Origin of the sequence: Sphingomonas pollutisoli (assembly GCF_029167165.1) — a bacterium.
GTDB classification, from domain to species: Bacteria; Pseudomonadota; Alphaproteobacteria; order Sphingomonadales; family Sphingomonadaceae; genus Sphingomonas; species Sphingomonas pollutisoli.
The window spans coordinates 1-112,585 of sequence record NZ_JARFNJ010000012.1; the positions used below are offsets into that span (position 1 = coordinate 1).

96 protein-coding genes and 2 tRNA genes are annotated in these 112,585 nt (G+C 67.8%); 51 read left to right on the forward strand and 47 right to left on the reverse strand.

The genetic code is table 11. The features are described 5' to 3' along the window. Positions 1–171 precede the first annotated feature (171 nt). The gene (locus tag PX554_RS21005) at positions 172–600 is read right to left on the reverse strand and encodes a CBS domain-containing protein (RefSeq protein WP_093226303.1); all 429 of its coding nucleotides are present in this window, start codon (positions 598–600) and stop codon (positions 172–174) included. Between the two features lie 78 nt (positions 601–678). Here PX554_RS21005 and PX554_RS21010 point away from each other — a divergent pair, with 78 nt between their 5' ends. Continuing rightward, positions 679–960, forward strand: a complete 282-nt coding sequence (locus tag PX554_RS21010) for a hypothetical protein (protein ID WP_093226301.1) — start codon at positions 679–681, stop codon at positions 958–960. A gap of 3 nt (positions 961–963) precedes the next feature. Here PX554_RS21010 and PX554_RS21015 read toward each other — a convergent pair whose 3' ends face one another. From PX554_RS21015 to hisS, 6 genes are all read right to left on the reverse strand, one after another. Next, positions 964–2,475, reverse strand: a complete 1,512-nt coding sequence (locus PX554_RS21015; protein WP_275504442.1) for a DUF4139 domain-containing protein — start codon at positions 2,473–2,475, stop codon at positions 964–966. Further along, the gene (locus tag PX554_RS21020; RefSeq protein WP_275504443.1) at positions 2,475–3,902 is read right to left on the reverse strand and encodes a DUF4139 domain-containing protein; all 1,428 of its coding nucleotides are present in this window, start codon (positions 3,900–3,902) and stop codon (positions 2,475–2,477) included. Before PX554_RS21020 ends, PX554_RS21015 begins: the two co-directional genes overlap by 1 nt. A gap of 193 nt (positions 3,903–4,095) precedes the next feature. After that, a complete protein-coding gene (locus tag PX554_RS21025) occupies positions 4,096–5,049 on the reverse strand; it encodes a DUF4167 domain-containing protein (protein ID WP_275504444.1) in 954 nt (317 codons plus the stop codon). Positions 5,050–5,312: 263 nt separating this feature from the next. Continuing rightward, on the reverse strand, positions 5,313–6,137 hold the full coding sequence (gene prmC, locus PX554_RS21030; protein WP_275504445.1) for a peptide chain release factor N(5)-glutamine methyltransferase: 825 nt from the start codon (positions 6,135–6,137) through the stop codon (positions 5,313–5,315). A gap of 90 nt (positions 6,138–6,227) precedes the next feature. Continuing rightward, the gene (prfA, locus tag PX554_RS21035) at positions 6,228–7,301 is read right to left on the reverse strand and encodes a peptide chain release factor 1 (RefSeq protein WP_275504446.1); all 1,074 of its coding nucleotides are present in this window, start codon (positions 7,299–7,301) and stop codon (positions 6,228–6,230) included. A 219-nt stretch (positions 7,302–7,520) separates the two neighbouring features. Continuing rightward, positions 7,521–8,750, reverse strand: coding sequence for a histidine--tRNA ligase (hisS, locus tag PX554_RS21040; RefSeq protein ID WP_275504447.1), 1,230 nt, complete (start codon positions 8,748–8,750; stop codon positions 7,521–7,523). Between the two features lie 71 nt (positions 8,751–8,821). Here hisS and PX554_RS21045 point away from each other — a divergent pair, with 71 nt between their 5' ends. The 3 genes from PX554_RS21045 (at position 8,822) to ppa (ending at position 12,024) form a co-directional block, all read left to right on the forward strand. Next, on the forward strand, positions 8,822–9,463 hold the full coding sequence (locus tag PX554_RS21045) for a DUF1345 domain-containing protein (protein ID WP_275504448.1): 642 nt from the start codon (positions 8,822–8,824) through the stop codon (positions 9,461–9,463). A gap of 62 nt (positions 9,464–9,525) precedes the next feature. Next, positions 9,526–11,433, forward strand: coding sequence for a M61 family metallopeptidase (locus tag PX554_RS21050; RefSeq protein ID WP_275504449.1), 1,908 nt, complete (start codon positions 9,526–9,528; stop codon positions 11,431–11,433). A 36-nt stretch (positions 11,434–11,469) separates the two neighbouring features. After that, positions 11,470–12,024, forward strand: coding sequence for an inorganic diphosphatase (gene ppa, locus PX554_RS21055; RefSeq protein ID WP_093226291.1), 555 nt, complete (start codon positions 11,470–11,472; stop codon positions 12,022–12,024). Positions 12,025–12,122: 98 nt separating this feature from the next. On the opposite strand, the gene PX554_RS21060 is transcribed toward ppa, so the two are convergent. From PX554_RS21060 to PX554_RS21080, 5 genes are all read right to left on the reverse strand, one after another. Continuing rightward, entirely contained in the window at positions 12,123–12,473 is a 351-nt protein-coding gene (locus tag PX554_RS21060) for a TfoX/Sxy family protein (RefSeq protein WP_275504450.1), read from the reverse strand. Beyond that, the gene (locus PX554_RS21065) at positions 12,473–12,952 is read right to left on the reverse strand and encodes a GNAT family N-acetyltransferase (RefSeq protein ID WP_275504451.1); all 480 of its coding nucleotides are present in this window, start codon (positions 12,950–12,952) and stop codon (positions 12,473–12,475) included. The genes PX554_RS21060 and PX554_RS21065 overlap by 1 nt, the downstream gene beginning before the upstream one ends. Continuing rightward, positions 12,949–13,836 (reverse strand): DMT family transporter, encoded by an 888-nt coding sequence (locus PX554_RS21070; protein WP_093226286.1) that lies wholly within the window; start codon positions 13,834–13,836, stop codon positions 12,949–12,951. The genes PX554_RS21065 and PX554_RS21070 overlap by 4 nt, the downstream gene beginning before the upstream one ends. A 202-nt stretch (positions 13,837–14,038) precedes the next feature. Beyond that, entirely contained in the window at positions 14,039–15,163 is a 1,125-nt protein-coding gene (ispG, locus tag PX554_RS21075; protein ID WP_093226285.1) for a flavodoxin-dependent (E)-4-hydroxy-3-methylbut-2-enyl-diphosphate synthase, read from the reverse strand. A 205-nt stretch (positions 15,164–15,368) separates the two neighbouring features. Further along, positions 15,369–16,547, reverse strand: a complete 1,179-nt coding sequence (locus tag PX554_RS21080) for a DUF3089 domain-containing protein (protein WP_176787266.1) — start codon at positions 16,545–16,547, stop codon at positions 15,369–15,371. 206 nt (positions 16,548–16,753) lie between these two features. Here PX554_RS21080 and PX554_RS21085 point away from each other — a divergent pair, with 206 nt between their 5' ends. From PX554_RS21085 to PX554_RS21095, 3 genes are all read left to right on the forward strand, one after another. Then, positions 16,754–17,902, forward strand: a complete 1,149-nt coding sequence (locus PX554_RS21085) for an acyltransferase family protein (RefSeq protein ID WP_093226282.1) — start codon at positions 16,754–16,756, stop codon at positions 17,900–17,902. After that, positions 17,899–18,807 carry an isoaspartyl peptidase/L-asparaginase family protein gene (locus PX554_RS21090; protein WP_275504452.1) on the forward strand — a complete coding sequence of 303 codons (909 nt, stop codon included), beginning with the start codon at positions 17,899–17,901 and terminating at the stop codon, positions 18,805–18,807. The genes PX554_RS21085 and PX554_RS21090 overlap by 4 nt, the downstream gene beginning before the upstream one ends. Before the next feature lie 284 nt (positions 18,808–19,091). Further along, complete coding sequence (locus PX554_RS21095) at positions 19,092–19,952, forward strand: S1/P1 nuclease (RefSeq protein WP_275504453.1); 861 nt, start codon at positions 19,092–19,094, stop codon at positions 19,950–19,952. Positions 19,953–19,974: 22 nt separating this feature from the next. Here PX554_RS21095 and PX554_RS21100 read toward each other — a convergent pair whose 3' ends face one another. Genes PX554_RS21100 through PX554_RS21110 form a run of 3 tightly spaced genes read right to left on the reverse strand, consistent with a single transcriptional unit; the run spans position 19,975 to position 24,170 of the window. After that, entirely contained in the window at positions 19,975–21,183 is a 1,209-nt protein-coding gene (locus PX554_RS21100; RefSeq protein WP_275504454.1) for a tetratricopeptide repeat protein, read from the reverse strand. Between the two features lie 8 nt (positions 21,184–21,191). Then, positions 21,192–23,420 (reverse strand): GumC family protein, encoded by a 2,229-nt coding sequence (locus PX554_RS21105; protein ID WP_093226275.1) that lies wholly within the window; start codon positions 23,418–23,420, stop codon positions 21,192–21,194. A gap of 45 nt (positions 23,421–23,465) precedes the next feature. Beyond that, positions 23,466–24,170, reverse strand: coding sequence for a polysaccharide biosynthesis/export family protein (locus PX554_RS21110; protein ID WP_275504455.1), 705 nt, complete (start codon positions 24,168–24,170; stop codon positions 23,466–23,468). 275 nt (positions 24,171–24,445) lie between these two features. Here PX554_RS21110 and PX554_RS21115 point away from each other — a divergent pair, with 275 nt between their 5' ends. Beyond that, positions 24,446–25,618: an acylneuraminate cytidylyltransferase gene (locus PX554_RS21115; protein WP_275504456.1), complete on the forward strand. Its 1,173-nt coding sequence runs from the start codon at positions 24,446–24,448 to the stop codon at positions 25,616–25,618. After that, on the forward strand, positions 25,611–26,582 hold the full coding sequence (locus tag PX554_RS21120) for a hypothetical protein (protein WP_275504457.1): 972 nt from the start codon (positions 25,611–25,613) through the stop codon (positions 26,580–26,582). The genes PX554_RS21115 and PX554_RS21120 overlap by 8 nt, the downstream gene beginning before the upstream one ends. On the opposite strand, the gene PX554_RS21125 is transcribed toward PX554_RS21120, so the two are convergent. Beyond that, positions 26,579–27,817 carry a hypothetical protein gene (locus PX554_RS21125; protein WP_275504458.1) on the reverse strand — a complete coding sequence of 413 codons (1,239 nt, stop codon included), beginning with the start codon at positions 27,815–27,817 and terminating at the stop codon, positions 26,579–26,581. The genes PX554_RS21120 and PX554_RS21125 overlap by 4 nt on opposite strands. Positions 27,818–27,984: 167 nt before the next feature. Here PX554_RS21125 and PX554_RS21130 point away from each other — a divergent pair, with 167 nt between their 5' ends. The 6 genes from PX554_RS21130 (at position 27,985) to PX554_RS21155 (ending at position 35,829) form a co-directional block, all read left to right on the forward strand. Further along, a complete protein-coding gene (locus tag PX554_RS21130) occupies positions 27,985–29,415 on the forward strand; it encodes an O-antigen ligase family protein (RefSeq protein ID WP_275504459.1) in 1,431 nt (476 codons plus the stop codon). 151 nt (positions 29,416–29,566) lie between these two features. Beyond that, positions 29,567–30,451 carry an N-acetylneuraminate synthase family protein gene (locus tag PX554_RS21135; protein WP_275504460.1) on the forward strand — a complete coding sequence of 295 codons (885 nt, stop codon included), beginning with the start codon at positions 29,567–29,569 and terminating at the stop codon, positions 30,449–30,451. A 44-nt stretch (positions 30,452–30,495) separates the two neighbouring features. Continuing rightward, positions 30,496–31,785: a polysaccharide pyruvyl transferase family protein gene (locus tag PX554_RS21140; RefSeq protein WP_275504461.1), complete on the forward strand. Its 1,290-nt coding sequence runs from the start codon at positions 30,496–30,498 to the stop codon at positions 31,783–31,785. Continuing rightward, the gene (locus tag PX554_RS21145) at positions 31,782–33,752 is read left to right on the forward strand and encodes an acyltransferase family protein (RefSeq protein ID WP_275504462.1); all 1,971 of its coding nucleotides are present in this window, start codon (positions 31,782–31,784) and stop codon (positions 33,750–33,752) included. The genes PX554_RS21140 and PX554_RS21145 overlap by 4 nt, the downstream gene beginning before the upstream one ends. Before the next feature lie 13 nt (positions 33,753–33,765). After that, complete coding sequence (locus PX554_RS21150) at positions 33,766–34,671, forward strand: glucosamine inositolphosphorylceramide transferase family protein (RefSeq protein ID WP_275504463.1); 906 nt, start codon at positions 33,766–33,768, stop codon at positions 34,669–34,671. An 81-nt stretch (positions 34,672–34,752) separates the two neighbouring features. Next, the gene (locus PX554_RS21155; protein WP_275504464.1) at positions 34,753–35,829 is read left to right on the forward strand and encodes a glycosyltransferase family 4 protein; all 1,077 of its coding nucleotides are present in this window, start codon (positions 34,753–34,755) and stop codon (positions 35,827–35,829) included. Here PX554_RS21155 and PX554_RS21160 read toward each other — a convergent pair. The 6 genes from PX554_RS21160 to PX554_RS21185 all read right to left on the reverse strand — a co-directional run bounded on the left by PX554_RS21160 (position 35,804) and on the right by PX554_RS21185 (position 43,401). Beyond that, the gene (locus tag PX554_RS21160) at positions 35,804–36,799 is read right to left on the reverse strand and encodes a glycosyltransferase family 2 protein (RefSeq protein ID WP_275504465.1); all 996 of its coding nucleotides are present in this window, start codon (positions 36,797–36,799) and stop codon (positions 35,804–35,806) included. The two genes, PX554_RS21155 and PX554_RS21160, sit on opposite strands and share 26 nt — an antisense overlap. After that, complete coding sequence (locus PX554_RS21165) at positions 36,796–38,082, reverse strand: polysaccharide biosynthesis protein (protein WP_275504466.1); 1,287 nt, start codon at positions 38,080–38,082, stop codon at positions 36,796–36,798. Before PX554_RS21165 ends, PX554_RS21160 begins: the two co-directional genes overlap by 4 nt. 39 nt (positions 38,083–38,121) lie before the next feature. Further along, positions 38,122–40,254, reverse strand: coding sequence for a GumC family protein (locus tag PX554_RS21170; protein WP_275504467.1), 2,133 nt, complete (start codon positions 40,252–40,254; stop codon positions 38,122–38,124). A 45-nt stretch (positions 40,255–40,299) separates the two neighbouring features. Further along, positions 40,300–41,625 (reverse strand): outer membrane beta-barrel protein, encoded by a 1,326-nt coding sequence (locus PX554_RS21175; protein WP_275504468.1) that lies wholly within the window; start codon positions 41,623–41,625, stop codon positions 40,300–40,302. Positions 41,626–41,803: 178 nt separating this feature from the next. Then, positions 41,804–42,379: a polysaccharide biosynthesis/export family protein gene (locus tag PX554_RS21180; protein WP_143023411.1), complete on the reverse strand. Its 576-nt coding sequence runs from the start codon at positions 42,377–42,379 to the stop codon at positions 41,804–41,806. Positions 42,380–42,630: 251 nt separating this feature from the next. After that, positions 42,631–43,401 carry a TylF/MycF/NovP-related O-methyltransferase gene (locus PX554_RS21185; RefSeq protein ID WP_275504469.1) on the reverse strand — a complete coding sequence of 257 codons (771 nt, stop codon included), beginning with the start codon at positions 43,399–43,401 and terminating at the stop codon, positions 42,631–42,633. A 324-nt stretch (positions 43,402–43,725) separates the two neighbouring features. Between PX554_RS21185 and PX554_RS21190 the strand changes: the two genes are divergently transcribed. After that, positions 43,726–45,018, forward strand: a complete 1,293-nt coding sequence (locus tag PX554_RS21190) for a DUF1972 domain-containing protein (RefSeq protein ID WP_275504470.1) — start codon at positions 43,726–43,728, stop codon at positions 45,016–45,018. On the opposite strand, the gene PX554_RS21195 is transcribed toward PX554_RS21190, so the two are convergent. From PX554_RS21195 to PX554_RS21210, 4 genes are read right to left on the reverse strand one after another with little or no spacing between them, the layout of a single operon-like run. Continuing rightward, positions 44,941–46,146, reverse strand: coding sequence for a glycosyltransferase (locus PX554_RS21195; protein ID WP_275504471.1), 1,206 nt, complete (start codon positions 46,144–46,146; stop codon positions 44,941–44,943). The two genes, PX554_RS21190 and PX554_RS21195, sit on opposite strands and share 78 nt — an antisense overlap. Then, a complete protein-coding gene (locus PX554_RS21200) occupies positions 46,143–47,204 on the reverse strand; it encodes a glycosyltransferase family 4 protein (RefSeq protein ID WP_275504472.1) in 1,062 nt (353 codons plus the stop codon). Before PX554_RS21200 ends, PX554_RS21195 begins: the two co-directional genes overlap by 4 nt. Further along, positions 47,201–48,088, reverse strand: a complete 888-nt coding sequence (locus tag PX554_RS21205) for a DUF6492 family protein (RefSeq protein WP_275504473.1) — start codon at positions 48,086–48,088, stop codon at positions 47,201–47,203. The genes PX554_RS21200 and PX554_RS21205 overlap by 4 nt, the downstream gene beginning before the upstream one ends. Next, the gene (locus PX554_RS21210; protein WP_275504474.1) at positions 48,085–50,115 is read right to left on the reverse strand and encodes an acyltransferase family protein; all 2,031 of its coding nucleotides are present in this window, start codon (positions 50,113–50,115) and stop codon (positions 48,085–48,087) included. The genes PX554_RS21205 and PX554_RS21210 overlap by 4 nt, the downstream gene beginning before the upstream one ends. A gap of 338 nt (positions 50,116–50,453) precedes the next feature. Here PX554_RS21210 and PX554_RS21215 point away from each other — a divergent pair, with 338 nt between their 5' ends. The 8 genes from PX554_RS21215 (at position 50,454) to PX554_RS21255 (ending at position 61,091) form a co-directional block, all read left to right on the forward strand. Next, entirely contained in the window at positions 50,454–51,128 is a 675-nt protein-coding gene (locus PX554_RS21215) for a response regulator transcription factor (RefSeq protein WP_275504475.1), read from the forward strand. Further along, on the forward strand, positions 51,118–52,485 hold the full coding sequence (locus PX554_RS21220) for a sensor histidine kinase (protein WP_275504476.1): 1,368 nt from the start codon (positions 51,118–51,120) through the stop codon (positions 52,483–52,485). The genes PX554_RS21215 and PX554_RS21220 overlap by 11 nt, the downstream gene beginning before the upstream one ends. Before the next feature lie 108 nt (positions 52,486–52,593). Continuing rightward, on the forward strand, positions 52,594–55,812 hold the full coding sequence (locus PX554_RS21225; RefSeq protein ID WP_275504477.1) for an efflux RND transporter permease subunit: 3,219 nt from the start codon (positions 52,594–52,596) through the stop codon (positions 55,810–55,812). After that, positions 55,802–56,959, forward strand: a complete 1,158-nt coding sequence (locus PX554_RS21230; RefSeq protein ID WP_275504478.1) for an efflux RND transporter periplasmic adaptor subunit — start codon at positions 55,802–55,804, stop codon at positions 56,957–56,959. Before PX554_RS21225 ends, PX554_RS21230 begins: the two co-directional genes overlap by 11 nt. Further along, positions 56,952–58,385 carry an efflux transporter outer membrane subunit gene (locus tag PX554_RS21235; RefSeq protein ID WP_275504479.1) on the forward strand — a complete coding sequence of 478 codons (1,434 nt, stop codon included), beginning with the start codon at positions 56,952–56,954 and terminating at the stop codon, positions 58,383–58,385. The genes PX554_RS21230 and PX554_RS21235 overlap by 8 nt, the downstream gene beginning before the upstream one ends. 336 nt (positions 58,386–58,721) lie before the next feature. Next, positions 58,722–59,477 carry a prolipoprotein diacylglyceryl transferase family protein gene (locus tag PX554_RS21245; protein WP_093226236.1) on the forward strand — a complete coding sequence of 252 codons (756 nt, stop codon included), beginning with the start codon at positions 58,722–58,724 and terminating at the stop codon, positions 59,475–59,477. Between the two features lie 34 nt (positions 59,478–59,511). Continuing rightward, positions 59,512–60,864 (forward strand): radical SAM protein, encoded by a 1,353-nt coding sequence (locus PX554_RS21250; protein WP_275504480.1) that lies wholly within the window; start codon positions 59,512–59,514, stop codon positions 60,862–60,864. After that, the gene (locus PX554_RS21255; protein WP_275504481.1) at positions 60,861–61,091 is read left to right on the forward strand and encodes a hypothetical protein; all 231 of its coding nucleotides are present in this window, start codon (positions 60,861–60,863) and stop codon (positions 61,089–61,091) included. Before PX554_RS21250 ends, PX554_RS21255 begins: the two co-directional genes overlap by 4 nt. Before the next feature lie 319 nt (positions 61,092–61,410). On the opposite strand, the gene PX554_RS21260 is transcribed toward PX554_RS21255, so the two are convergent. Continuing rightward, the gene (locus PX554_RS21260) at positions 61,411–62,916 is read right to left on the reverse strand and encodes a carbohydrate porin (RefSeq protein WP_420833479.1); all 1,506 of its coding nucleotides are present in this window, start codon (positions 62,914–62,916) and stop codon (positions 61,411–61,413) included. Positions 62,917–63,098: 182 nt separating this feature from the next. On the opposite strand from PX554_RS21260, the gene uvrA reads away from it, so the two are divergent. The 6 genes from uvrA (at position 63,099) to hslU (ending at position 70,669) form a co-directional block, all read left to right on the forward strand. Then, the gene (gene uvrA / locus PX554_RS21265) at positions 63,099–66,089 is read left to right on the forward strand and encodes an excinuclease ABC subunit UvrA (protein ID WP_275504483.1); all 2,991 of its coding nucleotides are present in this window, start codon (positions 63,099–63,101) and stop codon (positions 66,087–66,089) included. 81 nt (positions 66,090–66,170) lie between these two features. Next, the gene (locus PX554_RS21270; protein ID WP_275504484.1) at positions 66,171–67,016 is read left to right on the forward strand and encodes a hypothetical protein; all 846 of its coding nucleotides are present in this window, start codon (positions 66,171–66,173) and stop codon (positions 67,014–67,016) included. Beyond that, the gene (locus tag PX554_RS21275) at positions 67,003–67,536 is read left to right on the forward strand and encodes a hypothetical protein (protein WP_275504485.1); all 534 of its coding nucleotides are present in this window, start codon (positions 67,003–67,005) and stop codon (positions 67,534–67,536) included. The genes PX554_RS21270 and PX554_RS21275 overlap by 14 nt, the downstream gene beginning before the upstream one ends. Positions 67,537–68,234: 698 nt before the next feature. Next, positions 68,235–68,603: a hypothetical protein gene (locus PX554_RS21280; RefSeq protein WP_275504486.1), complete on the forward strand. Its 369-nt coding sequence runs from the start codon at positions 68,235–68,237 to the stop codon at positions 68,601–68,603. Between the two features lie 61 nt (positions 68,604–68,664). Then, the gene (gene hslV / locus PX554_RS21285; protein WP_275504487.1) at positions 68,665–69,231 is read left to right on the forward strand and encodes an ATP-dependent protease subunit HslV; all 567 of its coding nucleotides are present in this window, start codon (positions 68,665–68,667) and stop codon (positions 69,229–69,231) included. 142 nt (positions 69,232–69,373) lie between these two features. Beyond that, positions 69,374–70,669, forward strand: a complete 1,296-nt coding sequence (hslU, locus tag PX554_RS21290) for an ATP-dependent protease ATPase subunit HslU (RefSeq protein WP_275504488.1) — start codon at positions 69,374–69,376, stop codon at positions 70,667–70,669. Between the two features lie 26 nt (positions 70,670–70,695). Here hslU and PX554_RS21295 read toward each other — a convergent pair whose 3' ends face one another. From PX554_RS21295 to PX554_RS21330, 8 genes are read right to left on the reverse strand one after another with little or no spacing between them, the layout of a single operon-like run. Further along, entirely contained in the window at positions 70,696–71,103 is a 408-nt protein-coding gene (locus tag PX554_RS21295) for a hypothetical protein (protein ID WP_093226222.1), read from the reverse strand. Between the two features lie 39 nt (positions 71,104–71,142). Then, complete coding sequence (gene gloB / locus PX554_RS21300; RefSeq protein ID WP_275504489.1) at positions 71,143–71,877, reverse strand: hydroxyacylglutathione hydrolase; 735 nt, start codon at positions 71,875–71,877, stop codon at positions 71,143–71,145. Further along, complete coding sequence (locus PX554_RS21305; RefSeq protein ID WP_275504490.1) at positions 71,874–72,929, reverse strand: NAD(P)H-dependent flavin oxidoreductase; 1,056 nt, start codon at positions 72,927–72,929, stop codon at positions 71,874–71,876. Before PX554_RS21305 ends, gloB begins: the two co-directional genes overlap by 4 nt. A gap of 1 nt (position 72,930) precedes the next feature. Further along, on the reverse strand, positions 72,931–73,347 hold the full coding sequence (locus PX554_RS21310) for a VOC family protein (protein ID WP_275504491.1): 417 nt from the start codon (positions 73,345–73,347) through the stop codon (positions 72,931–72,933). Between the two features lie 58 nt (positions 73,348–73,405). Further along, positions 73,406–74,158 carry a tetratricopeptide repeat protein gene (locus PX554_RS21315; RefSeq protein WP_093226216.1) on the reverse strand — a complete coding sequence of 251 codons (753 nt, stop codon included), beginning with the start codon at positions 74,156–74,158 and terminating at the stop codon, positions 73,406–73,408. Then, the gene (locus PX554_RS21320; protein WP_275504492.1) at positions 74,155–74,874 is read right to left on the reverse strand and encodes an alpha/beta fold hydrolase; all 720 of its coding nucleotides are present in this window, start codon (positions 74,872–74,874) and stop codon (positions 74,155–74,157) included. The genes PX554_RS21315 and PX554_RS21320 overlap by 4 nt, the downstream gene beginning before the upstream one ends. Positions 74,875–74,912: 38 nt before the next feature. Beyond that, positions 74,913–75,971 carry a M48 family metallopeptidase gene (locus PX554_RS21325; protein WP_275504493.1) on the reverse strand — a complete coding sequence of 353 codons (1,059 nt, stop codon included), beginning with the start codon at positions 75,969–75,971 and terminating at the stop codon, positions 74,913–74,915. Next, entirely contained in the window at positions 75,971–77,068 is a 1,098-nt protein-coding gene (locus PX554_RS21330) for a YjgN family protein (RefSeq protein ID WP_275504494.1), read from the reverse strand. Before PX554_RS21330 ends, PX554_RS21325 begins: the two co-directional genes overlap by 1 nt. Before the next feature lie 103 nt (positions 77,069–77,171). On the opposite strand from PX554_RS21330, the gene PX554_RS21335 reads away from it, so the two are divergent. From PX554_RS21335 to PX554_RS21365, 7 genes are all read left to right on the forward strand, one after another. Beyond that, on the forward strand, positions 77,172–77,687 hold the full coding sequence (locus PX554_RS21335; RefSeq protein ID WP_275504495.1) for a hypothetical protein: 516 nt from the start codon (positions 77,172–77,174) through the stop codon (positions 77,685–77,687). Beyond that, positions 77,684–78,475, forward strand: coding sequence for a DUF1828 domain-containing protein (locus tag PX554_RS21340; RefSeq protein ID WP_275504496.1), 792 nt, complete (start codon positions 77,684–77,686; stop codon positions 78,473–78,475). The genes PX554_RS21335 and PX554_RS21340 overlap by 4 nt, the downstream gene beginning before the upstream one ends. An 82-nt stretch (positions 78,476–78,557) precedes the next feature. Then, positions 78,558–79,229, forward strand: coding sequence for a DUF4145 domain-containing protein (locus PX554_RS21345; RefSeq protein ID WP_275504497.1), 672 nt, complete (start codon positions 78,558–78,560; stop codon positions 79,227–79,229). A gap of 88 nt (positions 79,230–79,317) precedes the next feature. Beyond that, positions 79,318–80,613 (forward strand): chymotrypsin family serine protease, encoded by a 1,296-nt coding sequence (locus PX554_RS21350; protein ID WP_275504498.1) that lies wholly within the window; start codon positions 79,318–79,320, stop codon positions 80,611–80,613. Between the two features lie 650 nt (positions 80,614–81,263). Continuing rightward, positions 81,264–81,803, forward strand: coding sequence for a hypothetical protein (locus PX554_RS21355; RefSeq protein WP_275504499.1), 540 nt, complete (start codon positions 81,264–81,266; stop codon positions 81,801–81,803). Then, on the forward strand, positions 81,800–83,512 hold the full coding sequence (locus PX554_RS21360) for a hypothetical protein (protein ID WP_275504500.1): 1,713 nt from the start codon (positions 81,800–81,802) through the stop codon (positions 83,510–83,512). Before PX554_RS21355 ends, PX554_RS21360 begins: the two co-directional genes overlap by 4 nt. A gap of 16 nt (positions 83,513–83,528) precedes the next feature. Continuing rightward, positions 83,529–83,729, forward strand: coding sequence for a hypothetical protein (locus PX554_RS21365; protein ID WP_275504501.1), 201 nt, complete (start codon positions 83,529–83,531; stop codon positions 83,727–83,729). Between the two features lie 355 nt (positions 83,730–84,084). On the opposite strand, the gene PX554_RS21370 is transcribed toward PX554_RS21365, so the two are convergent. Genes PX554_RS21370 through PX554_RS21385 form a run of 4 tightly spaced genes read right to left on the reverse strand, consistent with a single transcriptional unit; the run spans position 84,085 to position 88,803 of the window. Beyond that, positions 84,085–85,632, reverse strand: a complete 1,548-nt coding sequence (locus PX554_RS21370; protein WP_275504502.1) for a DHA2 family efflux MFS transporter permease subunit — start codon at positions 85,630–85,632, stop codon at positions 84,085–84,087. Then, a complete protein-coding gene (locus PX554_RS21375; protein WP_420833478.1) occupies positions 85,629–86,879 on the reverse strand; it encodes an HlyD family secretion protein in 1,251 nt (416 codons plus the stop codon). The genes PX554_RS21370 and PX554_RS21375 overlap by 4 nt, the downstream gene beginning before the upstream one ends. Further along, positions 86,876–88,303 carry an efflux transporter outer membrane subunit gene (locus tag PX554_RS21380; protein WP_275504503.1) on the reverse strand — a complete coding sequence of 476 codons (1,428 nt, stop codon included), beginning with the start codon at positions 88,301–88,303 and terminating at the stop codon, positions 86,876–86,878. Before PX554_RS21380 ends, PX554_RS21375 begins: the two co-directional genes overlap by 4 nt. Positions 88,304–88,311: 8 nt before the next feature. Next, on the reverse strand, positions 88,312–88,803 hold the full coding sequence (locus tag PX554_RS21385) for a MarR family winged helix-turn-helix transcriptional regulator (protein ID WP_275504504.1): 492 nt from the start codon (positions 88,801–88,803) through the stop codon (positions 88,312–88,314). Positions 88,804–88,964: 161 nt separating this feature from the next. Here PX554_RS21385 and PX554_RS21390 point away from each other — a divergent pair. Beyond that, positions 88,965–89,040: transfer RNA gene (locus tag PX554_RS21390), tRNA-Val, on the forward strand. A gap of 135 nt (positions 89,041–89,175) precedes the next feature. On the opposite strand, the gene PX554_RS21395 is transcribed toward PX554_RS21390, so the two are convergent. Beyond that, positions 89,176–89,475: an addiction module antidote protein gene (locus PX554_RS21395; protein WP_275504505.1), complete on the reverse strand. Its 300-nt coding sequence runs from the start codon at positions 89,473–89,475 to the stop codon at positions 89,176–89,178. 51 nt (positions 89,476–89,526) lie between these two features. Continuing rightward, complete coding sequence (locus PX554_RS21400; RefSeq protein WP_275504506.1) at positions 89,527–89,823, reverse strand: type II toxin-antitoxin system RelE/ParE family toxin; 297 nt, start codon at positions 89,821–89,823, stop codon at positions 89,527–89,529. A gap of 221 nt (positions 89,824–90,044) precedes the next feature. Here PX554_RS21400 and PX554_RS21405 point away from each other — a divergent pair, with 221 nt between their 5' ends. Beyond that, a complete protein-coding gene (locus tag PX554_RS21405; RefSeq protein WP_275504507.1) occupies positions 90,045–90,422 on the forward strand; it encodes a hypothetical protein in 378 nt (125 codons plus the stop codon). Positions 90,423–90,428: 6 nt separating this feature from the next. On the opposite strand, the gene PX554_RS21410 is transcribed toward PX554_RS21405, so the two are convergent. Then, positions 90,429–90,505: transfer RNA gene (locus PX554_RS21410), tRNA-Pro, on the reverse strand. A 191-nt stretch (positions 90,506–90,696) separates the two neighbouring features. Between PX554_RS21410 and yajC the strand changes: the two genes are divergently transcribed. The 4 genes from yajC (at position 90,697) to PX554_RS21430 (ending at position 94,114) form a co-directional block, all read left to right on the forward strand. Further along, complete coding sequence (yajC, locus tag PX554_RS21415) at positions 90,697–91,044, forward strand: preprotein translocase subunit YajC (RefSeq protein WP_093226167.1); 348 nt, start codon at positions 90,697–90,699, stop codon at positions 91,042–91,044. Between the two features lie 4 nt (positions 91,045–91,048). Further along, positions 91,049–92,647 carry a protein translocase subunit SecD gene (secD, locus tag PX554_RS21420; protein ID WP_275504508.1) on the forward strand — a complete coding sequence of 533 codons (1,599 nt, stop codon included), beginning with the start codon at positions 91,049–91,051 and terminating at the stop codon, positions 92,645–92,647. A 114-nt stretch (positions 92,648–92,761) separates the two neighbouring features. Continuing rightward, the gene (gene secF / locus PX554_RS21425) at positions 92,762–93,733 is read left to right on the forward strand and encodes a protein translocase subunit SecF (RefSeq protein WP_275504509.1); all 972 of its coding nucleotides are present in this window, start codon (positions 92,762–92,764) and stop codon (positions 93,731–93,733) included. Positions 93,734–93,739: 6 nt separating this feature from the next. After that, entirely contained in the window at positions 93,740–94,114 is a 375-nt protein-coding gene (locus PX554_RS21430; protein ID WP_275504510.1) for an Mth938-like domain-containing protein, read from the forward strand. A gap of 95 nt (positions 94,115–94,209) precedes the next feature. Here the strand turns inward: PX554_RS21430 and PX554_RS21435 are convergent, their stop codons facing one another. Both PX554_RS21435 and PX554_RS21440 read right to left on the reverse strand, forming a co-directional pair. Then, positions 94,210–95,376 carry a glycosyltransferase gene (locus PX554_RS21435; RefSeq protein ID WP_275504511.1) on the reverse strand — a complete coding sequence of 389 codons (1,167 nt, stop codon included), beginning with the start codon at positions 95,374–95,376 and terminating at the stop codon, positions 94,210–94,212. 448 nt (positions 95,377–95,824) lie between these two features. Next, positions 95,825–96,649 carry a class I mannose-6-phosphate isomerase gene (locus PX554_RS21440; RefSeq protein WP_275504512.1) on the reverse strand — a complete coding sequence of 275 codons (825 nt, stop codon included), beginning with the start codon at positions 96,647–96,649 and terminating at the stop codon, positions 95,825–95,827. 163 nt (positions 96,650–96,812) lie between these two features. On the opposite strand from PX554_RS21440, the gene PX554_RS21445 reads away from it, so the two are divergent. The 7 genes from PX554_RS21445 to typA all read left to right on the forward strand — a co-directional run bounded on the left by PX554_RS21445 (position 96,813) and on the right by typA (position 108,110). Then, positions 96,813–97,616 carry an outer membrane protein assembly factor BamD gene (locus tag PX554_RS21445; RefSeq protein WP_093226195.1) on the forward strand — a complete coding sequence of 268 codons (804 nt, stop codon included), beginning with the start codon at positions 96,813–96,815 and terminating at the stop codon, positions 97,614–97,616. A gap of 31 nt (positions 97,617–97,647) precedes the next feature. Further along, entirely contained in the window at positions 97,648–99,312 is a 1,665-nt protein-coding gene (gene recN / locus PX554_RS21450; protein ID WP_275504513.1) for a DNA repair protein RecN, read from the forward strand. Between the two features lie 616 nt (positions 99,313–99,928). After that, complete coding sequence (locus PX554_RS21455; protein WP_275504514.1) at positions 99,929–100,135, forward strand: cold-shock protein; 207 nt, start codon at positions 99,929–99,931, stop codon at positions 100,133–100,135. A 67-nt stretch (positions 100,136–100,202) separates the two neighbouring features. After that, positions 100,203–100,406 (forward strand): hypothetical protein, encoded by a 204-nt coding sequence (locus tag PX554_RS21460; protein ID WP_093226155.1) that lies wholly within the window; start codon positions 100,203–100,205, stop codon positions 100,404–100,406. Between the two features lie 119 nt (positions 100,407–100,525). Further along, positions 100,526–102,661, forward strand: coding sequence for an NAD-dependent DNA ligase LigA (gene ligA, locus PX554_RS21465; protein WP_275504515.1), 2,136 nt, complete (start codon positions 100,526–100,528; stop codon positions 102,659–102,661). A gap of 185 nt (positions 102,662–102,846) precedes the next feature. Then, on the forward strand, positions 102,847–106,128 hold the full coding sequence (locus PX554_RS21470; protein WP_275504516.1) for a TonB-dependent receptor: 3,282 nt from the start codon (positions 102,847–102,849) through the stop codon (positions 106,126–106,128). 146 nt (positions 106,129–106,274) lie between these two features. Continuing rightward, complete coding sequence (gene typA, locus PX554_RS21475; RefSeq protein ID WP_275504517.1) at positions 106,275–108,110, forward strand: translational GTPase TypA; 1,836 nt, start codon at positions 106,275–106,277, stop codon at positions 108,108–108,110. A gap of 169 nt (positions 108,111–108,279) precedes the next feature. Here the strand turns inward: typA and PX554_RS21480 are convergent, their stop codons facing one another. From PX554_RS21480 to PX554_RS21490, 3 genes are all read right to left on the reverse strand, one after another. Beyond that, positions 108,280–109,239, reverse strand: coding sequence for an RES family NAD+ phosphorylase (locus PX554_RS21480; RefSeq protein ID WP_275504518.1), 960 nt, complete (start codon positions 109,237–109,239; stop codon positions 108,280–108,282). 189 nt (positions 109,240–109,428) lie between these two features. After that, positions 109,429–110,364, reverse strand: a complete 936-nt coding sequence (locus PX554_RS21485) for a sce7725 family protein (RefSeq protein WP_275504519.1) — start codon at positions 110,362–110,364, stop codon at positions 109,429–109,431. 6 nt (positions 110,365–110,370) lie between these two features. Further along, positions 110,371–111,246, reverse strand: coding sequence for a sce7726 family protein (locus PX554_RS21490; protein ID WP_275504520.1), 876 nt, complete (start codon positions 111,244–111,246; stop codon positions 110,371–110,373). Between the two features lie 255 nt (positions 111,247–111,501). Here PX554_RS21490 and PX554_RS21495 point away from each other — a divergent pair. After that, a partial coding sequence (locus PX554_RS21495) for a hypothetical protein (protein ID WP_275504521.1) occupies positions 111,502–112,585 on the forward strand: 1,084 nt, incomplete at its 3' end.

Sequence of the window (112,585 nt, forward strand, 5' to 3'; positions counted from 1 at the left end):
GTCGGCCACCGCTGCGGTGACACCCCTCTAGGACCACACCCCAATACCGTCAAACACTTTTTGCAGTTTTTTGACGATACGCCCCAAAACACACGGATTTCCGCCATTTTCAACGTGACACTACCGAGTCATGGTAGCCCGAATCGGGTCATGCGGCGATTCGGACGCCCTTCAGGCCGACTGGATGTAGCTGCGCATCGCTTCCGCATCGGCTTCGATCCGATCGATGCGATATTTGACGAGATCGCCGATCGAGATGAAGCCGATCATCCGTCCGCCCTCGACCACCGGCAGATGCCGGATGCGCCGGCGCGTCATCAGCGAGAGCGCGCCGAGCACCGCCTCGTCGCGTGACACGGTGATCGCCGGCGCGGTCATCACATCGCCGACCGGGTTATCGAGCGCCGCCGCACCCTGCGCGGCGAGCGCGTGGATCACATCGCGTTCCGAGAAGATCCCCGCCACGGCATCGCCGTCGAGCACGGGCACCGCGCCGATACGCTTTTCGGCGAGCAGCCGCGCCGCCTCGGCGACGGTGGTGGTTCGCGGAACCGCGGTGACGTCGGCGCTCTTGGTTTGCAGAATCGCTTCGATGGTCATGGCATCTCTCCTCGGCATACGCGCTTTGCGGGTTTGGCCGTGCTTGAGAAATCCTCCTTTCGGGCGCAAAGCGCAAGCATGGACGAGCACCCGCATGGCCTCGACGATCCGGCGGCGGCCGCCTTCGCCTGGGCGCGCTTCCGACGCATCCTGCTGTGGATGGGCGTGGTCGCAGTCGTGTTCATCGCGGCGGCGGTCTGGGCGCTACAGGCGACCTACGGCCCGCTGTCGTTCATCGCCATCCTCGCGGTGGTCGGCGGCGCGGGCGGATCGATCATGCTGGCGGCGGCGCTGATGGGGCTGGTGTTCCTCAGCTCGGGTACCGGCCATGACGAATCGGTCGATCGCCGCGAGACGTGAGGCTCACGCTTCGTCGATCTGCCGGTAGCGCAGGGTGACGCTCCCGTTCGCGGGTACGGTGACGGGCATGCGCAGCGTGCCGTCGCGGCGGAGCAAAGGCACCGAGGGTTTGCGGATCCGCGCGGGCACCGCATCGATCTCGGCCTCGAAGCGGATCGGTCGCGGCGTGGCATTGCGCACGACCAGCCCGTAATCCTCCCAATGCTTGCCCGTGGCGAGGTGCGTCGACTCGACGCGCACCTCGGTCGCGGTGGCGAAATCGATCTCGACATCCTCGCCGATCGCCTTGTCGGTGACCGCCCCCTCGCCGATCAGCAGCCGCGTACGCCCGTGCGGCGCGAACACCGCGACCGGGCCGGCGGGAAGCGGCACGCCGAGCCCACGGTCCGCGCGGTTGGTCGCGCGCAGCACCATCCGCACCGCGCCGGGATCACCGTCGCTCAGCCGGACGCGGTAGAGCAGATCGACCGGCACACCGCCGCGATCGAGCAACGCGACCTGCTTCTGCGCCATCGCCGCGACATTGGTGCGATCCGGCACGCGGTACAGCTTGAGGTCGCCGAGATCCTGCTGCTTCACCATGCGCTTGGCGCCGGTCACAACGATGTCCATGGCACGCTCCATAGCCATCGGCGCGGGCGGTGGAGGCGGGGGTGGTGGTGGTGGGACACTCTGCTCTACCGGCTCTTCCGGTTCGGACAGGCATTGCAGTACGAGCGATGGCACACCAAGCCCGCCCGGATACGGCGCGCTGTCCTCGCGCTTGACCTTCCCCGCCACCACCATCGTCTCGGCATCGGGGAAGCTCGTCACGTCGCCGCTCGCCAGCGTCACCCACGCCAGCAGATCGGCGCTCGCGCCATCGGGCCGCAGCGTCGCGACGTAATTGGCCTGCCAGTCGAACCCCCAGGCGAGATAGGACAGCGTCAGCGTCACCGTGCGCGCGGCAGGCGAATCGACCTGAACCGACAGCGTCGGCGTGTCGGGCAGCGCCGGCGGCACGCCGTGGTAGCCGATCGCATCCGCGCCGCCGTGGCAATCGACCGCCTCGAACCCCGCCGCCGTCTGGACGATCGCGGCGCCATCGGGGCCGGAGCGGAGGATGCCCGCCTCCTCGACCAGGCGCTTGCCGGTGCGGCGGCGGATCGTCACCGGGCGGCCGAAGCTCGCGCCATACAAGGTGCGCGGCGACAGCAGGTCGGCATCGAGGTTCTTCTCGCGTACCCCTTCCGGCAAGCCGCTGACGATCGCGCTTTCCGGGAGGATGCCCGCCGCCACGCCCTTGAAGCGGATCACCGCGCGCCCGGCCGGCACGGTCACCGTGCGCTGTTCGGTGATGAGCGCATAGCCGCGCAACCACCCGCGATCGATCGCGGTGTCCGGGGCACGCTCGGGCGCGCGGTAGATCGTCACCGCGAGCTTCTGCGGCGCGGCCGAATCGATCGCGGGCGCGTCCTGCGCCGCCGATGGCGTGGCGAACGCAACCAGCACCGCCGCCAGCGCGCACGCGCGCATCAGTAGCGCGTGTCGAAGGTCGCGGTCAGGCTCGCCGATCCGTTGGCGGGCACGGCGACATGCCAAACCGCCTCGTCGGCATCGGCGCGCTCGCTCTTCTGGCTTTCGTCCACGATCCGCGTGTCATGCCACCAACTGTCGAGCCCGGCCTGCGCCAGCTCCACCGTCACACCCTCGGCGCGCGCGTTGGTGACCGTGTAGCGCATCGTCGTGCGCCAGCGCGTGTCGCCGACCTTCTCGCGCTTCTCGACGACGGGCAGGATCTTGACGTCGAACGCCTCGCCTGTCTTGAGCGCGAGCGCGGAGCCCATCGGCGTGTGCGGGATCGCGCTTTCGCCGATGAACTGCGGGCTGCCGCGCACGTCGCGCATATAGACGCGCACCGTGCCGGCGGGCAGCGCATCGCCGAGCCCGCCGTTCTTCGACGACGAGAATTTCAGCACGGTATCGACGCTCGCCGCCTCGTCACGCTTGCCGAGCCAGGGGTTGCGGTAGAAATAGACCTTGGCGGCGGGCACGCCGGCGGCGTTGAGGAAGCTCACCTGCTTGGTCTGCGCGCTGGCGATCGTCGTGCGTCCGCTGAGCGGATAGACGTAGAAATCGCCGAGTTGCTCGCGTCCGCTCGTCTCGGTGCCGGGCTGGCTGCCGCGCGGGGGCCGAGGCACGCCGAAGCGGTTGGGGCGATAGCCGTCATCCTGGCCGTCACCGACCGTCCCGGCGACCAGCAGCGTGCGCGCGTTGGTGAAGGTGGTGCCGCTGGTGTTCGACAGCGTCACCCAGCCCTGCACGTCGAGCTTGCCGGCGCGCTCATCGAACAGCGCGACGTAATCCGCCTTCCAGCCGAGCCCGCGCGACAGATAGCTGAGCGTCACCGGTCGCGCGCCCGCCGCCTCGGCATCGAGCGTGATCGACAGCGTCGGCCGCGCGCGCAGCCCCGCCGGCAGCGACGGGAACACGACATGCGCATTCTCGCCCAGCACCTCGATACGGTTGCCGATCTGGACGATCGTGCCGCCATTGTTGGCGAGCACGCGCGCGCTCTCGCGGGTTTCGGCGCCGGTGGCGGGGTTGGTGCGCACCACCGTCACGGTTTGGCCGACCGCTTTGTCCATCAGCTTGCCGGGCGAGAGCAGGTCGTAATCGAAATTCTGCTCGACGATCGCCGCGCCGGGCGCGGCAAGCGTCACCGTCTCGGGGCGGATTCGCGCCGAGACGTCGGGGAACTCCTGCCGGCTCGTCCCGCGCGGCAGCGTGATCCGCCGCGTGTCCTGCACGAGCGCGAGATCGTTGGCGTAGATCGTGACCGAAACGTCGCCCTGCGCGCTGGGGCTGGAAGCGGCGGCGGGGCCGGGCGCGTCCGGGGCGGTCTGCGCGATCGCGGGTGCGGCGACCAGTGCCAGCACCGCCGTCGAAACTCCAAGCCGCATCGCTTTCTCCCCCGTTCGCGCCGCCAGCGCTACGCTAGGGCCGCGACCGGACGATGACAATGCGCGCCAAACGGCCCGAAGCGCCCCCATGACGCCGTTCGCACCGAGCGCAGTCGAAGTGCGTGCCCCAGCCGCACCGACCCGCCCCCACGCCGATATGCTCAGCATCAAGGCGCGACGGGCGGGTTCGTCGTTATGCCTGGACCGGCTCGGTCGCGGGCGGACGGCCGCGGCGGCGGCGCGGCTTCTCGGCCGGCTCGGCGTCGGCATCCGCGACCGGCGCGGCGTCCTGAACCGGCGCCGCCTCCGCCGGAGCGGCGCTGGCGGTGAGCGAGGGCGGCAGCAACCCGGCGTCGAAGATCGGCGCGGGCTCCGCCTCGACCGGGGCCGTGCGGCGCGGGCGCCCGCGACGGCGCGGCTCGGCGGCGGGCGCCTCGGCGGCCGGGGTCTCGGGCGCGGGCGTCACCGCCGCGACCACGACCTCGGGCTGATCGGCGGAAGCGTGTTCTGCGGCCTGCTCGACCAGATCAGGTTGCTGCCCGGCGCGCGGCGCGTCCTCGCGCGCGTCCCGGCGGCCGTCCTGGCGCCCATCTTGACGGTTGCCATCGCGCTGCGGGCGGCGATCGTCGGCGAAGCGTTCCTGGCGCGGCTGGCGCTCGGGGCGGTCGTCGTCGGACTGGCCGTTGCCGTTCCGCTGGCCGCCGTTCGATCCGTTCTGGGCGTGGCCGTTGCCATTCTGGTTGCCGTTGGGCTGCTGACGCGGCGGCTGCGATTGCTCGCCGCGGATCGGCTCGCCCTCGTCCTCGTAATCCTGCTCGTCCTCATCGAACGTGTTGGCACCGCCCAGGCGGCGCCCCTGTCCCTGCGACGACGGGTTGGTCTCCTCGAAACGCGCGCGCGTCTCGGCGAGTACGCGGAAATAATGGTCCGCGAACTGGAGATAATATTCGGTGTTGACGCGGTCGCCCTGCATCTGCGCGTCGCGCGCGAGCGCCTTGTATTTCTCAAGGAGCTGCGCCGCGTTGCCGCGCGCCCGATTGTCGATACGGTTGCCATTGTCCTGGCCGCGGCCCGGATTGCCACCCTGCGAGCGCTGCTGCTGCCCGCCACGACCGCGACGACGGCCGGCTTGACGATTGTTAATCAACTGCTTTTTGTCCTGTCCTTCGAAACCAAACCGGCGTGTGCTCCACGAGTATGTGAATGCATGCCCCTGGCCATTCCGACACAGACCAAGTCTGGCGGAGAGAGCCTGCCACGATCGCCGGACCACAGCGATTTCATGACGAAGGAGGCGGGCAACATCCCGATATCGACCCGACTACGGCGAAATCGTATGCCCCAATAGCCGTGCAATAGCGGCTGACGCACGATAATCCAAGCGGAATATTGTTTCCGTTCGGAGACGTTTCAAGACGCGATCAGCGCGCGCGCGTGCCCGGCGAGGTCGCGCCGCAGCGCCACCGCGAACCCGGCGGCGACGAGCAGTTCGGAAACGGCGTCGGCCTGCGTCGCGCCGATTTCGAGGATCGCCGCCCCGCCGGGCGCGAGCAACGGCGCGAGCTGCGGAACGATCACGCGATAGTCGTCGAGGCCATCCTCGCCCGCGAACAACGCCGCGCCGGGTTCATGATCGCGCACCTCGCGCGGCAGCGGTTCGTGCGTGCCGATATAGGGCGGATTGGCGAGGATCAGGTCGAATGTGCCGTCGACCCCCGCCGCCCAGTCGCCAAGCCGGAAATCGACGCGATCGGCCATGCCGAGACCCAGCGCATTGCGCCGCGCATAGTCCAGCGCCTGCGCGGAGGCATCGACCCCCAGCCCGCGCGCCCGAGGCCAGTGATCGAGCGCGGCGAGCAGCAACGTCCCCGGCCCGGTGCCGAGATCGAGGATACGCGCCGGCGCGCGACCACCGAAATGGTCGATCGCCGCCTCGATCAGCGTCTCGCTGTCGGCACGCGGCACCAGCACGCCGGGGCCGACCGCAAGCTCGATCGTCCAGAACGCGCGGGTGCCGGTGATATAGGCGATCGGCTCGTGGGCCAGCCGGCGGTCGAGCAGCGGCGCGAACGCATCGGGCGCCGGCGCGTCGAGGTGATTGAGCAACATCGCCTCGCGGGTGAAGCCGAGCGCATGCGCCATGAGCAGTTCGGCATCGAGACGCGGCGTTGCCGAAACATCGGCAAGGTCACGTGCGGCTTCGGCGAGCGCGACGCGAACTCCCCTCCCGTTCACGGGAGGGGTCGGGGGAGGGCCTGTCAAAACGAGAGCGGCCCGTATGCGGACACGCCCTCCCCTAACCCCTCCCACGCGTGGGAGGGGAACTCACCCATCGAGCGACGCCAGCCGATCCGCCTCATCCTCGGCGATCAGCGCGCCGATCAGCTCGTCCATCTCGCCCTGGAGGATTTCGGGCAGCCGGTGCAGCGTCAGGTTGATGCGGTGATCGGTCACGCGTCCCTGCGGAAAATTGTAGGTGCGAATTCGCTCGGAGCGGTCGCCCGATCCGACCATCGACTTGCGCGCGCCCGCGCGCTCCGAATGGAGCCGCTCACGCTCCATCTCGTACAGCCGCGTGCGCAACACCTTCAAAGCCTTGGCCTTGTTCTTGTGCTGCGATTTCTCGTCCTGCTGGATCACGGTCAGCCCGGTCGGGATGTGGACGATCCGCACCGCCGAGTCGGTGGTGTTGACCGACTGGCCGCCCGGCCCCGACGATCGGTACACGTCGATCCGCAGATCCTTGTCGTCGATCTTGATGTCGACGTCCTCCGCCTCGGGCAGCACCGCCACTGTCGCCGCAGAGGTGTGGATGCGCCCGCCCGCCTCGGTGGTCGGTACGCGCTGGACGCGGTGGACGCCGCTTTCGAACTTCAATCGCGCGAACACGCCCTTGCCCTCGACCGAGGCGATCGCCTCCTTGAAGCCACCGCTTTCCGAGGACGACGCCGAGATCAGCTCAACGCGCCAGCCCTGACGCTCCGCATAGCGCTGGTACATGCGGAACAGGTCGCCCGCGAACAGCGCCGCCTCGTCGCCGCCGGTGCCGGCGCGGATTTCGAGCATAGCCGCGCGCTCGTCGGCGGCGTCGCGCGGCAACAGCGCGAGCGCGAGCGCGCGTTCCGCCTGCGGCAGCGCGGTGCGGATCGCCTCGCTCTCGTCGCGCGCCATCTGCTTCAATTCGGCGTCGCCCTCGGCCTCCATGCCCGAGAGCTCATCGAGTTCGGCGCGCAGCCGCCGCACCTCGCCCGCCGCGCGCGCGACCGGTTCGAGTTCGGCATATTCCTTCGACACCGCGACGAACCGCTCGGACGAGAGATCGCCGGTCGCCATCTGCGCCTGCAACTCATCCCGCCGCGCCTCGATCTGCGCGATCCGCTCGGGGGAGATGGTGGTCATAGCGCCGCCGTCCACCCCCGCCGTTCTCCCGCGAAAGCGGGAGTCCAGGGTCGCGGGGCGCAGCGCGTGCGGCTCTGGCCCCCCGCTTTCGCGGGGGAACGGCTGGAGGCGATCATGCCCACCTCTCCGTCACCCCAGCGAAAGCTGGGGTCTCACGCGGCTCGCGCGCGCTTCGAAACACAAAGACCCCAGCGTGCGCTGGGGTGACGAGCGCGGACATCACAGCGCCGCCAACACGTCGGCGATCTTCGACTCGCCGCCGTCGATGACGCGCGCATTGGCCTTGGTCGCGCCCGCGTCGATGCTCAGTTGCACGATCTCCGCAGGCGCCAGCTTGAGCGCCTTGTCATGGCGTTTGCGCGGCGAACCGCTCGCCACCAGCGTCGTGACATGCCCGGCGCGGCGCAGCGCCGCGGTCAGCGCGAGCGCGGCGGCATAGGCTTCGTCCTGCTCGACGACGACGGCGACGTCGAGCGCCTCAACCGCCGGCGCCTCGATCAGCATCGCCAGCCGCTCGATCCCGGCCGCCCAGCCGACACCCGGCGTCGGCGGTCCACCAAGGCTCTCGATCAGCCCGTCATAGCGACCACCGGCCAGCACAGTCCCCTGCGCACCCAGCCGATCGGTGACGAACTCGAAGGCGGTGTGGCGGTAATAATCGAGCCCGCGCACCAGCCGCCCGTTGCGCGTCCACGCGACGCCAGCCGCATCGAGTCCCTTGGTCACACTCTCGAAGAACGCGCCCGCCTCGGCGGTCAGGTAATCGTCGATCCCCGGCGCGGCATCGGCGATCGGCCGGTCGCGCGGGTCTTTCGAATCGAGGATGCGCAGCGGGTTCTTCTCCAGCCGCGCGAGACTATCCTCGCTCAATTCCCCGCGATGCGCCTCGAAATGCGCCACCAGCGCCGCGCGCCACGCATCGCGCGTCGCCGCGTCACCGAGCGTATTAAGCTGGAGCGTCACGCCCTCGGCGATACCGAGTTCGTGGAGCAACTGGTCGGCGAGCACGAGCAGTTCGACATCCGCCGCCGGCTCGGCCGCGCCGATCACCTCGGCGTCGATCTGGTGGAACTGGCGGAAGCGTCCCTTCTGCGGGCGCTCGTAGCGGAACACCGGGCCGTGCGTGGCGAGCTTGAGCGGCGCATATTGCTGCCAGCCTTCGGTTAGATACGCGCGCGCGATGCCGGCGGTGAACTCGGGGCGCAGCGTCAGCGAATCGCCGCCGCGATCCTCGAACGTGTACATCTCCTTGGAGACCACGTCGGTCGTCTCGCCGAGCGAGCGCGCGAACACGGCGGTGCTCTCGAACACCGGAATTTCGAGCCGCTGGAAGCAATACAGTTTCCGAACGCGCTCGAACGTCTCGACGACGTGCGCGAAGCGGCGCTGCTCCTCGCCGAAGATATCCTGCGTGCCGCGGATGCGTTTTGGGGTTTCGATGCGTGCCATAAAGCCGCGTCCTCTAGGCCCAAGCCGCGCGCTTGAAAAGCGGTGGCGGAAGCGGCTACCGCTTGGCCGTCATGAAGCGCCTCAACCTCGGCCACACCGTCGCCCCGCCGCGCTTCATCGCGTTCGGAATCGTGTTCGTGATCGGCCTCGCCACGGCGATCCCCGCGCTGGGCTGGAGCCGTGGCGCGATGGCGGCGTTCGACGCGGCGAGCCTGGTGTTCCTCATCCTGGTCTCGTCGCTGCTGCGCAACATCGAGATCGACCATATTCGGCGCTCCGCGCGCAACAACGATGCCAATCGCGCCGGGCTGCTCGTGCTGACGGGCGTGACGATGCTCGTCATCCTCGTCGCGGTCGCCAAGGAATTGCAGGGCAAGAATGATCTCAAGATCATCGCGCTGGTGATCGCGACGCTGGTGCTGGCGTGGCTGTTCTCGAACACCGTCTACGCGCTGCACTATGCGCACCTCTATTACAGCGAGGCGGCGGGCAAGGATTCGGGCGGGCTCGACATCCCCGAATGTGACGAACCCGATTATTGGGACTTCCTCTATTTCAGCTTCACGCTCGGCATGACCTTCCAGACCTCGGACGTTCAGATCACCTCACGCCAGCTCCGCCGCGTGGCGCTCGGCCACAGCCTCGCCGCCTTCGTGTTCAACCTCGGCGTTCTGGCCTTTACCATCAATACGTTAGGAAACGCCGGGAACTGACTGGACGAGGGTAAGGAAGCCGCGCTACGCTCGTAACGCAATTCCCTTTTCCGCTGGATTTCATGCACCGCACACTTGCCCCGCTCGCCCTCGGCGCCCTCGCCGTCCTCCCCGCTCACGCCGAAAACTCCAAGCCGCAGCCGGTGCCGTTCACGGACACCATTCCGGCCGCGCGCGACGTCGCCTTCCCCGGCACGGTGACGCTCGACATCGACGCGACCGACACGCGGCGCGGCATCTTCACGACGCATGAGACGATCAGCGGCGTCTCGGCGGGGCATATGGTGCTGCTGTTCCCGAAATGGCTCCCCGGCAGCCACTCGCCGACCGGCCAGATCGACAAGCTCGCCGGGCTGCACATCAGCGCGAACGGGCAGGAGATCGCCTGGACGCGCGACCCGGTCGATGTCTTCGCCTTCCATATCGACGTGCCGCAGGGCGCCAGCGCGCTCGACATCAAGCTGCAATTCCTGTCCGCGACCAAGTCGGATCAGGGTTCGATCGTGATGTCGCAGAACCTGCTGCGGCTCCAATGGAATTCGATGAGCCTCTATCCCGCCGGCTATTTCACCCGGCAGATCCCGGTGCAGGCGACGGTGAAATATCCCGAGGGCTGGACCGCCGCCTCGGGCCTGCCGTCCACCGCGAGCGGATCGACCTATCGCTACCAGCCGACCAATTACGAGGTGCTGGTCGATTCGCCGGTGCTCGCCGGGCGCTATTACAAGAAATGGGCGCTGTCGCCGCGCGTCAATCTCGACGTGTTCGCCGACAATGCCGCCGAGCTCGCCGCCACGCCCGAGCAGATCGCCGCGCACGAACGCCTCGTCACTCAGGCGGTCAAGCTGTTCGGCGCACAGCATTACGACACCTATGAATTCCTGCTCGCCATTTCGGACCAGATCGGCGGCATCGGCCTCGAACACCATCGCTCGTCGGAAGACGGGGTCAAGCTCGGCTATTTCCTCAACTGGAAGGACGGCCCCGGCCCGCGCAACCTGCTGCCGCACGAATATACCCATAGCTGGGACGGCAAGTTCCGCCGCGGCGCCGAGCTGTGGACCCCCGATTTCCGCGCGCCGATGATCGACAATTCGCTGTGGGTGTACGAAGGCCAGACGCAATTCTGGGGTTATGTTCTCCAGGCGCGCTCGGGCATCGTATCGAAGCAGGACACGCTCGACATGTATGCGTCGATCCTCGCCGCGCTCGACAACCGGCCGGGGCGGAACTGGAAGCCGCTGATCGACACCACCAACGATCCCACGATGTCGCAGCGCCGCCCGCGCGGCTGGGTGAGCTACCAGCGCTCCGAGGATTATTACAACGAGGGCCTGCTGGTGTGGATGGAGGTCGATTCGATCCTCCGCCGCGAATCGAAGGGCAAGAAATCGATCGACGATTTCGCGCGCGCGTTCTTCGGGCTGACCGACGGCGATTACGGCGAAGTCACCTACACGTTCGACGATGTCGCCAAGACGCTCGACCAGATCGTGCCGTATGATTGGGCCGGGCTGCTCCACAAGCGCCTGACCGAGACCGGCGCGCCCGCGCCGATCTCCGGTTTCGCCGCCAACGGCTATAAGCTCGTCTATACCGAGGAGCCCTCACCCGCTTCGAAGGACAGCGAGAAGACCCGCAAGATCACCGATCTCAGCTATTCGCTTGGGGTGACGATCGGCAAGGACGCCGAGATCACCGCCGTCGGCTGGAACACGCCCGCGTTCAAGGCGGCGCTGACGCCGGGCGACACGATCGTCGCGGTCAACGGCGCGGCCTATACCGATGCCGGGATCAAGGCCGCGATCACCGCCGCCAAGACAAGCTCCACGCCGATCGCGCTGATGGTCAAGCACGGCACCGCGATCGACACCGTGACCATCGACTATCATGGTGGCCTCCGCTATCCGCATCTTGAAAAGATCGGCTCTGGAGAGGGTGGTCTGGATCGCTTGCTGCAACCGCGCTAACGCCCGGCCATCGACCAACAGGGACAGGATATACGAATGCGGATCGACATGATTCCCACCGGCAAGAACCCGCCGGAAGACCTCAACGTCATCATCGAAGTTCCCGTCGGCGGCGAGCCGGTGAAATATGAATTCGACAAGGCCAGCGGCGCGCTGTTCGTCGATCGCATCCTGCACACGCCGATGCGCTATCCGGCCAACTACGGCTTCATCCCGCACACGCTCTCGCCCGATGGCGATCCGCTCGATGCGCTGGTGGTCGCGCGCTCGCCGTTCATCCCCGGCTGCGTGGTGCGCGTCCGCCCGATCGCCGTGCTCAACCTCGAGGACGAAGCCGGCGGCGACGAGAAGCTGCTGACCGTCCCGGTCGATGCGACCTTCCCTTATTACAGCAAGATCGGCGAAGGCAGCGACCTGCCCGAGATCGTGATGCAGCAGATCGAGCATTTCTTCACCCACTATAAGGATCTCGAGGCGAAGAAGTGGGTCCGCGTCGGCCAGTGGCTGGGCGCGGAAGATGCCCGCCGCATCGTGATCGAATCGATCGAGCGCTACAAGCAGGCGAACCAGAAAGAGCCGTCGGCCGTCTAATCGACTCCTCGTCGCCCCGGCGCAGGCCGGGGCCGCTGCATAATTTGGCGGGCCGCGTGCCCCAAACACAGCGGCCCCGGCCTGCGCCGGGGCGACGGTTATGTCTTCCGCATCTTCACCGGCGCACGCCGGCTCGCCGCGATCGCCAGGCCGGCCCAGTCGCGCATCGCATCGGCATCGTCATACACGTCGTCCGGCGCGCGCCGGTAATTGATCGACTGCACCTTGCCGCCGTCGCGCGTCACCGCGAACCGCTCGGCGCCGATCGCATCCCACGCGGCATCGCTCTCGGCATCGGCCTTGAACCACAGCGCATCGAACGCGAGGATCGCGAACGCGAGGCCGTCACAATAGAGCGCGGCGCCGCCGAACATCCGCTTGCGGCTGATCGCACCGAGCGGCGCACAGGCCTCCGCCACCCACTCGGCCAGCCCCTCGTCGACCGCCATCAGCGCCCCGCCAGTTTCGTCAGCGCCTCCCCCGAGACGCGCTGCACCGTCCACGCGTCCATCGCCTCGGCGCCGATCCGGCGATAGAGTTCGACGGCGGGCGTGTTCCAGTCGAGCACCCACCATTCGAACCGCGCGCAGCCGCGATCCACCGCCACCCGCGCGAGTTCGCGCAGCAGCGCCGATCCCGCCCCCGCCCCGCGCGCGCCCGGCGTGACGTAGAGATCGTCGAGCCAGATCCCGCGCACCCCGGTCCAGGTCGAAAAATTGTGATAGAACACCGCCATGCCCACGCGCGCGCCATCGATCTCGGCGATCAGCGCCTCAGCGGCCGGACGCGCGCCGAACAAGGCTTCGTGCATCAGCGCCTCGGTCGCGACCACCGCCTCGGGTTCCTTCTCGAACGCGGCGAGCTCACGCACGAACCCCAGGATCGTCGGTACGTCGTCGGGGCGGGCGAAGCGGATCGTCACGGTCACAGGCTGGTCTCCAATGCGGGTGGGCGCAGGCGGGCACGCAGGCCGCCCACGCAGCCGGCGATGATGAGCGCCGCGCCGGCCAGCGTATAGGACGACAGCCGCTCCGAAAACACCAGCCAGCCGAGCAGCGACGCCCAGACGAACGCGGTATATTCGCTCGGCGCGAGGTCGCTCGCGCGGCCGCGGGCATAGGCCCAGGAGAGCAGCATCAGCGAGGTCGTCGCCAGCGCCGCCGCGCCGACCAGCGCCGGCCAGTGCCGCGCCGCCGGCGCGGCGGCGAACAGCGGCGCGGCGGCGAGGAGGATCACCGCGACGATCGCGGTCTGGAAGAAGGCGATCTCGACCGGGCGGGCGACCTGCGCCTGTTGCCGCATCAGGATGATATTCCACGCATAGCACAGCGCCGAGCCGAGCACCGCAAGCGATCCCGGCACCGCCTCCGGCCCGATCTCGGCGCGCGCCTGCCCTGAGACGATGATCGCTATCCCGGCGAGCGCGACGCCCGAGCCGATCAGCGCGCTACGCCCGATCCGCTCGTGCAGCAGCAGCGCGGCGAGCAGCAAGGCGACCAGCGGCGCGACGAAGGTCAGCGCCACCGCCTGCGCCATCGGCACGCGCGCGAGGCCCCAGAAGAACAGGATCGTCATCGCCGCCGAGATGCCGCCGCGCAACAGATGCACGCGCAGCACCGCGCGCGCCGGCCAGGGGGTGCGCGCGCCCACGAAGATCGCGCCGGTGATGACCGTCCCGGCGAGGCTGCGCCACAGGATCGCGTTATACGCCCCGATCGCGAGCGAGAGCCCCTTCATCACCGCGTCCATCACCGAGAACACCGCGATCCCGAGCGTGGCGACGGCAAAAACAAGGGCGGGCGGCGGCTTCATCACGCCGCCGTGTAGCGGTGTGGCGGGGGAAGGTCAGCGAGAAATGGCGACGGGAATCATCAGCACGGCTTATCAGCTTTACGCCGTTCGTGCTGAGCGAAGTCGAAGCGCGCGCCCAAAGCACAACGCCCGCGGCACGTGCTTCGACTACGCTCGGCACGAACGGGTGTGGAAGCCCGCGGCCGGCCGCGAACCCGAACCCTTACTCCGCCGCCACCGCCACCGGAGCGCTCGCCGCCTCGATCTCGGCGGCCTTGGCCTCGACCAGCTTGACGATATGGTCGAGCATGTCGGCGTCGCCGACGGTATGGTCGGTGATGCCCGACAGATACACCATATGCTTGCCGTTGCCGCCGCCGGTCAGGCCGATGTCGGTCTCGCGCGCTTCGCCGGGGCCGTTGACGACGCAGCCGAGCACCGACAGCGACAGCGGGGTGCGGATATGCTGAAGCCGCGATTCGAGCGCCTCGACCGTACGGATCACATCGAACCCCTGCCGCGCGCACGACGGACACGACACCACGCGCACGCCGCGGTTGCGGATGCCGAGCGCCTTGAGGATTTCGAAGCCGACGCGCACCTCTTCCTCGGGCTCGGCCGAGAGCGAGACGCGAAGCGTATCGCCGATCCCGTACCACAGCAGCGAGCCGATCCCGATCGCCGACTTGACCGTGCCGCCGACGAACCCGCCCGCCTCGGTGATGCCGAGGTGCAGCGGGCAATCCACCGCGTCGGCGAGCTGCTGATAGGCGGCGACCGCGAGGAACAGGTCGGACGCCTTCACCGCCACCTTATATTCGTGGAAATCGTGATCCTGGAGCAGCTTGATATGGTCGAGCGCGCTTTCGACCAGCGCGTCCGGGCACGGCTCGCCGTACTTTTCGAGCAGATCCTTCTCGAGGCTCCCGGCGTTGACGCCGATGCGGATCGCGCAGCCATTGGCCTTGGCGGCGTTGACGACTTCGCGCACGCGGTCCGACGAGCCGATATTGCCGGGGTTGATGCGCAGGCAGGCCGCGCCCGCATCGGCGGCTTCGAGCGCGCGCTTGTAGTGGAAATGGATATCCGCGACGATCGGCACACGGCTCGCGCGGACGATCTGCTTCAGCGCGGTGGTGCTCTCGACGTCGGGGCAAGAGACGCGGATGATATCCACGCCGGCATCCTCGCAGCGGCGAATCTGGTCGATCGTCGCCTTCACGTCGCTGGTCGGCGTGTTGGTCATGGTCTGCACGGTCACGGGCGCGTCGCCGCCGACGGGAACGGTGCCGACCATGATCTGGCGGCTCTGACGACGGGTGATATCGCGCCACGGGCGGAGGGACATGGGAGAGATTCCTCGGAGGTTCGGACGCGCATATAGCGGTTTGTGGGGCGAAGGTGAACCTCCCCCGCACCTGGCGTGATCCGGCGTCGCCGCGTTTTCGTAATCTACTCCGTTCGTGCTGAGCGCAGTCGAAGCACGTGCCACAAACGCTGCGCTGCTTGGCACGCCCTTCGACTGCGCTCAGGGCGAACGGACTGGAGAGCGCTCAAGAAGATCGAAACGGAACCTCGGGGCGGATCGACGGGATAGCGGGCTTGGACTTCGGCACCCGCCGCAGAAACGCCGCCGCGCGCACTCCCGCATTTTCGCGCAGGTTCATATACGCCACGTTGTAATCGACCTTATGATAATTGCCGATCGGGATCACCATGTCCGCGAACGGCTTGCCCGGCGGCGAGATGTACAGCGCGCCATCGTCGCAGCGCGCCGAGACCAGCCCCGGTTCGATCGGGCGCGCCAGCGGCCCCGGCCCGTGCAGCCATGCGCCCTTGTTGAACCGCGCCGGCACCGTCTCGCTGCCAGGCGACCAATCGAGCGGGTTGATGCAGACGTGCGGCCCGCTCATCACCTCGACCGAAAAGCCCGACTGGCGCGCGACGAGGATGCGCTGCGCGGTCGCGTTGCGACCCTGCGCATAGGTCGACCACGCGATCACGCAGCCGGTATCGTCAGCGCGCGTACACGGGCGCGTGGTACGCAGCGCGCGGAACCAATCGCGCTCGATCCAGGTGCCGATCAGATAGGCGGCGATCATCTGCCGCGCCGCCGGCCGCCCGTCGATCTCGCGCTCGATCAGCAGCCGGCCTTGCCGCGAACCCTGGCTGTGCCCGGCGAGGATGAACGGCCGCCCGCGATTCCACACCAGGAACTGGCGGAACGCGCGCGCCACGTCCGAATAGGCGACTTCGGTGGCGCGCACGCTGTTCTCGCTCCACTTCACATAGCCGCCGAGCGTCATCTGGCGGTAGCGCGGCGCGTAGATCGCGCAGCAGCCGTTGAACACGCTCGCCTGGTCGCGGATCGAGGTGCCGGCGACCCGTGCATTGAGATCGGCGTCGCGCGTATCGGCGTTCCACTGCTCGCCGCTGGTGAACGAGGTCGGATAGAGGAAGAACACCGCGACCTTCGCCTGCCGCTGGTCGATCGCGCGCACGCCGGGCGGAGCATCGTCGGCGGGGTCGCGCATGTCGGGCAGCGACACCCACTCCGACCGCTCGGCATAGTTCGGCGCGGGCGGGGTGCGCGTGGGGTCGAACGGCGTGACCGGCGGCTGGCTGTCGTTGGACGCGCCGAACGCGCCGAAGAACTGCGGATGCGCCTCGCCGCCCGCCACCAGCATGGCCGCCGCCACACTTATCGTCCCGATCACCCGCCTGTAGTGCATGTGCGCCCCGATTTGCCCCGACCGCTTCCCCCTCCGTTCGGGCTGAGCGAAGTCGAAGCCCGTGCGCCAGGGGCACGCCCTTCGACTTCGCTCAGGGCGAACGGACCCGGAGATCGTCTGACCAAGCCCTAGCAGCCTAACCTTGCCTGTAAAACCACGCACCCGAAGGGGTGGTGTTGCGGCGCACACAGCCATACAGAGCGGCGATGGAACGGCATTACGGCATGGATTGGTTGCGGGTCGGCGCGTTCGCGCTGCTGATCCTCTACCATATCGGCATGGTGTTCGTGCCCTGGGATTTCCATGTTAAGACCGCGCACCCGATCCCCTGGGTGGCGATCCCGATGATGGCGGCGAACAGTTGGCGGCTGATGCTGCTGTTCGTGATCTCGGGCTATGCCAGCCGCGCGTTGCTCTCCAAGGGCGCGCACCTCGGCAGCTTCATCACCGCGCGCAGCAAGCGGCTGCTGATCCCCCTGCTGTTCGGGGTGATCTTCATCGTGCCGGTCCAGCCATGGATCGAACTCGCGGTCAAATATCACTATCCACACGATTTCGCCTGGTTCTGGCTGCACGACTATTTCGGCTTCCACCGGCTCCACGGCATCGCGCTGCCGACGTGGCAGCACCTGTGGTTCGTCGGCTATCTGTGGTGTTACACGCTCGCGCTGACGCTGCTGATCGCGGCGGGCGCCTGGCTGCGTGCGCAACGCGGCTTCGATTGGCTGTTCGGGTCGCTGTTCGGGGGCGCGCTGATCGTGGTCGTGCCGATCGTGTGGCTGCTCGGGGTGGACATATTGCTGCCGGGCGCGCGCGAGACGCATGATCCACTGCACGACGGCGTCGCCCACCTCCATTATTTCCCCGGCTTCCTGTTCGGCTTCGCGCTGGCACGCTCGGCACCCGCGATGGCGGCGATCGGGCGGTGGTGGAAGCCCGCCGGCGTGGTCGCATTGGTCGCGTACGGCGTGGTCGCCGCGATCGAGTGGCGCTGGCCCGGCAACACCATGCCCGCGAATCCGTGGGGGGTCACCTTCGCCACCGCGCGCGTGGTGCAGGGCTGGTGCGCGGTGATCGCGCTGGCGGGCTTCGCCGACAGCCACTGGAATTATGACACGCCGTGGCGCCGCACGCTCACCGAGGCGGTGTTCCCCTTTTACATCGTCCACCAGACGATCATCGTCCTGGTCGAATTTTGGCTGCTGCCGCTGCACGCGCCGCCGCTCGCCGAATTCGCGGTGCTGTTGCCGGCCACCGTCGCGGGCTGCTGGGCCTTTTATCTGGTCGGCCGCGAGATCGGCTGGCTGCGCCCGCTGATCGGGCTGCGGCTGCGCCCAAGGGAGAATGCGGCATGACATGGGCCTTGGCGATCCACGGCGGCGCGGGCAGCATGACCCGCGACAATCCCGGCCCCGCCGGTGCGCGCGACGCGCTCGGCCAGGCGCTCGCCGCCGGCGCGGCGGTGTTGAGCGAGGGCGGCGCGGCGCTCGACGCGGTCGAAGCGGCGGTGCGCGTGCTCGAGGACGCGCCCGAATTCAACGCCGGACGCGGCGCCGCGCTCAGCTATGACGGTGTCGCCGAACTCGACGCCGCGATCATGCACGGCGCGACGCGCGCGGCCGGCGCGGTCGCCGGAGTCACCGCGACGCGGCATCCGGTCAGCCTCGCGCGCGCGGTGATGGAGCGGAGCCCCCACGTCCTGCTCGCCGGCGCTGGCGCGGACGCCTTCGCGCGCGCGCGCGATCTCGAACCGGCGACGCAGGATTGGCTGATCCTTCCCGAACGCCGCGCGCAGCTCGAGATCATGCGCGCCAAGCCGGACGGCGCCTTCGATGTCGAGATGAAGTTTGGCACGGTCGGCGCGGTCGCGCGCGATGCGAGCGGAGGACTCGCCGCCGCCACCTCGACCGGCGGCGTCACCGGCAAGCGCTGGGGCCGGATCGGCGATTCACCGCTGATCGGCGCGGGCACCTATGCCGACGACCGCGCCTGCGCCGTCTCGGCGACGGGATCGGGCGAGTTCTTCATCCGCACCGTCTGCGCACACGAGATCGCCGCACGCATCCGCCTCGCCCGCGAGGACGCACAGACCGCGACCGAAGCCGTGCTCGCCGAGATCACCACGATGGGCGGCACCGGCGGCGTGATCGTTATGCCACGCGCGGGCACGCCGTTCTGGCGCTTCTCGACCAGGGGCATGTACCGGGGCCGCGTCGCCGCCGGCCACGCGGCAGACGTGGCGGTCTTCGACGACGAGTGACGTTTTCAAGCCACCTCGGCGCCCCATTCGACACCCCAGCGTTCTATTGTCTCCCCAGACCTCCATTCGTCACCCCAGCACTCTATTTGTCACCCCAGCGTAAGCTGGGGTCTCCCCGCGAGGATGCGGCACTCCCGCCCCGGCAAGACCCCAGCGTGCGCTGGGGTGACGGACAGGGCGCAACCGTTCCCCCGCGCAAGCGAGGGCCCAGAGCCACGCACGACAGCGCCCGCCGCTCTGGACTCCCGCTTTCGCGGGAGAACAGTTCTCCCTATGAAACCCGCATGATTCGTACCGTCGCGTATCTCGCCGCCGCCGCGCTCGCCAGCGCCGCCGCCCCCGCCAGCGCCTATTGGGAGTTCGGGCACGAGACGATCGCGAAGATCGGCTATGCCAATGCCTCACCCCGCGCGCGTGCCGAAGTGCGCCACCTGCTCGCGCACAGCGATCTGCTCGGCACCCCCGAATGCAAGGCCACCACGATCGAAGGCGCGAGCACCTGGGCCGATTGCGTCAAGCCGCTCAAGGACGCCGACGGCAAGCCGCGCTTCGGCTATGCCTACACTTGGCACTTCCAGGACGTGAACATCTGCGCGCCGTTCAGCCTCACCGAAGCCTGCAAGGACGGCAATTGCGTCTCCGCGCAGATCGAGCGCGACGTGAAAGCACTGCGCGACCGCCACGCGCCGATGAAGGACCGCGTAAAGGCGCTCGTCTTCCTGATCCACTTCACCGGCGATCTCCACCAGCCGCTCCACGCCGGCGAGAAGGGCGACAAGGGCGGCAACGACGTCAAGGCGACCTACGGGCGCTACGGCCCGCCCCGGCTCAACCTCCATTCGATCTGGGACGGCTATCTCGCCGAGCGCGCGATCACGACCGGGCCGTCGCTGGTGCGGCGCTATCCCGCCGCGGTGCGGGCGAAGATCGCCGCCGGCAGCGTGACCGACTGGAGCCGCGAAAGCTGGCAGGTCGCGCACGACCAGACCTATGCGAGCGCGCTGGGCGGCAACCCGTGCGCGCCGACCCCGCCGCGCGTCACGCTCGACGATGCGACGATCGGGAAGCTCGTGCCGGTCGCGCGGCTGGAGGTCGAGCGCGGCGGGCTCAGGCTCGCCGAGCTGCTCGATCAGGCGCTCGGATAATGCGGGAGAGCGGCGTCGGGCGCTATTCGACGCGAAACGTGTCGATCAGCGTCGGGCTGCCGCCCTGGGTGAGATTGGGCACCGCCTCGATCACGAGCTTCTGGATCGGACAATCGCTCGCGGGCACGAAGAAACCGAACCCGCCCGTCGCCCAGGCCGGCCCGGCCGGCACGGTCGCGCGGCCGAGTTCCTGATCGGTTCCGGCGCAGCGCACGGCCACCGACGCGACCGACTGGCCGCCGCCGCCGACGCCGCGCCCCTCGAACGTGATCCTGTGCCCGCCGCGATCGAGCAACATCGCCTGCTGGGCGACCGGCACCGGCCGCTTGCCGGTGCGCGAGGGCTGAACCTCGAGCGCGTGGCCGCTCGTGCCGCCCGTGGAGCCGCCGCGCGCGACGATCTGCGCGCCGCCGCGCACGCCGAACGTCCAGCCGAAATCGCCATACTGGACCATCGATTCGAAATTGGGCGAGAGCAGCGGCGGCAGCGGCGATCCGAACCCCGCGCGCCACACCGCCCGCGCGTTGGCGGTGCTGCCGGCGGCGATCTGCTGGCTCGCCATCGCCGCCACCTCGACGGGGGCGGTGCGGTCGCCGGCCTGTCTGAGCGCCCCGATCAGCGCGAGCCCGTCGCCTTCCTTCGATCGCGCGAGACGCTGGAAGAAATCGGTGCGCCAGGGCGGCATCGTCGCCAGCTTGCGCGCGAGCGCCGGAAGCGCGCCGGGCGTGGCGGTGATGCGGATCATCACCGGCATCACGTCGGTGTCGGCGACCGTGTGGCGGCGCAGCGCGGCATCGGCATGGTCGATCGCGCCGGCATAATCGCCGCGGTCGGCCGAGAGATCGAACATCCACGTCTCGGCGAGCGGCTGGCGGCGGGTCAGTTGGGTGACGAGGCCGAACAGCCGGTCGGCGCGCGCGATCTCGTTGGTCGAGGTCCGCGCGAGCGCGGCGATGACCAGCGCGCGATCGTCGAGCGGGTTGCTGGCGATCGCGCGCAGCGCATAGGCGTGGGCGGCATCGAGATCGTCGCGCGCGCTATTCTCGGCGAGCGTGGTCAGCACGTCGCTGTTGCGCGGATCGACCTGGACCGCGACTTCGGGAACGACCGAGGCGTCGGCCGCGAAATCGACCGCCGCGATGCCGGCGCCGGCGAGCAGCGCCGCGCCGATCAGCACGCCCGCCCGCACCCGCTCGGCCCGCGTCGGTACGCGGCGGGTTCGGGTGCGCACGCGCGGCATCAGGCGGCCCGGCTGTCCCCGTAGCTGTAGTAATAGCTCGAATAAGCGTAGGTGTACGCATAGTCGGCCGAGCGGTGGTCGAACTTGGTGAGGATCACCCCGACGATCAGGCTGCGGCTCGACCGCAGGCGGCGCAGCGCGGACATCACCACGCGGCGGCGGCTCTTGCGCGCCTGGATCACCAGCACGGTCTCCTCGATCGCCGCCGACAGGATCGGCACGTCGGCCAGCCCGACGATCGGCGGGCCGTCGAAGATCACCATGTCGTAGCGCGTCTCGAGATCGGCGATCAGCCCGCGCAAGCCGCCGCTCAACAGCCGCGCCGGATTGGGCGAGATCGGCCCGCTCGGCAGCACGTCGAAGCCGTGGCTGTCATGCACGATCACGTCGAGCGCGCGCCGCTCGCCGCTGAGCGCGTTGGCGAGTCCCTCGGCATTGTTGAAGCCGAGCATCTTGTGGAGCGAGGGGCGCCGCATGTCGGCATCGACCAGCAGCACGCGCTTGCCCTGCTCGGCGAAACTCTGCGCGAGCGAGATCGCGGTCGTGGTCTTGCCCTCGTTCGGGTTCGAACTGGTGATGAGGAGCGACTTGGGCGCGCCGTTCGGCCCGGCGAGCTGCAACGCGGTGCGCGCCGCGAAATACGCCTCGACGAAGCTCGACCGCGCCTTGGCGAGTTCGCCGAGCGGAGTTTCGTCCTCCTCGAGCTTCGGGATCATGCCGAGCAGCGGCAGGCCGAGATTGGTCTCGACATCCTCCGGCATCTTGAAGGTGTCGTCGAGGAAATCGAGCAGGAAGGCGACGCCGAGACCGATGGCGAGACCGCCGACCAGCGCGATCAGCAGGTTGAGCCACAGGATCGGCCACGCCGGCGAACCCGGCGCGCGCGCGCGGTCGATGATCGACACGTTGTTCGAATTCGCGCCGCCGGCGACGCCGATCTCCTTGTAGCGCGAGAGCAGCGCGTCATACAGCGCGCGGTTGGTATCCACCTCGCGCTGCAGGATCATATATTGGATGCTGCGCGACTGGACATCGAGCACCTGGCTGGTCGCCTTGGTGAGCTGGTCGTTGAGCGCCTTTTCCTTGTCGAGCGCGAGCTGGTAATTGCCCTTCACGACCTGGAGCAGCTTGCCGCGTTGCGCGTCCATCTGCTTCTGGATCGTGGCGATCTGCGCGCGCAGCTCGACCATCGCCGGGAAGTTCGGCCTGAAGGTCTGCGCCTTCTGCTGATAATCGGCCTGGAGCGCGGAGAGCTTGCCCGCCAGTTCGTTGAGCTGCGGATCGTTGGTCGATTGCGCGAGCGCGCCCGCGCTCGACGTCTGCGCGAGCTGCCACGCCGCCTCGGCGTCGAGCCGCTGCGCCTTGGCGGTGACGGCGGCGGTGTTGATGACGTTGAGCGATGCCGAATCGAGCGACTGCGCCTGCGCGCCGGGCTTGCCCGCGTCGGTGACGCTGATGATCTTTTCGTGCGACGCGTAATCGACCAGGTCGCGCTCGGACTTTTCGAGCTTGGCCTTGAGTTCGAGCAGACGGCGGCCGACGAAGTCGCCCGCATATTTCGACGACAGGAACTGGCGCTCGATCGAATCCTGGATGAACTCGTCGATCGCGGCGTTGGCGATCGCCGCCGCCATCTGCGGGTTGCGATCCTGATACTGGACCTGGATCAGCAGCGACGTGCCATATTGCGTCGCGGTCAGGTTCTGCATCACCTTCGCCGTCGCCGCGTCGAACGCCTGTTGCAGCTCCGCCGGGCTCGGCGTGCCGCTGTTCTGGAAGATCCCGCCGAGCGTCCCGCTGCCGATGAAATCCCGATTGGTGGCGAGGTTGAGGCGGCGGACGATGCCTTGCGCGGTCACGCGGCTGGTCATCAGCGCGAACTGGGTGTTGAGGAACGCCTGATCGGTCTCGGTGGTGGAGGTCTGCGTGGCGCCCTGCGTATCGACCACGCGCGGCGCATCGCGCTGCACCTGGAAGGTCGCGCGCGCGACATAGACGGGCGGCGTGAACACCGTGAACAGCAGCGCGATCACCAGCGCGGCGAGCGTGATGCCAAGAATCAGCCAGCGCCGCTTGAGCACCACCGCGATGAAATTCTGCAAGCCGTTGCTCGCGTGCGCGCCCGCCGCGCCGATCGCCTGCCACGACCGGGAATGCGCGCCGTGCGCGCCGTCATCCTGCCAGACGTCGCCCGGCGCCGGTTCGATCGCGGAGGTGCGTTCATTCATGAATCGTTCGCCAAAGCTCGAGCCGAAGGGAAGTCCGCGGTGCCATCAGAACCGGTTGATCGCATCCGCCACGCGGAACACGCCGACGACCGGCACCGCGGCGGAGATCACGTTTTGCAGCAGCACCTTGCCCGAGGACCGTTCGACGACGACGGTGTCGTTGCCGTACAGGACCGGATCGGCCATCTGCCCGTCGCGGATCATCGTCACGTCGAAGATCGCGGCGTTGCGCTGGTTGTTGATCGTGCGGAAGACCGCGACGATATGCTCGTTGGCGTACTTGTTGTCGGTGCCGCGCGCCAGCGCGATCGCCTGCAACAGGCTGCTCTTGCCCTGCACCGGATAGACGCCCGGCTGGTTGACCGCACCCTCGACGGTGATGCGCTGCCCGACCGATTCGGAGACCGCCACCGTCACGTCGGGGTGGCGCATGATCGACTGGCCGAGCCGCGAGGCGATCTCGGCGCGGACCTCCGCCGGCGTGTGGCCGCCCGCCATTACCTGGCCGACGAACGGCAGGGCGATCTGCCCGGCCTGATCGACCGTCACGACCTTGGTCAGCTCGGGAAGCTGATAGACGACGATGTCGATCTTGTCCTGCGGGCCGAAATAATAGGCCGGCGAGATATCGCCGATCGCGTTGCGCGGATCGGGTTCGGGCAGGGTCGTGACCGGCACGACCGCCGTCGCCGTCCCGTCCCGGATCGAGCTGTGGTTGGCGCAACCACCCGACAGAAGGGCCAGACCCAAAGCCAACACGCCAAACACGGCTTTATTGGTCGGCAAAAACACACTGCCCGATCGCATCACCAATAGCCCCGCTTTTCAACTGGCGAGGTCAGAGTTCCCCGCCATGTTGCCCTTGCACAAAATATCGGTAGCACTCGCCCGTCCCGATCAGCAATAGGAAACAACGCGCCGAAGCATGTCCTCGTGGCGAAGATCGGATAAACCAGGCGCCGTTCAAGTTGCGCGGGCCGGGGACTTTCGGCTTGCGGTGCCGTGTTTCCAAGGAGTTTGGCGCGTTGCAGACACTCGCGATCATCCCGGCGCGCGGCGGCTCGAAGGGCATTCCGCGCAAGAACGTCCTGCCGCTCGGCGGCGTGCCGCTGATCGCGCACACCATAAATGCTGCACGTGCGGCATCGCGGGTCGACCGCGTCGTGGTGAGCACCGACGATGACGAGATCGCGGCGGTCGCGCGGCGCTACGGCGCGGAGGTCGTGCGGCGCCCCGCCGAACTCGCCAGCGACACCGCTTCGTCCGAAGCCGCGCTGCTCCACACTCTCGATGCGCTGCGCGAAGGCGAAGGCTACGAACCCGATCTGCTCGTCTTCCTGCAATGCACCTCGCCGCTCACCGCGCCCGAGGATATCGACGGCACGATCGCCGCGCTGATCGACCGCGACGCCGACAGCGCACTCGCGGTCACCGCATTCCACTATTTCCTCTGGGGCGATGATGCCGACGGCGCGCACGGCGTCAACCACGACAAGAGCGTGCGGCTGATGCGCCAGCAGCGTACCCCCGAATATATTGAAACCGGCGCGGTGTATGTGATGAAGGCGAAGGGCTTCCGTGCCGCGCGCCACCGGTTCTTCGGCAAGACCGTGCTGTTCGACACCCCGATCGAACGCCGGCTCGAAATCGACGAGCCCGCCGATTTCCGCATCGCCGAAGAGCGCATCGCACGGCTGACGGCGCGCGCGCCCGGCCTGCCGCCGCGCGTCTCGGCGCTGGTGATGGATTTCGACGGCGTGCTCACCGACGATCGCGTCTTCGTCAGCGAGACCGGCGAGGAGAGCGTGGTGTGCTCGCGCCGCGACGGCATGGGGATCGAGCGGCTGCGCGCCGCCGGGCTGCCGATGCTGGTGATCTCGAAGGAGACCAACCCGGTCGTCGCCGCGCGCTGCCGCAAGCTGCGCCTCCCCTATCAGCACGGCATCGAGGGCAAGCTCGCGGTGCTGCAAGCCTGGCTCGCCGAGCATGCGATCGACCCGGCCGAGACGCTGTATGTCGGCAACGACGTCAACGATCTCGAATGTATGGCGGCGGTCGGCTGCGCGGTCGCGCCGCAGGATGCGCATCCGCGCGCGCTGGCGGCGGCGGCGCTGGTGCTCGATGCCGATGGCGGGCGCGGCGCGATCCGGCTGCTCGCCGATCTGCTCGAAGCCGGCGGGCACCTCGCGCGTGGCTGACCGCGCCGGCCCGGTCGCGGCGCTGCCACGCTCGCGCCTCCACCTCCAGTTCCTGCTCGACAACGCCGCGAACCCCGATGTCGTGCTGTTCCGCGACGAAACGATGCGCGCGCCGCTCGAACGCCATTTCGCCGGGCGTTTGCTCTATCTCGGCCGCGAGACGCTGCCGGGCCGCGGGCTCGCGTCGTTCGCCGCCGCGCGCCGCGCCAACCGCGCCTATTATCCGGCGGTCGCGGCGCTCCTCGCGCCCCACCGCTTCGCGCGCACCATCCTGTTCCTCGAAGGCGAGCCGCTCGAACGTTTCCTGCAAACGCTGCCGGGCCTCGGCGCGATCGAATTGTGGGAGGATGGCCTGTCGCATTACGTCGATCTCACCTCGAACCGCTGGTACGCCGCGCGCGGGCTCGTCCAGGCGGCGGCGGGCTTCTATCCGCGCGACATCACCCGCCGGCGGATCGACCGCGGCCGCGTGACGGTGCGCGACCGGTTCGAGCGCCGCAACCTCGTGCTGCACGCCCCCGCCGAACCCGTGAGCGCGCGTGACGAACTGCTGCTGATCGGCTCGCCGCTGGTCGAGGATCGCATCGTCGGCGAGACCCGCTTCCGCGCCGCGCTGGCCGTGATCGCGGCGGCAAGCCCCCGCCCGGTCCGCTACCTGCCGCACCCGCGCGAGGATGTCGCCGGGCTGGCGCGGCGGCTCGCCGCCACCGCGATCACGCTCGAACCCAATCCCGAGGGGCTGATCGCGCACGCCGGCCGCTACCGCTACACCGCTTATGCGGCGGCGGTCTCGACCGGGCTGATCGACCTCGGTCGCTACGAGCGCAGCCTGTTCGTGCCGGGCCTGTTCGGGCTGCGGCGGATGGCGCGCGTGCTGCGCGGCTGGCCCGCGAACCCGGTAACGGTGGTCGATGACGGCGCCGGGTTGCGTCGGGCGATGGCGGCGCTGCCGGCAGGCGCCTAACGCGCCCGCCTTCTGACGACCTCCGCGATCCATTCCGCGCACCGCGCCGCCGCATGGCCGTCCACCGTGCCGACCTCCTCGCCGATCCTGCCCCAGTCGACCGTCGCCGGCATCGCCCCCGCCTGCGCCAGCACCGCGGCGATTTCTCCGGCGGTGGTAGCGACCGGAATGCCGATTCGCGTCAGCCATATCTGCTTGTCCGCCTCCGCCGCCTCGGCGAAGGCGGCGGCGGGCACCGGCACGCACGCCACCGGGCGCTGCGCCAGCAACGCCTCGAGCATGCCGCTCGAATAATGGCCGATCACCAGATCGGTCTCGGGCAGCACCGCTTCGAGCGGCGCCGCGCCGCGATCCTCGGCCGCCGCGAAGGCGAGGGCCCCGCGCAGCACCCCGGCATCGTCGCCCGACGAGCGCGGGTGCGAGCGGATCGTCAGCGCGATCGCCCGCCGGTCGGCGGCGGCGTTCAGCCCGTCGGCCAGCGCGCGCTGCGCGGCGTGCGCCGCCGCCGCATCGACCTTGCCATGCGCCGCGAACGGCTGGACGAGGTACAGCACCCGCAGCGGCGCGACAGCGGGACGCGCCGCCCCGCGCAGCGTGGCGAGCGGATCGAAGCGCGGGATGCCGCCCACCACGACCGTCTCGGGCGCGAGCCCCGCCGCGATCCAGCGCGCGCGGTACGAATCGGAGGCGGCGATCACCCGGTCGTGCCCGGCCATGCCGTACTCCGGGATCGGCGGCAGCACGCGCAGCAGCCGCGTCGCCAGCGGCGCCGCCAGCGCCTTGGCGCGCAGCAGCCGCGATCGTGGCGCGCCGTGGCCGATCGCGCAGAACGGCCCCTCCTGGAGCAGCACCGTGGCCGCGCCCTGGCGCCGCGCCGCGTGCAGCATCGCCGTCTCGATATAGATCCGGTCGTGGCAGGTGACGATCACGTCGGCGTCCGCGCCGATCAGGCCGGCGGCATAGGCGATCATCCGGCGATACATCGCCTGCCCGCCGTTGAGCAGCATGTTCGCCGACCAGCTCGACGTGTGCCGCTTCAGCCCGCACGCGTCGGGATCCGCGCGGCGGACTTCGCCCGGGCCGTCATAGGCGGTGGTGCCGCCGGTGCGCAGGTTGAACGGCTGGGTATCGACGAAGCGGATCGGCTGGCCGGCCAAGTCCTCCGGCAGCGCCGCCGCCACCGCCGCCAGTGTGCGCCCCGAAGAACCGCCCGTTCCCATGAAGATCACCGCCAATGAACGCGCCCCTGCGATAGCAATTCAAGGCGCGCCGTACCCGGAGTCGGGCTCGATACTGGCATGAGACGCCGGCGCGTCTGGATGTCGGCATCCATGCGCGAGCGTCTTGAACAAAAAAAGCGAACGTGAGAAGTGGCCATATGCCCGATATCGCGACCCGCTGAATGGACGAACTCCGCGACCGCGCACGCGCCGCCGGGTTGTTCGCGCCCGAATGCGTGGCGGCGCTGCTGTTGCTCGCCGCCGGCATCATCCTGGGCGGGTCGTCGCGGCCGTCGATCGGCAATCTGCTGGTTCAGCTCCTGGCGCTCGCCATCCTCACCTGGCTCGTCATCCGCGGGCGCATCGCCCTGCCGCCTGGGCGCGCGGCGCGAATCGCCGTCTGGCTGATGCTCGCCATCGCCGCGCTGCCCTTGCTCTATTCGGTGCCGCTGCCGCCCGCCGTGTGGTCGCGCATGCCGGGCCGCGATCTCGCGCTGCGCACCTATGCGATCGCCGGCATCACCCCGCCGTGGCACGGCCTCGGCCTGCGCGACGGCGTCGGCGTGCTGAGCGCGCTCCACCTGCTCGCGCCGCTCGTGATGTTCCTGGTCGCGGTGCGGCTGACCGTGGTGCAGCGCTGGGCGCTTCTCTACGGCTTCCTGGCGGTGACGCTGCTCGCGATCCTGGTCGGCTTCGCGCAGGTGCCCGGCGGCGCCAGCCACGCGCTGCATTTCTACGACATCTCCAGCATCAACGGCGCGCTCGGTTTCTTCCCCAACCGCAACCATATGGCGACGCTGATGCTGTGTACGCTGCCGCTCGCCGCCGCCGGCGCGCTGGCGTGGTTTCGTGAGCGCGGCGACGAGGCGCGCGGGCTGGCGCTCGCCGGCGCGACGCTGTTCGGGCTGGCGATCGTCGCGCTGGCGGCGACCAGCGCGCGTGCCGGGCTGGTGCTGGCGGTGCCGGTGCTGATCGGCTGCGCGCTGCTCGCGCGCGTCATGCCGCGCGGCAGCCGCGCCGCCGGCGGCATCTCGCCGCTGGTGCTGTGGGGCGCGATCTGCCTCGCCATGATCGCGGTGGTCGGCGGGCTCGCCTATAGCTCGATCGGCGACGCGCTGGTCACGCGCGTGCAGACGCAGGGCGTGGTCGATGCGGACCGCATCGCCTTCGCGCGGCTGACGATATCGGCGATCCCGCGCTTCCTGCCGTTCGGCAGCGGCCCCGCGACCTTCCCGGCGATCTATGCGATGGTCGAGCCGCTCGCGGACATGCGCCCCTATTTCATCAACCATGCGCATGACGATTATCTCGAGATCCTGCTCGAATATGGCGTCCCCGGCGCGGTGCTGCTGCTCGCGGCGCTGGCGTGGCTGGGCTGGGCGGGCATCGCCGCCTGGTTCGCCGCCGACGCGCCCGACCGCCCGATCCGCTGCGCCGCGAGCGTGGGCGTGGCGGCGATCCTGCTCCATTCGACCTTCGATTATCCCGTCCGCACGACGACGATCGCGATCCTGCTGGCGCTGCTCGCCGCGCTGATGATGGCGGCCGCGCCCTCGGCGGAGGCGCCCCGTCCGAAACGGGTGAAGCGGCGCACGCGTATTCGAATTGCCTGATCGGGCCGCTTTGGCTATGAAGCGGGCGGGCTTGGATACCGCGTGCGGGGCGCTTATCAGGCGTAACGTTTAAGGATCAGGCGTTTTTGCCTGCGTGGAGGAAACGCCCTTCATGCCGCGCGATGGTGAGCGTCAGTCGCAGGAGTGCTTGATGAGCGTTAAGGTCATTGCCGAGGTCGGCTGCAACCACAAGGGCGAGATGTCGATCGCCAAGGATCTCATCAAGTCCGCGGCGGACTATGCCAAGGCGGACGTGGTCAAGTTCCAGAAGCGCAACAACCGCGAACTGTTGACCGAACAGCAATATAACGCGCCGCACCCGAACCCCGCCAACGCTTATGGCGACACCTATGGCGCGCACCGTGAATATCTCGAATTCGACGTCGATCAGCACCGCGAGTTGAAGGACTATTGCGAGGCGCTCGGCATCGAATATTCCACCTCGGTGTGGGACACGACCTCGGCGCGTGAGATGGCGACGCTCGCGCCCAAGCTGCTCAAGGTGCCCTCGGCGTGCAACCTGCACTTCGAGATGCTCGGCGTGCTCGCCAACGATTTCGGCGGCGAGATCCACCTCTCGCTCGGCATGACGACGCAGGCCGAGGAAGAGCAGATCGTCGAGTTCTTCGTCCAGAGCGGCCGCGCCAAGGACGTCGTCCTCTACGCCTGCACCTCGGGCTATCCGGTCGCGTTCGACGATCTGTGCCTGCTCGAAATCACCCGGCTCAAGGAAAAGTTCGGCGACAGCGTCAAGTCGATCGCCTTCTCGGGCCATCACCTCGGCATCGCCGCGGACATGGCGGCGGTCGCGCTCGGCGTGTCGTGGATCGAACGGCACTTCACGCTCGATCGCACCTGGAAGGGCACCGATCACGCCGCCTCGCTCGAACCCGATGGCCTGCGCCGCCTCACCCGCGACGCCCGCGCGGTGAGCGCCGCGCTGCGCTACAAATCGACCGAGATTTTGCCCGTCGAGCGGGTCCAGCGGGACAAGCTCAAGTGGCGGCCCAAGCCCAACGCCGTGAAGGCCGCCTGATCGCTCGCGTGCGGCGGCGCGGCGCCACTGCGGAATCATTCTGAATGAAACTCCTGTTCGTCGCGGACAACAGCACCGAACAGAATTGGGGATGTCGCGCGACGAGCTTCGCGCTGCGGCGCATGGTCGCCGATCGGCATGAGATCACCGGCACGATCACGCGCGCGCTGCTCAAGAGCCCGCTGACCGAACCGCGCGCGCATGCGGAACGCGCGCATGCGCTGCTCGTCCGCCGCCTGCGCCGCCCCAAGGTGCGGCGCACGCCGGTGGTGGGCGATCTGGTGTTCGGCGCGATCGAGGCACTCGGCGCCGTCCACGAGCCGAGCCACGACATCGAGGGTGACGCCGCCCTGCTCTGGGATCTGCGCGACCGCTCACCCAAGGCCCGCGCGATCGTCGAGCGGATCGAGGCGTGCGACGGCATCGTCGTCAACGGCGAGGGCGAGATGATCTTCCCAGACCCGCCGCGTCCGACCTTGCTCCAGACGCTCGCGATCTGCGCGCTCGCCAGGCGGCGCGGCAAGCGCGTGTTCTACATTAACGGCATGGTCTCGCGCGCGCCGGACGGCACCGCGCTCGCCGAAACGGTCGCGGCGACCGTGCGCGCGCTCGACGGCGCGGTGCTGTCGGTGCGCGATTATCTCTCGCAAGAAACGGCAGCGGAATTGCTGCCCGCCTTCACCCCCGCCTTTCACGCCGACGCCCTGTTTAGCTGGTACCCGCATTTCGCCGACAGCGCCGCCCCGCGCTACGATCCCGCCGCGCTGATCCCCTTTTTCGATCGCACCGGCGCTGCCCGGCCACCCGTTACCGATCGGCCCTATGTGGCGATCTCGGGCAGTTCGCTCGCCGCCAAGAATCAGCGCGGCGCGGCGGATGGCTATACGCATCTGGCCGAGCGGCTGAAGGCGCTCGGCCTGCCGCTGCTGCTTGTCGCGACCTGCCGTGGCGACGATTTCCTCGAAGTGGTGGCGAAGCGTACCGGCCTGCCCTTCCTGCCGGTCTCCACGCCGATCTTCGCCGGCGCGGCGGTGATGGCGAACGCGCGCCTGCTGGTGAGCGGGCGCTGGCATCCCTCGATCATGGCCGCGCTCGGCGGCGCCCCGTGCGTGTTCCTCGGTTCGAACTCGCACAAGACGTTCAGCCTGCAACAGTTGCTCGATTATCCCGCCCCGCGCGAATTTCCGGCGATACCGGGCGCCGGGGACGTCGAGGCGATCGCCGCCGCCGCGCGGGATGCCCTCGCCGGCGGCATCGACCGCCGCCGCACGATCGCCGCCGCCGCCGCGCGGATGAACGAGAGCGCGCGCGCGATGATCGACTGCGTGGCGTGACCGCCGTCCGGCACCGCCGCCGCGATATCGATGGGCTTCGCGCGTTCGCGATCGTGCCGGTGCTGCTGTTCCATGCCGGGCTCGGCCTGCCCGGCGGGTTCGTCGGGGTCGATATCTTCTTCGTGATCTCGGGCTATCTGATCTCGTCGGTGCTGTTCCGCGCCGCCGCCGCCAGGCGTTTCTCGATCCTCGATTTCTACGATCGCCGCATCCGCCGCATCTTCCCGGCGCTGTTCGTGGTGCTCGCCGCGACGACGCTCGCCGCGCTGGTCATCCTGCTGCCGTCGGAACTCTACGCTTATGGCTGGTCATTGCTGTGGGCGGTGCTGTTCTCGTCGAACATCTGGTTCTGGAAGACCACCAACTATTTCGGCGATCCCAATATCGATCTCCCGCTGCTGCACGCCTGGTCGCTCGCGGTCGAGGAGCAATTCTACATCGTCTGGCCGCTGGTCGTGCTGGCGCTCGCGAAGCTGCGGCGGCGCACGGCGCTCGCGGTGGTGCTCGGCGCCCTGGTGGCGTCGCTGCTGCTGTCGCAGTGGCTGACCGTGAAGTCGCCGACCAGCGCTTTCTACCTGCTGGCGTCGCGAAGCTGGGAATTGCTGGTCGGCGCGATCCTGGTGCTGCTGCCGCCGCCCCCGCCGGGCCATCAGCGCGCGCTCGCGACGGCGGGCATCGCCGGACTCGCGTTGATCGCCTATGCGGTGGTGTTCTTTCACGAAACCATGTTGTTCCCCGGTTTCGCGGCGCTCATGCCCTGCCTCGGCGCGGCCCTGCTGCTCTATGCCGGACAGGCGGACGGCCCGGCCACCCGGCTGCTGACATGGTCGCCGCTGGTCGGGATCGGGCTGATCTCCTACTCGCTCTATCTATGGCATTGGCCGCTCCTGTCGCTGTCGCAACTCGCGCTCGGCCACACGCTTTCGGCGGCGGAGGCGGCGGTCGCGCTCGCCGCGTCGCTGCTGCTGGCCATCCTGTCCTGGCGCTACGTCGAGCGACCGTTCCGAAGCGTCCACGACCGCGACGCCGCCGAGCAACGCCGCACCGCCGCCGCCGGCATCGCCGCGATCGCGGTTTTCGCGGGCGCCGCCGGCATATTGCTCGCCGCCCAGGGCCTGCCCCAGCGCCTGTCGCCGCTCGCGCGCCAGTATGACATGGCCGCCAAGTCGCTGGCGCATCGTGATCTGCCCGGCTGCGGGTTGGCTGGGCCGAGCGTGCCCGCCGATCTGCTGAAGCGCTGCTTCGCCGCCGCGCGCCCCGAGCCGAGCGTCGTCTTATGGGGCGATTCGCACGCGCTCCACATCAAGGACGCACTCGCCGACCGGCTCCAGGCGCGCGGCCTCGCGCTGCGCAGCATCACCAAGAACGGCTGCGCGCCCTTCCCCGGTGCCACCCAGCTCGATCAGGTCGGCGATCCCAATCCCGCGTGCGCGGAATTCAACAATGCCATTCTCGCCGCCATCGGCGCCGATCCGGCAATCCGCCACGTCTATATCTCCGGGCGCTGGGGCAAGTTCCTCGCCCCCGGCGGCGGCGGCACCACCAACGGCTATCTCCGGCTCCGCCCCGGCGAGCCGATCGGCCGCGCGACCAGCCGCCACGCCTTCATCGCCTCGGTGCGCGGCACGGTCCTGCGGCTGCGCCGCGCCGGCAAGGCGGTCACGCTGATCGGTCCGACGCCCGAGTTCGCCGTCTCGGTCCCCAAATGTATGGCGCGTACCGTTTGGCTCGGCAGCGATCCACGGCGGTGCGACGCCGATCTCGCCACGCGCGCCGAAATCCCCGAGGCGAACACCCTTCTGCACGCGCTCGCGCGGCAGACGGGCGCCGGCTACATCGATGCGCTCCAACGGCTCTGCGGGGGGCCGCGCTGCGCGGCCGGCATCGGCACGACGCTGTTCTTCCGCGACGAGAACCATCTCAGCGCGGCGGGCGCGCGCCATGTGCTCGCCGGGCCGGCGCGGTAAGCGGGAGACGACCGTGCGCTTGGCCAAGGACATCTGGCACCCGTTGATCGTGCCCTTGCCGCTGGCGGAGATCATCGCGCGCGGCACGCTCGAAGGGCTGCCGCTGCACTGGGCGCCGGGGCTTGAGAGGCTGCGGTTCCGCGCCGATCCGTTCGGCTATTGGCGGGGCGGGCTGCTGTACGTGTTCGTCGAGACGTTCGACTATCGCCACCCGGTCGGCACGATCGACGTGCTGGTGTTCGACGATCAGTATCGCTTCGTCGAGGAACGTCCGGTGCTGCGCGAGCCGTGGCACCTCTCCTACCCGGTCGTGTTCGATGCCGAGGGCGAGACCTGGCTGATGCCCGAGGCGAACCAGTCGGGCCGGCTCACGCTCTATCGCGCGGTCGCCTTTCCGGATCGCTGGGAACCGGCGCTGACCATCACCATCGATCCCGCCCCCGTCGACGCGACGCCGCTGTGGCACAATGGCCGCTGGTGGCTGTTCCATAGCTCGACCGCTCACGGGCAGGACGGCATGAGCGCGCTCAACATCGCCTTCGCCGATCGGCTGGCGGGGCCATGGACGCCGCATCCTGGCAATCCGGTGCGGACCGGCCGAGCGGGTTCGCGGCCCGGCGGCACCCCGCTCGTCACCACCGACGGACGCATCCTGCTGCCGGTGCAGGATTGTTCGCGCACCTATGGCGGCGCGATCACGATGCTGGAGATCGACACGCTCGACGAGACCCGCTTCGCGGCCCGCCCCGGCCGCCGCTTCACCGCGCCCGCCGCCGCCGCGCCGTTCCGCGCCGGGCTGCACACGCTGTCGGCGGCGGGTCCGGCGACGCTGATCGACGTCAAGCGCATGACCGTCTCCGCCGAAGGGCTGATGCTGCGCCCCCGGCGCGCGTTGAACCGGCTGCTCGGCCGAGCTTGAGCAAGGCTGGTGAACCCCCTAAGGGACGACCATGGTTCTGCGCGCTGCGTCCCCGGTTCCGCCGATCGTGACCCGAAGCCCGTGAACTCCGCCCGCTCCAGAAGATTGTGCATCGTCGGCGGCTCGACGCGCGATCCCGGCGGCGTCGAGAGCTTCTGCGCACGCGCGCTGGAGGCGCTGAACACGCACTGGAGCGGCGGCGAGGTGTTCTGGGTGCCCGCCGACAGCGCCCATCTGTCGCCCGCGCGCCTGCCCCGCTTCCTGCGCGCGCTGCACGCGTTCCGCCGCGCCAACCGCGTGCCGATCGACGTGCTCTGGCTCAATGTCGCCAATCTGCCCGATCTGCTGTTCGTCCCGCTCGCCAAGGCGCTCGGCATCCGCGTGCTGGTGACGTTGCACCTCGGCGCGAACAGCCGCCTGCAGCGCAGCGGCGTGTTGCGGTGGCTGTCGCGCACGCTGGCGGCGCGCGCCGACCGGATCGCCCTGCTGTTCGACGGGCAGGACGCCGAGATCGAGCTGCCCGCCAACGTGCCGCGCTCGACGATTCGCACCTTCCTGCCTCCCGAAAGCTTCGCCCCGCCGCGGGAGGCCGCCACCGGCCCGGAGCTGCGGCTGATCCACGCCGGCCGGCTCTCCGAGGGCAAGGGCAGTCTGGCGATCGTCGATCTGTGCGCGGCGCTCGATCGTGCCGGCATCCCCTTCACCGCGCGCATCATCGGGCGCGGCGACGAGGCGCTGATGGAGGCGCTGTGCGCGCGCATCGAGACGCACGGGCTGGAACCGCGCGTCGCTTTGTCCGACTGGCTCGACGGCCCGGCGCTGATCGCCGCGCTCGGCGGCGCCGACATCCTCGTCCATCTCTCGCGGCTCGACAGTTTCCCGCTGATCGTGCTCGAGGCGATGGCCGCCGGCACGATCCCGATCGCGATCGACATGGCCGGCGTGCGCGCGATGACGACCGCGTATGATGGCCATCTCGTCGCCCCCAATGCCGCGGTCCCCGGTGCGGAGGCGTGGCTCGAATCGAACGATCTCGCCGATCTGCGCCGGCGCGGCGCCGCGATGGGCGCGCGCGTGCGCGAGGATTACAGCTGGGCGGCCTGCGTCGCCACGCTCGCCGCCGCGATCGACGCTACCCGGCCGGCGGCAAACGCGTGAACGCGACCGAGGCGAGCGGCCGCGTCGGCGGCACGCGCCGCCGGAACAGCCCGCCGATCAGCCCGATCGCGAGCGCGTTCCACATCGCGAACGAATAGAGGCCGAGCGCGAGCGAGCCGCGCCGCCAGCCGAGCCACGCGACCGGCACGATCACCAGCGCCGCCGCGGCGAGCGGCGCACGCCAGAGCGCGAGGATCAGCGCCAGCCACCACGCCGCGATCACCACCGCCTTGCGCAGATGCCCGAGCCTGCGCACGACCAGCGGGAAATGCGGCTTGCCCAGGCTCGCGCGCAGCACCTCGCCCGCGCCGCCCATCTGCCCCGACGTCAGCCGGTACAGCAGCAGCCGGTAGCCATTGCCCGAATGGCCGCGATGTTCGACCGCGGGCACGTCGATCCGCACCAGTGTCCAGCCCCGGCTGATGAGCCGCGCGGCGAGATCGAACTCCTCGAACGAATGCAGGTTGCGGTCCGAGAAATAGCCGACCTCGCGGATCGCGCGCATCCGGTACACGCCGCCGCCGTCGAGCCGGTCGACCGGGCCGGCGCGGCGATGCGCCTCGTTGGCCATGGCGGCGGCGCGGATCTGGAACTCCTCGGCTTCGAGATTGCGCTCGATCACCTGCCCCCCCACGCCGGCGACCTGCGGGTGCGCGTCGAGATAGGCGAGGCTCGCCTCGATGAAGCCCGGCACCAGTTCCATGTCGCCGTCGATCAGGCAGAAATATTCGGCATCGAGATGCTGGAACGCGAGCTGCGCGCCCGCCCCGCACGATCGTTCGGCGCGATTGGCGAGCTGGACGACATCGACCGGGAGCCTGCGCGCGATCTCGACGGTGGCGTCGGTCGAGCCGCTGTCGGCGAGCAGCACCGTGCCACCATAGGGCGCGACCGCGGCGAGCGCGCTGCGCAGCGCCGCCTCGATCTTGCCCGCCTCGTTGAGCGCCTTGATGCCGATCGCGATCTTCATGACGCGGGTGATAGCGCGGGCGCGGCGGCACGCCCATACCAGAGGCGCGCGGCACGCAAGATCAGCGCCGCGCACACCGCATCACCGAGCGCCACGCCGAGGATCGACCACAAGGGCGCCGCGACGAGCAACAGCCCCGCGACCGCCGCGACCGAGACGAACGCCGACCACAGGCTGGCGAGCGCGAGCGGCCGGAACGCGCCGCCGGCCTGGAGCAACGTGCCTTCGGGAACGCGCATCACCCGGAACAGGGCGGTGACCATCCACAGGGCCGCGCCGATCGCGAGCGTGTGCCGGTGATATTGCGGCGGATAGATCAGCCGCGGGTCGAACCACAGCAGGGCGATCGTGGCGATGCCGGTGGCGAGCCAGCTCAGCAGCAGGATCGTGCGGAACAGCCGCACCGCGCGGCGCGCTTCGGCGAAGTCGTCGGCGCCGAGCGCGCGCGCGATCCGCGCGCGCTCGAACTCGGTGAGCGCGTTGAAGACCACGGTGATCGGGCGGATCAGGATCGCCGCCGCCGCGAGCGGCGCGAACGCTCCCGCGCCGAGGAAGCCGGTGACGAGATAGGCATGCGCGTTGACGGTCGCCTCGGACGTCATCACCCCGAGCAGCGACCAACGGCCGTGCGCGCGCCACACGCGACGATAATCCGCGAGATGCGCGATGCTGAACGCGGTGATCTGTTCGGCGAGCGCGCCGGGCCCGAAGGCGGCCAGCCCCGCCACCGTCGCAACGAGGAACACGCCATAGGCGCCGGCGGTGCCGCGCACGACCCCACCGAACAGCAGCGCCGTGCCGGCCAGCAATGCGACGCTGTACAGCAGATCCGATCCGCTTACCCGGCGCTGCCGCGCGCGCGCATAGCCGAGCGCGCGCGCGAAGCCGCGCAGCAGCGCGAGCGCGGCGAAGGCGGCGAACAGCGCCGCCGCGCTCCAGCTTTCGCCCACGCCGCGCGCGACCAGCGCGAAGGGCGCGAGCGCGAGGAGGACGCCACACAGATTGGCGGAGAGCATGGTGCGGGCCGGATCGAGCGTGCCCGCGCCGCGCGGCGCGCTCAGCACCAGCGGCAGCGGCGCCCAGAACAACGCCGACCAGATCGCCGAGCCGAGCTGCGACGCGATCAGCAGGAAGGAGAAACGGCCAAAGCCTGCCGGATCGACCTGGCGCAGCAAGACCAGCGACAGCAGGAATTGTGCGCCGGCCGAACCGATCGGCCCGGCCAGCGCCAGTCCGTAGCGCAGCAGATCGCCGGTGAGCGCCCGGCGGCTATCGCGTGCCATGGTCCGGCGCCCGTGTCCGCCGCCCGTCGCGCGACAGCGTCACGCGCTCCGGTAATATTCGGCGTATTTGCGCGAGTAATAATAGAGGCCGCCGACCGATTCGGCGCCCTGACCGACCATCGAATAGACCATGCCGACCGGGTTGCTCCCGTCGGCGCGCAGCCAGTTGACCGCCGAGGACGCGGCGGAGGCGGGCGTCTCGTCCCACTTCACCACCATGATCGTCGCATCGGCGAGCACCGCGAGGAAGCGGCCGTCGGCGAGGCCCATCAGCGGCGGCAGATCGAGCACGATATGATCGTAGCGACCGCGCAGCGTGTTCAGCAGGTTCTCCATCGCACCACCGCCGAACAGATCCTCCGAGCTGAAATAGCGCGACACGACGAGCAACTGGTCGAGCCCCGGCACGTCACCCGGCAGGATCGCCTCGTCGAGCGGCGCGTCGCCGTGGATCACCTCGACGAGACCGACGCGCGGCGGCGCGCCCTTGACCATGCGCTGCATGACGGCGCGGCGCACGTCGCACTCGATCAGCAGGGTCTTGGCGTTGGCGATCGCGAGCGTGCGCGCGAACGCGAGCGCGGTGGTGCTCTTGCCTTCGGCCGGCAGCGCCGAGGTGAGCGCGATCACCTTGGGCGCGGCCTGGCCGCGTACCCCCAGCACCGCGGCGCGGACGATGCGCAGCGATTCCGAGAAGAACGAGGTCGGCTCGGTGATGAGCAGATCGGCCGGGTTGACGCCCTTGGCGACCTTGGGGATCGCCGCGAGCATCGTCAGGCCGAGCGTCCGGTCGGCGTCCTCCGCCGAGCGCAGCGTGCCCGACATCAGCTCCTGCACCGCGATCGTCGCACCGCCCGCGATCAGGCCGAGCACCAGCGCGGCGACGTAGAAGAGCGGCTTGTTCGGGCTGGTCGGCCGCGACGGCGCCTGCGCGACCTCGACGATCTGCGCCTGCGCGAGCGACACGCGCGCCGCCTGCATGCTGTCGAGCGCCATCTGCGACATGCGGTCATACAGCGCGCGCTTGGCGGTCGCCTCGCGCTCGAGACCCTCGGCGATCACCGCGTTACGGGTATCGCCCGCGCGCCGCGATTCGAGCTGCGCCATCGACTGGCGCAGGCTTTCGACGCGAGCCTGCGTCGAGGCGGCGGTCGCGGTCAGCGCCGAGATCACGCGCCGCGTCTCGCTCTGGATCTGCGCATCGACGGCGGCGAGCTGGTCGCGCACGCGCAGCGTCTCGGGATGCTTCTCGCCGTAGCGGACCTGGATCTCGCCGAGGTTGCGGACGATGTCGGCGCGCTGGCTGCGCAGCGCCTGCACCGTCGCCGAATTGAGCACGACGCCAACCGAATCGCGGCTGCCATGCGCCATCTGCGTGCGCGCCGCCTCGAGATCGGACCGCGCCGCCGCCGCATCCGCCTGCGCCTGCGCGAGCGAGCCCGCGAGCGGGGTGATCTGCTGGTCGACGATCGTGCTGCCATTGGCGTTGCCGCCATCGCTTTCGACGATACCGGCCTTGGCGCGATAATCGGCGACCTGCGCATCGGCGTTGCGCGCGTCGTCGGCGAGTTCCTTCAGCCGGCGCTCGAACCATTGCGACTGGCGTTCGGCGGTGCCCGCCTTGTTACCGGTCTTGGCGTCGATATAGCCCTGCGCGAACGCGTTGGCGAATTTCGCGGATTTGACGGGATCGGCCGAGGTGAAGCTGATGTCGAGGATGTAGGTGAGCTTCTCGCGGGAGACACTCAGTTTGCTGAGGAGCATCTTGGCGATCGTGCTCTCACGATCAGCCGCCGTGCCCACGCCAGCGCCCGCGCCAGTCAGTGCCTTTGCGAACTCGGGATCGCGCTCAAGATGGAACTGCCGCACGATCGCGCGCGCGATCGTCGGCGACTGGACCGAGGCGACTTCGGTGTCGATCGCCTCGGGCGTCAGCTCGGCCTTGCCGTCGGCCGATTTGGTGGCGAGCGGGTTGAGCGACGGATCGATCCGGACCTTGGCCGTCGATGTGTAGGACACCGGCAGGAATTGCACCGCGACGATCCCCAACACCGTCACCGCCGCGAACACGACGAGCAGCAGCAGCCACCGGCGCATGACGGTGTCGCGGACCATCTGGATGATATCCGCAAGCTGCGCTTCGGACTCACCGGCTTCCTGTCTGACTTCCATAAGCGTCCCGTTATCCTGCTAGAAGCTTTCTGTCCCCGGAAAGTATTAGATCCGGAACGTCAACCCCACCTCGCCCCGTACTTCGTCATATTCGTTACCCAGCGTCACAACGCTACCCGCTGACGTCGCGCGTTTGCTGTAACTGACCGAGCCATCTACCACCACCTTCCGCGATGACAGATACCGGGCACCAGTCCCGAACCGATATCCGCTCCCGGTTTGCGTGGTGCGGACATAGCTCTGGCGCGTATATTCGCCTGTGGCGTTGATGAGTATTCCTCGCCAGATCTCGCGATCGACGCGCGCGTTTACGCGATTATTCCAGTAGGCACCGCTGACACCGAGGTTGGTGATCTCGATCGATCGACGCGCACCTAACGTCACGGTGGTCAGACGCGTGGGGAAGATTTCGAGTTGCCCTTCGAACGACACACCGCTGACGGCTTTGTAAAGCGTGGCCAGAAAAGATTGATGGGTATAACCGATCCCCAATGAACCCCGCACTTTACCCGGCAGATCGAAATTGATCCCGCTGAGCGCGCGATAACCGTTTGAATCAAGATTGGGAACGCCCGGGCTCAGTTCGGTCCTGAAGGCCTGATTGGCAAACGAACCCTGCACAAACACGGCCAGACTGGGCGATAGAGCATATTCGAACTGTCCGGTCACGCGCGCGATGTTGCGGTCGCGGTAAGATTGATCGCGCGTTTCGCCAGTGAGCAAAGGTATCGGCTGGTAGCGAAACAGCGCATAATCCGCTGATATTGTTGTTCGAGTCCGCCCGACTTGATTGACCCCGCGCACGCTCAGAAAATCACGCCGGTATCGTGACAGCGCCGCGACGATCGGCGTGACCTCGCCGGTGAACTGGCTCTCGTTCGCTTGCGACGAAATCTCCTCGATCGTCACCGAACTGAACCGACCGAGATCCACCCGCCCGCGCACGTCGCTCTGCCATGTCGACTCATTGCGGCGCGATTCGCCAATATATTCGCGGAACGTGGCGGTCCCCGATACCGCCAGCTCATGACGGCTCCACCGCGAAATCAGCGTCGCGCTGGGGGTGGTGGAGATGAAGGCCGAGGCGGTCGGTTCGGCGGTGTAATAGGTGTTGCTGGTCGCGCCCCCGCCCGACTGGATCGAGGGCAGCAGGTTGAACGACCCGACGCGGATGCCGACCGGATCGAACGCGTGCCGCGGCAATTCGGTCACGCTCTGGTTGCGTCCGCGGTTGAAGCCCGGCGGGATCACCGGCGGCAGCAGCAGCGATTCGCCCACCTGCGCGCGCGCCGGCGCGATCGCGCAGGCCGGCACCGCCGCGCACAACAAGAGGCGCCACCCCCGGTTCACCGATTTGGCGGAGACGGTCATGATTCGCCGCACGCTCCCGCGCTGCGGCAGGACGGGACGCGCACCGAAGCGCCACGCGCCCGGCCGGCGCGATGGTATCTTCCTTCGGGAGCCAAACGCCATCCCATCAACCCGCGTCCCCCTGAACGATCGTCACCGCGCATGCGGCCAGACCAGCACTCCCGATCTCGAACGCAAGTCAGAAGAAGCGCTCTCCGACGCGGATCGTATCACCCGGATAGACCCGCAGATCCGGCGTGAGCTGGTAATTTTCCTCGACCGTCGCCCCCTCGCGCCGGATGTGGACGATGTAGCGGTCGGCGCGCGGGGTGAAGCCCTGCGCGGTCGCGATCGCGTTGAACGCGGTCAGCCCGATCGCATAGGGGAACTGGCCCGGCGCGGTGACTTCGCCCAGAATGAAGAACGGCCGGAAGCCGGTGACCTCCATGTTGACCTGCGGGCTGCGCAGATAGCCGTCGCCGTAGCGCGCCTGTGCCTCGGCGGCGACTTCCTCGACCCGGCGCCCCACCGCCGGCGTCTCGCCGATCAGCGGCAGCGCGACCGTGCCGTTCGGGCCGACCGTGAAGTCACCCGACATGTCGGGTTCGCGGAACACCGTGAGGCGCACCTTGTCGCCGATCCCCAACCGGTAATCGGTGACGACGGCGCGATTGGAGACGTAGCGATCGCCGGTCGATATGACCTCCGCGCCCTTGCCTCCGCACGCCGCCAACATGGCGCAGGCGCACAACAACATCGCTGATCGGATACCCACTTAAGCTCCCTTCACACGGCTCTGCGGCGCGGCTTGTGCTGTGCAACATCTGGCACAGGCGGGGCGGTCAGGCAATATGCCCGGCCGGTTCGCCGCGCCGTTCGTCGCGCGACGCCGCCCGTGTCCGCCGAATTTCGATGACATGCCGCGGCGCATCTTTGAACACCGCCGACGATATGCGCGAACATCTTCCGACGATATTCGGCGCCGTCGCGTTTCATTTACAACGTTTCCGGGCACCGCAGGCGCCATCAGTCGGCCATGCCGCGCTGCCGCATGATCATCGCGGTGCCGAGCCGATCGTTGAGCGGCCAGGCGAAAAGCCCGCGCGCGGCGAAGAACCGGTCGACCGCCTCCGCCGCCATCGGATAGCGTTTCGAGCGATAATCATGCACCAGGATGATGCCGCCCTCCACCATGCGCGGCCAGAACGTCTCGAGCGCGGCGGTGATCGGATCGGCGAGATCCATGTCGATGTGCACCAGCCGGAAGCGCTTGTCCTCAAGGCCCGCGAACGTGTCGGGGAAGAACCCGACGCGAAACGCCAGCCCCTCGTCGCTGCCGCCCGAGATGCGCTGGCGCACCAGATCGAGACTGGTGTCGCGGAACGCGGCCTTCTCCATGTCCTGCGACAGCCGACCGTCGGCGAGATCGCGCTCGTCGAAGCCTTCGAACGTGTCGAAGCAGTAGAGCGTCGTGCCGGCCGCGCGGCGCGCCCAAAGGATCGAGGCGGTGAGCCCGCGATAGGTGCCGAGTTCGGCATAATCCCCGGCGGGCAGCTTGGCGACGTGATCGAGCGCGATGTGGAAGTTCAGCACGCGGTTGCCGTCGCGAATCGACTTGCCCGCTTCGGCCGAACGCAAGGCGTTATAGGATTTCAGCGCGTGGAGGCTCGCGCGCAGCGGATGTCCGGGCGCGAGATCGGTGTCGACCGCCCCGCCGGGCGAGACCGCGCTGACGATGTCGGATCGCAGCCGGCCGAGCCGCCGCCGCGCCGCCCCCAAGGTCGAGCGTCCAATCACCTATCGCACCTCCGCAGCCGAGCCATCGCCGCCTTAAAGCGCAAAGTGATGACCGGCCAGCCGATTCCGCAATGCAGCGCATTTCTTCGAAGATGATGAAAATGCCATTTACCCATTTGACGTGCGCAGAACCGGCAAGCATAAATGCGCCCGCCGATGAGCGTCCGTGTGCGGCGTGTAGAATCCGCGTCTCAGTTCCTCTCGGTATCCACACATCGCAGTGCGCGAATTCTGCGCGGAGGTGATCGTTTTGGAGCACGTGTCTTTTGCGCGCGCCGCCGCGCCGTGTCTTTTGCAAGCCGCGTCCTCGCACGGTGCGCGGGCATGACCGGGCTGGTCCGCCGGATCGGGCGCGCGGGCGCGCACGCCTTCGACGAAGAGGATCATGCCGCGTTGGCATGGCAACCGCGCCGGGTCACGGCGTCCCCGCGCCGCGCGGCGCGCTCGCTCATCATTCTCGGCATTCGCGGCGTGCCGGCGACGCACGGCGGGTTCGAGACCTTCGCGGACCGGCTCGCGCGGCATCTGCGCGGGCGCGGGTGGGACGTCACCGTCTATTGCCAGGGCTCGCCGACCGGCCGCCGCGAGGAGGATCTGTGGGAGGGCGTCCGCCGCATCCACATCCCCGTCCGCGCGCGCGGGCCGTGGGGCACGGTCGAGTTCGACATGCGCGCCGCGCAGGACGCGCTGAAACGGCCCGGCACGATCCTGACCTTGGGCTACAACACCGGCTTCCTGAGCGCCTACCTGCGCCTGCGCGGGCGCGTGAACCTCGTCAACATGGACGGGCTGGAGTGGAAACGCGCCAAATATCGCGCGATCACCCGCGCCTTGCTGTGGGTCAACGAGCGGCTCGCCGCCTATTCGGGCAATATGCTCATCGCCGATCATCCCGCGATCGCGGCGCATCTCGCCACCCGCGTGTCGCCCGTGAAGACGACCGTAATCCCGTATGGCAGCGATCGGCTGCTCGATATGTCCGCCGCGCCGCTCGCCGGATTCGGGGTGGAACCCGGCGGCTTCTTCACATTGATCGCGCGGCCCGAACCCGAGAATTCGGTGCTGGAGATCGTGCGTGCCTTCTCGCGCCGGCGCCGCGGCCTGAAGTTGCTGGTGCTCGGCGCATACGATCCGGCCATCCCCTATCATGCGGCGGTGCTGGACGCGGCGGGGCCGGATGTCGTCATGCCCGGCGCGGTCTATGATCGGCGGATCGTCGATGCGCTGCGCGTCCACAGCATCGCCTATCTGCACGGGCATCAGGTCGGCGGGACCAACCCGTCGCTGGTCGAGGCGCTCGGCGCGGGCAATGCGATCATCGCGCATGACAATCGCTTCAATCGGTGGGTGGCGGGCCGGGCGGCGCTCTATTTCGCCTCGGAGGAACAGATTTTCGATCACCTCAACCGGCTCGTCAGTTGCGAGGCGTTGCGTGCGGAATTGCGCGCGGCGGCGGTGACGCGCTGGCGCGCGGCCTTCACCTGGGACAAGGTGCTGTCGGGGTATGAGGAATTGATCGAGGCGTGGTCGCGGCGCCGGTCAGATGCCCGCGACGCGCGCGATCAGCGCGGTCTGTTCGGCGATACCATCTTCGCCGAACAGCCGGCGTACGGCTGATCGCCCGGCGGGCGGATAGGGGTCGGCGAGCGCGGCGATCACCGCCTCGGCGAAACGCGCGGGGTCGTCGTGGACGCGGAACTGCCCCGCCACCTCCGGCCCGAAGCCTCGCGCGCCGATCGCGGTCGTCACGATCGGCGCGTCATAGCGCAGCATGTCAATCGATTTCACGTTGACGCCGCTGCCCGACAGGATCGGATTGACCAGCACGCGCCCGTTGGCGAGGATGGCGTCCGCGCTCGGCGCGTTCGCGATCAGCGTGATATCGGGCGCGCCGGCGAACAGCGCCCGCGCCGCCGGGCTCGGATCGGCACCGGCGAAGACGCAGCAGATGCCGGGGCGCAGCGCGCGCAGTCGCGGCATCACCGCGCCGACGAACCACGCGATCCCGCGCAGATTGTTGGGCAGGCGCAGATTGCCGATATAGGCGACGTCCCAGCGCTTGTCGGCGGGCGGCAGGATCGTGACCGCGCGATCGTCGGAAAACACCGTCGGCGCCCAGGACACGCGCGCGATGCCGCGCCGCTGCCAGTACGCGACATCGTCGGCCGAGATGTCGAACGTCCACGCCGCGCGCCCGATCAGGCCCGCCTCATAGCGCTCGAGCCCGAGCCGCGCGATCGTCCACGCGCCGCGAGATCGCAGGTCGCGCGCCGCGCCGGCCTGCTGCGCGAAATAGCGATGCTCGATATTGTGGCCGCGCACGATCACCGGCACGCCGCAGGCGCGCGCGAGCGCCTCCCCCGCCACGCCGCCATAAATTCCGTCGAGCACGATCGCGGCGGGATCGAACGCCCGCGCCTCGGCGATCAGTCGCGCGTGCGTGGTCGCATCGGGCACGCGCGCGGCGACATGGCTGGGGTAGCGCCACAGCCGCGCCAGCCGCCGTGCGAAGGCGGCGGCGCTGTGCGCGATCGGCAGGACGTCCACCGCCTCGAACACGTCGCGCAAAGCATCGACATCGGCGGCGCTGGCGGGGGGGTCCAGCGGCGAGCGCCAGCAGACCAGCCGCAACCGCCAGCCGCGCGCGGCGAAGCCGCGCCAGCGCTGATATTGGTCGACCTTGTGCCCATAGGTCGGCGGGTACGGCAGATCGCTGGTCAGCACGATCAGACGCTTGCCGCTCATCGCGCGTCGATCGCGGCGAGGAAGGCGTCGGCGGCGCGCGTCCAGCAGAAGCGTTCGGCCTGCGCGCGCCGCTGCGCCGCATCGGGCGCGGGGATCGGCGACGCGCCGAAATGCCCGGCGATCTGCGCGGCCAGCGTCGTCACCGCATCCGCCGCCTCCGGATCGAAATAGCGGACCAGATCGCCACCGACCTCGGGCAGCGCGGTGCGGTTCGAGGCGATCGTCGGGATGCCGAACAGCGTCGCGTCGAGCAGCGGCAAGCCGAACCCCTCGGCGGCGCTCGGATAGACGAACAGGCTCGCGCCCCGATACAAGCCGATCAGCTCGGCCTCGTCCACGCGGCTGCGCAGGTCGATCCGCGGGTCGCACGGCGGCGCGAAGGCGAACCCCGCATCGACCGCGCCGACGATCACCAGCCGCACGTCGGCGAGATCGGCCTTGCGAAACGCCGCGATCAGCAGCCCGACATTCTTGCGCCGCTCGATCCGCCCGACGCTCAGGATATAGCGCGGCGTGGCGGGCCGCGCGCCGGCATAGGCCGGCGTGGCGAACGACGGCCCGTTCAGCACCACCCGCACCCGCTCGGGCGGCAGCCGGAAGCGCGCCAGCACCGCCGCGCGCGTATGCTCGCTGACCGCGAGCACCACGCGCGCGCGCCGGATCGCCAGCGTGCCGAGCACCCGCATCCGCACCCGCATCGCCAGCGGGAAATGCCGCGGGTGCGTCAGCGGCAGGATATCGTGGACGAACACGGCATGCCGCCCGGCGAGCGGGGCGATATATTGGAACACGCCGATGGTGACCCCGTCGCGCCGGAACAACCGGGGAAAGTCCAGCAGCCGGCGCACCGCCCCCAGCGCCGGCAACGCGACATAGTCGAACGCCGCGACGCCGATCGCGGCGCGCGCCGCCGCCGGATCTTCCGTATAGACCAGCAGGCGCGGCGGGTCCGGCCGGCCCCCCAGCGCGCGCAGCAAATTGGTCAGCGTCGAGCGCGTGCCCTGATATTTTCCGGTCAACACATGCGCATCGACGCCGATCGTCACGCGCGGGCTCATGCGCGCGCCGCCAGCGCGGCGATGATCCGCTCGCGTGTGTCGGGGCTCAGCCGCTCGGTCGATTGCAGCAGCACGCCGATATGATGCGGCTGCCAGTCCGCCACGAAGCGCGCCGCCTCACCGGCCTGCGACAACGCGTAATTCCACGAATTGAGCGTCAGGCTCTCGGGCGTGCGGGCATGGCCGGCATCGGGTTCGACATGATCGATGAACACGCCATACGCCATATATTCCGAGAACAGCGGCGCGCGCGCGACCGCCACTTGCCAGGCGAGCCCGGTCACCTGCGCGATCCGCGCTTGCAGCCGCAGCATGGTGTCGCGCCGCCAGGAGACGATGTTGCCGACGTAGTCCGCGCCATAATAGTCGCGCGGCGCGATCCCGAGCAGCCGCCCGACCACCCGGCCCCACGCGGCCTGGGCCGGCTGGTCCGCCCCCAGCCCCGGCTTGTGGACGAAGCGGATCGCGTCGCCGTGGCGGAACCGCGCGGCGTCCAGGGGGCGCAGCAGCCGCACGTCGCTGTCGATGAACAGCAGCAGGTCGGCGTCGCAGACCCGGTCGGCGCTCAGCTTGACGATCTGCTGGATGATCCAGCCGCTCACCCGCCACCGGCCCGGCGCCATCCACCATTCGCGCACCGCCCGGCCGCTGAACGGAAGCCGCGCCGGCAGCGGCAGCTTGACGAAGCCGCGCGGCAACACCGCCTCGATCGGCGTCACCGTCCGGCGCGGTCCGTTCAGGTCCGCGAACAGCCGGTACTGGCCACGCGGCACGACCAGATGATGGTGGATGTCCGCCGCGACGAACCGGTCGACCGACGCGCACAGCGCACGCACGATCGCCAGATCGTTGCGGTAGGTCGGCGTGATGATCGCCGCGCTCATCGGTCGAGCACGCCGAGGAAGCCCGGCACCAGCAGCCGGTCGCCCGCCGCGCTGAGATGATGCGTGTCGTAATAGAGCGGCGCGCCGTCCCGGTAGCCGTCACAGGCGCGCGCGTCGCACAGCAGCGGCAGCGGATCCCACAGCCGCGCGCCGGGCAGCGCGCGCGTGATCGCGACGAGCGCGGCGCGCGCGCGGGCGCGGCGGCGCTCGGCCTCGGCGCGCGGAACGTGCCAGCCGGGCCGGCAATAGCCGCTCCCCCGGTTGAACCCATCGGCGCAGCGGAACAACGCGCTCGGCATCACCGGCTTGGGCGCCTCGACGATGATCGTCACCCCGCGCGCGATCAGCGCGCGCAGCCGCGCTTCGGACGCCGCGATCCGCGCGCGATCGAGCGGCCGCTGCGCGCCAAGGCCCGCGTCGCGCGGAACGTCGGCATCCCACAGCTTGCGGTAGAGCGGCGTGTAGAGCCCCGGCAGGAACACCACGTCGCCCGGCCGCGCGGCTGCGCGCACCTCCGCCAGCGCGCGCGCGCGGAACGCGGCGCAGCCCGGCGGCAGCGCGCCATCGTCGATATCGATCACCCGGCACCCGCCCGCCGTATAGAGGTCGACCGGCATCGCTCGCGCGCGCGCGACGGTGTGGAGCAGCAGCGCATAGGCGCCTGCATGCGAATCGCCGACCACGAACAGCCGCCGCGCGTCCGCCGCCGCGCACGCCGGCCGATCAGCGATCCGCCAGCCGATCCCAACATCTGTGGTGCGCCGCACGACCGGGCAGGTGCCCTCCACCGGCACGAACGCCGGATCCCACACCGCCGCCGCGTTCGACGCGGCGAGGCCGATCCGAGGCTTGGCATAGGCCAGCCCCAGGCACACCGCAGCGACCGCCCCCGCCACCCCTGCCACGCCAGCGAAGAACACCGGCGCGGGCAGCGCCAGCAGCCGGCGGTGATGCCGCAGCGGCCGCTCGACCCAGCGATGGCTCGCCACCGCGAGCGCGGCCATCAGCGCCACCGCCAGCGCCTTGAGCGCAAGCGTGTCGAGCCCGAGCGTCCAGCGCATCAGCACCACCACGCCCCAATGCCACAGATACAGCGAATAGCTGATCGCGCCGATCGCCTCGGGCGCGCGCGCGCCGAGCATCCGCGCCGGCCAGCCGCCGCCGCCGCCGCGCCACAGCACCGCGAGCAGCACCAGCGTGGCGAGACACGGCAACAGCGCCCCCGGCCACGGGAACGCATCCTCGCGCGTCACCACGAAACTTGCCGCCAGCGCCGCCAGCGCGCCCGCCGCCCACAGCGCGCCGCCGCGCACCGCCAGCCCCGCCCCCAGCCAGCGCAGCAGCGCGCCGATGCCAAGCTCCCACAGGCGCGCCGGCAGCAGGAAGAACGCGCCCGCGCGCCACGCCTGCGTCAGCCACCCCGCCGCCGCCAGCGACAGCAGGCACGCCAGCGCGACCACACCGACCGGCGCCCGCCGCGCCCGCCCCCGCAGCCACCACGCCGCCGCCGGGAACAGCAGATAATATTGCTCCTCCACCCCCAGCGACCAGGTCTGGGTGAAGCCGTTATAGGCGCTCGCGGTCGCGAAATAGTCGCCCGCCTTCCACAGCAGCGCGAGGTTGCTCAGCCCGAACACCGCCGCCGCGCCGGTCAGCGCGACAGGGCGCGTGCCCTCGCCGCCCGGCATCAGCAGCATCCCAACGAGCGCCACCACCAGCACATACACATAGAGCGCGGGCAGGATGCGCAGGCAGCGCCGCCGGTAGAACCCCGCGCAATAGGCCCCGAACCGCTCGGCCCGTACCCCCGCCACCGAATGCGCGACGACGAACCCCGAAATCACGAAGAACACATCGACCCCGACGAACCCGCCCGGCAGCCAGCGCGGATCGAGGTGGAACGCCACCACCGCCAGCACCGCAATCGCGCGCAGCCCGCCGATCCCGGCGATACGCACGCCCCGCGCGCCCGCGCCGGCCGCCACGCCGCCCGCCCCGCCCTCGGCCACCAGGATTCCGTCGCGCAAAGATCAGCCCCCCAATCTTCACGGGCGAGCCTAAGCCATTCGCCCTAGGGCTGGCGAGCGAAGATTACGCCCGTGCAACCGAAATGTGGAGGCTGGCCTGGCCTCCGCCGTGACCCAACAATCGACCGGTCACGCTAGTCGGACGCTGCCTAGAACCCGTATAGGTTCATAAATGCCGACAAAGTCCCGCTCGGCTATGCCGCCGGCCCGATTGCAGACAGAAGCACCTTCAACAGAGGGATTGTCGCCAAGTGCGGATTGAAGCAACGACGATGTGATTTGTTGCGCGTCGAGGACGGCCGCGCGGCCTGGCCCCACGTGGACGCGGAGAAGAGTTCATGGCGCGTATTCTCGTCATCGAGGACGATCCCGATACCGCGGGGCATATCACCGCGACGCTTCACGCGCACGGACACGATACCATCCAGGTTGCGGACGGCCGACGCGCGCTTGAAAAGCTGCTGTGCGAGCCCTTCGATCTGGTTACGCTCGACCGCATGTTGCCCGGGCTCGACGGTCTTGCCTTGGTCGCATCGCTGCGCGAGCGCAGGGTGATGATCCCGGTGTTGATGATCAGCGCGCTAAGCGATGTCGATGAGCGGATCGCGGGGCTTCGTGCGGGCGGGGACGATTATCTGGTCAAGCCGTTCGTGCCCGACGAAATGGCGATGCGGGTCGAAGTTCTGCTCCGCCGGCGGCAGGGCGCGGCAGACACGGTGTTGCAATCGGGGGGCGTCGCGCTCGATCTCGTCCGTCGCGAGGTGACGGTGGACGGCGCGCCGGTGCGGTTGCTCCACATGGAATTCCGCTTGCTCGAGCTGTTCCTGCGCCACCCGGGCGACACACTGAGCCGCCGCATCATCTTCGAGCAGGTGTGGGGTTACCATTTCGATCCCGGCCCCAATCTCATCAACGTCCACATCGCGCGGCTCCGCAAGAAGCTGGACCGGCCGGAGCGCCCGTCGGTAATCACCACGATCAAAGGCGAAGGCTATCGGTTCGATGCCGCTTGAACGCTTGCGTCTAAGCGAAATCCGCAAGACCAGCACGTTCCGGCTGACCGCCTTGCTCGGCCTGGTGTTCGCGCTCGGCTTGGTCGTCCTGCTCGGGCTGATCTACGGCCTGTCCGCACACGAGCTCACCGCGCGAAGCGACCGCATCCTCCGCCTGGAAGCGGATCGCCTCAAGGAGGTGTCGGCGGAGGCGCTGCCCGATCGCATCAACGCCGAGATCCGCCACAACGCCAGCGGCTTGACCCTGTTCGGCTTGCAGTCCCACGCTGGCGAGCATGTCGCCGGCAACTTGCGCGTTTCGCTCGACCTGCCGTTCAACAGCCCGGTCAACATCAGCGAGAAGCCGGGCGCGCACGGCCCGCTGCGCGTACTGGCGATCCGCGCGACGACGGGCGAGACCATCCTGATCGGCCGCGACATCGCGCCGATCGTCGATCTGCGCCACCGCATGCTCATCATGCTGATCGTCAGCGGCGCGGCGATGACGCTGCTGGTGCTCGGCACGGGCTTTCTGCTGAGCCTGGCGCCGCTTCGCCGGGTCCGCGATCTGCAAGCGGCCAGCCGCGAGATAGCAGCGGGTCGATTGGACCGGCGCATGCCGATCAGCAAGCGCGGCGACGAGCTCGATCTGTTCGCCGGGACGGTCAACGCGATGATCGAGGAGGTCGAACGCGTGGTCGCACAGGTGAAGGGCGTCACCGATGCCATCGCGCACGATCTGCGCACGCCGCTGACGCACGTGCGCGGGCACTTGCAACATGCGATCGTGCTTGCGGACGCCGACCTGCGGCTGGTGGAGCTTGCCCAGGCGGCAACGGCCGACCTCGATCTGGTGCTGGAGCGATTCGCGGCGTTGCTGCGCATCTCCGAGCTTGAGGCGAGGGGACGCCATGCCGGTTTCGCCACAGTCTCGGTCGCGTCGATGCTCGCGGCAGCCTATGACTTGTACGAGCCGCTCGCCGAGGATGTCGGCGTGCGGCTGCATCACGTCGCAACACAGGACGCGACGATCACCTGCGATCCCAAACTGCTGTTCGAAGCGATCAGCAATCTGCTCGACAATGCCATCAAATTTACCGGCGCGGGCGGCGAAGTCTGGCTCTCCAGCGAGATGACAGGCCAAGCCCTTGCCATCGCGGTGCGCGATAACGGTCCGGGGCTGGCAGCGGACGAGCGCCAGGCGGCGCTGCGCCGCTTCTACCGGGGCACCGATGCCGCCGGCATTCCCGGTACCGGGCTTGGCCTCAGCGTGGTCGCGGCGATCGCCCATCTGCACGGCTTCGACCTTGAACTCGGCGATGCACGGCCGGGCCTCATCGTGCGGATTCGTTGCCCGATCGCCGCGCCGGCGGACTGACCGGACGCAACCGCGTACGCCCGGCGAGGTGAAATTCATTTAAGATGCGCCGCAGCGCAGCGGCTTTAGATGGAGCGCCTCGTTTCCTGGAAAAGAGGCCGGCGCTCCGTGCTGCAACTCGTCAAGCTCGCGCTCAGCAAGCCCTACACGTTCGTCGTCCTCGCCATCCTGATCGTGCTGGGCGGCTCGATCGCGTGGGTGCGCACCCCGACCGATATCTTCCCCGACATCAAAATCCCGGTGATCGCGGTGGTATGGACCTATCGCGGCCTGCCGCCCGAGGACATGGCCGGTCGTGTCGTTTATTATTACGAGCGCCAGCTTTCGAGCACGGTCAACGACATCGACCATATCGAAAGCCAGTCGCTGAACGGCGTCGGCATCGTGAAGATTTTCTTCCAACCCGGCGTCGATATCCGCACCGCCTCGGCGCAGGTGACCGCCGCCTCGCAGACCGTGCTCAAGCAGATGCCGCCGGGCATCACCCCGCCGCAGATCCTCAACTACAACGCCTCGACCGTGCCGATCCTCCAGCTCGCGCTGTCGGCGAAGGATCTGTCCGAACAGAAGATCTACGATCTCGGCCAGAACTTCATCCGCCCCGCGCTCGCCTCGGTGCAGGGTGCGGCGATCCCCTCGCCCTATGGCGGCAAGGAACGCCAGATACAGATCGATCTCGATCCCGATGCGCTTCAGGCGCGACACCTGTCGGCAAGCGACGTCGGCGCTGCGCTGGCGGCGCAGAACCAGATCGTGCCGGCGGGCACCACCAAGATCGGCCAGTACGAATATAACGTCCGCCTCAACAACTCGCCCGAGGTGGTCGCGCAGCTCAACGACCTGCCGATCAAGACCGTCGATGGCGCGACCGTGCTGATGCGCGACGTGGCCCACGTCCGCGACGGATCGCCGCCGCAGCGCAACGTGGTGCGCGTCGATGGCGGGCGCGCGGTGCTGATGACGGTCCTCAAGTCGGGCGCTGCCTCGACCATCGCGATCGTCGATCAGGCCAAGGCGCTGCTTCCGAAAATACGCGAGACGCTGCCGCCCTCGCTCAAGGTGCAGCCGCTGTCAGACCAGTCGCTGTTCGTGAAGGCGGCGGTGTCGGGGGTCATCAAGGAAGGGGTGATCGCCGCCGCGCTCACCTCGCTGATGATCCTGCTGTTCCTCGGTTCCTGGCGATCGACCGTCATCATCGCCGCGTCGATCCCGCTCGCGATCCTCGCGGCGGTGGCGGGGCTGGCGATGGCCGGGCAGACGCTCAACATCATGACATTGGGCGGGCTCGCGCTCGCGGTCGGCATCCTCGTCGATGATGCCACCGTTACGATCGAGAACATCAACTGGCATCTCGAACAGGGCAAGTCGGTGCGCGCCGCGATCCTCGACGGCGCCGAGCAGATCGTCGGCCCGGCGTTCGTGTCGCTGCTGTGCATCTGCATCGCCTTCCTGCCGATGTTCTTCCTGCCCGGCGTCGCCGGCTTCCTCTTCGCCCCGATGGCGATGGCGGTGGTGTTCGCGATGATCGCCTCGTTCGTGCTGTCGCGCACGCTCGTCCCGACGATGGGCAATTATCTGCTGCGCACGCACGCGACCGAACACACCGCCGAGGTGATGGTCAGCCACGACGCCAAGGCCGGCCGCCCCGGCAGCCGCAACGTTTTCCGCCGGTTCCAGAGCGGGTTCGAACATCGCTTCGAGAAAGTGCGCGGCTATTACATCTCGCTCCTCGATTTCGCGCTCGCGCGGCGGCGCGTGTTCGTGCCGGCGTTCATGGGCATCGTGCTGATCTCCTTCGCGCTGGTGCCGATGCTGGGGCGCAACTTCTTCCCGACGATCGACGCGGGCCAGATCAACCTCCACGTCCGCGCGCCGATCGGCACGCGCATCGAGGAGACCGCGGCGCTGTTCGATCATGTCGAGGACCGCATCCGCGCGGTGATCCCGCCCGACGAGCTGGTGTCGATCGTCGACAACATCGGCATGCCGGTTTCGGGCATCAACCGCGCCTATTCGAACACCGGCGGGGTCGGTCCGCAGGACGGCGACATCCTCGTGACTTTGTCGGAAGGTCACAAACCGACCGCCGGCTATGTCCGCGCGCTTCGCAAGACGTTGCCCGATGCGTTCCCCGGCTCGGTCTTCTCGTTCCTGCCCGCAGATATCATCAGCCAGATCCTCAACTTCGGCGCCCCCGCCCCGATCGACGTGATGGTGACCGGGAGCGACATCAAAGGCGGCAAGGCCTATGCGCAGGCGCTCGCCGAGAAGATGCAGCACATCCCCGGCATCGCCGACGTGCGCGTCCAGCAGACCGAGGCCTATCCCGAACTCGGCTTCGATGTCGATCGCGCCCAGGCCAACCGGCTCGGCATCACCGAGAACGACGTGACGCGCAGCATGGCGGTCAATCTCGCCGGCAGCTTCCAGGTCGCGCCCGCCTTCTGGCTCAACCCGAAGAACGGCGTCTCCTATCCGATCGTGGTGCAGACGCCGCAATATCGTACCGATAGTCTGTCGGCGCTGCAGAACCTGCCGATCACCGGGTCGAGCGGCACCTATCAGTTGCTCGGCGCACTGGGCACGCTCCACCGCGAACCCTCGCCGGCGGTGGTGACGCATTACGCCGTCCAGCCCTCCTACGATGTCTATGCGACCACTCAGGGCCGCGATCTCGGCGCGGTGGCGGCGGACATCCGGGCGGTGCTCGATGGTGCGAAGGCCACGCTGCCCAAGGGATCGAGCGTGAAGCTGCGCGGCCAGGTCGAGACGATGAACACCGCCTTTTCAGGGCTCATCTTCGGCCTGATCGGCGCGATCGTGCTCATCTACCTGCTGATCGTCGTCAACTTCCAGAGCTGGGTCGATCCCACCGTCATCATCTCCGCTCTGCCCGCCGCGCTCGCCGGGATCGTGTGGATGCTGTTCGCGACGCACACGCCGCTATCGGTGCCGGCGCTCACCGGCGCGATCATGTGCATGGGCGTCGCCACCGCCAATTCGGTGCTGGTGGTCAGCTTCGCGCGCGAGCGGCTCGCCGCAACGGGAGATGCTTTGCGCGCCGCCGCCGAGGCGGGCGCGACCCGCTTCCGCCCCGTGCTGATGACCGCGCTCGCGATGATCATCGGCATGGCGCCGATGGCGCTGGGCTTGGGCGAAGGCGGCGAGCAGAACGCCCCGCTCGGGCGCGCCGTGATCGGCGGGCTGATCTGCGCGACGCTCGCCACGCTCGTCTTCGTCCCCGTCGTCTTCTCGATCGCGCACCGCAAGCACCGGCGCGCGGCTTCCGACCCTCTCGCAACCGGATCTCTCGCTCATGCAGGCTGAACCCGTTCAGGCACCCGCCCCCAAGGGCCTCAAGACCGCCGGCGTCGTCGCCGTCGTCGCCGCGATCGGCGTGGTCGCGGCGGGCGCGATGGTGCGCCGGGGCGACACGCAGACCGCGCAGGCCTGGTCGGACGCGCGCTCGGTGCCGACCGTCCATCTCGTCGCCGCCAAGGGTGCATCGGCGAGCGACGCGCTGACGCTGCCCGGTACGATGCAGGCGTGGAACGCCGCCAAGCTCTACGCCCGCGTCGGCGGTTACGTGAGCGCGTGGTACAAGGATATCGGCGCGAGCGTCGGCGCGGGCACCCCGCTCGGCAGGATCGACACGCCCGAACTCGACCAGCAGATCGCCTCGGCGCGCGCCGCCTTGGTCAGCGCGCAGGCGCACGCCAGCCTCGCCCGCAGCACGGCGGCGCGCTGGAATGATCTGCTCACCGACAATTCGGTTTCGAAGCAGGAAGCCGACGAGAAGAACGGAGACCTCGCGGTGCGCACCGCGGCGGTGCAAGCGGCGCGCGCCGATCTCGGCCGGCTGCTCGCGCAGAAGGCGTTCTCGACCGTACGCGCGCCGTTCGCGGGCACCGTGACGTCGCGTAACGCCGATATCGGCGATCTCGTCGGCCCCGGCGCATCGGTGCAGCAGCCGATGTTCTCGGTCGCCGACACGCGCAAGATCCGCATCTACGTCAACGTGCCGCAAAATTATTCGGCGGGCATGACTCCGGGGCTGACCGCGACGCTCACCACCCCCGATTATCCGGCGCGCACCTTCAACGCGCATGTCATCGGCAATTCGGGCGCGATCAACCAGCAGACCGGCACTTTCCAGGTCCAGCTCATCGCCGACAATGCCGACGGCGCGCTCAAGCCCGGCGGCTATGCGCAGGTCAAATTCGACGTGCGCGGCCAGACCGGTACGGTCCAGATCCCGTCGAGCGCGCTGATCTTCCGCGCGCAGGGCACGCAGGTCGCGACGGTCGGCGCGGATCGCCACATCCATCTGCGCCCCGTCACGATCGGTCGTGATCTCGGGCCGAGCGTCGAGATCACCTCGGGCCTGTCGGCGGCGCAGAAGATCGTCGACAATCCCCCGGATTCGCTTGCCGACGGCGAGCTGGTGCGCGTCGAGAACAAGACGCATGGCTAAGCGCGCCTGGTCCGCGCTGGCGCTGCTGGTCACGACCGCCGGCTGCTCGTTCGCCCCAGCCTATCACCCGCCGGTCACGCCCACGGTCACGGCGTTCAAGGAAGCCGGGCCGTGGCAACCCGCCGCCCCCGCCGACACGGCGCCGCGCGGCGACTGGTGGGCGGTGTTCAGCGATCCGACGCTCGACGCGCTCGAACGCAAGGTCGCCACCGACAACCCGACCTATGCCGGCGCGCTCGCCCGCTACGACGCGGCGCGCGGCTATCTCGGCCAGAGCCGGGCCGCGCTGCTGCCGCACTTGGGCGTGGATGCCGACATCACCCGCAACCGCCAGTCGGACAACCGCCCGCTGCGCGGCGCCAACCAGCCGGATATCTACAGCGCCGACACCGTCCAAGCGAGCTTCGGCTATGAACTCGATCTGTGGGGCCGGGTCCGCAACAGCGTCGCGGCGGGCAAGGCGGAGGTGCAGGCGTCCGGCGACGACCTCGCCGCGATCCGGCTGAGCCTGCAAGCCGAACTCGCCACCGACTTCATGGCGCTGCGCGGCTATGACCGGCAAGCGGTGCTGCTGACGCAGACCGTGGACGCCTTCGCCAAGGCCGATCACCTGATCGCGCGGCGGTTCCAGGCCGGCATCGTCAGCGGTATCGAGACGAGCCGCTCCGCCGCGCAACTCGCCGAGGCGCGCGCGCAGCTCGCCGAGGTCGCGGCGGCCCGCGCGCTCACCGAACATGCCATCGCGAGCCTGGTCGGCACCCCTGCCTCCGATTTCACCATCGCCCCTGTCGCGACCGACTTCGACGTGCCCGCCGTCCCGCTCGGGCTGCCCGCCACATTGATCGAGCGCCGGCCCGATATCGCCGCCGCCGAGCGCCGCGTCGCCGCCGCCAATGCCGCGATCGGCGTGGCCAAGGCCGCCTTCTTCCCCGCGATCCGATTGGGCGCGAGCGGCGGCTTCCAGAACACCGGCCTGCCCGGCCTGTTCTCCGCGCCCAACCAAATCTGGTCGATCGGGCCGAGCGCGGTGCTCAACCTGTTCGATGGCGGTCGCCGTCGCGCCGAACTCGCCGTCGCGCGTGCGCGCTGGGCGAGTGCGAGCGCGGACTATCGCGCCACGGTGCTGACCGCGTTCCAGCAGGTCGAGGACAATCTCGCGCTGCTCCACCACCTCGGTGACGAAGCCGCCGCCGAGAACGAAGCGGTACGGCAGGCCGCCGCGACCGAGCGCCTGTCGCTCAACCGCTACAGCAAGGGCGCCGTGACCTATCTGGAGGTGTTCACCGCGCAGACCACAGCGCTGCGGGTGCGCCGCGCCGCGCTCGATCTCGACACCCGGCGCTTGCAGGCCAGCATCCGCCTGATCCGCGCGCTCGGCGGCGGATGGACGGAAGAAGAGGGTGCGGCGCAGGTAGATTCAAAATGATGCCTCGTCTGGCTGTGGCAAATAATCCGGAAAAACCCTGAGCATACGGCCGGGATCAGGGCCCGTTGCCCACGGGCGGCTCCGTCGCACCAAGGCATCGATCATCTACCAGGCGGCTGGCAGCCTCCGCGCCGTTCAGATCCTGCGCGATCATGCTGAAAATCGACAGCACACCGCGCTTTTTGGACGTTGACGGTGAGGACGCTCTCGACCCGGCTGAGCGTGGTCTGAGCCGACCCGCTATGCGACATTCCGCACCACGCTGGCGCCTGACCAAAACCGGCCCTTCAGTCATCAATGCTTGCAGGCAAGCCGGAAGCATCGGACGACCCATCCATGCTCGTGATCCCGACGGCGCCTTGGGCGCATACCCTGTTCGACGTCCTCGCATGGGCGGCATCGGCCGTGACGGGCACGATGCTGCATCGATGGCGGCTGCGTGATGCTACCGAGCGACTGGCCCAGACCACAGGCTCCGGCTATTTCGCCGCGCTCGCCATCGGCGCGCTGGCGGGCGCATGGGCATTGGGCTCCGCCAACACGCTTCGCATGGCGACTCCCATCCTGTCGCACAGCATCGCCGGCGCCCTTGCCGGGGCGATCATCGGCGTCGAGATCTACAAACGTGCGATCGGGCTGCGGGGATCGACGGGGACGCCGTTCGTCGGGCCGATCGCCGCGGGGATCGTTGTCGGGCGCTGGGGCTGCCTGTTCGCAGGACTTCCTGATGGAACCTACGGCATACCGACATCACTGCCTTGGGCGGTTGATTTGGGAGACGGCGTAGGACGCCAGCCGGTCGAGGTATACGAGTCGCTCGCGATGCTGATGTTCTTGATCGTCTACGGTGCCGCGCAACAGCGACAGCAGAGTTGGGCGTTGCGCCGCAGCTTCTACGTGCTCGCGGGCTGGTACGGGGCACAGCGTTTCGTCTGGGAGTTCTTGAAGCCCTATCCAACGTTGATTGGACCGCTAAACATCTTCCATCTGCTATGCTTGGGGTTGGTTGCTTATGGATGCGCTTTCTACAGAGCCGACCTCTACCACGAGCGCGCCGCTGCGGGGAGCGGCCCCCTACCTCTTCTTCGGTGAGACGACGAGCCTGTGTGAAACGTGCCTGCTGCCCGTGCCGACCAAGATCATCGTCGAAGGTGATCTGGTCTTTTACCGCAAGCGCTGCCGCGTGCATGGCGTGACCAAGACCCTGATTTCCGACGACGTCGGATACTGGCGAGCCGCAAAAGACTGGCTGAAGCCCGGTGATCGCCCCCTCGCCATCCACTCTCGCACGGACCACGGTTGCCCATTCGACTGTGGTCTGTGCGCCGACCACGAGCAACATAGCTGCCTGGCGCTGATCGAGATCAACGAGGCTTGTAATTTGAGCTGCCCGGTGTGTTTTGCCGGCTCCTCGATCCATCACCTCGGCCACCGCCCGCTCGCCGAGGTGGAGGCGATGCTCGACGTGATCGTCGCTGCGGAAGGGGAGCCCGATCTCGTCCAGATTTCCGGCGGCGAGCCGACCATCCACCCACAGTTTTTCGAAATCCTCCAAGCCGCTCGAAGGCGGCCGATCCGTCACCTCATGGTCAACACCAATGGGCTGCGCATCGCCCGGGAGCCCGACTTCGTTGCCCGTCTCGCCGCGTTCCGGCCGCGCTTCGAGATCTACCTCCAGTTCGACGCGCTGGACGACGAGGCGTTGATGGTGCTCCGCGGTGCGCGTCTCAGTTCCATGCGCCGGCGCGCGCTGGAGGCGCTGGAGGCCGCCGGCATTTCGACCACGCTCGTGGTGACGGTGAAGAAAGGCGTGAACGACCAACAGATCCCCGACATCGTGCGCCACGCGCTGGAGTGGCGGTGCGTGCGGGGGGTCACCTTTCAACCGGTGCAGGATACCGGCCGCAACGATGGCTTCGATGCCAAGCAGCATCGCATCACACTTACCGAAATTCGTCGGCGCATCGCCGAGGCGGGTGTTTTTGCGCTTGAGGATCTGATCCCGCTGCCCTGCAACCCCGACCAGATCTGCATCGGCTATGGTCTGCGAAACGGACGCGATGTCGCACCCGTGACGGCAATGCTGCCGCGAGAGCTGTTCGTCGCTGCTGCTCCCAACACGGTGAGCTTCGAGGCCTATCCCGAACTCAAAGACCGCATCTTCCAGCTTCTCTCGCTCTCCACCGCGCAGGCGGATACTTCGGAAAAACTGGCAAGCCTGCTCTGCTGCCTGCCTGAAGCGGCCGTGCCCGAGGAAATCGGATATGCGCAGACCTTCCGTGTCGTCATCTCGCAATTCCTGGATCGTTTCAACTTCGACCTTGGAACGGTGAAACGGAGTTGCGTCCACTTCGTCCAACCCGATGGCGCGATCATCCCGTTCGACACCTTCAACCTGTTCTACCGTCCGGGCGCGGCCGGAGAGGCCGTGCTGGCCGACGCGAAGGTGAACCATCGCCGAGTCAGGAGCATCGCATGATCAAATTCCTCGGCGGCGTTCTCGTCGCGATGGGCATATTGCTGGCTGGTACGACGGGCCTTTGTACCGGCGCGGTGGTACTGTTCTCGCTCCCGGGTATAATCGAGCAGCCCGGCCCCATGCTTTCGGCCTCCCCAGTGCTGCTCGTTGGCATCATCCCGTGTGTGCTCGGTGTTTTCACCGCACGAGCAGGCCTTCGCATGATGCGGTCTTCGGGCGAGGAGTGATGCGCGGTCAAACGGGCGCCGCTTCTCCCGCCGAAGATTTTGAAAGCGGAAGGCGTCTAGAAAATCAGGGGCTACTCAAGTCGAAAACAGCATCGCGAAAGCTGCGGCAGCTCGCCGATTCCGGCCATTCCGTACATCGACATCGGCCCCGCCCGAGGCGAACATTCACGCACCTCCGCTCCCCCCGTTCGCACTGAGCGCAGTCGAAGTGCGTGTCCCAGGGCGGTGTCGCCCGCGGCCCGTCCTTCGACTGCGCTCAGGACGAACGGCGGGCAGAGGCGCGCGGCACGCGCAGCAAAGCCCCCGCGCTTCCCAGCGCCTACAGCGTCAGCGCCGCCTTCAACCCGAGCACGCCGACATCGCTCAGCGTCTTCACGCCGCCGGGGTGGTGGATCAGTTGCACGTTGGGCTGCAATTCCAGCCACGGCACCGGCGTGATGCTGTAATAGACTTCGGCCGCATATTCGGCGTCGCGCACCGGCGTGCCCGGCACCAGCAGGTCCGCCCGCGCCGCGCGCCCGTTGACGTTGGTGCGCCCCACCGCGACGCCGAGCACATCGCCGCCCACACCGGGCAGCAGCCCCTTATAGAATAGCCCGAGCGCGACCTGGTTGTCGGTCACGCTGGTCGCGCGATCGGCTTGCGTCACGTTGGCGAACACGCCGAGCCCGGTCAGCGCCTTGCCGTCCTTCGACGTGCCGCTGATCTGCTGCTGCACGCTCGCATAGACGCCGTAGCGCCCCGAATGTTTGAGCGGGGCGAGCCCGGTGATGACGCTCGGCTGATGGTTGGTGTCGAGCAACACGTCGTCGCCGGCGGTGGTCGAATACCAGCCGCCGATCTTGTACGATCCGACGTGCCCGCCCTCCAGCCCGCGCGTCCAGCCCGCCTCGAACGGGATCAGCACGCCGGTCGCGCCGCCGAAGCGCGCGACGAAGAAGTTGTTCTTCAGATCGTTGGGGTTTTCGACATAGCCGCCGACCTGCAGATACACCCCCTTGGCGACATCGGCGTGGACGATGCCCGCCCATTCGGCGATCGGCCAGTTGTACCAATAATCGCCAACCAAATTGCCCGGCTGCGCGCCGCAGAAGGTGAGGTTCTCGAAATGGCAGGAGAACACCGCGAAGTCCGATCCCGGATTGGTCCGCCCGAGCTTCACCTCGATCCGGTCGCCGAGCTTCTGCTGATACCATAGCTCGGTGACGCGCACGGTCTGGCCGCGGCCATAGACTTCCTGCACCTGTTGCAGCGTGTTGAGCCCCGCGTCGTCCGAAAGGTTGCGCCCGCGCCGCCAGGTCAGCGTCGCCTGGAAGGTGCCGCCGTCGATCCCGGCGAGTTTATCCAGATCGAACTTCGCGCCGAGATCGGCCTGCCCGGTCTCGGTGGCGAGCCGCTTCTTGCCGCCGGTGAAATTATAGCCGCTCTCCGAAACATAGCGCGCGGAAAGCTCGATGCCGCGCTTGCCGAACGCGGTGCGGGTGTCGCGCCAGTCGGCGAACAGCCCCGGCGGCGCCTGATAGCGCGTGTCGCCGATCCCGTTGCCCGGCGACATGTCGCGCGGGTGGAGCGCATGGGTGAAGCGCCGCCGCTGCGGCGGGGCCGCGTCGTTGGCGGGCTTCTGCGTGTTGGTGGCCGAACCGTCGGCCGCGGCGGCGGGGGCGGGCGCGCCGATATCGACCTGCGCGGGCGCGGGTGCGGTGGGCGCGGGCTTCGCCGGCGGAGCGGGGGCGTCGTCGCGCTGCTGCGCCGCCGCGCCGCCGGCGGTCAACAGGCAGGCGGCACCGAGCAGCGGCGCGAGCCGGCGGGTCGTCGTCACGATCATCATCCAACCAATTCTGTGAAAAGTGGGGGAAAGACCCCCTTAATGGGTGACGCCGCGGCTCGTTCCAACCCCGAAAGGATCGCGCCCGCGCGCTTTGTCGCCCCCGCCCCCTCGCACGCCCGCGATCGGCGCCCTATCTTGCGCACTGGAATCCCGTTCAGAACAAAGCTAGAACCACCGGCATGGCCCTTACCACCATTTCCGTGCGCGGCGCGCGTGAGCACAATCTCAAGAACGTCTCGGTCGATATCCCGCGCGATACGCTGACGGTCATCACCGGCCTCAGCGGCTCGGGCAAGTCGAGCCTCGCGTTCGACACGATCTATGCCGAGGGCCAGCGCCGCTACGTCGAATCCTTGAGCGCCTATGCGCGCCAATTCCTCGAGATGATGCAGAAGCCCGATGTCGATCATATCGAGGGCCTGTCACCCGCGATCAGCATCGAGCAGAAGACCACCAGCCGCAACCCGCGCTCGACCGTGGCGACCGTCACCGAGATCTACGATTACATGCGCCTGCTGTGGGCGCGCGTCGGCATCCCCTATTCGCCCGCCACCGGCCTGCCGATCGCCGCGCAGACCGTCAGCCAGATGGTCGACCGCGTGATGGCGCTGCCCGAGGGCACGCGGCTGTACCTGCTCGCCCCCGTCGTGCGCGGCCGCAAGGGCGAGTATAAGAAGGAGATGCTCGAGTGGCAGAAAGCGGGCTTCACCCGAGTCCGCATCGATGGCGAGCTGGTCGAGATCGACGAGGCGCCCGCACTCGACAAGAAGCTCAAGCACGACATCGAGGTGGTGGTCGATCGCCTGGTGGTGAACCCCGACAGCGCGACGCGCCTGGCCGACAGCTTCGAGACCGCGCTGAAGCTCGCCGAAGGGCTGGCCTATGTCGATCTGGTCGATGTGACCGTCGCGGACGTGGGGGGCACCCAACCTCCGTTCGTCCCGAGCGAAGTCGAGGGACAAGCCTCGGGCGCGGCGCAGGGTGTCTCGACTGCGCTCGACACGAACGGGACGGGAAAGCCCGCCCCTGCCAAGAAGATGAAAGGCACCGGCATCCCGGACAACCGCATCGTCTTCTCGGAAAAATTCGCCTGCCCGGTCTCCGGCTTCACCATCGCCGAGATCGAGCCGCGCCTGTTCTCGTTCAACGCTCCGCAGGGCGCCTGCCCGGCCTGCGACGGCCTCGGCGAGAAGCTGCTGTTCGACGAAGACCTCGTCGTCCCCAACCACGCGCTCAGCATCAAGAAGGGCGCGGTGGTGCCCTGGGCCAAGTCCAACCCGCCGTCGCCTTATTACATGCAGGTGCTCGGCTCCCTCGCGCGCGAATTCGGGTTCAGCCTCGATACGCCGTGGGAAGACCTGCCCGGCGAGGTCAAGCTCATCATCCTCCACGGCACCGGCGGCAAGCCGGTCACGCTCACCTTCATCGACGGCAAGAAGTCCTATGACGTCAAGAAGCCGTTCGAAGGCGTGATCGGCAACCTCAACCGCCGCATGCTCTCGACCGAGAGCGCGTGGATGCGCGAGGAACTGAGCAAATACCAGTCGTCCGCACCCTGCGAGGTCTGCCACGGCGCGCGGCTCAAGCCCGAGGCGCTCGCGGTCAAGATCGGCATGCGCGACATTTCCAGCGTCACCCGCCTGTCGGTGGTCGATGCGCTCGCCTGGTTCACCGCGATCCCGCAAGACCTCACCCCGCAGCAGAGCGCGATCGCCGAGCGCATCCTCAAGGAAATTCTCGAGCGGCTCGGCTTCCTCAACAACGTCGGGCTCGATTACCTCAACCTCGATCGCACCTCGGGCACGCTCTCGGGCGGCGAGAGCCAGCGCATCCGGCTCGCCTCGCAGATCGGCTCGGGGCTGTCGGGCGTACTCTACGTGCTCGACGAACCCTCGATCGGGCTCCACCAGCGCGACAACGACATGTTGCTCGCCACGCTGCGGCGGTTGCGCGATCTCGGCAACACCGTGCTCGTCGTCGAGCATGACGAGGATGCGATCCGCACCGCCGATTATGTGATCGACATGGGGCCGGGCGCAGGCGTCCACGGCGGCACCGTAATCGCGCAGGGGACGGTCGAGCAAGTGCTCGCCACCGAAGGCAGCATCACCGCCGATTATCTGTCCGGCCGCCGCTTCGTGCCGGTGCCGGCCAAGCGCCGCAAGGGCAACGGCAAGAAGCTCACCGTCCACAACGCCACCGCCAACAATCTGCGCGGCGTGACGGCGAGCATCCCGCTCGGCACCTTCACCTGCATCACCGGCGTCTCCGGCTCGGGCAAGTCGAGCTTCACGATCGACACGCTCTACGCCGCCGCCGCGCGCGCGCTCAACGGCGCGCGCATCGTCCAGGGCAAGCACGACAAGATCACCGGGCTGCAATATCTCGACAAGGTGATCGACATCGATCAGTCGCCGATCGGCCGCACCCCGCGCTCGAACCCGGCGACCTATACCGGCGCCTTCACCCAGATCCGCGACTGGTTCGCCGGCCTGCCGGAGTCCCTTGCGCGCGGCTACAAGGCCGGCCGGTTCAGCTTCAACGTCAAGGGCGGGCGCTGCGAGGCGTGCCAGGGCGACGGGCTGCTCAAGATCGAGATGCACTTCCTCCCCGACGTCTATGTCACCTGCGACGTCTGCCACGGCGCGCGCTACAACCGCGAGACGCTGGAGGTGAAGTTCAAGGGGCTGAGCATCGCCGACGTGCTCGACATGACCGTCGAGGACGCGGTCGAATTCTTCAAGGCGGTGCCGCCGATCCGCGACAAGATGGCGATGCTTCAGGAAGTGGGGCTGGGCTACGTCAAGGTCGGCCAGCAGGCGACGACGCTGTCGGGCGGCGAGGCGCAGCGCGTCAAGCTGGCGAAGGAACTGTCACGCCGGGCGACCGGGCAGACGTTATATATTCTCGATGAGCCGACGACGGGGCTGCACTTCGAGGACGTGCGCAAGTTGCTCGAAGTGCTCCACGCGCTCGTCGAGCAGGGCAATACCGTGGTGGTGATCGAGCACAATCTCGACGTCATCAAGACGGCGGATTGGGTGATCGACCTTGGGCCTGAGGGCGGCGTGAAGGGTGGCGAGATCGTTGCCGAGGGAACGCCTGAGCAGGTGGTGAAGGTGCCGGCGAGCTTTACGGGGCGGTATTTGAAGCCGTTGTTGGGGAAGTAGTCAAGAACGGCACCAATAACAAATAGTTGAAGATTGCGATGGAACTGCCATCCTGCGCTCGGAGTGACATGGGGGACCGCAGTGGCTTCAGTATTTCTTCTCAGATGCAAGGCAGAACCCCGGAGTCAAGGAGACGCTTTCGCCGATACGGATGAACCCGCTCAAATCGTAGCTCGATCGTTCCTTGCTCGACCTACCGCCCGTGTTCCTCGTGGTGCTGTCTGGCATATTGGCAACACATCGGAAATGAAGGGCGGTGCCGTATTTTTTGCCCTAGGAAGAGAGGTCATTGTCAAGGCGCACGAGTTCGACAATCGGCTAAGGGAATTTAGAGAAATCGAGCAATCGCAGGCACCTTTTACGGTTGGCGTCTATGATCCCGAGACCCAAGTGGCTGGAATTCTTGTTCGCCCCAACGTGTCCATGAATGCCAAGGAGGTAGCGGCCAAAATTGCCATCTTGCTTGAGGAGCCGGGTATTGCTCGGCGGAATAATCGTCAGATCGTGGTGGATTTCATTCCTGACCCGACGGGCTTCATTGCAGCTCTTGAAACGGCGCACCGGATAACAAGATTTGAATTTGAATTTACCCCTCCCAATCCTCCGGGCGATAACAAGTATATAAGGCAGCCGCTGAAGAATTTTGCAGAGCGCGCTGGTGCGGAGGAAGGGAAGGTATCGGTCAGGGGGTACGCGCTCAATAAAAACGAGCTGGCGGATTTGACCCGAGACATCGCTGCAGCCGGGGATAACGCGACCGCGACGATACAATCGAAGGAGAAGGGTTCGTTGGAGAGGCGCTCTCTGAACATCAATCCGCTTCGTGAACCTGTTGACGCTGGATTTCACGAAGAGACAGGTGACGCAATTCTGCGTGCTACGCAGGAAGGCTTTAAATCGTTGAAAAACAAAGATGAAAATGGATAGTTACCGATCCTTCTGGGAGTGGCTTGTATATCGCGACCGTGATGGCGATCGCGGTATTGGCAATATCGTAAACGTTTGGTTAGCGTTTCACCTGACCCTCGGGCTACTTTTAGCGACGCTGGTGCGAATCCCGATATCAGACCTGGCGACTAAGGTTGCTATTCCCGGTGCGGCAATCTTGGTGGGTTTGTCGTTCGCTTGGGCTGGGCGATCCGCCAGTCTCTTTCAAGACAAAGCATTTTCTGAATTTATTATTAAAGATGGCGCTCCAATAGAAGGATATTTATATTCCTTCCAGTTAGGAATACTTAGCGTACTTACATTTCTCGCGATAACGTTTATTATTTATGCGGGGGGATTAGGTTTATCCACAGGATGCAGTCAAATTGATATTTTTACAAACAGATTTTTAATTATTTCTGTTGGTAGCATTGCTCTTAGAGAGTGTTGGGGCGCAATTGGATTTGTAAATAAACTAACCATCCAATTTTATAAAATTCGCGCGGCAGAATTGCAATGAAGGCATCGAGCGTTTCGGCAGCCCGATCCCCGGTCCTGATCTCCTGCCGGTCGCGCCGCACCAGCCGCGCAAAGTCCTTGAGCGAGAGCATCACGACGCGCATCGCCCCGCCCCCGTGATACCGACCGGACGCCGCAACGCCGCGTCCAGGTAATAATTCAGACGAGCGGCGACATCTTCAGCGGGGGCGGCGAGGGGGTCTGACATGGCGGGCGGCTCCGGGCAGGCGGTATCGTCATGATACCGGCTTCGGTGCGATCGATCGACTCAAACCGGCGGTTCCGGTGCGCGAACAGCGCGCCACGGGCAAAGCCCGTGTCGTCGGACGGCGCTGGCGCGCCGCCGGCCGGGCGCGGCTCCGGCTGCGCCGGGCGTGTGCTTGGCTCTCGCCAAGCGCTTGCGCGCCGCGCTGTCCTACACGCCCGCCTTCGCCTATCCTCGCGCGGCATTTCCTCCAACCCGCGAAAGCCGCATCATGCCATCGTCCCGCCACCCGCAGCCGGCCCCGCATCCCCGCGCGCGCCTGCGGATGCGCGCCAAACGATGCACCCGCCGCCACTTTCGCGATCTTCCCCGTACCGTGGCTCGGGTGGACGATGATCGCGATGTTTGGCGTCGCGGGCCGCGCGCGGCGGAGACGATTTGCGGAACACACCACGCCCCGGCCCGTTGATCTCGGCACACATAAGGAAACCCGCATGGCAACCCCTTCCGAGACTCGCGCCAAGCCCCGCAAGGCCGCCAAGCGCGGCGCCAAGCCCGGCGCCAAGAACGGCACCCCAGGCCGCTCCACCGCGATCGGCGTCGTCGGTCTTGGCGCTGTCGCCGCCGGCATCGCCGCCGCGCTGCGCTTCGGCCTGTTCGATCGCCTGCGCCCCGTCGGCACCGCCGAGCACGCCGCGCCCGATCTCGCCCCCGGGCGTCCGCACCCCGGCCCCGACGCGCGCGCGCCGGAAGCCTTCCGCCCGGACCCCACCGCGCCGGTCACCGCCGCCGAGCGCGACGCGTTCCGCCCCGCGCTGGTCCCGACCGGCTTCACCGAGGAGAAGCACGCCGAGGCGCTGTAATCCGCGCGGTCGTTCCGGGGGCGGATTGCGCAGCCGCGCGACCGCTCCCATATCGCGCGCCATGAACGACAGCTCCAATGCAGTGGTGTGGCACGGCACCACGATCCTCTCCGTGCGCAAGAATGGCCGTGTCGTCGTCGCCGGCGACGGCCAGGTCACCCAGGGCCAGACCGTGATGAAGCCCAACGCGCGCAAGGTGCGCCGGCTGGGCGACGGTTCGGTGATCGGCGGGTTCGCCGGCGCCACCGCCGATGCCTTCACGCTGTTCGAGCGGCTGGAGCGCAAGCTCGAACAGCATCACGGCCAATTGCTCCGCGCCGCGGTCGAACTCGCCAAGGATTGGCGGACCGACAAATATCTCCGCAACCTCGAGGCGATGATGATCGTCGCCGACAAGGACGTGACGCTGATCCTCACCGGCAACGGCGACGTGCTCGAGCCGGAAGCCGGCATCGCCGCGATCGGCTCGGGCGGCAATTACGCGCTCGCCGCCGCCCGCGCGCTGGTCGAGTATGAAGGCGATGCCGAGACGATCTGCCGCAAGGCGATGAAGATCGCCGCCGATGTCTGCGTCTATACCAACGAACGCCTGACCCTCGAAGCCATCGACGGTGCGGCGGACGCGTAATCCTCGTCGCCCCGGCCTTCGGGCCCCATCAAAGTACTACTTTGATGGGGCCCGAAGGCCGGGGCCGCTGTGTTACGAAGAGCAACCGGCGTACCGAACCAAACTCAACGGCCCCGGCCTTCGCCGGGGCGACGGAACCGAAATGAACGACCAACTCACCCCCAAAGCCATCGTCCGCGCGCTCGACGCGCATATCATCGGCCAGGCCGACGCCAAGAAGGCGGTCGCGGTCGCGCTGCGCAACCGCTGGCGCCGCCAGCGGCTCGGCGCCGATCTGCGCGACGAGGTCACGCCCAAGAACATCCTGATGATCGGGCCGACCGGCTGCGGCAAGACCGAGATCAGCCGCCGCCTCGCCAAGCTCGCCGACGCCCCGTTCGTCAAGGTCGAGGCGACCAAGTTCACCGAGGTCGGCTATGTCGGCCGTGATGTCGAACAGATCGCGCGCGATCTCGTCGAGGAAGCGATCCGGCTCGAAAAGGAACGCCGCCGCGTCGCGGTCAAGGACAAGGCCGAGGACGCCGCGATGGCGCGGCTGCTCGACGCGCTCACCGGCAAGGGCGCGAGCGAGGCGACCCGTGAGGCGTTCCGCCAGCGCTTCCGCGACGGCCATCTCGACACCACCGAAATCGAGATCGAACTCGAACAGGCGCCGCAGATGCCCTTCGAGGTGCCCGGTGGCGCGCCGCAGATGATCAACCTCACCGAGATGATGGGCAAGGCGTTCGGCGGCCAGCAGCTCAAGCGCCGCAAGCTCACCGTACCGGCGGCGTGGGAAAAGCTCGTCGAGGAGGAAGCCGACAAAAGGCTCGACCAGGACGAGGTCAGCCGCATCGCGCTCGCCAACGCCGAGGAGAATGGCATCGTCTTTCTCGACGAGATCGACAAGATCGCCGTGAGCGACGTGCGCGGCGGCTCGGTGAGCCGCGAAGGCGTGCAGCGCGACCTGCTGCCGCTGATCGAGGGTACGACGGTCGCGACCAAATACGGGCCGATGAAGACCGACCATGTGCTGTTCATCGCGAGCGGCGCGTTCCACGTCGCCAAGCCAAGCGATCTGCTGCCCGAGCTGCAGGGCCGCCTGCCGATCCGCGTCGAGCTGAAGGCGCTGACCGAGGATGACTTCGTCGCGATCCTGTCCGACACCAAGGCGTCGCTCACCCAGCAATATGTCGCTCTGATCGGCACCGAGGGGGTGGGGATCGAGTTCACCGAGGATGGTATCCGCGCGATCGCCCGGATCGCCGCCGAAGTGAATGGCGAGATCGAGAACATCGGCGCACGCCGCCTGCAGACGGTGATGGAGAAGCTGCTCGAGGAAGTCAGCTTCGATGCCGAGGATCGCCAGGGCGAGACCGTGGTGGTCGATGCCGCTTACGTCGAGAAGCAACTTTCGAGCATCGCGCGCAACACCGATCTGTCGCGGTTCGTGCTATAAAGAGCGCCGCGACCGTGTGCCGCGCCTCATTTGGGCGCGGTATATGGTACGAACTGACGGATCGTGCAGAACCCGCTCGGGATGTGGCTCGTCAGATCGACCGTGCGGATCGGGTCGCCCGCGCAGAGCTGCGAGCCGAACTGCTGCGACACGATCGCGTCGCCGCGATCGAGACCGAAGCAGCCGCCGTTGGTGTCGGCGCGGTAGATTTTCCGGCGGGAGACTTTGTAGAGGATCGTGTCGCCGATCCGCTGCGTCTCATATTGATCGCGGCTGTCGAGGCATTGCTGCGGCTTGCCCGGAACAAGCCCGGCGAGCGCCTTGTCCAGCTCCGCCTTGTTCTTGGCCGCCTCACGCGCGGCATACCCTTGATCCGAGGAAAGCGCGGCGGTGCCGGCGCATAACAGCATGACGGGAAGGATGAAGCGGTACATCAGCTTGGCCTTTCGAAAGCTCAGGCGCCGGTAACGCGGCTACCCTCGGAAACTATCCTTGGCCGCCCGCCGCGCGGCGAGTTGCCCTGCGGAGTCCGCGCGCAAGAAGGGATTGGTCGCGCGTTCGAGCGCGATCGTCGTCGGCACCGTGGCCTCGCCCGCCGCGCGGAGCGTATCGACGTCACGCATGCGTGCCGCGATGTCGGCATTGTCGGGATCGGCGACGGTCGCGAAGCGGGCGTTGCTCTGGGTATATTCGTGCGCGCAATAGACCGACGTCTCGCCGGGCAATGCCGCGAGCCGCTGCATGTTGGCGAACATCTGTTCGGGCGTCCCTTCGAACAGCCGGCCGCACCCCATCGCGAACAGGGTGTCGCCTACGAAGATCGTCGCGTCGTCGGAGAGATGGAATAGGATATGCCCGGCGGTGTGCCCGGGGGCGGCGATCACGTGCGCGACATGCGCGCCTATGCGGACGGTGTCGCCATCCTCGAGGGGAACATCGAGCGTCGGAATCTTCGCGCTCTCCGCCGCCGGCCCGCTGATGGTCGCGCCGGTTGCGGCCTTGATCGCGGCGTTTCCGCCGGTGTGGTCGGCATGCCAATGTGTGTTCCAGACCTGCCCGATCGTCCAGCCGCGCCGCTCTGCCTCCGCAAGCACCGGCGTGGCGTCGCCGGGATCGATCACGACCGTCTCGGCGGAGACAGGATCGTGGACCAGCCAGATGTAATTGTCGGTAAACGCGGGAATCCGAACGATGTCGAGATCGGTCATGCGAAATCCTCCATGGCGAGCGCGGCGAGGCCGAGCCGGCGGGTGAGCGCGGCCGCCGGCTCCGCGCGCGCGAGCGTGACGCCTTGCCCGGCCCAGAGCGCTGAATAGTCGCCGCGCGCCTCGCTCTCGGCGTGTGCACGAAGCGGCGCCACCGCCGCGCTGGCATAAGGGAACGGCGGCGCGGCGGCGCTGACGGGACCGATCGCCTCGATCAATCGGTTGCGCAAGCCGCGCGCCAAACCGCCGGAGAACAGGTTGGTGAAGACGCTGTCATCAGCGCTGGCGGCACCCAGTGCGGCGCGGTGGGGAGCACTCGGGCGCGCTTCCGGCGTGCGCAGGAAGGCCGTGCCGACTTGCACCGCTGCGGCACCCAATACGATGGCGGCGCGCACGCCGCGCTCATCAGCAATGCCGCCGGCCGCGATCACGGGTACGCTGACCGCATCGGCAATCGCCGGCACCAGCGCGATCAATCCGACCGGCCCGTGCTCGTTCAGGAAATGACCGGCATGGCCGCCGGCTTCGAAGCCCTGTGCAATGATCGCGTCGCAGCCACGCGACGCGAGAAACCGCGCCTCGGCAACGGTGGTCGCGTTGCCGATCAATCGCGCGCCGGTCGCGCGCACGCGTTCCAGCAGCGCGGGTTCGGGCAGCCCGAAGTGGAAACTGACGATCTCGGGCCGTACCGCGTCGATCGCGTCGGCCATCGCAGCGTCGAACGGGCGGCGCAGCGGTGGTGCGGCGGTGGGTCGCGATAGATTCTCGGCGACGTAGCAGGGCGCGAGTTGCGTTTCCCATGCGGCCGTATCGGGCACCGGCCCGAGCCGGTGGCAAAAGACGTTGAGGTTGAGCGGCCCCCTCACCGCCGCGCGGATCCGCGCCACGGTCCCGATGACGTCGTCGGGCGACAATGTCGCGCAGGCGAGCGAGCCGACGGCGCCGGCGCCAATCGCGGCGATAGCCAACTCCGCGCCGGCGAAGCCCGCCATCGGCGCCTGAAGAAGCGGGAGGTGCGCGCCCGAAAGGTCGAGAAACGCGCGCACCCCTGTCATGTCACCAGACTCCGGTGTTGGGCATCGATGCCCACGGCTCCGCCGGGGGAAGTCGACCATCCTGCAACAGCTCGACCGAGATGTTGTCGGGCGTGCGCACGAACGCCATGTGCCCGTCGCGGGGCGGACGGTTGATCGTCACGCCCGCGTCCATCAGCCGCTGGCACGTCTCGTATATGTCATCGACCTGATAGGCGAGGTGGCCGAAATTGCGGCCGCCCGTATAGGCTTCAGGATCCCAATTGTGAGTCAGCTCGACCTCTGCGACGCCCTCCTGGCCGGGCGCTGCCAGAAAGATCAGCGTGAAGCGGCCCTGCTCGCTTTCGATACGGCGCACCTCGCTAAGCCCGATCAGTTCGAAGAATGCGATCGTCGCCGCCGGATCGGTGACGCGGATCATGGTGTGGAGGAATTTCACCGGGACAGGCTCCTGTTGTGACATGGTGCAGATAGGCGCGCGGGCCCGTGAGTGCCAGCTACGGCTTTGCCGGCGTGTCGAATTGCGCCAGTGCCGCGATGGCGGCCTTGTTGGCGTCGCTGCCGGGCTGAAGCTGCGCGGCACGGCCCCATGCCGTTTTCGCGCCGGCCTCGTCGCCCAATTTCGCGGCGATGTTGCCCGCTTCGAGCTGGACCGAGGCGTCGTCGGACGAGCGCTTGAGCGCTTCGGCGATGTCGGTCTGCGCGCGCGGCATGTCGCCCACGCGCCGCGCCAGCGTCGCCGACAGCAGCCAGGCGAGCGGATCGCTGCTCGCCGCGAGCAGCGCCTGATCGAGATCGGCGCGCGCGGCTTTCATGTCGCCGGCGGCGACGAAGGCGCGCGCGCGATCGAGATAGGCTTCGCCGCTTTGCAAGCCGACGAGGATGTGCGGTGCGAGCGCCGCGTCCAGATCGGCGCGCGCCTTGCTGGCGTCCTTGGCGCCGAGCCAGGCATTGCCCGCCTGCGCCCAATAATAGGCGCTGCGATCATCGCGGGCGACATCGGCCGCGCGCGCCGCCAGCTCGAACTCGGCGGCGGCGGCGGACCAACGTCCTTCGTTGGTATAGGCGATGCCAAGACACTGGTGGGCAAGAAATCCGCCGCCATCGAGCATCCAGCGGCTCGCTTCACCCTCAGCCGCGGCGGGATCGCGCCCGGCGAGATCGACGCAGCGTTCATAGCGGTTCTGCGTCGGATTGGTGGGGGGCGGCGCCTTCTGCGCGGCGGCGAGGAGCAGAAGGGGCAGGATCATGAGCGCGGTGCAACCTGTTCGATCAGGCCGATGATCCGTGCGATATCCGCATCGCGCGACAATCGGTGATCGCCGTCCTTGACGAGCGTAAGCTGGACATCGGGTGAACGGATCAGTTCGGCGAGGCGAACGCTTCGGTTCCACGGCACGTCGCGATCGAACATGCCGTGGATCAGGCGCACGGGCACGTCGATGGCGATTGGGCCGAACATCAGCCGGTTGGCCTCGCCCGATTGCCAGAAGGTGCGGGTATAGACGGTCGGGGTGTCGGCATAGGGCGATGGGCGCTCGAGCCGGCCGCCGGACAGGATCGCCAGCTTTTCCTCGACGGTGAAGCCCCAGTCGGTGAAGTCGGGCGCTGGCGCGATGCCGACCAGCGCGGCGACCTTTGCGGGGTAATCGCGCGCGATCAACAGCATCAGCCAGCCGCCCATCGACGATCCGACCAGCACCGCTGGCCCCTCGACGCACTGATCGAGCAGCGCGAGCACATCGTCGCGCCAGTTGGCGAGCGTCTGGTCTTCAAATGCGCCCTCGCTCGCGCCGCAGCCGCCGTAATCGAAGCGCAGGAACGCGCGGCCGGTCGCCTTCGCCCAGGCTTCGATCGCGAGCGCCTTGGCGCCGGTCATGTCCGAGGCGTAGCCGGGCAGGAAGACGATCGTCGGGCCTGCGCCCGGCGTGAGATGATAGGCGAGCGCTGGGCGGGGATCGGTCATGCGCGCCACCTTACGCGCGGCCGGAACGCCGGGCAAACCTAGAAGCGGAGACCCGGCGCGCGTGCGTTGGGATCGGTTGAGCAGATGTCGCGCAGCGCGCCCCATTGATCGGCATTCAGCACCGGACGATCGTCGTGGTGCTGCTTCGCCGCAGCGATGAAGCGGGCGGCGCGGTCCTGCGACATCGGATGCGTCGAGAGATACGCGGTGAGGCGGCCGATCCCGCCGCCGTCCTCACCCGCGGCGAGCCGCTTGAAGAAGCGCGCGGTCGGCAGCGGCGAGATGTGCGCCTGCGCGAGCGCGTCGATCGCATAACCGTCGGCGCGCGCCTCGGCGTCGCGCGAATATGCCGAGGCGAGCAGCGCATTGGTGTAGCCGCCGACATGACCGTCGAGCCCGCCGAGCAGCACGCTCAAGCCGAGCTGGCGGAGCAACGATTCGAGCACGTCACGGTGGCGGACATGGCCGAGCTCGTGCGCGATCACGCCGGCGACTTCATCGGGCGAGGCGGCGGCTTTGATGAGGCCGTCGAACAGCACGATGCGGCCGCCCGGCAATGTCACGGCGTTGACGATCGGCAGGTTGACGACGCTGACGCGCGCGTCTGGATCGCCCGGATCGATGCGCGCGACGAGCGCGGCGAGCGCTTGCGGGCCGTTCGGGCCGGCGCAGGCGCGGTCGCCGAAATCGCCGGCCATCATGTCGCCGAGCTTGCGTTCGACCGAGCGCGGGACGGCGCGGGCGACGAGCGCGGGCGTCATCAGGAACGCGGCGACGGCAATCGTGGCAAACATCGCGCACAGCGCGGCCGCGGGCCAGAGGCCGATCCGGTCGATCCAACCGCCGTAGCGTGTTGGAGATGGGAGCAGCGGCGCGAGATCGGCCGGGACGCCGCCGGGGAATCCTATTCTCCAGCCGCTCGAACCCCTTAGGCCGAAGATCGCGTCGCCGTCGACCGAGTCGCGCGCGACGAGATCGGCCAACGGATACGGCCCCTCCGACCTGTCGCTTTCGACCAGCCGGAACGCATCCCCCGTCACCACGAAATCGGGCGCGCGGCGCAGCGCGCTCACGCCGTCGTAATGCCACACGCGCATCAGATCGCGCCGATGTCGAACGCGTCGAGCAGCCCCTCGCCCTGGCCCGGCCGGCGCGTGGTCGATTGGGTGAGGCTCGCGAGATCGATCTCGCCATAGGCGTGCATGTGGCGGATGAAGAAGCTCCAGTTGCGGTAGCCGACGAAGATCTGGCCAATGCCGAGCGTGCAGACCACCAGGGCGATGTTGCCCGCGAACAGCGCGATCCAATCCCGCGTGGTCGCGGTGAAGGCGAATTCGAGGTCGCCGAGCCGCAGCGCCCCCACCGCCTCGCGGAAATAGGCCGCATAATAGACCAAGGCGATCAGCCCGAGCACGACGAAGAACAGCACGTAGAACCCCGCCACAACCGCGAACAGCACGAAGGGCGCGGCGCCGCCGGCGGGCAGGCTCCGCCACGAGCCCAGCCCGCCCGCGAACACGCCCAGCACCGCCAGCGCGATCACCGCGAAGACGAAGACCACCGGCGCCAGATAGAACAGCAGGAAGCGCAGGAAGATCGGCGCGGCGCGCGCGTTCGCCTCGAACCGATAGGGGCCGAAGCTCATCTCGCCCCAGCGCTCGTTCCACAGGCTCGTCATCGTCCAGGGGACGAGCAGCCCGAGTGTGAACGAGCCGAGCACGCTCTTCCACAGATAGCTCCAGCCGAACGCCAGCCCGAAAGTGTCGCTGCCGCCGCGAATGCCGTGCCAGAGCGTGCGGCTGAGCCGGTAGCGCAGCGCGCGGAAGATCGCGACGCCGGTGAGGAAGAAGAAGGCGAGGTACAGCGCGAGGCCGATCAGCCCGGCCAGCCCCTCATGCCCGCGCATCATCGCGCTGTTGAGCACGACGAGGTTGATGAAGCCGAACGGGATCACGAAGATCAGCATCGCGAGGCCATAGCCGACCATCAGCTCGCGCCCGGTGCCGGTCCATTCGAGCCGATCGTCGATGAAGCGCGTGTGGCTCCACAGATAGCGCCGCTCGCGCGTGCGCGCCCAGAACAGATAGACGCCGAGCGTGACGATGCTCAGCAACAGATTGGTGAAGGCGATCGGCGCGAACTCGCGCCAGTCGCCCGTGAAGGCGAAGGCCTTGGTGCCGGATGAGTCGCGCATGGTTGGTCCCCCTGGCAGCGGTTGGAGCGCAGGGCGGGGGCGGGGTCAAGCGGCCCGAGCAAGGGAAGTAGTTGACGTCGTATGTTTCCGCCAGCAGTCTACAATGATGCGGGTTCAGGACGTTATTAGGGGAGCCAAGGTCGAAATCTCGGTCTCGGACTGGGGTTCCGGCAAGATTCCTAAAGCGAAATTCCCTTTGTCAAAGGCCGGTAAGAAGGCGTGGTCTTACGGCGCTGCATGGCAGTGGCGATTTGTTGAATTTTCCTATGCGGGCCGCCGCTTTGTGGTTCGGCTTCTTGTGAACCTCGACAAGAGCAAGGCCAGCGCTCATCTGGCGATGTGGAACGGTCGCGACCTGACCGTCCTGTGCTGTTACGAATACCACGTGGATCATGTAACGGGCTGGCATCTCCATACCCTTTGTGGTGAGAGGAACGACGTAGATACGGCTCCCACAGGAACCCTTGTGCATGGGCCATGGGTTAAGCGCCTACCCAACGCACGCATGCGCCACAGAAAGACCGCGTTTACGAGCGAGATGGCCGGGAGGCAGGACGCTTGGCTTTGGCATCGAACCATGCGATTCTTCCGGATCGAGGAAAAAGGCGCGCTCATGTGAAAGAGGCTCTCTGCCAGGCCTTCTGTGGTGATCTGAAATTGACCGATGTTCCGGTCGGTTTTGCTGTCACAACCACGTTCCGCAAGGACGATGGCGACGCTGTGGCGTTCTACATCGTTCGCGATAAAATGCGTCCCGGTATATTCCGCGTCGAGGACGACGGAGCAACGATCGCGTACCTTGAGGGGGCTGGGGTCGATTTCTCCACGGATACGCGCACCGAAGCCTTCGAAGCACTGCTTGCGGCGCACGAAGTGGAATTCGACGAGGACGAAATGCTTCTGCACACCGGGCCGGTGACCGAGCAGGATATCCCACGCGCGGCAATGCGCTTCCTGTCTTTCATGCTGCGCATCAACGATTTCCTGCTGCTTACGAAGGACAAGGTTACCAGCACGTTCAAGGAGGACGCGGCAAATCGTGTGATCGAGCGCATGGAAGGGAAAGCCATCGTCGAGCAAGATAAGGCTGTTAGCCCTGCGCTGTCAGACACGATCCCTGACATGGTGATCCGAGGCGCGGGCAGGCCGCCTGTCGCCTTGTTTTTCGGATCGTCGTCACAGCGCGTGAACGACGCGATCTTCCTTCAGATGCAATCGCTGTATGAGGTGAAGGAACCGGTACAAGTCATTGCCCTATTGGAGCGCGAGAACGTCATAAATCAGGATTTGCGTAGGCGCGCAGCTAATCGTCTCGCTGCGCTTCCAATCTATCGTGGGGATGAAACCACGTCGATCAATCGTATTGAACGCGAAGCGCTTGGGTCGGTTCTTGGCACCGTGCATTGAAAATGGTGTAGTAAAATTAACGTTTGGCGGCCGCTGACCGTCTCGCTGCGCGCGGGATTGCACCCGATCTGGAGTTCCCTCATTGATCGTTCTCACCGCCGATTGTCCCCATTGCCGCGCTCATAATATGACATTCGAAGTCATCGGATGGAAGGTCGGGGCCAGCGATCCTGTAGCGCAGCCGTTTGCTGCCATTGCTGCCACTTGTCGACAGTGCGGCATGCCGATTGCCCTTCAATACGAAACGGCGCTTGGCGACAGTTGGCAGACATTACACCAGCGTGTTGTCAACATCATGCAACGAAGCGGTTCTTTAAATTCGACTGAACTAGTTCCTGTTCAAGTGTGGCCTGCCCCTGAAGCGGCCAGAATACCGGACGACCTGCCGCCCGAAGTCGAGCGCGCGCTTGGGCAAGCCGAGCACAACTTCTCCTCGTTGGGCTGTGAGGAGGCAGCGGCCATGATGTACCGCCGTGCCCTCGAAATCGGGCTGAAGAAAGCTTACCCAGAGATGAAGGGTATGCTCGCTGCTAGGATCAAGCAGTTGGTAGCTGAGCACCATCTCCCGGCTCCTCTCGGCGAATGGCTGGATCAGGTTAAACTGATCGGCAACGAAGGCGCGCATGAAGTCGATGGTGTGTCCCGTGACGATCTCGAAGCACAACGGGGTTTCGTGGACATGGCCCTCCGATACATCTTCACTATGCCAGCGCAGATCGCGGCGCGGCGCGGCCTTCCTCCGGAGGTCGCCTAATCTTCAAGCCTGTCTATCCGGCTCGTGCTTCCTTTATGCCAAGCGCGCCCTAACGTGCATCTGCCGCACCACCGGACTACGTATTAGTGTGACCCGCCTCCTCACCCTCCTCCTCCTCGCCCTCCCGCTCTGGAGCACCCCCGCCACCGCGCAACTCATCCCGCCGCCGCTCGCCGCGCCGGTGGTCGCCGTGTCCAACCTGCCGCCAGTCGCACCGCCGCTGCCCGGCCCGCAGACCGAAAGCCAGGCGCTGCTTCAGGACGGCGCCGAATACGCCCGCCAGTATGACGTGCCGATCGAAGAGGCGATCCGGCGGCTGCGCGCGCAGGCGGAGAGCGTGGCCGCGACCGATGCGCTCGCCGTGCGGTTTCGCGATCGGCTCGCCGGCATCGCGATCGAGCATCGTCCGGCCTATCGCATCGTCGTGACGCTGACCGGCGCCGCGCCGGTGCCGCCCGAGCGGATCGTCGCGGGCGGGTTGGTGGTGCCGGTGGTGTTCCGCACCGGCGCGCGCGCGACGCGCGAGCAGGTGGTGTGGGCGATGACCAACCATCAGGCCGCGATCCGCGCCGCTTTGCCGTCGCCGCCGAGCATGGGGCTCGACCAGCGCACCGGCGAATTGGTGGTGACGATCGGCAGCGCCGCGCCGGCCGAGCGCGCGGCGATCCGCCAGCGGATCGCGGGGCTCGCCGGGGTGCCGGTGCGGCTGCGGATGATCGAGCGCGACGCGGATTTCGCGCCCGAGGGCGGATCGCGCGTCGATGGCCTCAACCCCGATGACAGCCGCCGCTATCTGTGCACGACCGGGTTCAACGTCACCGACGGCGCGCGCTTCGGCGTCACCACCGCCGCGCATTGCCCCGACGTGCTTCGCTACCGCGCGCCGGACGGCGGGATCGTGCCGCTCGACTTCCTCGGCCAATGGGGCTGGGGCTATCAGGACGTGCAGATCAACCTCAGCGTGGCGCCGCTCCCGGCGTTGTTCTACGTCGATGCCGCGCGCACGATCGACCGGCCCGTCACCGCCGCGCGCGCCCGCGACGCCACGCGCGCGGGCGATTTCGTCTGCCACCGCGGCGAGCGCACCGGCTATAGCTGCGCCGAGGTCGAGCTGACCGATTTCGCGCCGGCGGGCGATCTGTGCGGCGGCGCGTGCCTGCCCAATTGGGTGACGGTCGCCGGGCCGACCTGCATGGGCGGCGACAGCGGCGCGCCGGTGTTCAGCGGGACGGCGGCTTTCGGGATCCTCAAGGGCGGCAGCTATCGCCGCGACGGGAGCTGCGCTTTCTATTTCTATATGTCGGTGGACTATCTGCCGGCGGGCTGGTCGCTGGTGGGGGTGGCGGCGGCGGGGCGGGATGATGGCGCGGGGTGGGTGGGGTAGCCGGAGCTTCGCGTTCGTTGGTGCTGAGCCGCGCCCTCCCCCCGAGTCCGGTCGTCCCGAGCGCAGTCGAAGGACGTGTCGCGCGCGCGCCGCCTGGGGCACGCACTTCGACTGCGCTCAGTGCGAACGGGCTGGGGGGCGGGTGGCGCGATCCGGGGGTGGCGGCGGGGCGGGATGATGGCGCGGGGTGGATGGGGTAGTTCGTCCTTCCCGTTCGTTGCTCCTGAGCCCCGCCCTCCCCCCCAATCCGTTCGTCCTGAGCGCAGTCGAAGGACGGGCCGCGCGCGCGCCGCCTGGGGCACGCACTTCGACTGCGCTCAGTGCGAACGGGGTTGGGGAGCGGGTGGCGCGATCCGGGGGTGGCGGCGGCGGGGCGGGATGATGGCGCGGGGTGGGTGGGGTAGTTCGTCCTTCCCGTTCGTTGCTCCTGAGCCCCGCCCTCCCCCCCGATCCGTTCGTCCTGAGCGCAGTCGAAGGACGTGTCGCGCGCGCCGCCTGGGGCACGCGCTTCGACTGCGCTCAGTGCGAACGGCGTTGGGGAAGCGCGTGGACGGTTCCGTCTTTTATAACCACAACGGTTAAATCCCTGTCCTACAGCGTGCCGATTGCGGTAGCGACTGCGGCGTCACAAGCCAGCAGGGATTCGCTCCATGAGACTTCTCTTCCTCGCCGCCGCGCTGCTGTCCGCGCCGGCGCATGCGCAGAGCGCCGCGTCGGTGCAGGCGCCGGGCGGCTATGCGCCGATCCAGGCGCCGTGCGTGCGCCAGAGCGACAGCAGTTGCATGGCCGTCAGCCCGACGGCGCCGCTGCCGACCACGCAGGGTCCGCTCGGCGCGGCGATCTCGACGCCGCTCGCGGGCAGCGTCACGGCGAGCGCGGTGACGCCGACCTCGGGCGCGGCGCGCTTCGCGGACGGTACCGCGACGATCGGGCCGATGGTGCCGCAGCTCGGGCGCGAGATCGGCCTGAAACTGTGGAGCGCCGACGACGCGATATTCTCCTGCGAGATGCGCGACAGCATCGACGGCGGCACGACCAAATTGCCGCTGACGATCTTCGACGTGGCGATCGGCGGGCCATATACCGCGCCGGTGAACAGCGCGATCACCGCCGAGACCATCGCCGGCACGCAGGTGTATCTGCTGTGCGGGGTGCGCGCGGGCACGCTCAACTATGTGGTGGCGCAATGAGCGCGCGGTTCGCCTTCGCGCTCGCCGCGCTGCTGGTCGCCACATCTGCGACCGCCGGGAGCGATCCCGCCGCGCGCGGCCTCGCGGTGCGCGCCAACGCCGCCGCCGCGACGCGCCAGCCGCGTCTTTCGGTCATCTCGGGCGCCGAGCAATGGTATGGCCTCGCCGCCACGCTGGGCGCGGGCACGTCCAACACGGTGCGCGTGTTGCATCGCAATCTCGCCGGCTGCACCGCGACGGGCCTGCGGCTGCTCGCGGGCAATTACGGCTGGGCGAACACCAGCTCGGCGGGAAGCCCGTCCGCGCCCAAGGAGCGGCAGAACCCCTACCCCATTACCGTCCACAGCGCGTTCGAGTTCGCCGGCACCAGGACCGACCAGCAGCAGCCGCGCGCACCCGTGCGCTGGGGCGGGCAGCCGACCGCGACGCTGACGCCCGCGACCGCCGCTTACGCCTTCCCCAATCTGATGCTGTCCGATCCCGTTTCGGCGTCGCTCGCGCCGGGGGCGGCTTTCTACGAACGCTCCGCCGTCACCCAGGCGGCGGCGGGGCAGCAGTATTTCAGCACGGTGTCGCTGCGCGGCGGCACCAGCGGGTTCGGCACCGACAGCGGCGAGGGCTATGCGGTCAATTCCACCGCCGAGCGCGTGTTCGACAATGCCGCCGGCGACGTGACCGTCGGCGCGCCGCAATTCGCCGCCGGCTGGTCCGCGCTGGCGGTGCTCGGCACCTGTGCCGACGGATCGGTCGCGCCGTCGATCGCGATCGCGGGGGACAGTATCGTCGCCAAGGTGGATGACGCGGGCTACGGCTATTTCACCGGCGGCTGGGCGCTGCGCGCGTTCGCGGCCTATCCGCACATGCTGCTCGCGCTGCCGGGCGAGCGTGAGATGGACGCGGTGCAGATGTGGAACTTCGCGTCGCGCTTCGAGGCGTCGGGCTATGCGACGCATGTGCTGTGGGCCTATGGCCGCAACGACCTGAGCTACGACATCGGCGTGCTCGGGCTTGCGCCCGCGCAGGCGGTCGCGGCGATGAAGGCGGTGCGCTTGCAGGCGGCCAAGGCGTTCATGATGCCGCGCGGGGGTGGCGCGCCGGGGCAGGTGTTCATCGCCGCGACGATCCTGCCCGCGCCGACCTCGACCGACGGGTTCCTGACGATGGCCGGGCAGAGCAAGGACGCCTATGAGGCCGCGCGCGTCCTGTTCAACCAATGGCTGCGCGAGTCCGGGCCGGACGGGTTCGTCGCGCAGGCGAACGCGCAGGTGGCGGGGATCGTCAATGCCGGCGTGGCGCGCGTCGCCGACCCTTGCGCGGGCCTGGAGGTGGATGCGGACGGCGTGCCGACGCGCGACGGCGGCTTCTCGCCGCCCGCCACAACGATCTACGCGAGCGGCACGTCGACCGGCGGCAACACCGGCAACAGCTTCAACGATACGAGCAAGGCATGGGCACCGGGAGCGCTGCGCGGCGCCGAACTTGAAATCGTGTCGGGCACCGGCGCGGGGCAGTTTCGCGGCATCGGCGGCAATGGCGCGACGCAGGTGCTGATCGCCGATCCGTGGACGACGCTGCCCGATGCGACCAGCGCCTATCGGATCACCGACGCGCCGGGCTGGAACGGCGTCCACCCCGGCACGCGCGGCGCGATCCTGTCGGCGGCCGGGATCGACGCCGCCGCGCTGATGCGGCCGTTGGCCGGGCAATAGCGGCAAGGAGGAGGATATGATGAACCAGCGTGACCATCTGATCGCCTATCTCGCGACGCTCGCCGCGCTCGCGGTGATCTTCACCGTCGCGATCGTCGCCGGCGTGGCGAGCGAGCATGTGATCGGCAAGATCGAGGCGTTCGGGCTCGGCACGATCACCGGCGGGCTGATCGGGGTGCTGCGGCTGCCGCCGGGGCGGCCGATCGAGCCGGAGTGAGGGGCGGCTCCAGCTATAGCCCAGTACTATCTCCCAAACCGTTCGTGCCGAGCGAAGTCGAGGCACCTGCGCCCGTGGGCCGGCCCTCGACTTCGCTCGGGCCGAACGGGGATGGTTTGCGCCGGTCGGGCCCGAGTGAGGGGTGCGATGGCGTTTTCCAGCCGTTCGTGCTGAGTAGAGATCGAGTAGGGCCAAAGGCCCGTATCGAGAGCTCGTATCGAAGCACAGGTCGCGCGCGGGGCCTGTGCTTCGATACGCGACCTCGATACGCCCTGCGGGCTACTCGGCCGCTACTCAGCACGAACGGTGGTTTTACGAGATGGCCGGGGCGGCTCGGCACCGCCCAACCACGACCTCAATCCGCCACCGGGCCGTGATTGGCGGGGGCGGGGCGCTTCGCCATCCACACCACGCCGACCAGCACGATCGAGATCCAGCCGCACAGCCAGAAGATCTCGAGCGACGACAGCAGATACGCCTGGCCGACGATCTGCCGCATCACCACGCCGACCGCCTGGCCGGGGCTGGCGCCGAACGCCTGGAGCTGTTCGAGCGCCTGGCGATAGACCGGCGACCAGTCGCTGCCGGCCTCGGTCAGCCGCGCCTGGTGGAGCGCCTCGCGCCGATCCCAGAAGGTGGTGGTGAGCGAGGCGGCGAAACTGCCCGCGGTGATGCGCGCGAAGTTGGAGATGCCCGACGCCGAGGGCACCTTTTCCGGGGGAACGCCATCGAGCAGGATGGTGATGAGCGGCACGAAGAACGCCGCCATCGCCACGCCCTGCAACAACAGCGGCGCCGCGAGCACGAGGAAGCTCGCATCGGGCGTGTAGCGCGAGCGCATGAAGAACGAGATCGCGTAACAGACGAACGCGAACGACGCGATCCAGCGCACGTCGATCCTGAGCCGGCTGATGATCGGCGTCATGATGACCGCCATGATCCCGGCGGGCGCGGCGACCAGCCCCGCCCAGGTGGCGGTATAGCCCATCTGTTCCTGCAGCCAGAGCGGCAGCAGCAGGTTGTTGGCGAACAGCACCGCATAGCCGAGGCAGATCGCCAGCGTGCCGAGCGCGAAGTTGCGCCGCGCGAACAAGGTGAGATCGACCGCGGGCTGGCCTTCGGTCAGCTCCCAGATCACCCAGGCGACGAAGCCGACCACCGCGCAGATCGTCAGCACGACGATGAGCGGGTTGTTGAACCAGTCGCGATCCTTGCCGAGATCGAGCATCGTCTGGAGGCTGAACACCCAGAAGGCGAGCAGGATCAGGCCGACCGTGTCGATCCGCACCTTCCGCGTCGGCGTCTCGCGTGACTTGAGCGACTGCCAGCTCACGAACCCCGCCGCCACGCCGATCGGCACGTTGATGAGGAAGATCCAGCTCCAGTGATAGTTGTCGGAGATGTAGCCGCCGAGCACCGGCCCCATCACCGGCGCGGCGAGCGTCGTCATCGACCAGATGCTGAGCGCGGTGCCGCGCTTGTGGGGCGGGAAGATCGCGATCAGCAGCGCCTGGCTGCCCGGAATCATCGGGCCGGAGACGCCGCCCTGGAGGATGCGGAAGAAGATCAGCGAGGGCAGATCCCAGGCGATGCCGCACAGGAACGAGGCGACCGAGAAGGCGAACACCGAGACGGTGAAGGTCTTGACCACCCCGAAGCGCTGCATGAACCAGCCGGTCAGCGGCACCGTCACGCCGTTCGCGACCGCGAACGAGGTGATGACCCAGGTGCCGTTGTCCGAACTCACGCCGAGACTGCCCGCGATCGTCGGCAGCGAGACGTTGGCGATCGTGCCGTCGAGCACCTGCATGAAGGTGCCGAGCGCGAGCGCGGCCGCGGTGACCGCGAGCGCGAGCCCCGCGAGCGGCGGCGGCCCGGCGGCCGCTGCGGGCTGCGTGCTCACCGACCGCGTCCGAGGTTTTGCGCGATGATCTGGCGGATACGCGCCTCGACCTGCGGGCCACCGTCGAGGCTCTGTTGCGTGCCGCCGGCGGGGGGCGAGCTCATCGCGACGAGCGGCTTGGACTGATCGCTGGTATCAACCGTGACGTTCGCCGAGAGGCCGACGCGCAAGGGGTGCGCGCGCAGCTCGCGCGGATCGAGCGCGATGCGGACCGGCACGCGCTGGACGATCTTGATCCAGTTGCCCGAGGCGTTCTGCGCGGGCAGCAGCGAGAAGGCGCTGCCGCTACCGGCGCCAAGGCCGAGCACATGGCCGTGGAAGGCAAGCTTGCTGCCGTACACGTCGGCGGTGATCGTCGCGGGCTGGCCGACGCGGATCTTCGCGAGTTGCGTCTCGCGGAAATTGGCGTCCAACCACAGACTGTCCAGCGGGACCACCGCCATCAGCGGCGTGCCGGGCGCGATCCGCTGGCCGAGCTGAACGGTGCGCTGTGCGACCACGCCGTCCATCGGAGCGACGATCCGCATGTGGCTCGAATTGATCGCGGCCTGCCGAACGTTGGCGATCGCCGCGAGCACGCGCGGGTTGGTATAGACGCTGGTGCCGGCGACCGCGCTCGCCGCCTGCGCGCGCTTGGCGAGCGCGAGGTTGAGCGCGGCGCTGGCGGTGGCGACGGCATCGGCGGCGTGGCTGACCTCCTCGCCCGAGACCGCGCCGTCGACCGCCGCGCCCTTGCGGCGGGCGAGATCGCTGCGCGCCTTGGCGAGATCGGCGCGGGCCTGCGCGATCTCGGCGCCGGCCTCGTCGACCGAGGCGGTGTCCGAGCGCACGCCGCGCACCGCCTGGCCGAGCGCGGCCTCGGCGGCTTGCAGCGCGACATCGGTGGTGGCGGGATCGAGATCGATCAGCGGCTGGCCGCGCTTGACCGCCTGGGTGTTGTCGGCATGGATCGCGAGCACGGTACCGCCGTCGCGCGCCGTCACGCTCACCACGTTGCCGCCGACATAGGCGTCGTCGGTCTCCTCGCTCGGCGGCGCGGTGAGGACGTGGATCGCATAGGCGAGCGCGGCGATCAGCAGCACCGTGCCGAAGATCATGAACGCGATGCGGCGCGTGCGCGGCTTGCCGGGGGGCGGCGCGGGCGGCGGCGGCGGGGCCGCCGGTGCGGCGGGGGCGGCGGCGACCGGCGCGTCGCCGGCGTCGTCGCGCGAAAATTCCCGGTCAAAGCGCATCGATTCTTCGGTCATAGTCCCGACCCCTTGGTGTTGGCGGCCACCGCGACTTGAGGGTCGAAGCCCCCGCCCAGCGCGGCGATGAGTTTGATACGTTGGGTGATGGCGTTGGCCTGCGCGTCGATCCGCTGCTGCTCGGCTTCGAGCAGGCGGAAGCCCGAATCGACGGCGTCGAGCCGCGAGCCGAGTCCGGTCGAGGTGCGCACCGCATCGAGCCGCACCGTATCGCGCAGGCCCGCGACGACCTTGTCCTGCTGCGCGAGATCGGCATCGGCGGCGCGGACGTTGGTGATCGCGTCGGCCGAATCACGCACCGCGGTGATGACGCTGGCGTTGTAATCGGCGACGGCGCGGTCGAGCTCGGCGCCGGCGTTGCGATATTGCGCGCGCAGCCGCCCGCCCTCGAAGATCGGCAGATGGACCGCCGCGCCGCCCGACACCTGCGCCGAGCCGGCGGTGAAGAATTGGCTGAGCCCGAGCGCGGCCAGGCTGGCGAGCGCCGAGATGTTGACGTTGGGCATGAAATCCGCGCGCGTGACCGCCTGGCCCGAGACCGCCGCGTCGATCCGCGCCTGCCCGGCGAGCAGATCGGGACGGCGGCCGAGCAGATCGGCCGGCAGCACCGCCGGCACCGGCGGCGGGCGATCGAGCGCCAGCGTCGGCGCGGCGATCTGGGGATAGAAATCCGCGCCGCGCCCGACCAAAGCGGCGAGCGCATGCACCGCGAGATCATGCTGCTGGAGGCTGCGCACCTTGGCCTGCCGCGCCTCGGCGAGCAGCGTCTCGGCGGTGCGCGCCTCGAATTCGCTCGCGAGCTTGTGCTTGATGCGCGACTGGACATAGCCGAGCGCCTGTTCGCGCGTGGCGACGAAGCGGTCGGCGATCTCGGTCTGGCGATCGGCCTGGACGAGACTGGCGTAGGCTTGCGCGACGGAGGTCGCGATCGTCAGCCGCGCGGCGGCGGCATCGAGCTGGGCGGCGCGTTCGCTCGAGCGCGCCTGCGCGACCAGCGCGCGCTGGCGGCCGAACAGATCGAGATCCCACGACAGGTTCGCCGCGAGCGACGGCACCGCATAGGTGCGCCCGCCATAAGGCGGCGGGATGATGTAATGTTCGCTGAACCGCTCGGCCTGAAGCCCGGCGTCACCGGTGATCTGCGGCGCCTGCCCGGCACGCTGCACGTCGATCGCCGCCTGCGCGGCGCGGACGCGCGCGAGCGCGCCGGCGAGATTGGGATTGTCGGCGAGCGCGAGATCGACCAGCCGGCCGAGCTGCGGATCGCCGAACGACTCCCACCAGCGATCGGACAGCGTGGGCGTGGCGTCGCTCAGTCCGAGCGCGGCCGGCTTGAGCTGCGTCACCTGCGGCGCGTCATGCGGCACGCTCGCGCAGCCGGCGAGCAGCATTGCCGTCGCCACCGCGACGCCCCGTTTCATCATCGGCCGGATCACTCCCCCGTCTCCCCTGCGAAACCCGTGTTTTCCTTGCCGAGCATCCGCTCGGCGACCACCAGCAGCCGCGACAGCATCGACGCGAATTGGGTGACCTCATCCTCTTCGAAGTCGGCGATCAGCTCGTTCCAGCCCGCCACCACGATCTGCCCGATCTTGGCCACCATCGCCTCGCCCGCGGGCGTGACCTTGAGGCCGACGACGCGCCGGTCCTCGGCGTTGCGATCGCGCAGGATCAGCCCGCGCTCCTCGAGCGTGTCGATCAGGCGGGTGGTGGCGCCGGTGGTGATGTTGAGCTCGCGCGCCAGCTCGCCGGGGTTCGAGATCGCGCCATCGCGCACGACCTTGAGCGCGATCCACTGGGTGAAGGTGATGTCCTCCACCGCGAAGCGCCGTTCGAGCAGCGTCTTGATGTCCTGTTCGAGCCGCCGGAGCATCCGCCCCGGCGCGCGCTGCGTCGCGCAATCCTCGATGGTGAGCCGTGCCAAAGCCTGTCTCCGAAATATCTGCACGGGCAGATAGTGCGGGCGCATTGGCTGACAAGTGCGAAAGATGCAACCGTGACGATATCGCGCGCACCCGCGGCACCGACGGCGGCGACGCTCTTGCGAGTCCGGTGATTTGCGCTAAAGACGCTCGCTCCCGAGAGGGGCGATTAGCTCAGTTGGTAGAGCGTCTCGTTTACACCGAGAATGTCGGCGGTTCGAGCCCGTCATCGCCCACCATCGTAGACGGCGAGACGCGTCGGCGAAGCCGATGCGCACGCAGCCAAGATCGGCCAGCGCGACAAAGCGCACCACGAGGCGCGGCTTTGCCGCGACTGACGGCGCGGGGAACATGGCGCCGCCCGCGACCAAAGTTCAGGCGTGCTCGACCTCTTGCGGCTTGGCGGCAAGTTGCAGGCCGAGCGCATCCACCACCCGTAGGATGGTATCGAGCGTGGGATTGCCATTTTCGCTGAGCGCCTTGTGGAGCGCTTGCCGGCTCAGGCCGGTTTCGGCGGCGAGTTGGGCGATGCCCCGCGATTTCGCGACGGTGCCGAGCGCGGCGGCGATGTAGCCGGCGTGCTTGGTTTCAAGCGCGTCGCTCAGAAGCTCGGCATGATCCTCGGTAGTGGTAAGGTACTTCGAAGCGTCGAAGTCTTTGGTACGCGTGTTCATTTGCCATGTCCTTGGATGGACCAATATTACCGGATGCCGTCTGCGGTCGCGTCACTCAATATCACCGGCCATCTCCTTCGCCTTGGATATATCGCGCCGCTGGGTGGATTTCGTTCCACCGTACAGCATGAAGACCACAGCGTTGCCGATCACCGTATAATAGACGCGGTAGCCCTGCCCCACGTCGATCCGCATCTCCGACAACCCGCTCCCGAGCGACTTGACGTCGCCGAACAAGCCACCCTCGACGCGAATGATCCGCCGGACGATGGCCTTCTGGGCGATAGGATCGGTGATACCATCTAGCCAGCGCTCGAATTCCTCCGTCTGTTTGACTCGATATGCCACGCGTCGCTTTTATGCGACAACTTGCTATTAGGTCAACTAGATGCGACAATTGGGAGGGAAGCGGATTTTTTGGCGCTCACGATCTCGCGAAATCGTGTGCTGCCGAGCAGCCTGAACCGGCCGAGAGCTTCGCGTCGCTCGCACCTTACCAGGAATCGGGTTACCTTAGCAGCATGTCGCAAATCGTACCTCTGCTAACGGCGTTCGGACTCGGATCGATCGTGACCGCCTTCGTGAATTCGTGGCTGTCTCAGCGCTCCCAACGCGATGAGCGCGCATTCCGCGAGAAGCAATCTGCTTATGTCGGGCTACTGGAAGCCTATCATCGCGCCGCGGTTGAAGGCACCGACGAAACCTCCAAGGCGTTCGCCTACTGGCAAATGCGGTGCGAGTTAGTCGCTCCAGAGCCGGTTCGCGATGCGATACGCCGAATTGTCTCCACCAATGAAGACCGAGCGGGGCGCGAGAGGGCGGATGCCGACATGAAGCGAGATGGGCGCCGATCTAAACATCACGCGTTAGTCTTTGACGCCAGCGTGAAGCCCGACAAAGCCGATGCAGGTCGACAGCACCGCCCGCTTGAATTCAGCCAAACTTAATGTCTCTGGTCGGGGCGACAGGATTCGAACCTGCGACCCCCACACCCCCAGTGTGATGCGCTACCAGGCTGCGCTACGCCCCGACCGAGGGAGGCGCGTGTAAGCGCAGCGGCGCGCAGATGCAAGCGGGATCGCTCTGTCCCGCGCCCGAGCGGCATCCCCGCAGCCGATTGTTGCGCGCTCCGCGTGATGATGATAGCGCGCGCCGCTTGTAAGCGGGGCGGCTGCCGCCTCCGCGCCCGGCGCTTTGCCGGCAGCTTTTGTTCAGGACGCCATGTTCGCCACCTCAGCCCTTGCCGCTTCCGCCAATTCCGCTTCCGCCGCCGGCGGCGGCGGGGTGGCGTCGATGTTCCTGCTGTTCTTCCCGTATATCGCCATCGCGGTGGTCGGCTATTTCCTGCTGCTGCGCCCGCAGCAGCAGCGGATCAAGGCGCAGCAGGCCAAGATCAACGCGGTCAAGAAGGGCGATTCGGTGGTCACCGCGGGCGGCGTGCTCGGCAAGGTGACGCGTGTCGAGGACCAGTATGTCGAAGTCGAGGTGGCACCCAATGTCCGCATCCGCGTCGTCAAGGCGACGCTGACGGAGGTGACCAACCCGCTCGCCAAGCCCGCGAACGACTGATCCGATGCTCGATTTCCCGCGCTGGAAGATCGTCTCGATCCTGGGGCTGCTCGCCTGCCTGATGGCGCTGGCGATTCCGAGCTTCTTCCCCGAAGAGCAGACCAAGGCGTGGGGCTGGATCCCGCACCCGCGCGTCAACCTCGGGCTCGATCTCGCCGGCGGCAGCTATCTGCTGCTCGAGGCGGACAGTGCCGATCTCGCCAAGACGCGCTTCAACGCGATGCGCGACCAGATTCAGAGCGAGATGTCGCGCGCGCCCGCGATCGACATCGGCGACATCGCCACCGAGAATGGCAAGATCAGCTTCATGCTGCGCGACGTGACCAAGGTCGATGCCGCGCGCGAGCGGCTCAACAAGCTGACCGCCGGCGCCGGGCTGACCGGTCAGCGCGACTGGGATCTGAACGTCGTCGACAGCACGCGCGTGGTGATGACGCCGACCCAGGCCGGTTTTGACCAAGCGCTCAATCAGGCGATGGGCGATGAGACCGAAGTGGTGCGCAAGCGCATCGACGAACTCGGCACCAAGGAGCCGACGATCGTCCGCCAGGGCAGCGACCGGATCGTCGTGCAGGTGCCCGGCCTCCAAGACCCGAAAGCGCTGAAGGAATTGCTCGGCAAGACCGCCAAGCTTGAATTCAAGATGGTCGACGAGACGCCGATCTCGCCCGAGGACGCCGCTAAGGGTATCGTACCGCTCGGCACCGAGCTTCTCGCCGACGCCGAGGGCGGTCCGGGTGGGAAGATCCTCGTCAAACGGCAGGCTATCCTGACCGGCGACCAGCTCGTCACCGCGTCGCAGGGCAACCGACAGGACGACAACGCGCCGATCGTCAACTTCACCTTCAACAGCGAAGGCGGCAAGAAGTTCGCGCGGATCACCCAGACCAACATCGGCAAGCGTTTCGCGGTGGTGCTCGACAACACCGTGATCTCGGCGCCGCGGATCAACACCGAGATCCTCGGCGGGTCGGGCTATATCGAGGGCAATTTCACCGTCGACAGCGCCAACCAGCTCGCGATCGCGCTGCGCTCCGGCAAATTGACCATTCCGCTGAAGGTCGTCGAGGAACGCACCGTCGGGCCGGACCTGGGCGCCGATTCGATCCACGCCGGCATCCTCGCCTGCACGATCGCGGTGCTTGCGGTCATGATCTTCATGTTCGTCACCTACGGGCGGTTCGGCGCCTATGCCAACCTCGCCGTCATCATCAACGTGATCGTCATCGTCGGGGTGCTGGCGCTGCTCAACTCGACGCTGACGCTGCCGGGGATCGCCGGCTTCGTGCTGACGGTGGGCACCGCGGTCGACGCCAACGTGCTCATCAACGAGCGTATCCGCGAAGAGCGGCGGCGCGGGCGCAGCGTGCTCCAGTCGGTCGAATTGGGCTATAAGGAAGCCAGCCGCACGATCTTCGAGGCGAACGTGACGCATGCGATTTCGGCGATCATCATGCTGCTGATGGGCTCCGGCCCGATCCGCGGCTTCGCGATCGTGCTGCTGATCGGCATCGGCACCTCGGTGTTCACCGCCGTGGTGTTCACGCGGATGCTGGTGGTGACGTGGATCCGCCGTACGCGGCCGACGGATATCAATATATGATCCGCACCCCGCGCCCGAACACGACGTCACCCCAGCGAAAGCTGGGGTCTCCCCGTGGCGCACGCTGCGCCCGCCTCAATAAGACCCCAGCTTTCGCTGGGGTGACGGTGTAACATGCGCCTGCTGAAACTCGTTCCCGACAACACCAACCTGCCGTTCGTCTCGCTGCGCGCGTGGGCGTTCGGGCTCACCATGCTGCTGTCGATCGCCGCGATCGGGCTGACGGTGGCGCGCGGGCTCAATCTCGGCGTCGATTTCGTCGGCGGCTTGATGATCGAGGAGAAGTTCGCGCAGCCGCCGCACCTCGACACGCTGCGCTCGACGATCGACAATCTCGGTTTGGGCGAAGTCCGGCTCCAGCAGTTCGGCGATCCCAAGACCGTGTCGATCCGCCTGCCCCCGCCCAAGAGCACGGATAAGGGCGCGACCGACGCGGTCGTCCAGAAGGTCCAGGCGGCGATCAACGCCAAATTCCCCGACGCCAAATTCTCCAAGCAGGACGCGGTTTCGGGCAAGGTCTCGGGCGAGCTGATCTGGAAGGGCGCGCTCGCGGTGGTGCTCGCGGTGTTCGGCATCGGCCTGTTCGCGATCTTCCGCTTCGAATGGCAGTTCGGCGTCTCGACCGTGGTCGCTATCGTCCACGACGTGCTGATGACGCTCGGCTTCTTCGCGCTGACTCAGTTGGAGTTCGACCTCAACATCGTCGCCGCGGTGCTGACCATCATCGGCTATTCGATCAACGACAAGATCGTCATCGACGACCGCATCCGCGAGAACATGCGCCGCTATCGCAAGATGGACATGCCCCAGATCGTCGACCTGTCGGTCAACGAGACGCTGCCGAGAACCGTGATGACCTCGCTGACGATCCTGCTCGCGCTGGTCGCGCTGCTGATCTTCGGCGGGCATGTGCTGCAAGGCTTCACCGCGGCGATGATCCTCGGCATCGTGGTCGGCACCTATTCGTCGATCTACGTGTCGTCGTCGCTGCTCATCACGCTCGGCCTGCGCCCCGATCCGACCAAGGGCGATGCGCCGACCGGCAAGGCGGTGCCGAGCGAGGGCATCCCGACCAAGAAGCGCTGATCCGCCATGCGGATGGAGAAAGAGCAAAGGACCGACCGGCCGATCATCTCGGCCTTCTCGCTCGGCGGCTTCAAGGTCGACGACGGCGTGTACCGCGCGCTGCTGCTCACCCCCGAGCGCGCCGATGGCTGGGAGCCGCCCGCGCTCGACGCGCTGAGCGTGGACGCGGTGGCGCCGCTGCTGGCGCTCGCCCCCAGGCCGGAGTTCCTGCTGCTCGGCACCGGTGCGACCTTGGTGCGCCCGCCGGTCGCGTTCACCCGCGCGGTGGAGGCTTTGGGATTCGGCATCGAGGCGATGGACAGCCGCGCCGCCGCGCGCGCCTGGGCAGTGCTGCGCGGCGAGGGCCGGTGGATCGCGGCGGCGCTATATCCCTTGAGCTGATTGGCGCTACCGCGCCTGAGTACCGTTCGCGCTGAGCGTGTCGAAGGGCGCGTCTGGAGCACGTGCTTCGACACGCTCAGCACGAACGGACATGGTCAGCCGGCAACGAGTCCGCTGAGATGCGCGTACAGCGCCTCGGTGTTCGCGCCCCAGGTGAACCGCTCCGCGCCGCTGCGCACGGCATCCTGCGCCGGCGGTGTGGCCAGCACGTCACCGATCGCAGCCGCGAACGCATCCGCCTCGCGCGCGACGACGCGGCCATAGGCGGGATCGGTCACCACTTCGCGCGCGCCGCCGGCATCGGTGATGACGATCGGCGTGCCGCAGGCGAGCGCCTCGACCCAGGCGTTCGCCAGCCCCTCCGACGACGAGGCGAGCGCCATCACATCGGCGGCGGCGATCAGCCCCGGCAGATCGCCATGCGGCAGCGCGCCGAGCAGCCGCACGCGCTCACCGATGCCGTGCGCGGCGATCTTGGCCTCGATCGCCCCCCGCGCCTCGCCCGCTCCGGCGATCAGCAGCGACACGCCGGGCAGCGCGGCGACCGCGTCGATCACCACCTCATGCCCCTTGCGCGCGATCAGCGCGCCGACCGAGACGACCAGCGGCCCGCGCACCCCCAGCGCCGCCTTTGCCGCGTCACGCGCGCGCGGCGCGAAAAGCTCGAGATCGACGCCGGTGTGGTGGACGCGGATTCGCTCCGGCGGCATGCCGAGCGCGGCCATGTCGGCGCGCATCGCCCGTGAGACGGCGAGCAATCCATCGGCCTGCTGCCCGGCGGCGATCACCTGGCGTGCCGTGGCGGGCGCGGTGCCCCAATGGTGAATGTCGGCGCCGCGCGCCTTGATCGACACCGGCACGCCCAGCGCCTTGCCGAGCGCGACCGCGACGGGGCCGTCGGGGAAGAAGAACTCGGCGTCGATCACGTCGAACGCGAAGTCGCGGCGAACCTCCGCGAGCAACGGCGCGAGCGTGCGGAGCAGCGCGGGCACATGGAAGCGCCCGGCCGTCCCCGGCACCGTCCGGAAGCGCGGCCGCCGCACGTCGAGCCCTTTCCACGTCTCGCGCGGCGGCAGATCGGCGAGCGGAGCGTAGTGACGATGGCGCGACAGCGGCCAGGGCGGCAGCCCGCTCGGCGCGACCACGCGCAAATCGACATGCGGATGCGCGGCGAGGCCGAGCGTTTGCCGCTCGACGAACACGCCGAGATTGGGCGCGGCGGCGTGCGGGAACAGGGTGGCGAGGGTCAGCACGCGGAGCATGACGCCGAACTTAGCGCGCGAAGGTTAAGGGGACGCTGCGTTCCATCCCCGTTCGTGCTGAGTGCGGTCGAAGCGCGTGTCCGGAGCGTCGCGGCTGGGGCACGCCCTTCGACTTCGCTCAGGGCGAACGGGTGGGGGTGGCCGACCGGCTCCATGAGGTCGGGGGTGGTGGACGCGTACGCACACACCACTCCGTTCGTGCTGAGCGACGTCGAAGCACGTGCCGCGGGCGCTCCGCCCCGGATACGCCCTTCGACTTCGCTCAGGGTGAACGGGTTGGGGATGCCCGACCGGCTCCATCAGGTCGGGTGGTGGACGGGTACGCGCACACCACTCCGTTCGTGCAGAGCGCAGTCGAAGCACGTGCCGCGAGCGCTCCGCTTCGGATACGCCCTTCGACTGCGCTCAGGGCGAACGGCGCGGGTATGCCCCCGCCCCGCCCGACCCTTCAGATTCGCGTGTCACCCGGATAGGCGAACAGCACGTCGCTGCCCGCTGCCGCGTCGATGTGGCAGGTGCCGGTCAGCGTCAGGCATTCGCCGGCCTTCCAGGCGACGCCGTCGACCACGCCCGCGCCGGTGACGGGGACGAACCAGCCGGTCACGCCGTCGGGCAGCGTGATGTCGCGGGCGCCGCCGGCGAAGCGCTCGATCACGAACTTGGGGCCTTCCGCCAGGACGACGTGGTCGCGGCCGTCGGGGGCCGGGGTCGGCAGCGGGACGAACGGCTTGGGATCGGAGGCGGCGACGCCCGCGTCGAGGTGGAGTTCGCGGTCGCTGCCGTAGTCATACAGGCGATAGGTGAGATCGACGTTCTGCTGGATCTCGATCACGGTCAGCCCGGCGCCGATCGCGTGGACGGTGCCGGCGGGCGAATAATAGAAATCCCCGGCCTTGACCGGCTTCCAATCGAGCTTGTGCTCGATCGACCCGTCGAGCGAGGCGGCGCGAAGCTCGTCCTTCGTCATCGGCGCGAGCGTGCCGATCGCGATCGTCGAGGTCGGTTCGGCGGCGAGGATCAGCCACGCCTCGTCCTTGCCGCGCGGATAGCCGGCGGCGCGGGCCGCGGCATCGTCGGGATGGACCTGCACCGACAGGCGATCGCTGGTGAACAAATATTTGATGAGCAGTTCGGGTTCGCCGGCGTGCGGGGTCTGGAACCACACTTCGCCGATCGGAGGCGTGTCCGCCGCCGGATCGGGGAAACCGGGCCACAGATCATGCCGACCCCAGGGCTTTTCCACGCGCTTGGTCGCCAGAAGAGTGGCCGTCATTCGAATCTCCGCTGCAGTTGCGAAACGATCTAACCCGAACGCACCGGGACTGTCATCCGATCCTTGGCGAGCAAGCACAATCCGTGGCCGAAAAGCGGCGGCGGTACGGCTTTTTTCGAAGGGGATTGTTCGTGGCTCGGGCGTTCGGCTAAGGGTGCTCGCGATGCGTATCCCAATGTCTCGCTCGATCGCGCTCGCGCTCATCGCCGCCTCGGCGCTTCCTGTCGCCGGCTGCGCGTCGCGCGGCAAGGCGAAGGCCGATATTCCCTATGTCGCGCGCGATGTCGGCACGCTGTACACGGCGGCGCGCAAGCGGCTCGACATGGGGCAGTACAAGATCGCGGCGGCGCTGTTCGACGAGGTCGAGCGCCAGCATCCCTATTCGATCTGGGCGCGGCGCGCGCAGTTGATGAGCGCGTTCAGCTATTATCTCGCGCATGATTACACCAGTTCGATCCAGGCGGCGCAGCGCTTCCTGTCGGTCCACCCCGGCAACCGCGACGCGCCTTATGCCTATTATCTGATCGCGCTCGGCTATTACGAGCAGATCAGCGACGTGACGCGCGACCAGAAGATCACCCAGCAGGCGCTCGACGCGCTGGGCGAGCTGATGCGGCGCTATCCCAACAGCAAATATGCGCTCGACGCGCGGCTGAAGGTCGATCTGGTGCGCGATCACCTCGGCGGCAAGGAGATGGAGGTCGGCCGGTTCTACGAGCGGCGCGGGCAGTGGCTGGCGGCCTCGATGCGCTTCCGCACCGTGATCGACGAATATCAGACCACGACGCATACGCCCGAGGCGCTGATGCGGCTGACCGAATGCTATCTGGCGCTCGGCGTGCGCGAGGAAGCGGAGAAGGCCGCCGCCGTGCTCGGCGCCAATTATCCCGGCACGATCTGGTACAGCCACGCCTACAAGCTGATGCACGATCATCCGGTCAAGCCGGCGCCTGCGAAGGGCGCCTGATCGAGCGGCAGGCCGAGCCGGGGACCGCGCGATGCTGACCTCGCTTTCGATTCGCGACGTGGTGCTGATCGAGGCGCTCGACCTCGATTTTCACGAGGGACTGGGCGTGCTCACCGGCGAGACCGGGGCGGGCAAGTCGATCCTGCTCGATTCGCTCGGGCTGGCGCTCGGCGCGCGCGGCGATTCGGGGCTGGTGCGGCAGGGCGCGGCGCAGGCGGTCGTCACCGCCGTGTTCGACACGCCGCAGGGCGATGGGCCGATCGCTGCGCTGCTCGCCGAGAACGGCTTCGATCTCGAACCCGGCGAGCCGCTGATCGTGCGCCGCATCGTCAAGGCCGATGGCGGCAGCCGGGCGCTAGTGAACGGATCGGCGGCACCCGCCGCGCTGCTGCGCGAGCTTGGCGCGCACCTCGTCGAGATCCACGGCCAGCATGACGATCGCGGGCTGCTCGCGGCGAGCGGGCACCGCGCGCTGCTCGACAGCTTCGCGCGGATCGACACGGGCGCGGCCGCGCGCGCGCACCGCGCCTGGCGCGAGGCCGAGGACGCGCTGGCGGCGGCGCGCGCCGATCTCGACACGCAGGAGCGTGACCGCGAATGGCTCGAACATGCCGTCGCCGAGCTGCGCGGCTTCGCCCCCGAACCGGGCGAGGAGGCGGAACTGGCGACACGGCGCGCGGGGATGCAGCGCGGCGAGAAGATCGCGGGCGACTTGCAGGCGGTGGCGGATCTGCTCGAAGGGTCCGACGGCGGGCTGTCGCGGTTGCGGCAGGCGGCGCGCATCCTGGAGCGCGTGTCCGAGGATCACGAAGCGCTCGCCGAGGCGCTGGAGGCGATCGACCGCGCGATCATCGAGGCGGGGACCGCGCAGGACGGCGTCGACACAGCCGCGCGCGCGCTGGCGTTCGATCCTGCGCAACTGGAGGCCGACGAATCGCGGCTGTTCGACCTGCGCGCGCTGGCGCGCAAGCACCGGGTCCAGCCCGACGCGCTCGCCGAGCTGACCGACGAACTGGGCGCGCGGCTCGATCTGATCGAGAGCGGCGGCGCGGGGCTGGCGGCGCTGGAGCGCACGCTCGCGCAGACCGCCGCCGCCTACGACGCCGCCGCCGCCGCGCTGACGGACGCGCGCGCCGCTGCCGCCGCGCGGCTCGATGCGGCGGTGAAGGCGGAGCTCGCGCCGCTCAAACTCGATTCGGCGCGCTTCCGGACCGTCGTCGCGCCGCTCTCGCCCGCGCAATGGGGGCCGAGCGGCAAGGACCGCGTCGAATTCGAGATTTCGACCAATCCGGGCGCGCCGTTCGCGCCGCTCGTCAAGATCGCCTCGGGCGGCGAACTCTCGCGCTTCATCCTCGCGCTCAAGGTCGCACTCGCCGAGGAGGGCGGCGCGGCGACGATGGTATTCGACGAGATCGACCGGGGCGTCGGCGGCGCGGTCGCCAGCGCGATCGGCGAGCGGCTGGCGCGGCTGGCGCGGCGCACGCAGTTGCTGGTGGTGACGCACAGCCCGCAGGTGGCGGCGCGCGGGCGCCAGCATCTGCTGATCGCCAAGAGTCACGACGGGCTGGTCACGCGCACCGGCGTCCGCCAGCTCGACGCGGGCGAGCGGCGCGAGGAGATCGCGCGCATGCTGTCGGGCGCGACGATCACCCCCGAGGCGCGCGCGCAGGCGGAGCGGCTGCTGGAGACGGCATGAGCGGGCAATCCCAAGCGTGGTGCCGTGCGCACGTGCTTCGACTGCGCTCAGCACGAACGGGTTGAGCAACCGCCCGAGCCGCTTACGCATCTCCTCGCCCGTTCATTCCGAGCGAAGTCAAGGGGCAGCTCGGCGCGCGCGTGTCTCGACTACGCTCAGCGCGAACGGATGTGGAGCGGGCCGCCCCCCCTTCCCGCCGTTCGTCCTGAGCGCAGTCGAAGGACGTGCCACGGACGACGCCACCTGGGGCACGCGCTCAGCGCGAACGGGCGGTGGTGTTGCCGCGGCACGGAAGCGAGTCCGGATTAGGGGGCGACACGCCGCGCGCGCCGTGCTACACCATGTGCATCCGGCGACCTGGCCCTCAAGCATCGCCCGACTGAGAGACCTCCGCGCTCCCGCTTGTTGGCGACGGACGTGTGCTTTGGCTCTCCCTTCACATCGCTCGACGTCACACGGCTGCCGATCGGCAGCCGCCGTGCCAGTGCGTTCGGCCGCCGGCTGAGCGCAGCCCCTCGTGGACGCCGGCCGGGGCCGGACGGTGTCTTCGTCTCCGATCTCGGCCCCACCCGGCACCGCGCCAACGCCCGGTGCCGTTACGCTTAAGGAAATACCCATGCCGACTGGCACCGTGAAATTCTTCAACGCCGACAAGGGCTATGGCTTCATCGCGCCGGAAGACGGCGGCAACGACGCCTTCGTCCACATCAGCGCGGTGGAAGCCGCCGGCATGCGCACGCTCGATCGCGAGCAGCGCGTGACTTACGAACTGGAGCAGGACCGTCGCGGCAAGACCTCCGCGGTCAATCTGAGCGCCGCGTAACCGGACCGGGCGGCGTGCGGACTCCTCCGCGCGCCGCCCGCCCTCCCCTTCCTTGCGGAGACACGCGATGAGCACCACCGTTCTTTTCTATCAGGACCGCGCGCGCCAGGCGCATGCCGACGCCGCCTCGGCGACGCTCGACAATGTCCGTGACCGCTGGCTGCGCGCCGCCAAGGCGTGGGACGAAATGGCGATCCGCGCCGAAAAGACCGAGCAGCGCCGCTCGGTCAACGAGGAAGCCAAGCTTACCGGCGGCCTGGCCGGCGCCTGAACCGTTCGCCGCGCCGGGCGCGGCCCAGCGTCGCGCCCGGACGACGCGCCCCGGACCGCCCCCGGACCGGGCCAATGTCGCGCTTGATCCCCCGCCCCGCTCTCGTCTAGCCCGTCGCGATGCCGACACCGCTCCCCGAGACCGAAGCCGACGCCGCCGCGGAGCTCGCGACGCTCGCCGCCGAGATCGCATACCACAACCGCCGCTACCACACCGAGGACGCGCCCGAGATATCGGACGCAGACTATGACGCGCTGGTGCGCCGCAACGCCGCGATCGAGGCGGCCTTCCCGCACCTCGTCCGCGCCGATTCGCCCTCCGTTCAGATCGGCGCCGCGCCGGCGGGGCATCTCGCCAAGGTCGCGCATGCGCGGCCGATGTTCAGCCTCGACAATGCCTTCAGCGACGACGAGGTGGCCGATTTCCTCGGGCGCGTGCGGCGCTATCTCAAGCTCGCCGACGATGAACCCGTCGCGCTCACCGCCGAACCCAAGATCGATGGCCTGTCCTGCTCGATCCGCTACGAACAGCGCCGCCTCGTCCGCGCGCTGACGCGCGGCGACGGGCAGATCGGCGAGGATGTCACCGCCAACGTCCGCACCATCGCCGATATCCCCGAGCGCCTGCCCGACGCCGCGCCCGACGTGTTCGAGGTGCGCGGCGAAGTCTATATGGCCAAGGACGATTTCGCCGCCTTGAACGCGCGGCTGCTCGCCGAGGCGGACGCGAGCGGCAAGGAGGCACGGCAGTTCGCCAACCCGCGCAACGCCGCCGCCGGATCGCTGCGCCAGAAGGACGCCGCGGTCACGCGCGAGCGCCCGCTCAAATTCTTCGCCTGGGGCTGGGGCGAGACCTCCGACCTGCCCGGCGACACGCAGAGCGCGGTGATCGCGGTGATCCGCGCCTGGGGTTTCCCGGTCGCCGCCGCGTTCCGGCCGGGCGGGACGCTGGAGGAGGCGCTCGCCACCTACAAGGCGATCGAGGCCGAGCGCGCCGATCTGTCGTTCGACATCGACGGCGTGGTCTATAAGGTCGATCGGCTCGACTGGCAGCAGCGGCTCGGCTTCGTCGGGCGCGCACCGCGCTGGGGGCTGGCGCACAAATTCCCCGCGCAGCAGGCGCAGACCACGCTCGAGCGGATCGACATCCAGGTCGGGCGCACCGGCAAGCTCACGCCGGTCGCGCGGCTCACGCCGGTCACGGTCGGCGGCGTCGTCGTCACCAACGCGACGCTGCACAATGCCGACGAGATCGCGCGGCTCAACGTGTGGCCGGGCGACCGCGTGGTGTTGCAGCGCGCCGGCGACGTCATCCCGCAGATCGTCGAGAACCTCTCGCGCGACGAGTCACGCGGGGCGTGGCCGTTCCCGACGCATTGCCCGATCTGCGGCTCCGAAGCGGTGCGCGAGGACGAAGAGATCGACATCCGCTGCACGGGCGGGCTGATCTGCCCGGCGCAGCGGCTCGAACGGCTCAAGCATTTCGTCTCGCGCGGCGCGCTCGACATCGAGGGGCTCGGCGAGAAGACGATCGAGGAATTCATCGCGCTCGGCTGGATCACCGAACCCGCCGACATCTTCCGGCTCGCCGAGCACCGCGACGACCTGCTCGGGCGCGAGGGGTGGAAGGACAAATCGGTCGAGAATTTGCTCGACGCGATCGAAGCCAAGCGCACGCCCGATCCGGTGCGGCTGCTGTTCGGGCTGGGCATCCGCCACATCGGCGTCGTCACCGCGCGCGACCTGCTGCGGCGTTACACCACGCTGCCCGCGATCCAGGCGCTGGCCGACGCGGTGATCGCGGTGCGCGACGGCATGACCCCGGCGCTGGGCGAGGATGCGCGGAAGTTCCGCAACCGCGTCGACAAGGCGGTCGCCGAGCATATCGGTGTCGAGAATGTCGGCGCCGCCGTCGGCAACGCGCTCGCCGATTTCTTCCACGAACCGCACAACCGCGCGGTGTGGAGCGACCTGCTGAGCGAGGTGACGCCGCCCGCGTTCGCACAGGACACGCGCGAGTCCCCGGTCACGGGCAAGACGATCGTCTTTACCGGCACGCTCGAGACGATGAGCCGTGACGAGGCCAAGGCGCAGGCCGAGTCGCTCGGCGCGCGCGTGTCGGGCTCGGTCTCCGCCAAAACGGACCTTGTTGTTGCCGGGCCGGGCGCGGGGTCCAAGCTCAAGAAGGCGGCGGACCTGGGTGTCGAGGTGATCGACGAGGCTGGCTGGGCGGCGCTGGTGGCGGGCACCGCCTGACGGCGAGGGTCCGTTCCGGACCCGATGATGCTTTTATGCAACGCGCCGGAACTAGCTGCGCGCGGGGGCTGGCGCGTGACCCATTTGTCATTTTACTTAAATATTCCGGCCGCAGGGGGCCGGGGGACCGCGTGGACACAACGCGCGCTCGCGACACCGCGACTGCTATAATTGGGGGTACGAACATGCGTAATCAACTGCTTTTGGGCGCGGCGATCGCCGCGCTGGTGATGCCGGCTGCGGCCAGCGCCCAGGAAACGACCGCGATCGTGCGCGGCAACGTCGTCGCCCAAGGCGCCCCGGTCGCCGGCGCCGCTGTCGTCATCGAAAACACCGCGACCGGCGCGCGCTCGACCGCGACCACCGACCGTTCGGGTGCGTTCAACTTCGCCGGCCTGCAAGGCGGCGGCCCTTACACGGTGACCGTCACCAGCGCGCAGGGCAATTCGACGATCACCGACATCTACACCGTCGTCGGCCAGCCGTACGACCTTCCGGTTGATCTCGCCGAGCAGACCGGCGGCACGGATATCGTCGTCACCGCCGATCGGGTGCAGGGCGCAGGCGTACGCTCGGATGGTCCGCAGACGATCCTGACGGCGACCGACATCGCGCGTGTCGCCTCGGTCAACCGCGACATCCGCGATCTGGCCCGCCGCGATCCTTTCGCGCGCTTCGAGGACACCTCGGGTTCGGGCGGCGGCAAGTCGATCTCGTTCGCCGGCGTCAACCCGCGCTACAACAAGTTCTCGATCGACGGCGTGACCGTCAGCGACAATTTCGGCCTCAACTCGGACGCGAACCCGACCCGCCGTGGTCCGGTGCCGCTCGACGCGATCGGCCAGTTCTCGACCTCGGTCGCGCCGTATGACGTCCGCCAGGGCGGTTTCCAGGGCGGTGCGATGGACGCGATCCTGAAGAGCGGCACCAACAAGTTCCACGGCACCGGCTTCTTCAGCTACAACAGCGATGGGCTGACCGGCGATGCGCGCCGACTCGGCGGTGCGAAGCTCAACTTCGACAGCAAGACCTATGGCGCGACGCTGTCCGGCCCGATCATCAAGGACAAATTGTTCTTCATGGTCTCGGGTGAGCGCAATACCGAAGGCAACCCGCTATCGCCCGCGCCGGGCCAGGTGCCGAATCTGACGCAGTCGCTGATCGACAGTGTCACCAGCGCCGCCAAGAGCGCGTTTCCCGACTACAACGTCGGCGGCGTGCTGACCAACTCGTCCGACAAGGACGAGAAGATCGTCGGCAAGATCACCTGGAACATCTCCGATCGTCAAAAACTGTCGCTGAGCTATATCAACGCTTACGACGAGACGAACTTCCTCCAGAACTCGAGCACCTCCAACTCCGGTCCTCAGCTTGGCCTGTCGTCGGACGCCTATAAGGCGACCGAACTGCTTCGCGCGGGCATCGTCCAGTTGAACTCAGACTGGACCGATCACCTCTCCACCGAGGCACGCTTCCTCTACAAGAGCTATGACCGCGGTCAGATTTCGCTCGGCGGCAACAGCTTCGGCCAGAACCGGGTCTGCACCTCGCCCAACAGCATCACGACGGGCGCGGCGGGCAATTCGTTCATCGCGTGCGGCACCGGCAATCCGGTGGTGACCTTCGGTCCGGACATCTCGCGGCAATCGAACGTGTTCAACACCGATACGTATTCGGGTTCGTTCCTGATCCGCTACAATGCTGGCAATCACGACATCAAGCTGTTCGCACAGTATGACCAGGTCAAGATCTTCAACCTGTTCCTGCAGAACACGCGCGGCAACTGGTATTATGACTCGGTCGCCGATCTCCAGGCCCGCAATGCCAGCTCGGTTACCTACCAGAACGCAGCGACCGGCAACCCGAACGATGCGGCGGCGAGCTTCAACTATCAGCAGTATCAGTTCGGCCTGCAGGACGCCTGGCGTATCAACGACAAGTTGACCGTCACGGCCGGCGTGCGCTTCGACCTGTACGGTTCGCACTCGCCCGTGCCGCTGAACCCGGGCTTCACGGAGCGTTACGGCTTCCCCAACACGCTCAACTATTCGGGCCTCAGCGTGCTCCAGCCGCGCATCAGCTTCAACTACAAGCCGGTTTCGGACATCGCGCTGCGCGGCGGCTTCGGCATCTTCAGCGGCGGCTCGCCCGACGTCTATCTGTCGAACAGCTACTCGAATGCGGGCGCGGGCGCGGGCGGCGTCGGCATCAACAGCCTGACGATCAATCGCACCGGCGCGAACACCTACACGCTGAACGGCGCGCCGATCGATCCGGCGATCGCCAGCGCGATCCTCCGCAATCCGGGCGGAGCCAACATCCCGGCCCAGCTCCAGGCGCTGATCCCCAACACCGGCGCGAATTCGCTCGCCAACATCAACGCGCTCGGCAAGAACTTCCGCATCCCATCGGTGTACAAGGGCACGTTGTCGGCGGACTGGACGCCGAGCAACCTGCTCGGCGGCGGCTGGGACTTCGGCGCCGACTTCTACTGGAGCAAGGTCAAGGATCAGGTGTACTTCACCGACCTCCGCTCGATCCCGATCGGCACGCTGCCGGACGGCCGCACCCGCTACGGCCCGCTCGTCGGCACCAACACCAACACCGACATCGTGCTGAACCGCACCGGCAAGGGCCGCACCTATATCGGCGTGGTCCGCGCATCGAAGACGTTCGACTTCGGCCTCGACCTCGACGTGTCGTACACGTTGCAGGACGTGACCGACCAGACCCCGGCGACCTCCTCGACGGCCAACTCGAACTACGTCAACGGCGCGTTCCTGGACGGCAGCGGTGCCGCCTATGGCATCAGCAACGATCAGCAGCGTTGGTCGTTCAAATATGGTGTCGGCTTCCACCATGCCTTCTTCGGTGACAACCAGACAACGTTCCAGTTGTTCGGTTCGACCAACGCCGGCCGTCCGTACAGCATCACGATGACCGACGTCGGCACCGAAACGCGTAGCACGGTCTTCGGTGTGACCGGCCGCGACGATCGCTTCCTGCTGTACGTGCCGAAGGACAATGATCCGATCGTCACCTACGACAGCGATGCGACCAAGGCGCAGCTCGACAGCATCATCAACGGCAACGGCCTCGCCAAGTATCGCGGCAAGATCGCGCCGCGCAACAGCGTCCGCTCGCGCGCCTACACGCAGATGGATCTGCACGTGTCGCAGGACCTGCCGCTGTTCGTTGGCAAGTCGAAGCTGACACTGTTCGGCGATATCCAGAACTTCCCCAACCTGCTCAACCGTAGCTGGGGCCAGTTCCGCCAGGCAGCGTTCCCGTTCATCGAGGACGTCGTCTCGGTGCAGTGCCTCGGCCCGAACGGCGCGCCGAACACCGCGCCGAACCAGCCTTGCACGAAGTACAAGTACAGCGCGGCAGTGAACCCGAACACGAGCGTGGCGGAAATCAAGCCGTCGCTCTACTTCATCCGCATCGGCGCGCGCATCAGCTTCTAAGCCTGCGAAACCGCCATCCATCGCCGCCGCTCCCGAAAGGGGGCGGCGGCTTTGTTTTGGGGTTTTTGACGCCCCCTTTCCGTCACGCGCCATTTAGGCTATCGGCGCCGGAAATCTTTTCACTCAAAAGCATCGGGCAGTATTTCATGAGCCTCCGCAATGTGGCCATCATCGCGCACGTCGATCACGGCAAGACCACGCTGGTCGACCAGCTTTTCCGTCAGTCGGGCACGTTCCGCGACAACCAGCGCGTCGAGGAGCGCGCGATGGATTCGAACGATCTCGAGAAGGAGCGCGGGATCACGATTCTCGCCAAGCCGACCTCGATCGAGTGGATCGACGGCGCCGGCAACGCGACGCGCATCAACATCGTCGACACGCCCGGCCACGCCGATTTCGGCGGTGAGGTCGAACGCATCCTGAGCATGGTCGATGGCGTGGTGCTGCTGGTCGACTCGGCCGAGGGCGCGATGCCGCAGACCAAGTTCGTGACCGGCAAGGCGCTCGCGCTCGGCCTCCGCCCGATCGTTGTCGTCAACAAGGTCGATCGCAGCGACGCGCGCATCCAGGAAGTGCTCGACGAGGTGTTCGACCTGTTCGTGAGCCTCGAGGCGACCGACGAGCAGCTCGACTTCCCGGTGCTCTACGCCTCGGGCCGCAACGGCTATGCCTCGACCGACCCGGATGTGCGCGAGGGCACGCTGACGCCGATGTTCGAGACGATCGTCAGCCACGTGCCCCCCCCCAAGGTCGATGTCGATGCGCCGTTCACCTTCCTGGTGACGCTGCTCGACCGCGACAATTTCCTCGGCCGCATCCTCACCGGCCGGGTCAATTCGGGCACGGTCAAGCTCAACCAGCCGATCCACGCGCTCAACAACGACGGCAAGGTCGTCGAGGTCGGCCGCGCCTCCAAGCTGATGAGCTTCCGCGGGCTCGAGCGCGTGCCGGTCGACGAGGCCAAGGCCGGCGACATCATCTCGATCGCCGGCATGACCACCGCGACGGTTGCCGACACGATCGCCGACACCTCCGTCACCGAGGCGCTCCACGCGCAGCCGATCGACCCGCCGACGCTGTCGATGCGCTTCGCGGTCAACGATTCGCCGATGGCGGGGCGCGAGGGCACCAAGGTGACCAGCCGCATGATCCGCGACCGGCTCCAGCGCGAGGCCGAGACCAACGTGGCGATCAAGGTGACCGAGAGCGCCGACCGCGACAGCTTCGAGGTCGCCGGGCGCGGCGAGCTCCAGCTCGGCGTGCTGATCGAGACGATGCGCCGCGAGGGCTTCGAGCTCGGCATCAGCCGCCCGCGCGTGCTGTTCGGCGAGGACGAGAACGGCAAGAAGACCGAGCCGTATGAAGTCGTCATCATCGACGTGGACGAGGAATATTCGGGCACGGTCGTCGAGAAGATGAACCTGCGCAAGGCCGAGATGACCGACATGCGGCCCTCGGGCGGCGGCAAGACCCGCATCACCTTCTCGGCGCCGTCGCGCGGGATGATCGGCTATCACGGCGAGTTCCTGTCGGACACGCGCGGCACCGGCATCATGAACCGGCTGTTCGAGAAGTACGGCCCGCACAAGGGCACGATCGAGGGCCGCAAGAACGGCGTGCTGATCTCGAACGGCGCGGGCGAGGCGCAGGGCTATGCGCTCGGGCCGCTCGAGGACCGCGGCATCCTGTTCGTCGGCCACGGCGAGGCGCTGTACGAGGGCATGATCATCGGCGAGAACGCCAAGACCGACGATCTCGAAGTCAACCCGATGAAGGCCAAGCAGCTCACCAACTTCCGCGCGAGCGGCGGCAAGGACGATGCGATCCGCCTGACCCCGCCCAAGAAGATGACGCTGGAACAGGCGATCGCCTATATCGACGACGACGAGATGGTCGAGGTGACGCCGAAGAACATCCGCCTGCGCAAGCGCTTCCTCGATCCGAACGAGCGCAAGCGGCAGAGCCGCGCGAAGGCGGCGTAAGCGGGCCGCGCCAAGCCGGAGCGCAAGCTCCGGCGCGGCACCCCGCGGCCCGCCCGGCCGGCGCCGCCACAGCGGCGTCCGACGGCGCGGCTTTGCCGCGTCGGGTGTTTGGTGTGGCGCGCGACGTGGTGGAGGCTGCGGCGCGCGTGGCGATTGGAGGGCTGATCGCCTACTCTGGCCGGGGGCGCCGACCGAAAATACCCGCCAGAAATTTCGACATGGGACGGCTGGGCTTTGCACGAACTGACTGGCCCTTGGGTCCAGCGTGTAACGAACCGGCCGGATCGCCCCCCGTTACTGCGACGGGCGCTACCTCCACTTTAACTTTGGCCACATGCCAACCTGAAACGCTAATTGGATCGGCCGTCTGCGGATCAAATAGCGCGAGGTTCATGCCCTCGCTCACGGAACTCCGGTAAATCACACCGTCCCAGCCAGCCTTCTTGATAAACTCACAAAGATATTGGCTTGGGACATATTCGATTGCAGCACCTTGTGGCAGAACGGGCCTAGTCAACTCCTCGCCAAGCCGTTCCAAAAACGCGATGTCGCTCCGCAGGCTGCCAATCTTATCTTCGTCGCCAAGCGCAAACGGCGAAACCCGCCGCCTCGGCTCTCGCAAGTCCACAAGCCGCAACGCCGTTGAATCTATCACGAACTTTGCGACGGTTGCCATTTCCCCCGTGTGGGGTCGAACTTCGGCAACAGCAGTTTCCGGTGCAGAGCCGACGTACAGATACGGAATACCCGGAGGATTGGCGCGGCCGTGCGACGCCACTCGATTTGGAGGTGCACCCATTTGGTCGATAAGAAATGGCTCGTCGCCCGCCTGTATGCGCGCGCGAAACCACTCGGTTGGCACTGCGTCTGCCCTTAGTAGGTCGAGCAATTCACCTAAGCGGCCTTCGTCGAGTTCCGTGTCCGGAAAGAAACGATTTCTATGCATCAATTCCGTTCGCAATGTCTCCCATCGAAGCAAGCGATCGCTTTTAAAGCGCGGCGATGGAACGTACGAATGTCGTACGAAATCGCCATCATCAAGGATCGTGGTTAAAAGATCCTTTGCTCGGAAATCATCCATGCTTGGGTGTTCGAACAAAGCCCAATCACGGCGCAGCAGGCTTACCATATCAATGCCCGCCGGATCGGCTTGATATATATTTATGACCGATAAAAATACATCGTATAGGGCGCTCGGTGCGACAACGCGCACGCCACTGGTACCACAGTAGTCGCAATCGCCTCGGTTTTGGCTCTCAGACTCAATTATGCGCTTTAGCCCGTAATCACCAAAACATTTGTGACAGCAGAGCATACATCAAGCCCGCAGATACTGCGCGAGGGTCTCAATGTGGTGCTGCATGGAAAGTTTCTTAGCGTAGCCAAGGCCGGGAAAGTGGTTCCGCATATGCAAGTCCCGAAACTCCATAACTGCCCCAGTTTCGTAAATGGGACATCCTGGCTGCCGTAGAGCCTCCATGAGGAGGCCGAGCGCCTCAAGGAATTTACCTGCGGGATCCGTCGGCGTATCCCGCCGATGTGATAGAAAATGGTGGATCAACATCGTGTCGTCCTCCAGCGAATTGATGAACGTCAGGTGGATCACGACCGCATACGCAGGTCCGCCACTCTCGGAAAATTCATCACCGACCGTCAGAAAATCCCCAAATCCCGTCATACCCTCATCAGGATACGTCACATGGAGGTCGGAAAACGCTTCTATAGCCGGGTACGCGCTGTTTTTCCTTTTTTCGAAGCCATCACGTACCAGTACACGAAAGGGGCCAGTGAAGTGTCGCCGATAGAGCCTTGGGGCTTTGCCATCGACAAAAACATGCCGGATCAACGCCATATCTAGCGACAAGCGGGCAGTTAGCGCGGCCGCCTGTGTGAAGCCTCCGTGAATAAATACCACGTCCTCATGCGCGTGTCGGTTAAAGCACCGGACGGCCTGATCAACCGTTGTGTCCTCCTTCAGAAGGATTGCTGGCATTATGCCAGCACCGGAAAAGCGCTCTCGCAGCATGGTGGAGATACCGAGACGCTCAGGTCCGTGCTCACCATGATGAGGATTGACAATCACAATCGCGCGGCCGCCGGCGTCCCGTACCGCGGACAGCGCGCGATCTAAACCGCCTACGGCCTCTTTGACTGGTTCAATGATCGGTATGAAATTCGATCGCGCCAGCAGCGGCGCATTTTCTCTGATCGTAAGAAGCTCGTACTGTTTCCCGCGAAAGAAAGGATGATACATACGCCCCTATGCCCATTCGAGTGCCCGGCCAACCGGAGTGTTGACTGCCTCAACAAGCGTAGCGTGATCTCTCTGCCGGATAGAGATGGTCAGCGCTGCGGCATGAAGCGACGGAGGTAGATCATTCACGAGAGATGCCAGCGGCGCAAGGTTACGAGAACTTTTCAAAACCCTAACCGCTTCGAAATGCAATGTCGCAGCATCAAATTGCCTGAACAGCGCCTTTTGCGCAGCGTACAGTTGCGTATTCGGAACCTGAGGCAAGTCGGCTCCTAGCCGGGTCAGAACCTGCTCGGCTTCTCCGGCACGTAAACTGTCGAACAAGGTCTCGGGGCAAATCTGACTTGGGTCTTCTATCGCAGGCCGCACGGTTCTTATTTGAAACCGCCGCGTGAGGCATAATATGCCTACCTCCTCCGGGGCGCACCGCTTCACGCCCTCAACATGATCCTCAGCGGCGATAACGTAAGCCTTGGTGAAAACCTTCCTGTAAGCTGCCAACTGTCTCTCTAGGCGTGAAAGAGAATCACGCTCGGACTTGATTTCGTATACGGTCGCCGTGCCATTTAAGATCACCATATCCGCTTTGCAGTTTCCCGCACGAAATTCCGTCAACATCGAAGCAGTCTTCAGCGAGTGCGTGCCGAGCAAAACCTTATGAGTAAGTGCAGCCTTGAACACGTACTCATCGCGCATTCCCACGGTGCGGAGCGTCGCAAACGCCTTTTCAAAAACTTCGCCAACCGTTGATGATAGAGCCGGAGTGAGACCAGACTGATCGAGTAAACGCGCAAAGAGCGCCGACCAGCCTTTTACGGCAAGCTCCTTGAAAACCGCAGACGAGAAAAGGCGTGACGTCGCGGAAATCTGAGACACGTTCATGCTCAACGGCTCAATACCCCTCGAACCCGGTTCGGCCGCCGCATTGGCAGCCGCGCATCGTGGAACAATCTGAATCGTTCGGCAACGCGCTGGTTGCGCGCCTTATGAAGGACTGACCCGAATGTCACTCACAAAGGCGGAGTCCGTTGTGATCAACAGGCAGCGAGAGGCCGCCATCCCCACAAACCCCTGTCCTACACGCCCCCACCTGACATACCTACCACTCCCGCATCACCACCCCCGGGAGCCACGCCCATGCAAAACCGCGTTCCCACGCCGCGCGAAGACCGCCCACCCCTGCCCGATTTCACCCCCGTGCCGCGCCAGAAGCAGCGGCATGACGGCTGGACGCCGGCGCGGCAGAAGGCGTTCATCGAGGCGCTCGCCGATACCGGATCGGTCAGCCGGGCGGCGCGGATGGTCAATATGGCGCAGGCGAATTGCTATACGCTCAGGCGTGCGCCGGGCGCGGAGGAGTTCCGGCGGGCGTGGGAGGCGGCGCTCGATTTCGGGGTCCAGCGGCTCAAGGACGTCGCGTTCGAGCGCGCGATCGAGGGCTATCTGGTGCCGGTGTTCGTGGGCGGCAAGCTCGCCGGCTATCGGCGCAAGACCAATGACGCGCTGCTGATGTTCTGCCTGCGCCATTACGGGCAGGATGCGCAGGGGCGGCGCACCACGGTCAACTATTTCAGCACGCGCGCCGAGGCGGGTGCGGGCGCGGTCAGCGAGGCGGGCGGCGCGGCGGCGGTCGCGCAGGCGTCCACGACGACGGTGCGGACGGTGATCTCGGGCGATGCGCGCGGCGGCGGGGCCGAGCGCGCCGAGGATGCGGCGGGCGCGCTGGAGGATTTCGCCGGGGTGGCGCTCGACAAAGAAGCGCAGGCGGCGATCGCGGCGGCGCTCGCCGATTGCGCGGCGCGCCAGCGCGCGGCGGATGTGGCGATCGAACAGGGCGGGATGCAGGCGGCGGCGGCGCAGCTCGACGATCCGGCCGCGCCGTTCGTCCGCTGCGGCGAGGCGGACGAGCCGACCTGGCTGACGCAGGAGCCGGTGATGCCGATCGAGGACGTCACGTTGTTCCCCGGCGACGATGCGCCGTGGGCGATCGCGGCGCTCTCATCGGCGCCCGAGGACGCGCCGGCGCCCGACGAGCCGGTGGCGCGCCCGGCGGCGGACAGTGGCGCGCTCCCGCCGGTCGATACGCTGCTGCGCGCGCTGGCACGCGAGGCGCGCGACACCGCCGCGCACGACCGCGCCGCCGGCCCCGGCCGGGCGGCGGCGCGGCGCGGCGGCAAGCGGGAAGTCGGAGGCCAAGCGGTCTTAGGAAGACAAATTCAAC

What these genes read in the sequence shown, in the direction of transcription:
- PX554_RS21005 (WP_093226303.1), bottom strand. Translation starts at nt 600, where the DNA reads ATGACCATCGAAGCGATTCTGCAAACCAAGAGCGCCGACGTCACCGCG.
- PX554_RS21010 (WP_093226301.1), top strand. Translation starts at nt 679, where the DNA reads ATGGACGAGCACCCGCATGGCCTCGACGATCCGGCGGCGGCCGCCTTC.
- PX554_RS21015 (WP_275504442.1), bottom strand. Translation starts at nt 2,475, where the DNA reads ATGCGCGCGTGCGCGCTGGCGGCGGTGCTGGTTGCGTTCGCCACGCCA.
- PX554_RS21020 (WP_275504443.1), bottom strand. Translation starts at nt 3,902, where the DNA reads ATGCGGCTTGGAGTTTCGACGGCGGTGCTGGCACTGGTCGCCGCACCC.
- prfA (WP_275504446.1), bottom strand. Translation starts at nt 7,301, where the DNA reads ATGACCACCATCTCCCCCGAGCGGATCGCGCAGATCGAGGCGCGGCGG.
- hisS (WP_275504447.1), bottom strand. Translation starts at nt 8,750, where the DNA reads ATGGCACGCATCGAAACCCCAAAACGCATCCGCGGCACGCAGGATATC.
- PX554_RS21045 (WP_275504448.1), top strand. Translation starts at nt 8,822, where the DNA reads ATGAAGCGCCTCAACCTCGGCCACACCGTCGCCCCGCCGCGCTTCATC.
- PX554_RS21050 (WP_275504449.1), top strand. Translation starts at nt 9,526, where the DNA reads ATGCACCGCACACTTGCCCCGCTCGCCCTCGGCGCCCTCGCCGTCCTC.
- ppa (WP_093226291.1), top strand. Translation starts at nt 11,470, where the DNA reads ATGCGGATCGACATGATTCCCACCGGCAAGAACCCGCCGGAAGACCTC.
- PX554_RS21060 (WP_275504450.1), bottom strand. Translation starts at nt 12,473, where the DNA reads ATGGCGGTCGACGAGGGGCTGGCCGAGTGGGTGGCGGAGGCCTGTGCG.
- PX554_RS21070 (WP_093226286.1), bottom strand. Translation starts at nt 13,836, where the DNA reads ATGAAGCCGCCGCCCGCCCTTGTTTTTGCCGTCGCCACGCTCGGGATC.
- ispG (WP_093226285.1), bottom strand. Translation starts at nt 15,163, where the DNA reads ATGTCCCTCCGCCCGTGGCGCGATATCACCCGTCGTCAGAGCCGCCAG.
- PX554_RS21080 (WP_176787266.1), bottom strand. Translation starts at nt 16,547, where the DNA reads ATGCACTACAGGCGGGTGATCGGGACGATAAGTGTGGCGGCGGCCATG.
- PX554_RS21085 (WP_093226282.1), top strand. Translation starts at nt 16,754, where the DNA reads ATGGAACGGCATTACGGCATGGATTGGTTGCGGGTCGGCGCGTTCGCG.
- PX554_RS21090 (WP_275504452.1), top strand. Translation starts at nt 17,899, where the DNA reads ATGACATGGGCCTTGGCGATCCACGGCGGCGCGGGCAGCATGACCCGC.
- PX554_RS21095 (WP_275504453.1), top strand. Translation starts at nt 19,092, where the DNA reads ATGATTCGTACCGTCGCGTATCTCGCCGCCGCCGCGCTCGCCAGCGCC.
- PX554_RS21105 (WP_093226275.1), bottom strand. Translation starts at nt 23,420, where the DNA reads ATGAATGAACGCACCTCCGCGATCGAACCGGCGCCGGGCGACGTCTGG.
- PX554_RS21130 (WP_275504459.1), top strand. Translation starts at nt 27,985, where the DNA reads ATGGACGAACTCCGCGACCGCGCACGCGCCGCCGGGTTGTTCGCGCCC.
- PX554_RS21135 (WP_275504460.1), top strand. Translation starts at nt 29,567, where the DNA reads ATGAGCGTTAAGGTCATTGCCGAGGTCGGCTGCAACCACAAGGGCGAG.
- PX554_RS21140 (WP_275504461.1), top strand. Translation starts at nt 30,496, where the DNA reads ATGAAACTCCTGTTCGTCGCGGACAACAGCACCGAACAGAATTGGGGA.
- PX554_RS21160 (WP_275504465.1), bottom strand. Translation starts at nt 36,799, where the DNA reads ATGAAGATCGCGATCGGCATCAAGGCGCTCAACGAGGCGGGCAAGATC.
- PX554_RS21165 (WP_275504466.1), bottom strand. Translation starts at nt 38,082, where the DNA reads ATGGCACGCGATAGCCGCCGGGCGCTCACCGGCGATCTGCTGCGCTAC.
- PX554_RS21170 (WP_275504467.1), bottom strand. Translation starts at nt 40,254, where the DNA reads ATGGAAGTCAGACAGGAAGCCGGTGAGTCCGAAGCGCAGCTTGCGGAT.
- PX554_RS21175 (WP_275504468.1), bottom strand. Translation starts at nt 41,625, where the DNA reads ATGACCGTCTCCGCCAAATCGGTGAACCGGGGGTGGCGCCTCTTGTTG.
- PX554_RS21190 (WP_275504470.1), top strand. Translation starts at nt 43,726, where the DNA reads ATGACCGGGCTGGTCCGCCGGATCGGGCGCGCGGGCGCGCACGCCTTC.
- PX554_RS21195 (WP_275504471.1), bottom strand. Translation starts at nt 46,146, where the DNA reads ATGAGCGGCAAGCGTCTGATCGTGCTGACCAGCGATCTGCCGTACCCG.
- PX554_RS21200 (WP_275504472.1), bottom strand. Translation starts at nt 47,204, where the DNA reads ATGAGCCCGCGCGTGACGATCGGCGTCGATGCGCATGTGTTGACCGGA.
- PX554_RS21205 (WP_275504473.1), bottom strand. Translation starts at nt 48,088, where the DNA reads ATGAGCGCGGCGATCATCACGCCGACCTACCGCAACGATCTGGCGATC.
- PX554_RS21215 (WP_275504475.1), top strand. Translation starts at nt 50,454, where the DNA reads ATGGCGCGTATTCTCGTCATCGAGGACGATCCCGATACCGCGGGGCAT.
- PX554_RS21220 (WP_275504476.1), top strand. Translation starts at nt 51,118, where the DNA reads ATGCCGCTTGAACGCTTGCGTCTAAGCGAAATCCGCAAGACCAGCACG.
- PX554_RS21230 (WP_275504478.1), top strand. Translation starts at nt 55,802, where the DNA reads ATGCAGGCTGAACCCGTTCAGGCACCCGCCCCCAAGGGCCTCAAGACC.
- PX554_RS21235 (WP_275504479.1), top strand. Translation starts at nt 56,952, where the DNA reads ATGGCTAAGCGCGCCTGGTCCGCGCTGGCGCTGCTGGTCACGACCGCC.
- PX554_RS21245 (WP_093226236.1), top strand. Translation starts at nt 58,722, where the DNA reads ATGCTCGTGATCCCGACGGCGCCTTGGGCGCATACCCTGTTCGACGTC.
- PX554_RS21255 (WP_275504481.1), top strand. Translation starts at nt 60,861, where the DNA reads ATGATCAAATTCCTCGGCGGCGTTCTCGTCGCGATGGGCATATTGCTG.
- PX554_RS21260 (WP_420833479.1), bottom strand. Translation starts at nt 62,916, where the DNA reads ATGATCGTGACGACGACCCGCCGGCTCGCGCCGCTGCTCGGTGCCGCC.
- uvrA (WP_275504483.1), top strand. Translation starts at nt 63,099, where the DNA reads ATGGCCCTTACCACCATTTCCGTGCGCGGCGCGCGTGAGCACAATCTC.
- PX554_RS21275 (WP_275504485.1), top strand. Translation starts at nt 67,003, where the DNA reads ATGAAAATGGATAGTTACCGATCCTTCTGGGAGTGGCTTGTATATCGC.
- PX554_RS21280 (WP_275504486.1), top strand. Translation starts at nt 68,235, where the DNA reads ATGGCAACCCCTTCCGAGACTCGCGCCAAGCCCCGCAAGGCCGCCAAG.
- hslV (WP_275504487.1), top strand. Translation starts at nt 68,665, where the DNA reads ATGAACGACAGCTCCAATGCAGTGGTGTGGCACGGCACCACGATCCTC.
- hslU (WP_275504488.1), top strand. Translation starts at nt 69,374, where the DNA reads ATGAACGACCAACTCACCCCCAAAGCCATCGTCCGCGCGCTCGACGCG.
- PX554_RS21295 (WP_093226222.1), bottom strand. Translation starts at nt 71,103, where the DNA reads ATGTACCGCTTCATCCTTCCCGTCATGCTGTTATGCGCCGGCACCGCC.
- gloB (WP_275504489.1), bottom strand. Translation starts at nt 71,877, where the DNA reads ATGACCGATCTCGACATCGTTCGGATTCCCGCGTTTACCGACAATTAC.
- PX554_RS21305 (WP_275504490.1), bottom strand. Translation starts at nt 72,929, where the DNA reads ATGACAGGGGTGCGCGCGTTTCTCGACCTTTCGGGCGCGCACCTCCCG.
- PX554_RS21315 (WP_093226216.1), bottom strand. Translation starts at nt 74,158, where the DNA reads ATGATCCTGCCCCTTCTGCTCCTCGCCGCCGCGCAGAAGGCGCCGCCC.
- PX554_RS21320 (WP_275504492.1), bottom strand. Translation starts at nt 74,874, where the DNA reads ATGACCGATCCCCGCCCAGCGCTCGCCTATCATCTCACGCCGGGCGCA.
- PX554_RS21325 (WP_275504493.1), bottom strand. Translation starts at nt 75,971, where the DNA reads ATGCGCGTGTGGCATTACGACGGCGTGAGCGCGCTGCGCCGCGCGCCC.
- PX554_RS21330 (WP_275504494.1), bottom strand. Translation starts at nt 77,068, where the DNA reads ATGCGCGACTCATCCGGCACCAAGGCCTTCGCCTTCACGGGCGACTGG.
- PX554_RS21335 (WP_275504495.1), top strand. Translation starts at nt 77,172, where the DNA reads ATGATGCGGGTTCAGGACGTTATTAGGGGAGCCAAGGTCGAAATCTCG.
- PX554_RS21355 (WP_275504499.1), top strand. Translation starts at nt 81,264, where the DNA reads ATGAGACTTCTCTTCCTCGCCGCCGCGCTGCTGTCCGCGCCGGCGCAT.
- PX554_RS21360 (WP_275504500.1), top strand. Translation starts at nt 81,800, where the DNA reads ATGAGCGCGCGGTTCGCCTTCGCGCTCGCCGCGCTGCTGGTCGCCACA.
- PX554_RS21365 (WP_275504501.1), top strand. Translation starts at nt 83,529, where the DNA reads ATGATGAACCAGCGTGACCATCTGATCGCCTATCTCGCGACGCTCGCC.
- PX554_RS21375 (WP_420833478.1), bottom strand. Translation starts at nt 86,879, where the DNA reads ATGACCGAAGAATCGATGCGCTTTGACCGGGAATTTTCGCGCGACGAC.
- PX554_RS21380 (WP_275504503.1), bottom strand. Translation starts at nt 88,303, where the DNA reads ATGATGAAACGGGGCGTCGCGGTGGCGACGGCAATGCTGCTCGCCGGC.
- PX554_RS21395 (WP_275504505.1), bottom strand. Translation starts at nt 89,475, where the DNA reads ATGAACACGCGTACCAAAGACTTCGACGCTTCGAAGTACCTTACCACT.
- yajC (WP_093226167.1), top strand. Translation starts at nt 90,697, where the DNA reads ATGTTCGCCACCTCAGCCCTTGCCGCTTCCGCCAATTCCGCTTCCGCC.
- secD (WP_275504508.1), top strand. Translation starts at nt 91,049, where the DNA reads ATGCTCGATTTCCCGCGCTGGAAGATCGTCTCGATCCTGGGGCTGCTC.
- secF (WP_275504509.1), top strand. Translation starts at nt 92,762, where the DNA reads ATGCGCCTGCTGAAACTCGTTCCCGACAACACCAACCTGCCGTTCGTC.
- PX554_RS21430 (WP_275504510.1), top strand. Translation starts at nt 93,740, where the DNA reads ATGCGGATGGAGAAAGAGCAAAGGACCGACCGGCCGATCATCTCGGCC.
- PX554_RS21435 (WP_275504511.1), bottom strand. Translation starts at nt 95,376, where the DNA reads ATGCTCCGCGTGCTGACCCTCGCCACCCTGTTCCCGCACGCCGCCGCG.
- PX554_RS21440 (WP_275504512.1), bottom strand. Translation starts at nt 96,649, where the DNA reads ATGACGGCCACTCTTCTGGCGACCAAGCGCGTGGAAAAGCCCTGGGGT.
- PX554_RS21445 (WP_093226195.1), top strand. Translation starts at nt 96,813, where the DNA reads ATGCGTATCCCAATGTCTCGCTCGATCGCGCTCGCGCTCATCGCCGCC.
- recN (WP_275504513.1), top strand. Translation starts at nt 97,648, where the DNA reads ATGCTGACCTCGCTTTCGATTCGCGACGTGGTGCTGATCGAGGCGCTC.
- PX554_RS21455 (WP_275504514.1), top strand. Translation starts at nt 99,929, where the DNA reads ATGCCGACTGGCACCGTGAAATTCTTCAACGCCGACAAGGGCTATGGC.
- PX554_RS21460 (WP_093226155.1), top strand. Translation starts at nt 100,203, where the DNA reads ATGAGCACCACCGTTCTTTTCTATCAGGACCGCGCGCGCCAGGCGCAT.
- ligA (WP_275504515.1), top strand. Translation starts at nt 100,526, where the DNA reads ATGCCGACACCGCTCCCCGAGACCGAAGCCGACGCCGCCGCGGAGCTC.
- PX554_RS21470 (WP_275504516.1), top strand. Translation starts at nt 102,847, where the DNA reads ATGCGTAATCAACTGCTTTTGGGCGCGGCGATCGCCGCGCTGGTGATG.
- typA (WP_275504517.1), top strand. Translation starts at nt 106,275, where the DNA reads ATGAGCCTCCGCAATGTGGCCATCATCGCGCACGTCGATCACGGCAAG.
- PX554_RS21480 (WP_275504518.1), bottom strand. Translation starts at nt 109,239, where the DNA reads ATGGTAAGCCTGCTGCGCCGTGATTGGGCTTTGTTCGAACACCCAAGC.
- PX554_RS21485 (WP_275504519.1), bottom strand. Translation starts at nt 110,364, where the DNA reads ATGTATCATCCTTTCTTTCGCGGGAAACAGTACGAGCTTCTTACGATC.
- PX554_RS21490 (WP_275504520.1), bottom strand. Translation starts at nt 111,246, where the DNA reads ATGAACGTGTCTCAGATTTCCGCGACGTCACGCCTTTTCTCGTCTGCG.